Annotated in this window: 105 protein-coding genes, 2 tRNA genes and 1 pseudogene (2 of these 108 only partly in view); 53 read left to right on the top strand and 55 right to left on the bottom strand. The window is 65.2% G+C overall.

What is annotated here, in order from left to right; genetic code table 11:
• A protein-coding gene (locus OG203_RS31280; RefSeq protein WP_405160821.1) for a transposase crosses the window boundary here: on the top strand, positions 1-14 show its final stretch. It extends 499 nt beyond the left edge of the window; only the last 14 of its 513 coding nucleotides appear in the window; its start codon lies beyond the left edge, outside the window; the stop codon is at positions 12-14.
• A gap of 1,099 nt (positions 15-1,113) precedes the next feature.
• On the opposite strand, the gene OG203_RS31275 is transcribed toward OG203_RS31280, so the two are convergent.
• The 3 genes from OG203_RS31275 to istA (OG203_RS31265) all read right to left on the bottom strand — a co-directional run bounded on the left by OG203_RS31275 (position 1,114) and on the right by istA (OG203_RS31265) (position 4,819).
• The gene (locus OG203_RS31275) at positions 1,114-2,346 is read right to left on the bottom strand and encodes an IS110 family transposase (protein ID WP_405160820.1); all 1,233 of its coding nucleotides are present in this window, start codon (positions 2,344-2,346) and stop codon (positions 1,114-1,116) included.
• A gap of 230 nt (positions 2,347-2,576) precedes the next feature.
• The gene (gene istB / locus OG203_RS31270; RefSeq protein ID WP_405160819.1) at positions 2,577-3,350 is read right to left on the bottom strand and encodes an IS21-like element helper ATPase IstB; all 774 of its coding nucleotides are present in this window, start codon (positions 3,348-3,350) and stop codon (positions 2,577-2,579) included.
• Entirely contained in the window at positions 3,347-4,819 is a 1,473-nt protein-coding gene (gene istA, locus OG203_RS31265; protein ID WP_405167889.1) for an IS21 family transposase, read from the bottom strand. Before istA (OG203_RS31265) ends, istB (OG203_RS31270) begins: the two co-directional genes overlap by 4 nt.
• A gap of 528 nt (positions 4,820-5,347) precedes the next feature.
• Between istA (OG203_RS31265) and OG203_RS31260 the strand changes: the two genes are divergently transcribed.
• The 5 genes from OG203_RS31260 to OG203_RS31240 all read left to right on the top strand — a co-directional run bounded on the left by OG203_RS31260 (position 5,348) and on the right by OG203_RS31240 (position 9,555).
• Positions 5,348-5,557 (top strand): helix-turn-helix domain-containing protein, encoded by a 210-nt coding sequence (locus OG203_RS31260; RefSeq protein ID WP_405160818.1) that lies wholly within the window; start codon positions 5,348-5,350, stop codon positions 5,555-5,557.
• Positions 5,557-6,150, top strand: coding sequence for an Arm DNA-binding domain-containing protein (locus OG203_RS31255; protein WP_405160817.1), 594 nt, complete (start codon positions 5,557-5,559; stop codon positions 6,148-6,150). The genes OG203_RS31260 and OG203_RS31255 overlap by 1 nt, the downstream gene beginning before the upstream one ends.
• 174 nt (positions 6,151-6,324) lie before the next feature.
• Positions 6,325-7,866 (top strand): IS21 family transposase, encoded by a 1,542-nt coding sequence (gene istA / locus OG203_RS31250; RefSeq protein ID WP_405159507.1) that lies wholly within the window; start codon positions 6,325-6,327, stop codon positions 7,864-7,866.
• Positions 7,867-7,930: 64 nt separating this feature from the next.
• The gene (gene istB / locus OG203_RS31245; RefSeq protein ID WP_405159506.1) at positions 7,931-8,686 is read left to right on the top strand and encodes an IS21-like element helper ATPase IstB; all 756 of its coding nucleotides are present in this window, start codon (positions 7,931-7,933) and stop codon (positions 8,684-8,686) included.
• 56 nt (positions 8,687-8,742) lie between these two features.
• Complete coding sequence (locus OG203_RS31240) at positions 8,743-9,555, top strand: tyrosine-type recombinase/integrase (RefSeq protein ID WP_405160816.1); 813 nt, start codon at positions 8,743-8,745, stop codon at positions 9,553-9,555.
• 428 nt (positions 9,556-9,983) lie between these two features.
• Here the strand turns inward: OG203_RS31240 and OG203_RS31235 are convergent, their stop codons facing one another.
• The 11 genes from OG203_RS31235 to istA (OG203_RS31185) form a co-directional block, all read right to left on the bottom strand.
• Positions 9,984-11,207, bottom strand: a complete 1,224-nt coding sequence (locus OG203_RS31235) for a DNA adenine methylase (protein WP_405160815.1) — start codon at positions 11,205-11,207, stop codon at positions 9,984-9,986.
• Between the two features lie 46 nt (positions 11,208-11,253).
• Entirely contained in the window at positions 11,254-12,663 is a 1,410-nt protein-coding gene (locus OG203_RS31230) for a hypothetical protein (protein ID WP_405160814.1), read from the bottom strand.
• 4 nt (positions 12,664-12,667) lie between these two features.
• Complete coding sequence (locus tag OG203_RS31225; RefSeq protein ID WP_405160813.1) at positions 12,668-14,671, bottom strand: ATP-binding protein; 2,004 nt, start codon at positions 14,669-14,671, stop codon at positions 12,668-12,670.
• 137 nt (positions 14,672-14,808) lie between these two features.
• Positions 14,809-15,426 (bottom strand): hypothetical protein, encoded by a 618-nt coding sequence (locus tag OG203_RS31220; RefSeq protein ID WP_405160812.1) that lies wholly within the window; start codon positions 15,424-15,426, stop codon positions 14,809-14,811.
• 727 nt (positions 15,427-16,153) lie between these two features.
• Positions 16,154-16,579 carry a hypothetical protein gene (locus OG203_RS31215; protein WP_405160811.1) on the bottom strand — a complete coding sequence of 142 codons (426 nt, stop codon included), beginning with the start codon at positions 16,577-16,579 and terminating at the stop codon, positions 16,154-16,156.
• Positions 16,576-17,052 (bottom strand): hypothetical protein, encoded by a 477-nt coding sequence (locus OG203_RS31210; protein WP_405160810.1) that lies wholly within the window; start codon positions 17,050-17,052, stop codon positions 16,576-16,578. The genes OG203_RS31215 and OG203_RS31210 overlap by 4 nt, the downstream gene beginning before the upstream one ends.
• A gap of 16 nt (positions 17,053-17,068) precedes the next feature.
• Positions 17,069-18,181 carry a hypothetical protein gene (locus OG203_RS31205; protein WP_405160809.1) on the bottom strand — a complete coding sequence of 371 codons (1,113 nt, stop codon included), beginning with the start codon at positions 18,179-18,181 and terminating at the stop codon, positions 17,069-17,071.
• A gap of 191 nt (positions 18,182-18,372) precedes the next feature.
• Positions 18,373-18,672, bottom strand: a complete 300-nt coding sequence (locus tag OG203_RS31200) for a WXG100 family type VII secretion target (RefSeq protein WP_405160808.1) — start codon at positions 18,670-18,672, stop codon at positions 18,373-18,375.
• Between the two features lie 3 nt (positions 18,673-18,675).
• Positions 18,676-18,990 (bottom strand): WXG100 family type VII secretion target, encoded by a 315-nt coding sequence (locus OG203_RS31195; RefSeq protein WP_405160807.1) that lies wholly within the window; start codon positions 18,988-18,990, stop codon positions 18,676-18,678.
• 748 nt (positions 18,991-19,738) lie between these two features.
• Positions 19,739-20,539, bottom strand: coding sequence for an ATP-binding protein (locus OG203_RS31190; protein WP_405160806.1), 801 nt, complete (start codon positions 20,537-20,539; stop codon positions 19,739-19,741).
• Complete coding sequence (gene istA / locus OG203_RS31185) at positions 20,536-22,089, bottom strand: IS21 family transposase (RefSeq protein WP_405160805.1); 1,554 nt, start codon at positions 22,087-22,089, stop codon at positions 20,536-20,538. Before istA (OG203_RS31185) ends, OG203_RS31190 begins: the two co-directional genes overlap by 4 nt.
• A 293-nt stretch (positions 22,090-22,382) precedes the next feature.
• Between istA (OG203_RS31185) and OG203_RS31180 the strand changes: the two genes are divergently transcribed.
• Positions 22,383-23,321, top strand: coding sequence for a phosphotransferase family protein (locus OG203_RS31180; protein WP_405160804.1), 939 nt, complete (start codon positions 22,383-22,385; stop codon positions 23,319-23,321).
• 371 nt (positions 23,322-23,692) lie between these two features.
• Here OG203_RS31180 and OG203_RS31175 read toward each other — a convergent pair whose 3' ends face one another.
• From OG203_RS31175 to OG203_RS31165, 3 genes are read right to left on the bottom strand one after another with little or no spacing between them, the layout of a single operon-like run.
• Positions 23,693-24,160 (bottom strand): PPC domain-containing DNA-binding protein, encoded by a 468-nt coding sequence (locus OG203_RS31175; protein ID WP_405160803.1) that lies wholly within the window; start codon positions 24,158-24,160, stop codon positions 23,693-23,695.
• Positions 24,160-25,206 (bottom strand): asparaginase, encoded by a 1,047-nt coding sequence (locus OG203_RS31170; protein ID WP_405160802.1) that lies wholly within the window; start codon positions 25,204-25,206, stop codon positions 24,160-24,162. The genes OG203_RS31175 and OG203_RS31170 overlap by 1 nt, the downstream gene beginning before the upstream one ends.
• 9 nt (positions 25,207-25,215) lie before the next feature.
• Positions 25,216-26,787, bottom strand: coding sequence for a multiprotein-bridging factor 1 family protein (locus OG203_RS31165; RefSeq protein WP_405160801.1), 1,572 nt, complete (start codon positions 26,785-26,787; stop codon positions 25,216-25,218).
• 76 nt (positions 26,788-26,863) lie between these two features.
• On the opposite strand from OG203_RS31165, the gene OG203_RS31160 reads away from it, so the two are divergent.
• From OG203_RS31160 to OG203_RS31110, 11 genes are all read left to right on the top strand, one after another.
• A complete protein-coding gene (locus OG203_RS31160; protein ID WP_405160800.1) occupies positions 26,864-27,547 on the top strand; it encodes a hypothetical protein in 684 nt (227 codons plus the stop codon).
• Positions 27,548-27,633: 86 nt separating this feature from the next.
• Positions 27,634-29,082, top strand: a complete 1,449-nt coding sequence (locus tag OG203_RS31155; RefSeq protein ID WP_405160799.1) for a PEP-utilizing enzyme — start codon at positions 27,634-27,636, stop codon at positions 29,080-29,082.
• A gap of 62 nt (positions 29,083-29,144) precedes the next feature.
• Positions 29,145-29,336, top strand: a complete 192-nt coding sequence (locus OG203_RS31150; RefSeq protein WP_405160798.1) for a carboxymuconolactone decarboxylase family protein — start codon at positions 29,145-29,147, stop codon at positions 29,334-29,336.
• Entirely contained in the window at positions 29,320-30,339 is a 1,020-nt protein-coding gene (gene trpS / locus OG203_RS31145) for a tryptophan--tRNA ligase (protein WP_405160797.1), read from the top strand. The genes OG203_RS31150 and trpS overlap by 17 nt, the downstream gene beginning before the upstream one ends.
• Positions 30,336-31,283 carry a phytanoyl-CoA dioxygenase family protein gene (locus OG203_RS31140; protein ID WP_405160796.1) on the top strand — a complete coding sequence of 316 codons (948 nt, stop codon included), beginning with the start codon at positions 30,336-30,338 and terminating at the stop codon, positions 31,281-31,283. The genes trpS and OG203_RS31140 overlap by 4 nt, the downstream gene beginning before the upstream one ends.
• A gap of 107 nt (positions 31,284-31,390) precedes the next feature.
• Positions 31,391-31,711, top strand: a complete 321-nt coding sequence (locus OG203_RS31135; RefSeq protein WP_405160795.1) for a WXG100 family type VII secretion target — start codon at positions 31,391-31,393, stop codon at positions 31,709-31,711.
• Positions 31,708-32,004: a WXG100 family type VII secretion target gene (locus OG203_RS31130; protein WP_405160794.1), complete on the top strand. Its 297-nt coding sequence runs from the start codon at positions 31,708-31,710 to the stop codon at positions 32,002-32,004. The genes OG203_RS31135 and OG203_RS31130 overlap by 4 nt, the downstream gene beginning before the upstream one ends.
• Positions 32,005-32,709, top strand: a complete 705-nt coding sequence (locus tag OG203_RS31125) for a hypothetical protein (protein ID WP_405160793.1) — start codon at positions 32,005-32,007, stop codon at positions 32,707-32,709.
• Entirely contained in the window at positions 32,628-33,422 is a 795-nt protein-coding gene (locus tag OG203_RS31120) for a GH-E family nuclease (RefSeq protein WP_405160792.1), read from the top strand. The genes OG203_RS31125 and OG203_RS31120 overlap by 82 nt, the downstream gene beginning before the upstream one ends.
• A gap of 2 nt (positions 33,423-33,424) precedes the next feature.
• The gene (locus tag OG203_RS31115) at positions 33,425-33,844 is read left to right on the top strand and encodes an ankyrin repeat domain-containing protein (protein ID WP_405160791.1); all 420 of its coding nucleotides are present in this window, start codon (positions 33,425-33,427) and stop codon (positions 33,842-33,844) included.
• Positions 33,837-34,265 carry a YbaB/EbfC family nucleoid-associated protein gene (locus OG203_RS31110; RefSeq protein WP_405160790.1) on the top strand — a complete coding sequence of 143 codons (429 nt, stop codon included), beginning with the start codon at positions 33,837-33,839 and terminating at the stop codon, positions 34,263-34,265. The genes OG203_RS31115 and OG203_RS31110 overlap by 8 nt, the downstream gene beginning before the upstream one ends.
• Positions 34,266-34,358: 93 nt before the next feature.
• On the opposite strand, the gene OG203_RS31105 is transcribed toward OG203_RS31110, so the two are convergent.
• Together OG203_RS31105 and OG203_RS31100 are read right to left on the bottom strand one after the other, a co-directional pair.
• On the bottom strand, positions 34,359-34,709 hold the full coding sequence (locus OG203_RS31105; protein ID WP_405160789.1) for a DUF397 domain-containing protein: 351 nt from the start codon (positions 34,707-34,709) through the stop codon (positions 34,359-34,361).
• Entirely contained in the window at positions 34,706-35,578 is an 873-nt protein-coding gene (locus OG203_RS31100; RefSeq protein ID WP_405160788.1) for a helix-turn-helix domain-containing protein, read from the bottom strand. The genes OG203_RS31105 and OG203_RS31100 overlap by 4 nt, the downstream gene beginning before the upstream one ends.
• A gap of 541 nt (positions 35,579-36,119) precedes the next feature.
• Between OG203_RS31100 and OG203_RS31095 the strand changes: the two genes are divergently transcribed.
• The 6 genes from OG203_RS31095 (at position 36,120) to OG203_RS31070 (ending at position 40,442) form a co-directional block, all read left to right on the top strand.
• On the top strand, positions 36,120-37,058 hold the full coding sequence (locus OG203_RS31095) for a hypothetical protein (protein ID WP_405160787.1): 939 nt from the start codon (positions 36,120-36,122) through the stop codon (positions 37,056-37,058).
• Positions 37,055-37,603: a hypothetical protein gene (locus OG203_RS31090; protein WP_405160786.1), complete on the top strand. Its 549-nt coding sequence runs from the start codon at positions 37,055-37,057 to the stop codon at positions 37,601-37,603. The genes OG203_RS31095 and OG203_RS31090 overlap by 4 nt, the downstream gene beginning before the upstream one ends.
• 28 nt (positions 37,604-37,631) lie before the next feature.
• Complete coding sequence (locus OG203_RS31085) at positions 37,632-38,027, top strand: hypothetical protein (protein ID WP_405160785.1); 396 nt, start codon at positions 37,632-37,634, stop codon at positions 38,025-38,027.
• Positions 38,028-38,124: 97 nt separating this feature from the next.
• On the top strand, positions 38,125-39,054 hold the full coding sequence (locus tag OG203_RS31080) for a nucleoside hydrolase (RefSeq protein ID WP_405160784.1): 930 nt from the start codon (positions 38,125-38,127) through the stop codon (positions 39,052-39,054).
• Positions 39,055-39,086: 32 nt separating this feature from the next.
• Positions 39,087-39,527, top strand: coding sequence for a DUF4254 domain-containing protein (locus tag OG203_RS31075; protein ID WP_405160783.1), 441 nt, complete (start codon positions 39,087-39,089; stop codon positions 39,525-39,527).
• 84 nt (positions 39,528-39,611) lie between these two features.
• Positions 39,612-40,442 carry a hypothetical protein gene (locus OG203_RS31070; protein WP_405160782.1) on the top strand — a complete coding sequence of 277 codons (831 nt, stop codon included), beginning with the start codon at positions 39,612-39,614 and terminating at the stop codon, positions 40,440-40,442.
• Positions 40,443-40,663: 221 nt separating this feature from the next.
• Here OG203_RS31070 and OG203_RS31065 read toward each other — a convergent pair whose 3' ends face one another.
• Both OG203_RS31065 and OG203_RS31060 read right to left on the bottom strand, forming a co-directional pair.
• Positions 40,664-41,626 (bottom strand): TRM11 family SAM-dependent methyltransferase, encoded by a 963-nt coding sequence (locus OG203_RS31065; RefSeq protein WP_405160781.1) that lies wholly within the window; start codon positions 41,624-41,626, stop codon positions 40,664-40,666.
• 50 nt (positions 41,627-41,676) lie between these two features.
• Positions 41,677-42,402, bottom strand: a complete 726-nt coding sequence (locus OG203_RS31060) for a hypothetical protein (protein ID WP_405160780.1) — start codon at positions 42,400-42,402, stop codon at positions 41,677-41,679.
• Positions 42,403-42,849: 447 nt separating this feature from the next.
• On the opposite strand from OG203_RS31060, the gene OG203_RS31055 reads away from it, so the two are divergent.
• From OG203_RS31055 to OG203_RS30990, 14 genes are all read left to right on the top strand, one after another.
• On the top strand, positions 42,850-43,833 hold the full coding sequence (locus OG203_RS31055) for a hypothetical protein (RefSeq protein ID WP_405160779.1): 984 nt from the start codon (positions 42,850-42,852) through the stop codon (positions 43,831-43,833).
• Complete coding sequence (locus OG203_RS31050) at positions 43,824-44,198, top strand: pilin (RefSeq protein ID WP_405160778.1); 375 nt, start codon at positions 43,824-43,826, stop codon at positions 44,196-44,198. Before OG203_RS31055 ends, OG203_RS31050 begins: the two co-directional genes overlap by 10 nt.
• Before the next feature lie 380 nt (positions 44,199-44,578).
• Positions 44,579-46,057, top strand: a complete 1,479-nt coding sequence (locus tag OG203_RS31045; RefSeq protein WP_405160777.1) for a hypothetical protein — start codon at positions 44,579-44,581, stop codon at positions 46,055-46,057.
• Positions 46,054-49,083, top strand: a complete 3,030-nt coding sequence (locus tag OG203_RS31040; protein WP_405160776.1) for a PrgI family mobile element protein — start codon at positions 46,054-46,056, stop codon at positions 49,081-49,083. The genes OG203_RS31045 and OG203_RS31040 overlap by 4 nt, the downstream gene beginning before the upstream one ends.
• Entirely contained in the window at positions 49,080-51,584 is a 2,505-nt protein-coding gene (locus OG203_RS31035) for a type IV secretory system conjugative DNA transfer family protein (RefSeq protein WP_405160775.1), read from the top strand. The genes OG203_RS31040 and OG203_RS31035 overlap by 4 nt, the downstream gene beginning before the upstream one ends.
• Positions 51,585-51,658: 74 nt before the next feature.
• Positions 51,659-52,681, top strand: a complete 1,023-nt coding sequence (locus tag OG203_RS31030; RefSeq protein ID WP_405160774.1) for a replication-relaxation family protein — start codon at positions 51,659-51,661, stop codon at positions 52,679-52,681.
• The gene (locus OG203_RS31025) at positions 52,681-53,658 is read left to right on the top strand and encodes an NlpC/P60 family protein (RefSeq protein ID WP_405168062.1); all 978 of its coding nucleotides are present in this window, start codon (positions 52,681-52,683) and stop codon (positions 53,656-53,658) included. Before OG203_RS31030 ends, OG203_RS31025 begins: the two co-directional genes overlap by 1 nt.
• A 462-nt stretch (positions 53,659-54,120) precedes the next feature.
• Positions 54,121-54,789, top strand: a complete 669-nt coding sequence (locus OG203_RS31020) for a hypothetical protein (protein ID WP_405160773.1) — start codon at positions 54,121-54,123, stop codon at positions 54,787-54,789.
• A 149-nt stretch (positions 54,790-54,938) separates the two neighbouring features.
• The gene (locus OG203_RS31015) at positions 54,939-55,220 is read left to right on the top strand and encodes a hypothetical protein (RefSeq protein WP_405160772.1); all 282 of its coding nucleotides are present in this window, start codon (positions 54,939-54,941) and stop codon (positions 55,218-55,220) included.
• Between the two features lie 78 nt (positions 55,221-55,298).
• Positions 55,299-55,628, top strand: a complete 330-nt coding sequence (locus OG203_RS31010; RefSeq protein WP_405160771.1) for a hypothetical protein — start codon at positions 55,299-55,301, stop codon at positions 55,626-55,628.
• Positions 55,621-56,304 carry a hypothetical protein gene (locus tag OG203_RS31005; protein WP_405160770.1) on the top strand — a complete coding sequence of 228 codons (684 nt, stop codon included), beginning with the start codon at positions 55,621-55,623 and terminating at the stop codon, positions 56,302-56,304. The genes OG203_RS31010 and OG203_RS31005 overlap by 8 nt, the downstream gene beginning before the upstream one ends.
• Before the next feature lie 106 nt (positions 56,305-56,410).
• Positions 56,411-57,568 (top strand): hypothetical protein, encoded by a 1,158-nt coding sequence (locus OG203_RS31000; RefSeq protein WP_405160769.1) that lies wholly within the window; start codon positions 56,411-56,413, stop codon positions 57,566-57,568.
• Positions 57,565-57,978, top strand: coding sequence for a hypothetical protein (locus OG203_RS30995; RefSeq protein ID WP_405160768.1), 414 nt, complete (start codon positions 57,565-57,567; stop codon positions 57,976-57,978). The genes OG203_RS31000 and OG203_RS30995 overlap by 4 nt, the downstream gene beginning before the upstream one ends.
• Before the next feature lie 528 nt (positions 57,979-58,506).
• On the top strand, positions 58,507-59,946 hold the full coding sequence (locus tag OG203_RS30990; protein WP_405160767.1) for a cutinase family protein: 1,440 nt from the start codon (positions 58,507-58,509) through the stop codon (positions 59,944-59,946).
• Positions 59,947-60,265: 319 nt separating this feature from the next.
• Here the strand turns inward: OG203_RS30990 and OG203_RS30985 are convergent, their stop codons facing one another.
• The 8 genes from OG203_RS30985 to OG203_RS30950 all read right to left on the bottom strand — a co-directional run bounded on the left by OG203_RS30985 (position 60,266) and on the right by OG203_RS30950 (position 69,949).
• Positions 60,266-60,427, bottom strand: coding sequence for a hypothetical protein (locus OG203_RS30985; protein WP_405160766.1), 162 nt, complete (start codon positions 60,425-60,427; stop codon positions 60,266-60,268).
• A gap of 2 nt (positions 60,428-60,429) precedes the next feature.
• A complete protein-coding gene (locus OG203_RS30980; RefSeq protein WP_405160765.1) occupies positions 60,430-60,969 on the bottom strand; it encodes a hypothetical protein in 540 nt (179 codons plus the stop codon).
• A 159-nt stretch (positions 60,970-61,128) separates the two neighbouring features.
• Positions 61,129-61,776 carry a hypothetical protein gene (locus OG203_RS30975; protein ID WP_405160764.1) on the bottom strand — a complete coding sequence of 216 codons (648 nt, stop codon included), beginning with the start codon at positions 61,774-61,776 and terminating at the stop codon, positions 61,129-61,131.
• 299 nt (positions 61,777-62,075) lie between these two features.
• Entirely contained in the window at positions 62,076-63,770 is a 1,695-nt protein-coding gene (locus tag OG203_RS30970) for a vWA domain-containing protein (RefSeq protein ID WP_405160763.1), read from the bottom strand.
• 40 nt (positions 63,771-63,810) lie between these two features.
• The gene (locus OG203_RS30965; protein ID WP_405160762.1) at positions 63,811-64,980 is read right to left on the bottom strand and encodes an AAA family ATPase; all 1,170 of its coding nucleotides are present in this window, start codon (positions 64,978-64,980) and stop codon (positions 63,811-63,813) included.
• Positions 64,981-66,160: 1,180 nt separating this feature from the next.
• Positions 66,161-67,918 (bottom strand): winged helix-turn-helix domain-containing protein, encoded by a 1,758-nt coding sequence (locus tag OG203_RS30960; RefSeq protein ID WP_405160761.1) that lies wholly within the window; start codon positions 67,916-67,918, stop codon positions 66,161-66,163.
• A 105-nt stretch (positions 67,919-68,023) separates the two neighbouring features.
• Complete coding sequence (locus tag OG203_RS30955) at positions 68,024-68,359, bottom strand: hypothetical protein (protein WP_405160760.1); 336 nt, start codon at positions 68,357-68,359, stop codon at positions 68,024-68,026.
• A gap of 417 nt (positions 68,360-68,776) precedes the next feature.
• Positions 68,777-69,949 (bottom strand): hypothetical protein, encoded by a 1,173-nt coding sequence (locus OG203_RS30950; RefSeq protein ID WP_405160759.1) that lies wholly within the window; start codon positions 69,947-69,949, stop codon positions 68,777-68,779.
• Positions 69,950-70,621: 672 nt separating this feature from the next.
• Here OG203_RS30950 and OG203_RS30945 point away from each other — a divergent pair.
• From OG203_RS30945 to OG203_RS30925, 5 genes are all read left to right on the top strand, one after another.
• Positions 70,622-71,992: a cytochrome P450 gene (locus OG203_RS30945; RefSeq protein ID WP_405160758.1), complete on the top strand. Its 1,371-nt coding sequence runs from the start codon at positions 70,622-70,624 to the stop codon at positions 71,990-71,992.
• A 22-nt stretch (positions 71,993-72,014) separates the two neighbouring features.
• A complete protein-coding gene (locus tag OG203_RS30940; protein WP_405160757.1) occupies positions 72,015-73,025 on the top strand; it encodes a GAF domain-containing protein in 1,011 nt (336 codons plus the stop codon).
• Between the two features lie 464 nt (positions 73,026-73,489).
• Entirely contained in the window at positions 73,490-74,590 is a 1,101-nt protein-coding gene (locus OG203_RS30935) for a serine hydrolase domain-containing protein (protein ID WP_405160756.1), read from the top strand.
• A 361-nt stretch (positions 74,591-74,951) separates the two neighbouring features.
• Complete coding sequence (locus tag OG203_RS30930) at positions 74,952-76,163, top strand: IS110 family transposase (RefSeq protein WP_405160755.1); 1,212 nt, start codon at positions 74,952-74,954, stop codon at positions 76,161-76,163.
• Positions 76,164-76,187: 24 nt separating this feature from the next.
• Positions 76,188-76,721 carry a GNAT family N-acetyltransferase gene (locus OG203_RS30925; protein ID WP_405160754.1) on the top strand — a complete coding sequence of 178 codons (534 nt, stop codon included), beginning with the start codon at positions 76,188-76,190 and terminating at the stop codon, positions 76,719-76,721.
• Between the two features lie 789 nt (positions 76,722-77,510).
• Here the strand turns inward: OG203_RS30925 and OG203_RS30920 are convergent.
• Positions 77,511-77,942 (bottom strand): hypothetical protein, encoded by a 432-nt coding sequence (locus OG203_RS30920; protein WP_405160753.1) that lies wholly within the window; start codon positions 77,940-77,942, stop codon positions 77,511-77,513.
• Positions 77,943-77,969: 27 nt separating this feature from the next.
• On the opposite strand from OG203_RS30920, the pseudogene OG203_RS30915 reads away from it, so the two are divergent.
• Positions 77,970-78,452 (top strand): annotated as a pseudogene (locus tag OG203_RS30915) (recombinase family protein); the annotation flags it as partial.
• Positions 78,453-79,283: 831 nt separating this feature from the next.
• Here OG203_RS30915 and OG203_RS30910 read toward each other — a convergent pair.
• The 4 genes from OG203_RS30910 to OG203_RS30895 form a co-directional block, all read right to left on the bottom strand.
• Positions 79,284-79,357, bottom strand: a tRNA-Leu gene (locus OG203_RS30910).
• 138 nt (positions 79,358-79,495) lie between these two features.
• Entirely contained in the window at positions 79,496-80,413 is a 918-nt protein-coding gene (locus OG203_RS30905; protein WP_405160752.1) for a ribonuclease Z, read from the bottom strand.
• An 80-nt stretch (positions 80,414-80,493) separates the two neighbouring features.
• Positions 80,494-81,993: an amino acid permease gene (locus tag OG203_RS30900; RefSeq protein ID WP_405160751.1), complete on the bottom strand. Its 1,500-nt coding sequence runs from the start codon at positions 81,991-81,993 to the stop codon at positions 80,494-80,496.
• A 54-nt stretch (positions 81,994-82,047) separates the two neighbouring features.
• On the bottom strand, positions 82,048-83,514 hold the full coding sequence (locus tag OG203_RS30895; protein WP_405160750.1) for a peptide MFS transporter: 1,467 nt from the start codon (positions 83,512-83,514) through the stop codon (positions 82,048-82,050).
• A 161-nt stretch (positions 83,515-83,675) separates the two neighbouring features.
• Between OG203_RS30895 and OG203_RS30890 the strand changes: the two genes are divergently transcribed.
• Entirely contained in the window at positions 83,676-84,131 is a 456-nt protein-coding gene (locus OG203_RS30890; protein ID WP_405160749.1) for an SRPBCC family protein, read from the top strand.
• Positions 84,132-84,139: 8 nt separating this feature from the next.
• On the opposite strand, the gene OG203_RS30885 is transcribed toward OG203_RS30890, so the two are convergent.
• The 9 genes from OG203_RS30885 to OG203_RS30845 form a co-directional block, all read right to left on the bottom strand.
• On the bottom strand, positions 84,140-85,087 hold the full coding sequence (locus tag OG203_RS30885) for an exopolyphosphatase (protein WP_405160748.1): 948 nt from the start codon (positions 85,085-85,087) through the stop codon (positions 84,140-84,142).
• Entirely contained in the window at positions 85,084-85,635 is a 552-nt protein-coding gene (locus OG203_RS30880) for a DUF501 domain-containing protein (RefSeq protein WP_405160747.1), read from the bottom strand. Before OG203_RS30880 ends, OG203_RS30885 begins: the two co-directional genes overlap by 4 nt.
• Positions 85,632-86,300 (bottom strand): septum formation initiator family protein, encoded by a 669-nt coding sequence (locus OG203_RS30875; protein WP_405160746.1) that lies wholly within the window; start codon positions 86,298-86,300, stop codon positions 85,632-85,634. Before OG203_RS30875 ends, OG203_RS30880 begins: the two co-directional genes overlap by 4 nt.
• Positions 86,301-86,391: 91 nt before the next feature.
• Positions 86,392-87,678, bottom strand: coding sequence for a phosphopyruvate hydratase (eno, locus tag OG203_RS30870; protein ID WP_150402143.1), 1,287 nt, complete (start codon positions 87,676-87,678; stop codon positions 86,392-86,394).
• Positions 87,679-87,790: 112 nt separating this feature from the next.
• Positions 87,791-88,528: a lytic transglycosylase domain-containing protein gene (locus OG203_RS30865; protein ID WP_405160745.1), complete on the bottom strand. Its 738-nt coding sequence runs from the start codon at positions 88,526-88,528 to the stop codon at positions 87,791-87,793.
• Between the two features lie 173 nt (positions 88,529-88,701).
• Positions 88,702-90,540: an ABC transporter ATP-binding protein gene (locus OG203_RS30860; protein ID WP_405160744.1), complete on the bottom strand. Its 1,839-nt coding sequence runs from the start codon at positions 90,538-90,540 to the stop codon at positions 88,702-88,704.
• A gap of 130 nt (positions 90,541-90,670) precedes the next feature.
• Complete coding sequence (locus OG203_RS30855; RefSeq protein WP_405160743.1) at positions 90,671-91,519, bottom strand: ABC transporter permease subunit; 849 nt, start codon at positions 91,517-91,519, stop codon at positions 90,671-90,673.
• Entirely contained in the window at positions 91,516-92,547 is a 1,032-nt protein-coding gene (locus tag OG203_RS30850; RefSeq protein WP_405160742.1) for an ABC transporter permease, read from the bottom strand. Before OG203_RS30850 ends, OG203_RS30855 begins: the two co-directional genes overlap by 4 nt.
• Positions 92,547-94,061, bottom strand: coding sequence for an ABC transporter substrate-binding protein (locus OG203_RS30845; protein ID WP_405160741.1), 1,515 nt, complete (start codon positions 94,059-94,061; stop codon positions 92,547-92,549). Before OG203_RS30845 ends, OG203_RS30850 begins: the two co-directional genes overlap by 1 nt.
• Before the next feature lie 264 nt (positions 94,062-94,325).
• Here OG203_RS30845 and OG203_RS30840 point away from each other — a divergent pair, with 264 nt between their 5' ends.
• From OG203_RS30840 to OG203_RS30820, 5 genes are read left to right on the top strand one after another with little or no spacing between them, the layout of a single operon-like run.
• Positions 94,326-95,528: a TauD/TfdA family dioxygenase gene (locus OG203_RS30840; protein WP_405160740.1), complete on the top strand. Its 1,203-nt coding sequence runs from the start codon at positions 94,326-94,328 to the stop codon at positions 95,526-95,528.
• Positions 95,500-96,510 (top strand): ornithine cyclodeaminase family protein, encoded by a 1,011-nt coding sequence (locus OG203_RS30835; protein ID WP_405160739.1) that lies wholly within the window; start codon positions 95,500-95,502, stop codon positions 96,508-96,510. The genes OG203_RS30840 and OG203_RS30835 overlap by 29 nt, the downstream gene beginning before the upstream one ends.
• The gene (locus tag OG203_RS30830; RefSeq protein WP_405160738.1) at positions 96,501-97,859 is read left to right on the top strand and encodes an alanine racemase; all 1,359 of its coding nucleotides are present in this window, start codon (positions 96,501-96,503) and stop codon (positions 97,857-97,859) included. Before OG203_RS30835 ends, OG203_RS30830 begins: the two co-directional genes overlap by 10 nt.
• 30 nt (positions 97,860-97,889) lie before the next feature.
• Complete coding sequence (locus OG203_RS30825) at positions 97,890-98,927, top strand: PLP-dependent cysteine synthase family protein (RefSeq protein ID WP_405160737.1); 1,038 nt, start codon at positions 97,890-97,892, stop codon at positions 98,925-98,927.
• Between the two features lie 49 nt (positions 98,928-98,976).
• Positions 98,977-100,389 carry an MATE family efflux transporter gene (locus OG203_RS30820; RefSeq protein WP_405160736.1) on the top strand — a complete coding sequence of 471 codons (1,413 nt, stop codon included), beginning with the start codon at positions 98,977-98,979 and terminating at the stop codon, positions 100,387-100,389.
• A 102-nt stretch (positions 100,390-100,491) separates the two neighbouring features.
• On the opposite strand, the gene OG203_RS30815 is transcribed toward OG203_RS30820, so the two are convergent.
• The 3 genes from OG203_RS30815 to OG203_RS30805 form a co-directional block, all read right to left on the bottom strand.
• Positions 100,492-101,067 (bottom strand): TerD family protein, encoded by a 576-nt coding sequence (locus OG203_RS30815; RefSeq protein ID WP_405160735.1) that lies wholly within the window; start codon positions 101,065-101,067, stop codon positions 100,492-100,494.
• A gap of 77 nt (positions 101,068-101,144) precedes the next feature.
• Positions 101,145-101,636, bottom strand: a complete 492-nt coding sequence (locus OG203_RS30810) for a pyridoxamine 5'-phosphate oxidase family protein (protein WP_405160734.1) — start codon at positions 101,634-101,636, stop codon at positions 101,145-101,147.
• A 121-nt stretch (positions 101,637-101,757) separates the two neighbouring features.
• Entirely contained in the window at positions 101,758-102,210 is a 453-nt protein-coding gene (locus OG203_RS30805; protein WP_405168061.1) for a flavodoxin domain-containing protein, read from the bottom strand.
• A gap of 635 nt (positions 102,211-102,845) precedes the next feature.
• Between OG203_RS30805 and OG203_RS30800 the strand changes: the two genes are divergently transcribed.
• On the top strand, positions 102,846-104,309 hold the full coding sequence (locus tag OG203_RS30800; protein ID WP_405160733.1) for a stealth family protein: 1,464 nt from the start codon (positions 102,846-102,848) through the stop codon (positions 104,307-104,309).
• On the opposite strand, the gene OG203_RS30795 is transcribed toward OG203_RS30800, so the two are convergent.
• The 9 genes from OG203_RS30795 to OG203_RS30755 form a co-directional block, all read right to left on the bottom strand.
• Positions 104,257-105,210, bottom strand: a complete 954-nt coding sequence (locus OG203_RS30795; protein ID WP_405160732.1) for a phosphodiesterase — start codon at positions 105,208-105,210, stop codon at positions 104,257-104,259. The two genes, OG203_RS30800 and OG203_RS30795, sit on opposite strands and share 53 nt — an antisense overlap.
• Before the next feature lie 292 nt (positions 105,211-105,502).
• Entirely contained in the window at positions 105,503-106,597 is a 1,095-nt protein-coding gene (locus OG203_RS30790; RefSeq protein WP_405160731.1) for a glycerol dehydrogenase, read from the bottom strand.
• A gap of 30 nt (positions 106,598-106,627) precedes the next feature.
• Complete coding sequence (locus OG203_RS30785) at positions 106,628-106,855, bottom strand: hypothetical protein (protein ID WP_405160730.1); 228 nt, start codon at positions 106,853-106,855, stop codon at positions 106,628-106,630.
• 47 nt (positions 106,856-106,902) lie between these two features.
• Complete coding sequence (locus OG203_RS30780) at positions 106,903-107,232, bottom strand: hypothetical protein (RefSeq protein WP_405160729.1); 330 nt, start codon at positions 107,230-107,232, stop codon at positions 106,903-106,905.
• 52 nt (positions 107,233-107,284) lie between these two features.
• On the bottom strand, positions 107,285-107,686 hold the full coding sequence (locus OG203_RS30775; protein WP_405160728.1) for a hypothetical protein: 402 nt from the start codon (positions 107,684-107,686) through the stop codon (positions 107,285-107,287).
• Positions 107,687-107,765: 79 nt separating this feature from the next.
• Entirely contained in the window at positions 107,766-108,416 is a 651-nt protein-coding gene (locus tag OG203_RS30770; protein ID WP_405168060.1) for a MazG family protein, read from the bottom strand.
• Positions 108,417-108,535: 119 nt separating this feature from the next.
• Positions 108,536-112,150, bottom strand: a complete 3,615-nt coding sequence (gene mfd / locus OG203_RS30765) for a transcription-repair coupling factor (protein WP_405160727.1) — start codon at positions 112,148-112,150, stop codon at positions 108,536-108,538.
• Between the two features lie 82 nt (positions 112,151-112,232).
• The gene (locus OG203_RS30760; protein WP_396975032.1) at positions 112,233-112,880 is read right to left on the bottom strand and encodes a TetR family transcriptional regulator; all 648 of its coding nucleotides are present in this window, start codon (positions 112,878-112,880) and stop codon (positions 112,233-112,235) included.
• A gap of 182 nt (positions 112,881-113,062) precedes the next feature.
• Positions 113,063-113,677: a TetR/AcrR family transcriptional regulator gene (locus OG203_RS30755; protein WP_051187212.1), complete on the bottom strand. Its 615-nt coding sequence runs from the start codon at positions 113,675-113,677 to the stop codon at positions 113,063-113,065.
• A gap of 262 nt (positions 113,678-113,939) precedes the next feature.
• On the opposite strand from OG203_RS30755, the gene OG203_RS30750 reads away from it, so the two are divergent.
• Both OG203_RS30750 and glmU read left to right on the top strand, forming a co-directional pair.
• Positions 113,940-114,010 (top strand) — tRNA-Gln (locus tag OG203_RS30750).
• Between the two features lie 107 nt (positions 114,011-114,117).
• Positions 114,118-115,343 carry the 5' portion of a bifunctional UDP-N-acetylglucosamine diphosphorylase/glucosamine-1-phosphate N-acetyltransferase GlmU gene (gene glmU / locus OG203_RS30745; protein ID WP_405160726.1) on the top strand. It continues 265 nt past the right edge of the window, so the window shows 1,226 of its 1,491 coding nt (coding positions 1-1,226); the start codon lies at positions 114,118-114,120; its stop codon lies off the right edge, out of view.

Here is a 115,343-nt window from a genome sequence, read left to right as displayed (position 1 = left end):
CAGCCGCCGCGTGAACCCCCGAAGAACTTGCGGGCGGGACCACTAAGGTTCGCAACCCGAACTCGATCTCGGAGGTACGCGAGCTGCGGTAGTCCCCATCGCCCCCACGAGGGTTCGCAACCCGCAGATGTATCGCTCGTATTACTACCTGGCCTCCGAGTCTCATCGCCCCTACGAGGGTTCGCAGCGGGTCGGACCGGCTCGCTGGTGTCCCGTAGCGGAAGGTCCTCATCACCCCTGCGAGGGTTCGCAACATCACTGTGCAGGCCGGGCCGATCAGGATGAATTCCTTGTCCTCATAGCCCCTAGGAGGGTTCGCAACGGCGTGCGCGATATCGTTGTGTACCAGTCAATTTCGGGACCTCATCGCCCCTACCAGGGTTCGCAACCGGCCACCCACGTCGCCTCCAGCACCAGCCACGACGTCCTCATCGCCCTACAAGGGTTCGTAACCTTCGCTCGGGAGGGGTGCCAATTCCCTGATCAAGCAGGGCCTCATCGCCCCTACGAGGGTTCGCAACTGCATCGACCCGGAGGTGCCCACCAGGATCAGCGTCCGGTCCTCATTGCCCCTACGAGGGTTCGCAATAGCAGCGGCACCGCACGCAGCTTGGCATTGTGCGGAGTCCCTATCGCCCTCTACGAGGGTTCGCAACACGGTCCGAGGATGTGGCGCGCCCAACCGGCGACATCTGCCGTCTGACAGTCAAATTTAGGTCAATAGCCAGCTGCCCGCCAAGGAACCGCTGGTCGCACCCCTTTCATCTGAAGGGTGCCCACCACTGGCGCGAACCTGCTAGCCCGCCGGGGTGTCATCAACCGTGCACACCGATGGTGCGTTGCAGACCTACCAACGCCGCCGGATCGACAGCTCGCCGAGAAATCGCGTTTCGTCTTGTTGAAACCATGGCCGATATCCGGAGTCCAAGGGTGCAGCGTACCAACCGTGCCTGCCCGTGCCCACGATCCCGAACCTGACCCACCCAGAACAACGAAATGAAATTTCTTCTCCTGCAACACTATTGACTAACCGATCGGATGGAGCGTGGATGTCCATACGCGTGGGACGCGCGAACTGTTGGCTCCTAGAGAGACATCTCATGAAGTTAAAAGTCAAGCCGCGACCGCGAGAGGAGGTGGGAACGCGTGATGTTCGTTGAAGAGACTGCTGGTTTGCAGGCAGTGGTGGAGTTGGCCGAGGAATTTGTTGAACAGGTGTCGTTGGGCTTGCTGGTTCCAGTCCCCGGCGGCGCGGCGGGCATCGAAGTGGCGCCGCGCTCCGGGCGAGGCTTTCAGCGAGGACAGCGCCCAGATCGGTCCTACCGCGGCGAGACGCCGATTTTTGATATGCCGGTGCAGGACAACGGTTTTCTTGCCACTGGCGCGGGTGATGGGTGCCGATCCGGCGAAGGCTTTGAGCCCGCGTGCATCGGTGAAGCGGTCGCGGTCGTCTCCGATTTCGGCGAGCACCCGGGCGCCGGTCAACGATCCCAGTCCGGGGAAGCTGACGATGATTTTCGCGTCCGGGTGCCGCTCAAAATGGGCGGTGGCCGCCTCGGCGAGGTCTTCGGCGGCGGTGGCGGCGGCGGCGAACTGGCGCAGCAGCGCGGACAGTTGAATACCCATGGCATTCTCCACCATGGGTGGTTGATGCAGGTAAGTGGCGCGGAAGATCGCGTGCAGGCGTTCGGCGTCGGTGTCGATGCCGCGTTGGCGGCCTGCTTTGGCCAGCAGTGCGCGCAGCTGGGCGCGGGTCAGTTTCGCTGCCCGCGCTGGGGTCGGTGCTGCGGTGAGGATGGTGCGGGCGTCGCGGCGGGCCAGGCCGCCGCCGGACAGGCCGGCGAAGGCTGCCACGGCGGCGGGGTAGAAGTCTTTGAGCAGATCACGCACGCGGTTACCGATCTGCTGACGCGACCACACCGCGTCCTGCTGGGCGCGGGCCAGCACTCGAATCGCCTGCGCGAGTTCGGTATCGGCAGGCAATGGTCGGTGCGCGTCAGCGTCGGTGCGCAGGATATTGGCCAACAGCACGGCGTCGGCGGCATCGGATTTCGATCCCGCGGGTTGATGGCGGGCGCGGTAACGCGAGGCCGAGAGCGGGTTGATCGCATAGACCGGTCGGCTGGTCGCCCGCAGGGCAGCCACCAACAGGCCACGGTCGGTTTCGATGGCGATCGGGATCGGGTTCTCGGCGGTATCGCCGGCTTCGGCGAGCATGTTCAGAAGTTGGGCGAACCCTGCCGCGTCGTGGCCGATCTTGGCTTTGCTCGTCGCCCGGCCGTCGTGGTCGACGATCGCGACGTCATGATGGGCCTCGGCCCAGTCGATTCCACAAGTAGATCCCAAATCACTTCTCCTTCATCAGGTTTCATGCAGGGGACGAGCCTGGTTGGGGTCACGCGGCACCCTAATCACGGGACTCGATGGTCCGACATCTCATTAGCCGTCCGTGACTCCAGCACACCGCAGGACTGTCAACGGGCAGCGGGACCTCCGGGCGGGTGGACTTGACGGGTCCGGTTGGGTGGACAGCAGATCTTCGGGCCGGTGGACATCAGTTCTCCGGCTGAATCAGGTCAGGTCAGTGGCGTCACCCCCTTGCCGGCGAATGCTTCGGCCAGCCGGTGGGAATCACCTTTCGTCAGCACCAGGTGCGCATGATGCAGGAGCCGATCGACGGTCGCGGTGGCCAAAGTTTTGGGCATGATCGAATCGAATCCGCTGGGGTGGATATTGCTGGTCACCGCGATAGAACGCCGCTCGTAGGCGGCGTCGATGACACGGTAGAACGCTTCGGCGGCGTCAGCGCCAACCGGCAACATGCCAATGTCATCAACCACGATCAGATCGCAAGAGCAGATGCGGGCAACCGCGCGAGCGATCGAGCCGTCGACCTTGGCCTTGCCGATCATGGTGGCCAGGGATTCGAGGGTGAACCACGACACCCGCAGATCTTTCTCGATCGCCGAATGCGCGAGGGCTTCGACGAAGTGACTCTTGCCCGTGCCGGAGGGGCCAGCGACAGCTAAATTCTCATGTCGCCCAACCCATTCCAGAGTGGAAAGCGCATTCTGCGTTGCTTCGGAGATCGTTGACTCCTCCGGCAGCCACGACGAAAACGTCTTGCCAGTGGGGAAATTCGCGCGTTTGCGGCGTTGGCGGCGGGTGGCGGAGTTGCGTCCGGTGACCTCCTCGTTGAGTAGTACCCGAACTACCTCTGCGGGGTCCCAGCGTTGGGCGCGGGCGGTGGCCAGGACATCGGGTGCGGCCTTGCGCAGATACGGCAGCCGCATCCGGCGGCAGATCGCTTCCAGTTCGTCGGGCAGCGCCGGGGCTTTCGGGTGGCTCATGCTCCGAACCTCCCCCAGCCCGCGGTCCCGGGTTGGACCGAATGCGCCTCGTCGGCGCGCACGACGTCGGCGAGGCTGGAGAACTTGGCGAGGTGATCGAGGATGGCGGCGGTGTCGCCGTCGTCGAACCGTCCGGCGACCGCAGCGGCACCGAGAGCTTCGTCGACCGCATCGGCCCCGGTGATAGCGGCGAGCTCGAGAGCCCGGGTCATCTTCGCCCGGATCCGCGACACCCCGGTGGCCGAGGCTTCGGTGAGCCAGCGGCGGGCGCCTTCACCGAGGTCGAGAAACGCGATCTCCTCAACCGTCCGAGGCCGCAATTTCCGCACCCGCGGTAGATCCCCGCCCGCGTGATGGGGATAGTGCTCGTCGAGGATGCGCGGATTACCGGGCGTCGAAAGCTGGTGGCGGGCAATCTCGGCCAGCCCGTGCGGGGTTCGGGCGGTGATGACCAACTCCTCACCGGCGACGCGGCACCACACCTTGGCGCCCTGGTGCCCGTCCGGGGTCGAATACCGCACCGACCCCCATCGAACAGTCTGGTCGTCACCGACGAGGCGTTCCTCACCCAGAGCGATCGCATGCGGTTCGCCCGGCAGCACATGCAGATGCTGACGCTCGATCCCCAGGCGAGCGATCGGCGCGACACCGGTCTCGCGATGCGGGCGGGCGTTGATGCGTTCACACCACGCCCAGCACGCATCCGCCAGCTCGGTGAACGAGGAATACTCGGGCAGCAGATTCGCCGTGGTCGGCACCAGATCGGCTTTCGCGATCTTCACCGTGTGTTCCGCGCCGCCCTTGGACTCCGGATCGAAGGGCTCGCATGTTTCCACCTTGCAGCCGTAATGCCTTCCGGCCGCGACCATTTCCGGATGCCGCACCGGCAGCCCTGCGATCCGGTCCACCGTCACCGTTCTCGGGTTGTCGGTGAGCAAATACGTTGGGGCGCCACCGATCCGGCGCAACGTCACATCAATGCCCAGCACCAGCGAACCCAGGGTTTGATCCCACGACGGGATCACCACCCGATATCGTGACCACGCCAGCCAGGCGCAGAACAACTGGGTCCGCCGACCAGCCACCTTCGGGCCCTCACCCCAGTCGAATTGCAGCCACATGCCCGGCTCGGGCAGCCACGGCCGATATTTTCTGCGGTGGCCGGCCTTCCACGCCGTCTTCGCCTCGGCGACCGCGCGGCGCGTCGAGCGGTCGGTGCCGGTGAACCCCATCGCCTGCAGTCGTTGATGCACCACATCAGCGCGCACCTTGCCCTGGGACTTGTCGACCCACTCCTCGATCTTGCCCACGAACGGGTCGATCGACTTCGGCCGCGGCAGTTTCACCAGCGGATCGCGGCCCGCGTCGCGGATCGCGACATACCGGGCCACCGTCTTCTCATCCACCCCCGACAACGCTGCCGCCGAATGCGCGCAGCGTGTCAAATCGAACGCTTCCAGAATCTCCATGATCTCCCTGTCAGACTTGGTCAACGGGATCCCTTCGACGCAGTTGGCGAGCGATCACACACCACTCAGCCAACCCGCCCGAAGAGATCCCGTTTCGCATTTACTCAGGCGTGTCCCGGAGACCCAGACGTCCGCCCATCCGGAGAAATCATGTCCGCCAGCCCGGACCCATATGTCCATCCACCCGGATTATCCGGCGTCCGCTGGCAAGGACTCCATGCTCTCCAAGAGCTCCAAGGCTCGCGAACGAATCGAAGAAGTCACCCCTGCGGCGGGCTCGAGCAACGGAATCCCACCACCACACAGCTCGATCTGCCCTCAGGCGCGCCGTTCTCTCTTAAGGCATTCCAACGCCGGGACACTCTGGGCGTCACCCGAGGACAGACCAGATCCGAGGAACAAGAACCCGGCCGTTCCGGCCGGTACCCCAATCCCTACTAACTGATTAGGACAGACCAGATCCGAGGAACAAGAACCCGGCCGTTCCGGCCGGTACCCCAATCCCTACTAACTGATTAGGACGGTTTCATGGACAAAGTCGAGCTGGACACCGAATACCCCGAAGCATGGCAGGACCTGCCGCTGCTGCTGGCGGTTCCTCGTGCGGCGAAGCTGATGGGCATCAGCCGATCGGCTGGCTACCGTCTCGCACATGCGGGCGAACTGCCTATCAAGCCACTGGGCGGACGGATCTACGTAATCACCGCCCGGCTGCGCGAGATGATGGAGGCTGCCTGATGAAAGGCCACGTCTACCAACGAGGTTCGAGCTGGTACTACAAATTCCCATCGCCCGAGGTGAACGAGAAGGGTAAGCATCCCTCGATCACGAAGGGCGGATTCAAGACCGAGAAGGAAGCGTGGACAGCCTGCCGCGACGCGATCGCAGAGACCGAACGCGGCCGGTATGTGAAGCGATCGCGACGAACTGTCGCTGGGTTCATCAACGAATGGTTGCCCGCGATCAAGATGTCGGTCGACGCGACGACATGGGATAACTGGAGCACCCTATGCCGTGCGTATGTCAAGCCACGCATCGGATCCGGCGTGCTTCAGGACCTCTCAGCGCCGGGTCTGATGAAGTTCTACGGTGAGTTGCTCTCGGCTGGTCGGATCAAGCCGGATACGAACACCGTGATGTATCGGTACTGGTCGCAGCAGGTGAAACGCGGCCGCGACCCAGTACCACGGGACATGGTCTCCGCGTGTGGTGTTTCGATCCATGCCGCGCGCGCCGCGATCCGCAGGTACAAAGCTGGACGGATCCCGGTACCGCAGTCGAAAGGGCTGCAACCTGTCAGCCGTCAAGTAATTCCCCCAGGTGAGGGGTAGTTCCGTCACGGAATTCCCCCACTGTCCGTCACTCAATTCCTCCACCGGCCGTCACGTAATTCCCCCACCTGGCGGTGTGTCGCCGGTCGGCGTGTCTCGCACACATGTTCGCTTGTCCTCGACGGTTGTTCCGGCGAGGAGAGCGAGAAAGAGATGGCGAGGAGGAGTTTCTCGATGTTCGATCTTGTCGAGCTCTACACCCACTGGCAGGCCGGTCGCGGACAACGCGAACTGGCGGCATCGCTGGGGATCGACCGGAAAACGATCCGGAAGTACGTCGCGCCAGCGGTTGCCGCTGGCATAACACCGGGCGCGAGCCCACCCCTTTCTGCTGAGCAGTGGGCCGAGCGAGTCGCGGAATGGTTTCCCGCACTGCATGATCCGGGCGCGCGGGCAGTGACATGGTCGTTGATCGACCCGCACGCTGAGCGGATCAAGTCCTGGCTGGGTCACCGTGTCACGGTCGCCACGATCGCGCAACGCTTACGCGACGACCACGGGGTGGACGTATCGGAATCATCTGTACGCCGTTGGATAGCAACACATTTCGCTGACGAGGCCGCCCGGGCCAAAGTGACGGTGATGCGCCCGCCGGTGCCACCGGGCAGCGAAGCCCAGATCGATTACGGCCGGCTCGGGTCGTGGTTCGATCCGACCTCGGGGCGGCGGGTGACGGTGCAGGCGTTCGTGATGGTGCTCTCGTGCTCGCGGATGCCGTTCCTGCAACCGGTGCTGTCGATGGATCAAACATCGTGGTGCGCTTCCCATGTCGCGGCATTCGAGTTCTTCGGCGGAGTCCCCGCCCGGCTCGTGATCGACAACCTACGCACCGGCGTCGACAAACCCGATCTCTACGACCCGAAACTCAACCGCACCTACGCCGAACTCGCCGTCCACTACCAGACGTTGATCGACCCGGCTCGGGTCCGCAAACCGAAGGATAAACCACGCGTCGAACGTCAAATGCAGTACATTCGCGATTCCTTCTGGCGTGGAAGGGAATTCAGCACCCTGGCCCAGATGCAAGGTGAAGCCATCCGGTGGTGCTGCGACGTCGCGGGGTTGCGGAATTCGCGGGCGCTCGACGGTGGGCAACCGTTGCCGGTGTTCGAAGCGACAGAACGCGACGCGCTGATGCCATTGCCGGCGGCGCCGTTCGTGTTGTCGGTGTGGTCGACCGGGAAAGTCGGGCTCGACACCCACATCAAGATCGGGAAAGCGTTGTATTCGGTGCCGTGGCGGCTGATCGGGCAAACCCTGCACGCCCGCACCAGCGGTGACATCGTGCAGATCTTCCGCGACCAGCACGTCGTCGCGACCCATGTCCGCCGCCTGGCGGGGCGGGCGACGAATATGGAGCACTATCCGCCCGAGACCATCGCGTTCCACCTGCAAGGCCCGACCTGGTGCCGCAAGATCGCCATCGATGTCGGCCCGGCTTGCGAGCTGGTGATCGGTGATCTGTTGTCACCCAACGCGATCCACCATCTACGCGCCGCGCAAGGCATCCTTCGGCTACGCGAGAAATACGGTCTCGACCGCCTCGAAGCGGCCTGCTCACGCGCGATCGAGGTCGGCGACCCGTCCTACCGCACCGTCAAAGGCATCCTCGCGGTCGGCACCGAGACCGAAGACCCATTCGGCGGCACCGCTACCAGCGATATCGCCGAGGTCCCGGCGTTCCTGCGCGGTCCCGACCAGTTCGCCAATAACTGACCCGCCCGCCACCCGGCCAACAATTCTTTCCTAATTCTTCACTCCAGCAAGGAAATACACACTCATGTCCATCAGCGACCCCGCCCTGCGCGATGTTCTACGCGCGCTGAAACTCACCGGCATGCTCGACACTCTCGACGCCCGCCTGGCCCAAACCCGCGACGGGAAACTCGGGCACCTCGAGTTCCTGCAGGTCCTCTGCGAAGACGAGATCGCCCGCCGCGAAACCAATGCCCTGACAAGGAGGATCCGGCGAGCGAAGTTCGAAGAACAAGCCACTTTCGAGGACTTCGACTTCGCCGCGAACCCGAAACTCCCCTCGGCGATGATCCGCGACCTGGCCGCGCTGCGCTGGCTCGATTCCGGGGAATCGGTCATCCTCTACGGCCCGGTCGGAGTCGGGAAAACCCATGTCGCACAAGCACTGGGCCATGCCGTCGCCCGCCGCGGCGGTGACGTCCGCTTCGCGAAGACCAGTCGCGTTCTGGCTGATCTGGCCGGTGGTCACGCGGATCGGTCCTGGGGCAAAAGGATTCGTGAATACACTCGCCCGCACGTGTTGATCCTCGACGACTTCGCGATGCGCGAGCACACCGCCCTGCACGCCGATGACCTCTACGAGTTGATCAGCGAACGCGCGCTCAGCGCCAAGCCGCTGATCTTGACCAGCAACCGCGCTCCGAAGGACTGGTATGCCCTGTTCCCGAACCCGGTCGTCGCCGAAAGCCTGCTCGACAGACTGATCAACACCAGCCATCAGGTCTTGATGGACGGACCCTCGTTCCGGCCCCGCAAACGGCCAGGCCGACCCGCCAGCTGACCACCTCGAAGCGGCTCGCTACGCTCGCAGCGAGGCACGTCTACTGGAGGAATTCCGTGACGGCAGCCTGGGGGAATTGCCTGACGGTCGACAAACCCAAGACCGTTCGCAACATCCACGTCATGCTCCACCGGGCGCTCGCAGACGCGAAGAGCTGGAAGTACATCGTCGACAACCCCGCCTCAGCGGCCACACCGCCACGCGTCACCCGCAAGAAGCGACCGGTCTGGAATCCGCAACAGGCATCGCAGTTCATGGCCCACGCCCGCCATGACCGGTTCTACGCACTGTTCCGGCTGGAGCTGACGACAGGCCAGCGCCGCGGGGAGATATGCGGAGTCCGGTGGCCCTCGATCGATCTCGACCAAGGACGGCAGTCGATCCACGAGAGCCGTGTGGTCGTCGACGGCTATGCCCAGGACGGCCAAGTCAAGACCGACGACTCAGCACGACAGAACTCCCTCGACCCGGAGACCGTCCAAGCACTCAGCGACTGGAAGACCATCCAGGATGCCGAACGAGAATTCTTCGACATCGACTACACCGACACCGACCTCGTGTTCACGTGGGAGGACGGTCGACCTGTCCATCCGGACTCGATCCGGGAGCGGTTCAAACGCCTTGCCGCGGAGGCAGGGCTGCCCGAGATCCGGTTCTACGACCTCAGGCACACCTACGTGACAGGAGCGCTGGCTGCCGGGATCAGTCCGAAGGTAGTCAGCGAGCGGGTCGGTCACGCCGACGTAGCGTTCACGCTCAAGACGTACTCGCATGTGCTGCCAGGGATGGATCAGGATGCGGCGGTTCGCGGTGCGGACTATCTACTGGGCGGCACTGGTCCGCACCCGATAGCGGATCCGGAATCCTGAGCTTAGCTAAGGTTCCCAAATCTGCTCCCAAGGACAACGAAAAACGGCCCGGAACTGTGTGTTCCGGGCCGTTCTTCGTTGTAGCGGGGACAGGATTTGAACCTGCGACCTCTGGGTTATGAGCCAACCGAATTTCTATGCATGGGCCTCATGCGGGCTGGACGTGCTTGTCCGCGGGCTAGACCAGATCCCTGTCTTCCACCGCCGCATCGATCGTCGGGCGATATGACACCGGCAAAATCGGCTACAGCGCAATGCTCACCGCTGCAAGGCGATACCCGGATCGGGTGTGGGCGATCGAGGGATGCGACGGCATCGGCCGCTACCTCGCCCACCGCCTAGTCCATGACGGTGAAACCGTCGTCGACGTGCCAGCGAAGCTCACATCGACAGTCATAGACATCATCCCGGATCGGCGCAGGAAATCTCTATGTTGGAGAGCTCTCAAGTACTCGCAATTCGTCATCGATCGGAACGGTTGCCGGAGGGAGGGTTGTTATGAGCAGTTCTTCGGCGGATCGCTTTCCGACTCGCCCTGCCGCCGAGTATCGAGTGCTGACCAGACGCTTGCTGATCCGCCAGCAACGCACGCCAAGCACTTCACGGTCAGAGCGCGACGGTGTCATCCGGTCGTCGGCATAAAGCCACTCATTCTCGGTGAGCATCGGGAGGTCGTCGTAACTCAGCAACCACCGGAACTGCGCCTTCGTCCTCAAGTAGTTAGCAAGGCTGAGGTGCAGGGTGTAGTCGCTGGGCCGAGCTGCGCCAAGCCCGTCGCCTCCGTAGCCTCCGAGCGGATCGAAAGACGCCCGGTACAGGTGCGAGGCCTTTTCGACGTAGGGCGGATCAAGGTAGGCGACCACCCGAGAGGGAAGGAGTTGCGGATAATACTCGGGAACGTCGTCCAAAGTCTGACGCCAGTCCTTGCACCATACGTCGACAAGGCGGCCTGTGTTGTAGAGGTGGCCGATGTATCGGAGTCGGTCCGCGAGTGCATCTGGATTCCAGCGGCAACTGATCGGGTACGCGCTCGCTTGGGATCGGCCCCCTATGGGCCCAGCTTTTCCGTGCAAGATGCCCGAGAAGGTGGTCCGATTGAGAAACAAGCACTGAGTCGCAGTTGCCAGCCGACGGTTGCGTGGGGTCATCCCCGGCTGGGGAGACCAGGCACGCCAGTGGTCCCATCGTTCAACGGCCTTCTGGCCGCCGTTGCGGACGTAGCGCTTCCACTCGTCGTGCATTCGATCGACGAGGCGCTCCGTGTCATCGGCTGCGGTCTGCCAGAAGGCGGTGACCAGGGGGTCGGCATCAGCGAGGAGGATGCGCTCGACGGTGCCGTCACCGATCATGCGCAGCGATGCTGACGCCCCACCCGCGAAAGGCTCTACCAGGAGGTTGATTTCGGGCACTTCCCGCGATTGCTTCGCCGACGTAATCACTCGCCCGATGACTGGTGCGAGCGAGGACTTGGCCCCGGGGTAGCGCAAGGGTGATTGATAGCGGCCATGAGCGAGGTCGTGTGAGACTGGCTCCAACTCTGCAACCAGCGGACGCGCCTCAGCATCGATTGCTTCGCCGGTGCCGAAAAGATGTGCGCCCCGAGCGAGTTCGCGAGCGGCGAGGGTGGCGGGCGGCAAGATCAACGACGGCATGGTGCTATCTTGCCGGACAGTTGGACGTTCGGGCGCACGGTCCCGGCTATCGGTTGAAGTATGTCGGGGGCTTTACCGCCTGGTAGTCAAACTTCAGTCCTGGAATATTCTGTTGCGCCATCATGGTCAGTACCGATCGTCCAACACCCAGAGGCAGCGCGGCCGCCGAGTGCGCCAGGGCGACGGGTACGACAGCGTGCTGATACATCCGGGTTCTGAGCGAGTCCAGAACCTCGCAGATCAGGCTCAGCGTTGGAAATGCCTCCCAGCCCTCGACCTCGGTGCCTCCGTCGTAGGGCGCAAATCCTGCTGCTGGCAGGACCGTGATCACCAGGGGATCGCCGGCGCGAGTGCGATAGATGAAGCGGCGACCGTAGAACTCGTCCTCGCCGTACTGATTAGCCTCCGCTCTCCCCAAGACTCGGTTGATGTAACTGGTCGGGAGCCGCATGACATGACCAACTGGGATCAAATCCTTGATCAGCTCGGCATGTTCGACGAATGCGCCCTGTTTCTCGATGCCGACCATGAGCGGGGCCGCCAACCCCTGTTGCACGCACCATCCGCTGAGGTCGCCGAGATGCTCCTGGAACCGTCGCTTGAGTGGGGCCAAAGGACCATGGAGCGCCAGCGGGCCGTCGGTGATAAAGATGGTATGGCGCAGGACATCCGGCGCCAGGTCAGCAAAGAAGTTCAAATAGCACAACGACATGAGGCGCTCGGCTGCTGTCATAACGCGCCCGAGGGGCTCGAAGTTCGATCCCTCGACCTTGTACTCCTCGTGTGTGCGGAGCGCATCTGCGAGAAACAAGGGCTTCTTGCACGAGGGGCAGGACCCGCCGGTGCAGGTCACGATGAGGGACGACGCGTTCGCAGCCTTGAGCCCACAACTAGGGCAGACCCGCAGTCCGATCTGACGAGCCGGGGCATCGCGAGTGCCATGAAGAGCCAAAAGTCCATCTGCGAGCGTCATTTCGGTGCTCGAGTCAAATCGTGCGCTGCTGAGAAACTCATCGAGCTCGGCGCGCCAGGTTTCGACACCGCTCAGGCCCGGACGCGCAAGCTGGGAGCCGGGGAGGGCAACGTCGAACGCATACTCGCTGTGGGATTGTCGGACGTCCCGCGGGTCGATATATCGGGCACGTGCCAGTTCTCGGAATACGTCTAGTCGAACCATTGATCCAGCGACCCGGAGATAGCCGACTTTCACGGTGGGGTGCTCACGGGTGGCCTCAACCTCTGTGTCCGAACCATCGACCGTGATTGAGAAGTCAACATCGCCGGGGTGTCCGACCATCGGAAGATCCTCAAGCGGTACGCACAGCCCAGCGAGGTCGTCATCGCTGGTCGGACGGCCGCTGGTGATGACCCACCGCTCAAGGGCATCCTTGACGGCCTTGTTGCGGGCTGTGCCGACGTGCCCGAGACGGGAGGCTTTCTCGCCTGAATAAGGCATCAAACTACTCGCTCTCAGCCTGGGCATCCACGGCTGCCAGGCCCGCGGCCTTGCGTGCACTGTTGACCATGCTGTGGTCAAACTTGGCAATCTGCACCGGCACGATGTACTTACCGGAGTAGGTCTTCATCCGAACAAAGCCGACATCCTCGGCCCGAATAATGCTGGGTGTCCAAACCTTGAAGTCGTAGTAGTCCGCCAACTCCCGCGTCTCGTGGCCAGAGTTCAGATGGGCGATCAGCCAATTCGAAGTGTTCGACAGAATTCTCTTGTCGACAGAAGTGACCTCCTGGGTCGCGTAGATCAGACCCATCCGATATTTCGCCGCTTCCTTCGACAGCCGCACCCAAGGGTCGTCGGCCACTTCGCGCCCACCGCGTTCGAACAGGTTGTGGGCCTCTTCGACAATGATTTGCATGTTGACCGGTTCGTCGTCAGCCCGGAATCGCTCCCCCGCACGGTTCAAGAGGTGACTGACGATCCGCTCCGACATGACCTTCGCGACTTGGTCATTGCCACTGGAAAGATCAACGATCGCCAGGCGGCCAGCAAGCATGTCCTGCCACAGATGTTCGCTCACGTCTCCAGCGGATTGGGCACCGTGGAACCCGCGGATGGACCGGATCGCGGCGGTCACACCCGTGAACTTGTAGACCCCATACACAGCACTGAAGTGGCATTTCTCGGTCTCGTGCCACTTGGGGAAGTCGTCGGGATGTTCGCCAACCCATTCCGCCAGAGCACAGGCACCGGATGGCGACTTCACGCGATAATTTCCGGCCTTTCCGACCTGAAAGACAGCGTTAGGATTCGCGGTCATGAAGTCGTTCATCGGTGCAGCTGGCGCGGTTACTTTGAGATCCTGCGGAAACGAGTCCCCCGGAAAGCCACACTTGGAGAGCAGGCCGTAGAAGGCGACCAGCGCCCAACCCCACCGGGACTGCTGACTGTAGTCATCGGTATCGGGCTCGGCAAGAACCGCAGACCGAAAATTCTTGCCGTAGTTGGTATTTACCGAAGCAGTGGCCTCACTCACCAGGCTCCAGGCGGCTTCGAGCACCTCACGATCGTAGAAGTTGATCCGCAGTGACTTCTCGCGGTTGTCTGACCGGCTCGGCTCGACCTTGTATATCCGGACCCCGCTGTCGTCGTCCCCCAGCAGGCGAAGCCCCGTGCCGTCTTGCCTGTTGACGTTGGCGTACTCACCCTGCGGATCGAAGATCAGCTGACCAATGGCCCGGTCGTGCTCCGATCCATACCGATGGACTGCGGTGACCAAAGTCTTGATGGTGTTGGACTTTCCAGTCCGAGTCATGCCGAACACCGCGGTCTTGCGGCCGACAAAGTCCGAGACGTCGATGCGAACCTCGGCCTGATCGGTGCCAGCGATCAGCGCCTTCCGGCGGGTTGCAGCGAATCGAACTTTCCCGATAGGCAAGGAGTCGCGAGCCTCGGCCGGTTCCGGGTACGAACCCAACCAGGACAGCACCTCCGTCGAAGGCAGGAACACCTGATAGCGAGCGGAAACCACAACGTTGTCGATGTCAGCGCCATACTCGATCCGCGCATCACGGTCGTCCGTCTCGGTATAAAACGTCCCGAGCACCTCGCAATCGAAGGCGGACTGCTGCAACTCGTTCCGGGTGAGCACGTCGGTGACATCGTCGAACCCGACTCCTGACGCACCCGCATCGCGAACAACCGCCAACCGAGTTTGGATCAGCTCCGACTCGTTGGGCAGCGGTGCCGTCCCCCGCACCCGGAGCAGAATGATCTCCTGATCCTCGAGAATGAAACCCGAGTCGGTGTTCTCGCCCGCAACTGCGAGTAGGAACCCGCCCCGGGGTACGCCACCCGCCTCGCGCTTCTTGAAGTCGTCGGTGAGGACGACCGCTGAATCGTAATCGAGCCTGAAAACGCCGCCGACCGGTAGACACCCCCTACTGATCAGTGCTGTGAGCGGTTTCTTGAGCTCGACGTTGCGCCGAACTTCATCCCCAATGCCCATCCCGTGGCACTCCAATCGTCAGCCGCGCACCGAGCGCAGCACCTTCATCATGACTTAACTCCGAGCCCGGCCGAACGTTACACTCGGCCACCGACACAACTGAAACATCCAGTGGCACAACGGTATCCGAACAAACCTCATCCACCGAGCAGCGGCTCACGAAGGAAGCGCTCGAATTCGCTTCTGAGAGTGGGCAAATCAACCTGACGCCCCGACAAAGAGTCCAACAGCTCCTGCAGTCCCCAGCAGGCTAGGTGTCCGTAGCGGGCACTGAAGAACGCGACCTCACGGATGGCGAACTCGTCCTGGAAGTCCAGCAACGCATAGCCGACCATCTGGAACAGCATGGGAGCATCCAGCACGGCGTATCGGCTGCCGTCCTTACGTTTACTTCCGAGTACGGTCTTGATTTCGACGAGTGTTCCAGCCGCGATCAGGTCCGCGTCGGCGTTCATCAACAAGGAGCCCTCGAACGTCGGCCCGACTGCCCACTCGCCGACGCGCGACCTCAGCGCGGGCAAGAGGACTCCTTCGGCCTGTTCGCGCAACGCCACGAGTTGAGCAAGCGCGGCTGGCGAGGCCATACCAAGTAGATCAGCGCCGCTGACAGATCTGGGGTCGAACTCAGCCAGAGGAGAGCGTTCGGGAGGAATCCCACGTCCAAGTTCTGTCAGGTACGACAACGCCCAGCAGCCCCGTGCGAGCGACTCCGGATCCTGATGCGTCGAGAAATTCGGCCCTGCGAACTTCGTCACGGCAACGGGCTCATTTATTGCCTCGGCTGGCGGTGCCACAGCAGCGAGGGCTGCAGCGAGTTCGGCAAGAGCGGTTGGCATTCTTCCCCCGAACCGAAGCGCACCGATGGCAGGGAGATGGACATCAGGCTGCGGATCTACGAGAAACCGGACGAGATGGTCGAAGGCACCCCCCACCGCACCGGTGCCCCCGCCTGTGGGCGAGTCACTGCCAACCATCAGCGGGCCCACCGAGGCCTTGTACCCATCGAAGACCGGCCTGGTAAACGGAAACCGCTGTGCCAGAAATGATTTGAGCGGGGAGTCCTTGAGCCTCAACGACTCCGTCAAGGCAGGCCACCCACTCGCGAAGGTGACGGTATTCGTTCGATCGAAAAACTCTGCTGCACCTCGTGCTGGAGTCATCTTTGTAAGGTAGCCGTCGGGTCTGACATCCCGGGGCGCTTCTGTTACATGCGAATTCAAGCGAGGCGGTGGCTGGCGCCGTTGAAAGGGGCGGCTTTCGCTTCGTTGACATGGCCGCCGCGCGGGGAAGCTGAGTGAGTCGAGCCGCTGGTACACCGCCGTGGTGGCCGTGCGGCATTGGTCGAGGTGGTCGAGCGCGGCCCTGACTATGGCGGCGGTGTCGAGGGGCTGAGACGAGCTCATCGGTCCAGCCTCGCAAGTGCTACCCGCGACACCACTGCCGGAGTGGACTCGAAGCGTGCTCCCAACCACGGTGATTCAGTCAGTGGTCGGTTCTCCATCCCTGATTCATGCGCTGGAAGTATGCGTCATCGGCGGCCCGGATCTCGGCTTCGGTCCTCGGGTGTCGAGGTTCGGTTTCGGGTTTGCCCAACAGTTCTTGGAGCTGGCCGCGGAGGCGAGGGTCGGCTGTTCGGATGATCTGTTCGGTGCTTGCGGCGGCATCGGCTCGTGCACGGCGGTGGCAGTCGAGCAGTGCGCTGGTTAATTGTGCGCTGGACCACCGCATCACGGCTGGCGCGATCTGCAGGTTGGTGATGTCGCCGTTGGGGCTGACTTCGATGACGATGCCCCGGACTTCGCCGCGCCCGGTGACCGACGCTGCGGATTTCCTGAGTTGTTCTCCGCTGCGGTGGATCTCGGCGAGTTCCTGCTTGAGTTGCTGTTCCCACTTCTGCAGGTCGGTCATGAGCGTCCTAGCTTCTTCAGGATCTGCTTGAGGACCTCCGGCATCGGTCGTTGCTCGTCGCTGCGCACCTTTTCCTGGCCGGTGTAGATGCGGTAGTAGCGGGCAAGCTTGGGGCCCAGCAACTTGACCACGTCTGGTTCATCAAAGATGTTTTCGACGAACGAGACTGCGATCAGGTCGGATACCGGATTCTGTCCGTCCCCCCACGCCTCTTCGAGTCGCGCAAAGAACCGCCCCAAACGCGTTGCCGGGTCCTCATTTTCGTGCACGACCCGCACGACCCAGCGTGCGATGTCTCCCATGAGCAACGTCGGAAGCATCTCGTCGTAGTCACGGATGTGCTCGGCGATGAGCGGCCGGATCTCGGGCTCGATAGCGGCAAGGTCATCGATAAACTGCGCTAGCTCGGGCACCAAACTTCGAGTCCAGGTGTAAAGCATGTCCAGTATCTCTTTGTCGGTCTGCTCACTCATGCCTTCGCCTCACCATCTACCGTCCCGCCAATGCGTCCATGAGATTCTGCAGCTCTCGAATCGCCACGGTTCGATCGGCCGGGTCGGTGTTCGACTTGTCCATCAGCCATTTCGCTAGACCCCGCTGTGACTCCATCGCCTTTGTCAGATGCCATTTTCCTTCGGTAGGTACCAAGTTCTGGAGTTCGTTCCTTACCGCGTCTGCGGTGGTTCCGTCGCCAATCCTGTCAGGGTTGTTTGCGCCTTTGTAGAGGTCGTTGAGGATGTTTTGCAGCTTGGTGTCGGTGACGGTCGGTTTGACCGCCGGTGGCTTGGGAGTTAGGCCGGGTGGTGGGCTGCCGGGGTCGGATCGCCACCACTTGGTCTTTGCTTTGTCCAGCCATTCGCCGAGCTTGGCCAGTATCGGTTTGAGTTTGCCGGTGACGGCTGAGCCAATACGCCCGACGATGGCGGCGACTTTGGTGACGAGCCGGTCGATGATCGTGCCGATGCGGGCAGCGTAGACGCCGACCCGTTCAACGACCGCCCCGTTGCCGATCTCGGACAACCCCCCGGTAAACGGGACCAGCACGGCCATGCCTGCTTCGATCGCCGCGGTCTCGATCAGCATCTTCTTCAGCTCGGCGAGGATCTCGTGGTGCGCGTCGTCGAGGTGCTGGGCGTACTCACCGCACGCATCACCGATCTCTCGATACGCGCCCTGTAACTCGATGAAGTTGGTCGATGTGTCACTACAGGAGGCGACCGCAGCCGGTATCTCCGTGGACTGCTGATTTTCCAGAAGACCGACGGCCTGTGGGAACCGGCCGGTGGCGTTGTCCAACGCCTCCGCCGCGGCGGACCAAACGTCTTTCGCCGCCCGCAATTGGTCTTGGTGGCCATCGGGCCACACCAGCCCCGATACCGACTTGATCAGCGACCAGCCAAACGGTTCCGGGCCACCACCACCAGCCGAAGGAGACACGATCGCCAAACACGGGTCGAAGCCCGGTACTGGAGTGGGCGGCGGCGTGACACCGTTCGCGGTGGCTTCGGCGACGGCATGATTGTGTGCCCCTGCCGCGATCAAGTCACTGGTGCGTGCGCACGTCGAGACCAGCTTCGAGGAGGTCTGCAATGCCGCGTCCACGGCCTCGTCGTAGGACTTCGCCCACTGGGCGCCCGCGTCATCGCTGCCACCCATGCCGCCGTAGCCGGACAATGTCCGCAGCAGTGCGCTGTGCACTTCACCGGCGTCGTCTCGAATGCATGCCAGCCCTTCGCTGGCCGAGCGGTAGTCATCGCCTCGGCAGACGATGATCGGGAAGCTCGTCGGCGGGCTCACGGCCACATCTCGGCATTGGTTTGGACCGCGCCTGTGTAGTTCGTGTGCGCCCGGCGCGCTACCGCACGCAACTCCTCGAGGTTCTCCCGCATCTCCGCCGCACCCGCCATCCACCGATCATGGGCAGCGCGCTGCGCTTCGGCGGCTTGACTCGACCAGGACAGGTGCAGATCGGCGATCGTCTGGTCTACCTCTTGTAACCATCCTTCGACGTCGGAATCGAATTTGGCCATCGTTGTGATCGCCTCGTCGAGCTGCTGGAGGTTGACGCGGTAGCTGTAGTCGTCGTCGGCCACGGATTACACCTGTTCTCCCGCTCGCGTAATCGCGTCCCGGTTGGTGAAGTCCCGCATCTCATACCGGTGAGCCGCATCGATAAGGTTGGTTGCCGAAGTCTCGAGTGCGGCGACGACCTCGCCGGCGCCTTGTTTCCACTCGACCCAGGATTCGTCGTAGGCCGAAGCGGCTTTGCCTCGCCAGCCGTCAGCGAGAAGCTCTTTGCCGATCGTGTTGTCGAGCTGCACGACCCCATCCTTGATGGTCCGGGCCCTGTCAGTGATGAACCGAGCTGCCTCACGGAGCCGATCCACCTCAACCCGCAGCTCATCGGACATGCCATCTCCCCTCATGCTGCAGTCCACAGATCGCCTCTGAACTATAAGACGCAGCGAACACTCGCGCGGTTCCGTGCGCTGCGAACACGGCACCACGAAGGTGCGTCAACCGCACCGGGAACGCTCCAAACCCAACTCGAAACTCCTGCACTACCGGGCGGCTCCGAACCCTGTGTCCACCGAACCGGGAACGCTCCACTTCCAGGCGGCCGTTGCCACCGACATGGGCCGCGCAGTGGCACGTTCGGTCCATATGCTTCCAATTTGCTTGCCCGACCTGGGCCGCCAGAACCCGGCGCGCCTGTCCTCGTCCATGTGCACCCGTAGTCCAGATGACTGCATACGAGGCTGAGCGCCAATAGCGCTCACTAACCCGAGCGTTGCTCGATTCTGCTCGAAGAGCGTGCCCGCCCACTCGTGATCCGTACGTCTGTTTGGACAAGCAAACGAAGGGCTGGCAATCCCGTTGACTGCCGATCGGCTCTCCGCCGATCGAAGTTTGTCTGGCTGGTTGTTTCAGAGGCCGAGCAGGAGGTCAATGCGTCGTTCGTGGGCGTGGGCGTGGGCGTGGAAGGCTTGCTCGGCGAGGGTAGTTGGTGATCAGCAGGTCGGTTTCGGTGGTCATGACTTCGGAGACACCATTGTCGCCTGCCAGGGTGATGGGACCACCGGTTTGCCATGAGCATGGGACCGGGTTGGACCCGGTCGCGGGCCGTGTGCTGATGGTGACTGACGACCGAGTCGCTGGTCAATCGGTTGCGGGCTTGCCGTGGCGTGGCTTCTGGCGTTGCCGGTAGGACTCGCCCTCGACGACGAGTTCGTAGGCGGCTGATTGCAGTCGGTCCATCGCTGATTGGGCCAGCAGCGGGTCGGCCATCATGGTCAGGATTTCGGGTGGTTCCCGGTTGCTGGTGATGATGGTGGAAGCTTTGCGGTGACGTTCGACGATCAGTTCGTAGAAGTCGTTGGTCTCGGTGGCTTCGAGCCGGTGCAGGGCCAGGTCGTCGAGGATGAGCAGGTCGACGCGGTGGAGTTTGCGCATCTCGTCTTCGTAGCTGCCGTCCAGGCGTGCCCCGCGCAGGCGTTTGAACAGCTTATCGCTGCGTTCGGTGTGAACCGAATGGTGGCGGCGGACCGCGATGTGTCCTAATGCGTTGGCCAGGAACGTTTTTCCGACGCCCACCGGTCCCATGATGAGGATGTTGTAGGCGTCGGCGAGGAACCGTAGCGAGGTCAGCTCCGCCCAGAGTTCGGAGTCGAAATTGACTGCGGTGGTGTCGTCCCAGGCTTGCAGCTGCATCTGCGGGTCCAGATGCGCGGATTTCGCGCGGCGTTGGGCGGATTGGCGGTCGCGGCGGGTGACCTCGTCGGAGAACAGCATTTCCAGGAAGTCGTGGTGCGGCAGCCGATTCGATCGCGCCAAAGCCAGGCGTTCAGGCAGGGTGTCGAGCAGTTGCCCGAGCTTGAGCCGGCGCATCAACGTTTTGAGTTCCGGTGAGATATCGATCGGTTTGACCGCCGGTGTCGCGGCGGGTCGGCGGGTGGTCATGACGGCCTCCTGATCTCGAAATCGGTTGTCGCGCGGACGAACCGGGACGGAGTCGGCGGTGGTGGCAACAGACTGAGCTGCTGGCCGACCGCGCTGCGGGTCAGCATGCGATCGATGACGCCGACATCGACGACCTCAGCGTCCAGGGCGCGGCGGCAGGCGTCGTCGACGGCGGCGGCGCCGTGACGGCGAACCAGCCCGAGCAGCCGGTAAACCTGGCGCATCTTCGTCCAGGGCAGCGGATGTTCCAGCACCTCCGCGGCGTAGATCCCGACATGAGCGCCATGCTCGGATGCCTTGCGCTGCAAGGTATTCAAGTCCCGCATCGCATAGACGCTGACTTCACTGGGCAGGTCGGCGGGATCGGTGTGCCGGCGGCCCGGCGCCATGACCGGGTGGACCTTGATCAGCTCTCCGCGCCAATACAGTTTCACCGTGGTCGAATCAAGGCGGGCATCCAGGCGGACCCCGACGAGTTCACCGGGAACGCTGTAGAGAGCTTTGGCGATCTGAACATGCCTGTCGGGAGCCACCTTCGGTCGAACCCAGGTCGGGATGTCGAACGGCTCCTGCGAGAGTGGTTTCAACTGCGGGGCCTCCTCGGCGGCGAACACCTCCGCCGGGCGCAGCCGGGTCGTGCCATGGATCCGCATCCCCGCCGTTTCCGCGCACCACTTGGCGGCTCTGGACCGGCAGTCCGACAGGTCCCGGAATTGTTCTCCGGCAAAGAAATTAGACCGCGCATAGGGCACGCAGCGTTCGACGCGGGGTTTGTCGCGGGGGCTGCGGATGCGGGCCGGATCGATGGCGAACCCACGCGTCTGGGCATACTCACGAAACGCGTCGTTGAGTTTCGGATCAGTCGAATCTGCTTTGTCCACAATCGTTTTCATGTTGTCCGGGATCACCACCGCGAACACGCCACCGAAGAATACCCACGCCGACTCGAACCCGTCGATCACATCGTTGAGGGTCTGCCGGTAGCTCGGATAGATCAGCATGTGCCGCGAATAAACCGCAGTGAAGATCAACCCCTGCACCACCCGACGCCGACCATCATCGGCATCGGTGAGCATCCCCAGCCTGCCGAAGTCGACCTGCACCTCAGCACCGGGTTCGCAATCGGCAACCCGCACTGTAGTCCGGCGTTTCCCGAACCCCAATTCTGTTGTCGCATAACGGTTCAAAGTCCGATATGACACCACCACACCACGGCGTCCCAGCAGGATATGGATTTTCGTCAACGTCAGGCCCTCATCGAGCCACGCCTTGATCTGATCATGTTGCGCGGCAATGGTTTCCCACGCATCACTCTTCCCGTTCGGGCGTTTGCGCCGAACCCCGGCTATCACCGCCGCGACTAGCTCATCGGTCAACTGGGCTGCATCACCCTCACGATCGAGCCCACACGAACGCGCCACCTCCACATACCGGCGCACCGTCTTGCGGTCGGTCCCCGACAACCGGGCCACCTCCCGCAAACCCAGCCCCTGCAGCCACAGCCGCAGCATCTCCACGATCTCGATCACCGAAACCTCCCGGTAGCTCATTGGGCCAATACAGCGGCCGAACGACCGGGAACCCCGCAGCCACGCCGGGTGGTCCCATAACTGGCAAAACCCCTACCCAGGTGGTCCCATCAGTGGCAAACAAGCGGTCCCATACTCATGGCAAAACCGTCTCTGAAGTGGTCCCTTCTCCCTGGCAGCCGACAACACCATCGAGTGCGTGGTTGCGGCGTCGATCGCGGACGCGGTCCCATTGTGAGCAGATGGCCACGCCCACGGTCGAACTCCGGGAATAACCACTGGAGGTTCTGCGGCGTGGTCTTCACGATGATGCGATGGTCAACAGCGAGGGCACCGCGTATCGGCTCGACTGGAACGAGGTACCCGCATTGGTGCGGGACCAGGTCGAGCGTCGCCTGGGAGCGAAGGTTCGCACAGCCGACAGCCAGCGAGGCGGATTCAGTCATGGTGTGGCCGCCCGACTCGTACTGGAGGACGGCACACAGGTTTTCGCCAAAGCGATCAGCGGCGACGACGCCCTCGCACCGATGTACCGCGTGGAGGCTGACACCGCCGCACAGTTGCCTCAACGAGTCCCCGCCCCCGGCGTCCAGTGCACCATCGAAACCGCCGGGTGGTTCATCACCATCTTCGAAGACATCGAAGGCCACCATCCTCGCCTCGATCAACCCAGCGATGTAGCGGCGGTGCTCGCCATGATCGAGCAGTTGGCCGAGGTCCTAACTCCCAGCCCCCTAGCCGGTGGACCAACGATCGCCGACGATTACGGACCGAAGCTGATGTGTTGGCGGCAGTTCGCCGAGCACAGCCCACCTGCGGATCTCGATGACTGGTCGCTACGCAATCTGGACCGGTTGGCTGCGCGCGAGTCGACATGGCTCGAACCTGCGGCCGGTGAAACCTTGCTACACACCGACCTTCGCCCAGACAATATGCTGTTGCGACCAGACGGCACTGTCGTCGTGGTCGACTGGGCATGGCCGTGTCGTGGCGCGGCATGGATCGATCTCGTCTCGCTCGCCCCCTCGCTCGCCGCCAGTGGGATCGACCCTGACCCGATCCTGATGGCACATCCCGTCACCCGCACAACCGATCCCGCTGCCATCGATGCTTTCCTCTGCGCGCTGGTCGGCTACTGGGAACACCACAGCCGCCAGCCTGCGCCGCCAAGGTCGCCGAAACTCCGCAGCTATCAAGCGAACTCGGCGCAAGTATCACGTGAGTGGCTGAAACGACGAGTCAGGTGGAAGTAGTAGTTGGCAGTGGTGCTCACGCGCGAACTTCGCATTCACCGCGAGCTACCCAATGGCCCGCTCCGCCAGGTCGAGTAAGGCTCCACAAGATGGCGCAGTGTCGTCGAGTCCTGTCCGGCGTCGACTTCTTCAACCGGATTCACAGCGGCGATTTCGCAGGGGCCGGTTAGCGGAGCTGTTCAGCGCGACCGGCAGTGATCGGGTCAACCACATGAATCCGCGCACGGGATCGCCAGCATGGTGGCCGACTGCACTGGATGTGCGGGTGGCCCACGACTTGGGTGCCAAGTCCCCCGACCACAAAATGCAGGGACGTCACGGTCACCAACTCCGGCACGAATCCGGCGATATCGCAGCCTGGGCATGTCCCGCTAAGTTGCGGGGTCGAAGCGTAGGAGTGGTACGTCATAGAGAGCTTCCTCGGGTATACGGCGCATCCGTGGATGAATGACTTCGATGATGAGCATCTCGGTGAGGAATTGGACACGCGCGCTGAGCAGGTGGCTTGTGTGCCCGGTTGCGGAATACTCTTTCAGGCCGACCGCCACATGGATATGGGGCCGGATCTGGTCGTTGTCTGGGTCGTAGGCGAGGGTGCCGCCGCCGAAGGCTTCGATGTTGGTGAGGTGTACTCGCGACCAGACTGGTGCTTGGGGGTCGTCCAGTTTTTCGCAGGTGCCGACGAGCTCGGCTTCGCTGAATCCGGCGATGAACGAGGGGATGTAGCCCTGGCGGATGTTGTTGTCGCGGCAAAACTCGGTGAGGGCGGGGTAGAAGTCGTCGCCGTGGTCGAAGACGACACCGAAGCTGCGGCCGAGGGTGAGTTCGTGGCTTCGCATCAGTTGTCCTTGCTGGGTTCGATCGGCCAGGGCCAAGTGCTGGGTTCGGTGTAGCCGCCTGCCGCACCGAATGCGGCGGCGATGGTGCGGTGGTCGCACCCTGCGGCGAGCAGGGTCAGTAGGAGGATGCGGGCTTTGAAGGGGTCGAGGTAGCCGGCGGAGATGAGTCCGCGGGACAGCAGGTCGCGTTCGGAGCCGGAGAATCCGTAGGTTGTTGCGAGGACGGATCCGCCCCCAGTGCGGGAGGCGAGGATGACAGGTATTCGGGCACTGAGTGTTTCGAGCATCGGCACCGTATTGGCCGGGACGTGTCCGGCGCCGAATCCGGCGACGATGAGCCCGTCCGCATGGTCGGCGAGAGCCCGCACGGTGGTGCCGTCGTCGCCGAGGGTCATTGGCAGCACGGTAATGCGGATGTTGTCGGTGGGCTTGGCGGGGATGACGGTGCGGTAGGCGAGGTGGTTGAGCAGTCTCGGTTGTCCTTCAACGAGATAGCCGAGCGGGCCGCCATCAGGTGATCGGAAGGTCGAGGGGCTGGTGCTGTGTGTTTTGCGGACGCGGCGGGCGGCGTGGATCTCGTCGCTGAAAACCACGAGTGCACCTTGGTTTCTGGCATGCGGGCTGGCGGCGGTCTGGATGGCGGCCAGGATGTTGGCAGGGCCGTCGGCACCGGCGAGGGTGGGGTTGCGCATCGCGCCGGTCACGATGATCGGTTGCGGTCCGGTATGGAGCAGATCCAGCAGGTATACGGTTTCCTCGATGGTGTCGGTGCCTTGAGTGACGACGACGCCGTCGGCATCGGTGGCCTGGTCGCTGATCTGGGTCGCGAGTGCGGTGATATCTGAGATGGTCAGTGAAGCGCCCGGGACGCGTCGAAAGTCGTGAACTTCCACGGCGATGCCGGTCTCTGCCAGGCCAGGGACGGCCGCGAGCAGGTCGGCCGCGGAGAGAGCTGGTGCTACGCCGCCGCTATCGGTTCTCGACATGGCGATGGTGCCGCCGAGCGCATAAACGATGACGCGAGAGGTCTTTTCGACGATGGGCACTCCGGCAGCCTAGCGATCTCCGTGTCCGAGGTCGGCGACGAATCGGCATGCGCGGTCGAGACCGGCGACTGAGAGGAGGCGGCTGCGTGGCCGGGTGAATCCGGCGATGCCGTGGTCGGCGAGTTCGCTACATCGGCGTACCAGCCATGGCCAGTCCAGTTCCAGGTAGTCGGCCAGTTGGCGCAACCGCTCGTTCGGATGGTGGCCGGACAGGATGGTGTGGGTGCGTGCCCAGTCCGTGGCGTCAGCGAACTCTATGAGCGTTGGTCGGTGGTCGGTGATGTCGACGAGCCATAGACTGTCGGTGTTGATCCATGTGGCGATGATGGCTCGGTGGCCAGAGTCGAGCAGAAAGCCTTGTGTTGCGGTGTATTCCGACTCAACACAGACCGTGATGTGTATGTCGAACGACTCCATCAGTGCCGCGGTGAGCAGCATCAGCACTCGTTCGGGCCGCCAGGAAGTGGACACTGTTTCGGGTGGAATGCAGAACGATCGTGTCACTGAGGCGCTGGCGGAGTTGAACAGTGAAGCCGTGCGCTGCAGGTATTGATACTTGTGTGCGAACAGCAGCCACGTACTGGCTTCCTCGCCACGCTGTTCCCGAGTCCAGAACGCAGGGACGTCGGCGAGTTCGTCGGCGTGGCGCAGGATGTGGCGGGCGCAAAAGTCCGATCCAAGCCACATCTGAGACACCTCCGATAGCTCTCCCGCGAGTTCCAGACCGGCTGTCGAGCGTGGTTGGAGATCGAGGGAGGTAACCCGGTGTGAGGCTGCGGTCAGCTCCGCGTCGTCGTCGAGCAAAGCGTCGTCAAGATTGGTGACTGCCCACAGCAGCGCAAGGGTGAACTCGTCGAGAGCATACGCATGCGGAATCAGAAGGGGCGCATCAACGTTAGCCGCCGTCAACCGAGCGTGCGCGCGCCTGCGGTCTAGTCCGTAGAACCGTCTGCCGTCCTCGTCGAGCACAGTGGCCACCAGGAGTTGGCGGTGCGGTCGTCGCAGCGCAGTGGTGTCGACGATGCCCTTGGTCGGTGTGGCGACAATACGACCGCGGTCCAGGTGCGCAGTAACAGCGAGAACTGGGGTGGTCGAGCCGGAGAAGAACCGTCCCGTCGGCGTTTGGATCTCGACGTTCCTGTACTCGCCGGGATTGGATCCGGTGGTGATACCGGTCAACGCCTGATCGACGGCTGACGAGGGGATCTGGCCCGCATGCTGGGTGGCTTGTTCTGCTTTTGCCTTGCGCCACAAAGCACACAGTTGCCCGTCGGCTGTCAGCGCGGAGTCCAGCGCTCTCACCAGATCTTGCGATGGCAGGCCACGGCCACGTTCGGCGCGCGAGACATATTGCGGGGTGTAGCCGATCCGTCCTGCCAGCTGAGGTTGGCTCCAGCCTGCGGTCTTGCGATGTCGTTTGATCTCCAGCGCGAGCTCGGTCACGGTCGGTGCTGGATTATCCAGCGTGGCTTCAGAATTCGTCACAGACGGCCCCCTGCAAGTCACTCCCATCATTGTCGATGAGAGGGGGGTCAACAAGGTATGGACGGTATTTGACCCCTCCCGTTCGGTGAGATCCATTGGTGTGCTGAGTAGACCGATGCCGCACCTCGCGGCGGTCGGCGGGTTCAGATGATCCGGACGAAGAGGTGTTCCCATGAAGGAAATCGAGTTAGACATCAACTGTGGCGGCATGATCAACGGTGAGGTGGTAACCGCAACCGGCACCGGTCAGGGTTCGGTCGACCGTGGAACGCTTGCGATCAACCTAGCGTTTTCCCATATTCCACAAGGGTTTTCGATCTACTGCGCATCGCAGTGGACTGCGTGCTGTTCCACACCGACCTTCGCGATCGAGCAAGACGGCGGGGTCAACATGTTGACACTCACCAAAGGTCGCTACCGGTGTGAGCGCACGTTCGACTTCGGCGAGTACGGCACCTACCAGTACTACTACGAGATCCGTCTTGATCAATCAACCGGCAAGATGAAAGCCACCGGCGGCCTGCACGGCACGCTCGATCTGCCCGAACTCGTCGCTGTCGAACCCAACTTCACCGAAATCATGGTGTTGGCCGGTCCGGAGCTGGTGCGCTCGTTCTCCCGCTCGGCGTTCATCGCCGCCGACGGGACGCGGATCCCGGTCAGGGTCAGTGGGCAGTACAGCCCACTCGATCGCGATCCCGCCGCTGACTGGACCTGCTGCGCCACCGACCAAGTGCGCAAGTCGTTCATCAACGTTCTCAACGCCGAAGGCACGGAGCTGTCCCTGATCTACTCGACGGTGATCGCCGGAATCCACGCGCCGGAGGCACTGCCGCAATTCGGACTGGCCAACTAGAACCCCGCACTCCGCTGAGGGGCAGGGAACAGGCGAGTCGCCTTGCCCCTCAGCGGTATGCGCGGCCAGGGAAGGGAATTTCTCCTATGTGCGAACTCGAGTGGTCGCGCAGCAGTGTCGCGATGCCGATGAGCGAGCTCGAGTACGACCTGCTTGCGGTCGGCTATGCGACCGGCTTCAGTCGAGCACTCACCGGCTTCCTCAATCACAGTGTCGCTGTACGCATCAGGCGTCAGCGAGGACACCTCTACACCGCGTTGGAGTCCACGAATGGGCCTATCGCGCCGCTGCTTCCGCTGTCAAAAGCCGAAAATAGCTGGCCCGAACCAGTTTCGACCATGATGCTGCAACATTTCGCCGAGTTCCGTGAACTGCTCGGCGGCGATCCGCAAGATGCTCTCTTGCGAGCCCGAGAACTGTTCGCCGACTGTATCGCGCTGCATCACGCGTTGATGCTGCCCGCTCGTCAACAAATCAGCGACCTCATGGCCCTGGTCGCTGAGACCAATAGCGCCGACCCCCAGACAAACTTGGCGCTGACCGCCTTGGAAGCCTCGGTGCATGTGGGCGGCGCGATCTTCGATGCAGCCGCCGAACTCCTCGATGCGGATCCCGAAACATTGGGCGACGCCGACCTCATCAGCAAGGTCGCGGCCGGGGCCTGTGACGGCGATGGCTACGGACTGGCGCAGCCAGGCTGGCTCGACGACCCGCGATACGGCCAACGGATCATTCGCCTGCTCCAGTCCTTCAGCGTGACACCAGAGGTTCTGAGTCGACGGCGTGCCGCCGCTGAAGTGCGTCAGCGCGCCGCGGTCGCCGAGCTGGGCCACACACTGCCCGAGTACATCCGTAGCGACCTCGACGAACGCCTTCGTGCAGCCCGTGCAGCCTCGCATGTGGCTGAATCCCACGGTCCGCTGATGCACGTTCGATACACCCACGAGCTGCGCCGCCTTATAACCGCTCACGGTGCCGCGCTCACCCGAGGCAACCGCCTTGATCATCCGCACGAGATCTTCCATCTCGCACTGTCAGACCTGAGAGGAGACCGAGAATTGACCCACATCGTTCGAGCACGCCGAGCGACGTATCGCGAACAGAGCTGCCAAGGCCCACCTCCGCAGACCTTCCGTGCCGTCGGACGCACAATGTTGCCTAGCTCCATCGGTGCCCGACTGCGCCACCTCACGGCACCGCAAGGCCGACCAACCGGAACCACACAGTGGCGGGGTGTCGGAGCTGCACGAGGCAAAGTTGAAGGCCCCCTGCGTATTTTGCGCACTCAGGCCGACATCGAACGGATCGCTCCCGGCGACATCGCGCTCGTCCCCGATGCTGGTCCAGCTTGGGGATGGCTCACGCTGGCGGGGATACCGCTGATCATCGAACATGGTGGACTGCTCGGCCACGCCCCGGCAGCGGCCAGAGAAGCAGGCTCATGCTGCGTCGTAGGGGCCCAGGGTCTTGCGGCGCTGGTCACCGATGGTGAAGTTGTTAGGGTGTCAGGCGACACGGGCGAGGTGACCTGGTGAACGCCGGGCAGCCCTGGTACCGCGCTAAAACCCCAGTTCAAGTCGCTCGGGATGCGTTGGCCATGGCGTCACGGAAGCACCGGGAGGGGTGTGAGCCCTGCGTCGAGGCGTATCTGAGTTTGGCCCGTGACAACGGGGCGACCGAGGAGCAAATCGCGGCGGCGCTGCCCGGTGGGGAGTCTCAACCGAGAGGCAATTCGGCGTCGCAGTCAGCGGGCAGCGGAAAGGGACACAACAGTGACATCGCAGGCTAAGAAGCGAGTTCTCAGCGGGATCACCGCGACGGGAAGCTTGCACATCGGCAACTACATCGGCGCGATCAGCCAGTGGGTCGACAACCAGGCCGAGTACGAGAACTTCCTGTTCGTCGCCGACCTGCATGCGCTTACCATTCCCGAAGCCATCGTCGGCAAGAACCTGCGAGCACGGGTGGAGGAGATCTTCGCCCTCTACCTCGCGTGCGGCATCGATCCCGAACGGTCGACGCTGTTCGTCCAGAGCGACGTCGTCGAGCACGCCGAGCTGGGATGGCTGATGACGTGTGTGACTCCTGTGTCGTGGCTGGAACGCATGACCCAGTTCAAAACCAAAGGCAAGGTCGCCGACGTCGATTCAGGTGTCGGAGCGGGTCTGCTGTGCTACCCGTCCCTACAGGCCGCCGACATCCTGCTCTACGACCCTGACCTGGTTCCGGTCGGCGAGGACCAGAAACAGCACGTCGAGATCACCCGGGATATCGCCAAACGATTCAACGCGATGTTCGGCGAGACGTTCAAGGTCCCCGACGTGGTGATCCGTCAATCCGGTGGGCGGATCATGGGTTTGGACGATCCCACCGCCAAGATGAGCAAGAGCACCGCGGAACGCAGCCCCGGCCACGCCATCGGATTGCTCGATCCGCTCGACAAATCCCGCAAGGCGATCATGCGGGCGGTCACCGACTCCAACTCCGGAGTCGACTTCTCCAACGAGCTCGCCCCCGGCGTCACGAATCTGCTCACCATCTTCGAGTGCTTCACCGCGACCACCCGCGAGCAGAGCCGCGAACAGTTCGACGGCGCTGGGTACGGAACGTTGAAATCCGCGGTCGCCGATGTTGTAACCGACAAGCTCGCTGAGATCCAAAGCCGCTTCCACGACATCGCCGACGACCGCGACACCCTGAACAAGCAACTCGCCCGAGGCGCCGAACGTGCGCGCGCGATCGCCAGCACCAAACTCGCCCAGGCGTACCGAGCTACAGGACTGCGACAATGATCCCCATCGCCGCCCCTGACGTGCTGGCACCGCATGTCGAAACGTTCACCGCGCAAGGCTATGTGCACTTCAAAGGCGCATACGGCACCGAGCAGGTCGCGGTGTTCCGCGACCTGTATCGACGAGCCGTCGCGGACTGGCAATTTGCACACGGCACCGATGAAAACCCTGGTGCAGTAGCCGGACTGCTTGAGCGCTATCCCCGTGAGGTTTTGCCTGCGGTAACTCATCCGCTGTTCCTCGGCTTCGCCGAAGCAGTGATGGGACCGTTCGTTCAGCTCGACAGCGTCGTTCTCAACAGTGATCCACCAGTGGACGGCGACCAGTACGACGCACCGGTCATGTGGCACCGCGACCGGTACGGTGCGGTGCCACCGGATGTCTATACCCGCCCACTCAGTATCGTGTTCCTGACCTATCTGCAGACCATGACCAACGATGTCGGCCCACTGCGAGTAGTTCCGAGCTCGCACTGCACACCACGCTTGATCGCCCCAGACCAACTACACAACCGCCATGACGACGAGGTCCTCATACCTGCAGAGCTGGGCGACACGGTGGCAATCCACAACAACTTGCTGCACTCCGGTACCAGCAACACCAGCTGCCAAGATCGCCAGTTCCTCGGGTTCATCTACAACACCTCGACGATGCGGCAAGAGGACAACTTCGCTGGCCCGAATTGCCGCGCACTCGCCCAGTCAGCACACAGCTCCAACGACCGGCGCCTCCAACGGCTCCTCGGTGAAGATCCCCTGATCTCCCCAAGGCAGAACAGCGGATTCACGACAGAACCACACCGTGACTGGCACCGTTGGAACGAGGAAGACAACGCCTACGCCGCCGAAGCAGCCAAAACTGGCGCACGCGCACTCAACGCACGCGCCGATCTCGCCATCCCATTCGACGCTGTGCAGCCGAGAGTGCCCACGCCGAGCCCGTAGGTGGATAGGTGGGTCCGCGCGACGCTTGAAGCATGAACGAGCGACGGACGTCATGTGAATCGTCGTCTTATAGTCATAGGCGGTATGCGCTACGGAGGGGAGGCGGGTTGTCGGGCGAGCTTCGAGTCAAGGTCGATCGCTTGCGCGAGGCGGCACAGTTTGCCGCTGACCGAGCGTCCACTATCCGGGCTGAGTTGACGAAGCTCGATGACACGATCGGCAAGAACCTGCTCGTCGACGGCTGGCAAGGCCGTGCGGCCAGCGCATACGACGAGTCGTGGGTGGAGTGGAAACACGGTGCGGAAACGATCATCGCCGCACTGGAGGAATCGTCGGTCAACCTCGCCGAGGCGGCTAACCGCTACGAGTCGCGCGACTCCACCAACCGCGATGTCATCACCGGGTTGAGAGGGCTGGATCTGCCGTGACTAGCGATGACAGTTACCGGGTCGACCTCGACCAGCTCGATGCCGCGATCGAGACGATGGCTACGTTCGGCCGCACCGTCGAGGACTGGTTGGGCGAGGTCGACCGCCACATCGCCGATCTGCACCTCACCTGGTCAAGCACCGCGGCCACCGCCCAGCAGGTCGCCCACGAGAAGTGGACTTCAGGGGTAACCGAGATGCGTGAGAACCTCGATGAGCTTCGCGAGGTCGCGCGCAAGGCACACGGAAACTACAGTGCCGCAATCGAAACCAACACGAAGATGTGGCCATAAATGGCGCCAGTAGTGGTCGACCCACAGGGATTCGCCAAGGCCGCAACCGAATACGAGCGCGTGCACAACACGCTCACCTTCGACATCGGCACACTGACCAAGAACCTGGCCAAAGGTGGCGGTAGCGCGGGGTCGGACAACGCCGGGCACAAGTGGACCAACGACTACGACCCCGCAGCCTGGAATACCGTTGACGCGCTCGGGGATCTAGCGCTCGCGGTCGGTCAAATGCATGACTTGCTGCAGTTCACCTCCGTCAACCACACCAACGCGAACTCCCAATCCGCGCCCGAACCGAACCCGAACGACCTGGTCTTCCCGCCCGGCACGCTCAAGGTCTACCAACCCCCGGAACCGCCTGCCGCCTACGGGGGTAGCGATCCCGAGCCGACCGGCTGGGACTTGGTCAAAGGTGCGGTCGAGGGTGAACTGTGGCCCAACGGTCACCCCGACAAGCTGCGCCAGCTGGGCGCGTCGTGGCGCGACATGGCCAACGGCCTGCGCTTCATCGTCGGCATGCTGGCCGCGCCACGAAGTTTGATCGAGGCCCAGCAAAGCCCCGAAACACCCCAGGCGCTCGAACAGGCCGACATCGTCAAAGCCGAGTTCGAGTCCTCGCCGGCGTGTGCGACGAACTCGGCACAACCTGTGCCTCCTACGCCGACTCGATCGAACAGACCAAGAACGCCGTCAAACGAGCCCTGATCGAGCTACTCGCACTCGTCGCGGTCGACCAGGCATTCGGCTGGATCGCCGCACCATTCACCGGCGGCGGATCCGCGCTGGCCGCCCAAGGCGGTATGGCGGTCGCGATCTCCATCTACGGCGCACGCATCGCCACGACCATCCGCGCCCTCATCGGGTTCGCCGAGGTCGCGCGCGTGCCGGTCGCGGTGTCACAGGCGATCGCCCGCGGCAGCGAAGCGCTGATTCCGCTGCTGCGTGCCCGCCCGGCCCTGGCTGGCGCCGACGGGGCGGTCGCGCCTGGACCGTTTACGTCGTGGGCGAGGCTGCGCCGTCCGGGGTTGTGGGTGGAGACGAGACAAAAGATCATCGACAACACCGACAAGTGGCGAAGACCTGGTGACACCACCGAGGATTTCTATACCGTCAAGTCCGAGCCCGACATCAAGGTGCCGATCGAGAAGAACTACGACAACCACCCCGAGATCACCCAGCTTCCCAAAGACCCGAAAGGGCAGTACTACCTCGACGAAGCCAACCAGGTCCGCTACCCGGTCAAACCCAGCTGGGACTTCGGCCACAACAGCGGATACGAGAACCGCAAGCTCATCGGCGAAGCCCAAGACAACGGCTGGACACAGGAACAGTTGACCAAGCAGGTCAATGACCATCCCGAGTGGTTCCACGTCGAGGACATGACCGGAAACCGAAGCGGCCGAAGGGAACAGAAGTAGCGATGACCCAACGAGACGAATGGGGCCGCACCCCACTGCACTACGCCGCCCTCAAAGGTGACCTCGACGCCATCGAGCGCCTCCTCGCCACCGAAGATGTCAACGTCCGCGACAACGACGACTGGACCCCGCTGCACTTCGCCGCACAAGAAGCCCAACCCCAGGCGGTCGAACGCCTTCTCGACGCCGGAGCAGACATCGACGCACTGACCGAGAAAGGCATGCCCGCGATCTACTGGGCGGCCACAGCCAACGGTGGCGACCCCGTGGCCACCATCCGGGCCCTGCGTGCACGGGGCGCCGACCCTCGGCGGGAAACGATCAAAACCTACTTCGGCCTCAAGAGCCCGCTGCACTTCATCAAGGAAACCACCAACAAACCCCACATCCGAGCCGAGTTCGCGGACCTGATCGATGAGTGAGTACGTCGATGTCGACGCCGCCCTCGCCGAAATCAAAACCAAGACCCTGAAGGTCCAGAAAGCCTTGGCTAGCATCCGCGGAACCGGCACCGCAGGAAACGGCACCATCACCGCGATCGTCGACTCAGCAGGCCATCTCCGCGACCTGAAACTGTCCCCGGACGCCCTGCGATTCGGCAGCCGACTCCCAGGCATGATCGTCCAGGCAACAGCCGCAGCCGAAAAGGACGCCGCCGCAAAAGCCAACGCCGCGATGCGCCCACTTACCAGCGATCATCGTGTCGAGGCTGGAATGCAAACCATCCGAGAAACACTCGGACAAGCCCCACCTCCATCTCCTCGACCTATGACCGATGAGGAGATCCAAGCCGCCGACGACGCCTACTTCGAACAGCGGAACCAACACGGCTGGACTGGTTGAATCCACCAGGCACAGTGCGGCTTGGCCCACTGTGCTGCCGCGACTTGATCGACGAACATCCTCAATTGCCGCAGCGTGCCCGATCAGTCCGGTTTAAGCCGCGAACTCACCGGCGCGGGTGCCTTCCAAAAACGACTCCCACTCGCGAAGAGTGAAGCGAAGCCTCGTCCCTTTGGAGGCCACGGTCACGCCGAACACATCGAGTTCGATCGTAGGCAGGCCGGGCTGAGCCTTAGCCGCATCAAGCCCGTTTGCGACGCTGAGGAAGGCGCCCCAGCCTGTGGCATCAATGGCGATGATCGGCTGGTACGCCGGATCATTGGAGGGGTTGCGCAGATATTTGCTATCTCGCATGAGCACGCTGTCACCAGCGAATCGGATCTCAACGCAGTTGGCAGCTTCCTTCGAGAAGCTCGACTTGAACCAGGTGCCGGTGTTGCTCATGTCTTCGATGCTAGCTCTCTGACCGTCCGGTCGATGAAGGCAAGAGACTCTTCCCTGCTGGGCACCGCAGCGAGCACATTGTTGTAGACAAAGCTTAAATTGCGGACCTGAACCGGATCCTCGACCACTTGACCGAACAGGGCATTCTCATACCATGCGACCGTCGGCAGTCGCGAACTCTCGAAGTCAATCAGGTAAACGTTGCCGCTCAGTGCTATGCACTCCGGCTCGCTCAACGGAATGACGCGAACGTCGATCGTCTCGGAGAACTGCTCGATCAGCGATTGGATATGCCTGAGCTGAGCGAGTTGCACCTGTGGTCCCCACGGACTCTGAAGGAGAACAGCCTCGGTCAGCATCGCAGTTAGGTGCAGCGGTTGCGGCCCAGTCAGCCGCTCCTGTCGCATCAGCCGCGCTTCGATGTACTGATCAGCTTCAACCGTCGAACGCACACCATATGGCGATCTCATCAGCGCACGCATGTAATCAGGCGCCTGCAGCATGGCGGGGACCAGAACTGCTTCGTGGACTCGAAGGCTGTGCGCTCCGTGCTCCAGCCCATACAGGCGCATCAGCTCGTCACCGAACAAAGCCGAGTAGGGAGCCCACCTTCCCGGCTCCTTCGCAGCGGCACGAAGATCCCTCAGCTCCGATCGGTCGGCATCTGAGAATTCCAGGTGATCGAGCAGCTGTTCCAGCTTCTCCTCCGTGAACACGCTCCGTCCAGTCATGACATGAGACCAGTACGCAGGCGTGAAGCCCACAACTTTGCAGAGCGCCGGAACCTTGATCCCGAGCAGTTCCAGCTGTTGACGAAGTCGGATCGCCAGTTCCCAGCGTGCGACCGTCGGCGAGTTCGGAATCAACATCGATCCTCCTTACACGCGAGTACGGGGCGACCTTGAGGTTATCAGCGCTACCGCTAATGCAATCTAGTATTTAGTAGCAGTTGTGCAAACTGGTATACGATACTAACCTGACTGTGTCAGCCATCACACCGATGGAAGGTCTTCCAGCTGGCTCTTTCCAGCGGGATAGAGGAAGCAATGTCGGTACATGTAGTGGACCGCGCGTTGATCGTCTGCGATCGCAGCTCCCACCATGCAAAGTCGGTCGGCCAAGGGGGCTGGGTCGTGAGTTTCCTGCCCGGCCGCACGCTTACGACGGTGCAGGCGACGGCGGCGATCCAGGTCGCGGAGGCAGCCGCAGAAGTCGAGAACCTTGCAATGCTCATCGGCCTTACCGCGCGAGAGGCATTTGGGTTGGCGTGTGCGATGCGCTCTGACACCCGTCCGCCGGTGGTGGGTGAAACCAGTTCGTCGTCGCCGTGCGGCCGGACGCGCTTACCCCGAGACCGCTCCCTCACATCCGCCGTGGAGGTGGCTGGTGATCGGTGAAATATACGGGTATATGCAGCTGCCGCTGGTCGGATCCCAACGCGCCGAGGTAGAAGCCCAGATGGAAGCGCTCGCCGCAGAGTGTGGCGGCAGGCTCGCCGGTCGGGTGTTCTGCGAAGCTGGTTCACCGGCCGCCGTTTTGTGGTCGTTGCTGGTCGCTCTGGATGAGTGTTCGGGTGGCCGGATCATGGAGCCACTGCACGAACTCGCGGCCCGAAACGGGATCGATCTGGCCCGTTTGGTTGCTTCCCCGCCGCCGACACCGGCGTTTATGGCGATGTTGAATGCGTTGTCGCGGTGGGGTGGCGAGTATGTGATTGCACCAGGCCCGGCCCATTTCGATGGTCTCGGCGCACCGAGAAATGTTGTACTGGAACGTATCTCGCAAGCCAGTCGATCGGTGTCGGTGGAGTATGTGCATCCGGTCTCGATGCCGCGTGCGGTGCGGCTGGACCGGGGCGAGGATCGTCTCGCCGAGGACGACGAGGGATGGGATGACGACCGCCCGGTGGGGCTGGGTGTTGAACAGGTCGACGCCTACGGTTTGGCAGTCGAGGTCATCGGGCTCAGTTCTCACCGGCACCTGTCCCGAGCCGGGCTTTGTGATCTGGTCGACCAGGTAGAGGCGTTACTCCGCGAAGTTGTCAGCGCGGCAATCCGTTTCACCGCACGTGCGAATCAGGCACCGGGTGCGAACCAGCTGACCGTGCGCTGGCTGCGCTATCCGGATCGGTTTTTGGTGATGTTCGAGGAGACCCGCGAACACGCCCACGAACCGATCAGTGTCGCACTGCAAGCGCTGTGCGATCAGTATCGCGCCAGTGTCGGCCGCGACCGGCGCGAAGGTGGAGGCACGGTGACCTGGTTCGAGCTGCCTTTGCCGCTGTACCGCTCCTACGGCAAAGAAACCCGGTCGCCATTCACGGGCCGGGCTTCTGGGGGACGGTCATGACCGTGCACGCGTATGCGATTGTGCGCCTGGATTATTCGGGTTCACAGGCCGATGCTCATGTTGCCGGTCTCGAAGCGCTCGCCGCCAGTCGCGGGGTCGAGTTGGCTGCTGGCGGAGTTCTTCTGGCGCAGTCGGATTCGAGCTTCTGCCAGTTGCTCGCCGGTTTGGATTTCGAGGCCGTCGATGTCGTGATGGTGCCTTCGGCCGCCCAGATCAAGGGTTGGCTGGGTGTGTTGCGGTGCAGCGCTGAGGTGTGGACAGCCATCCCCCGGCAGTGCTGGCCGCGGTGCGGCGCAATCCCCAGTCAAGACTGTCGAATCCGTTCCCAGACCGATGTAGCCGGAACGGGTGTGGTCGCGATGTCGCAGTGTCATCTGACTGTCTGTTTCTACGGCGGACCGGTGCTGCATTTCTGCGGCGAGGAATGCGCCGCCCTCGCGTTCGCCCGCGCCGCTTACATCCAACATTCGGCCATGGTCACGATCGACCACAACCTCACCCCGGGGTTGAAACCCTTTCCCTGCCAACGGTTGTGGATGCCTTAGGTAACTACACCAGAAAGCGCGGTGCCCCATGCCTTTCGTGGAACTGACCGACCCGTCGAATCCGGCCCCCTCTACCCTGTGGGCGCAACTGGCTACTACCGCGACGCTGCCCATGCAACGCAACCCGGTCTCCGAAGCGGTGGAAGCAGCGTCCTGGTTCTGCAAACACTGGAACGTCCACCAAGACGCGCCATTGATCAAGAACACCATGCGGCTGATCGTCACCGAGGTCGTAAACCGCTGCTGGTTCGAGCACCAACCCTGGCTGCGCGCACAAGCGATCAACGTCCGGATCCGCTGGAGCGACATCAACACCCTGGTCATCGAGGCCTGGGACACACCACCCGATCAACCCCTCCACGACGCACCTTGCCTGCGATATCGGCTGTTCCAGACAACACGACTACGGGTCGGCCATGGCTAGCCAACGTCGAAACGGTCACCCGGCTCGTGCGCTCCGGCCAGCGCAAGACACCTCATCAACTCACCCGACAAGCGCACACCTTTGAGAGGAAACCCCGATGATGCTCGAAACCACACCGCTCGCCAGTCAACAACCCGCAGCACCGGATCGACCAGACCCCAGCAAGAGTCTGGTGATTCTGGACACCGACATCGGTTACGACCCAGACGATTTCGTCGCCTTGGCGATAGCGGCGCGCACAGTAGATGATCTCGCCGTCATCACCGCTGACGAGACACAGGGGCGTCGCGCACGACTGGCTCGGTGCGCACTCGATGCGCTGGACCGCCACGACGTCCCCGTCATCACCGGCATAGACCTGGGCGGCAATCACCGATTCGTGATGCACGACCACCCGTGCCCACCACCCCGCCGACCCGACGACGCCGTCAATATCGTCGACGAGCTCCTCGACGCGGTAGCCGGAGTGTGTGAGAGAACGAGCGGGCCGATCGTGTGGGTCGGGATGGGACCGATGACCAACCTCGCTCTGGTCTTGTGCAGCTTCCCTGATCTGGCCGATCGCCTGTCGGTGGTCCAGATGGGGGGTTGGCTAGATCACTACCGCGATAAAACCCGCGCCTCGCACAATCTGCATACCGATACCTCCTCGGCAGGACTGGCCCTGCGCGCGATCCGGAGTCCGCGACTGGTGCTGTCGGACTTCACCAACTCCCCCCACATCGACATCACCACCGACTCAGCGTTGGTACGCCACTTACGATCCACGACCGCCACCGCATGGCAGCGCCTGCTCGCGGCGAACTTCCAGGCATGGTTCACCCGCCGCAGCGGCAGCTGGATGCACGACCCCCTCACCCTCAGCGCTGCACTCGATCGGCGTTTCGTCGCCTTCCGCACTGAACGGATACGGATCGCACGCGACGCCCGCCTCTACCGCGACCCCCACGGCCGCCCACTCGACGTCGCTTGCGCGGTCGACTACCCGGAGTTCCTGGCATGGATGCACGAAACCCTGCTCCGATGAACCACCACCGCCCCGATCTCAGGAGGTCCGCTGTGGACCCCATTCCCGGCAAAGACCTGCTGCTGGCGGCATGTCGCGGGATGCCGATGCTCGACCCGACCCACCCGATGCTCGATGCCGCCGCCGAACTGGCGAAGGTCCACGAATGCCTCGAGATCACCGCGGACTGCGACGGCGGGAAGTTGGTGCTACGACGCATCGAGTTAATCCGCGAGATCGACGAATGGATCGCCAACACGGCACCACCACCGTCTCGCGACGCCACCCTGCACACCGAAACCGTTGGCCGAGTCGTCGATCGACTCGCCCGGCTCACCCGCCAGACCTACGTGGCCCTCGCTCACGCCCCCGACAACGTCTACCAGGACTCCTGGGCACGGCTGTGCGATCTCGCTTCCGCCTACCAAGCCCTCGTGGATGAACTCCACCACGGCACCCGCCGCCTACCAGGCTTCTTCCTGCACCTCTGGTAACCGTCCTCCACAGGGCTTGAACGGGCGGCATCACCCACAACCCCCGACCCGGAACCCACCGCAGTCACCGAAGGGACAGCAGTCATGCCAACCGTAATGCTCGACCACCCAGGCTGGTTCCACGCCCCCGACGGACGCACCCACCGTCTCGTCACCGACGACAGCCACAAGCTCTCGCTCGTGACTGCCGAACACCTCGCTCAGGGACTGTTCATCGACTGCTCACCCCTCGGCCCGGTCGGGGCACGCACCGAAGTCGGCTACTTCGATCCAGGCACACTGGCAGGCCCGCTCACCCTGACCGCACCGCTTCGCGCCCTCGGTCCGGTCTCCCGGCTGGCCAACCTCTGGCTCTGGGACGCCCTCGGCACCGCCATCCTCGGACAACTCGCGACACCCAAACAGGTTCGACACCTCTACACCCGACTGTGCCACGCCTACGGGCGGCTGGTCCGAACCCATGTCGGTGACGTGTGGCTGTTCCCCCGCCCAGAAGTACTAGTCGGGTTGGGATTGGAAGACCTCATCGACCTGCAACTACGCGCGAAACAACCGACTCTGCAACTCGCCGCCATCGCCTACCTCCGCCACGGCGAGGGATGGAGCCGATTACTGAGCTCCAATTCGAAACCCACCGACCTGACCGAGGCCATCGCGGCGGTCCTGCCCCAGCTCGACCGCACGACGATCCGTCGCGCGGTCGCCGACCACAGCAACGACTTCACGATCTATCCGGTCGACTCCCTGCTGCGGTCGAGCGTGTGCCGACTGTCCGCACGCCACTCCTGGCCCGTCGACGACGCCGAATTTCACACCGAATGGCAGGCCGTGACCGGTGATCAGCAATCGACGTGGACTGTGCTGACCCTGACCACGGGAACCGGCAGCTATACGACCGCGTCATCGCCCAGATGAGCCCAGCTACTCCGGTTCATGCTCTCCCAGTGCTCCGCCGGGTGGGCGCTGCTGTACCTGAACGGGGTCGTGCCCTACAACCGCTACCTCGGTGCAGGCACGACCCCGCTCAGTCCATCGCTGGCTGGCAGCACTAACGCGGTGCAGTTGGAGTATCACTGCCCAGCCCGATCATCGAACGGCTCTCCTTTCAGGTCGCTGACTCGTTGACGCTCACCTGCTCACGCGGCCAGGGTGGGAGGGGTATGTGGATAGCGTGGCAGCCCTGCCACGGGCGTGGCACGGCGATCGGTGGCGGTGTCGGCGGCGGTAGGTGATCTGAAGATCAGAACGTCCTCGTGGGCGATGAGGTGCACTGGCAGCCCGGCCGCGCGTTGTTTGACGACGAAGTCGCGTTGAAAAAATGAGCTACGGGCGACGATGTCATTCTCGGCGAGGCGGCCGAGCAGCGCGACGCAGCGTTCGACCGGGATGAGTCCGGCCACGGTGGCGCAGGTGATGATGTGGGCGGGCAGGTCGATGAGCTCGGCGTGCTGCCGCCAGGGCCTTGCGGTGACGACGACATATCCACCCGGTCGCAGCACAGGAGCGGTGGCGGTCAGGATTCGGGTGAATCCGCTCAACAACCGGCCCAGGCCGAGGTTGGCGAGGTTGCCGCGGTCCAGTACCGCACCGTAGCGATGGTTGCTTTTGCGGACACCTTCACCGGGGGCCATAGTGACGTGTCCGTGAGTGGAGTCTCCGTAAGGCGGTGAGGTGATCACAAGGTCGACCATGCCGTGATATTCAGCAGGGAGCACACTGCTCAGTCGTCGTGCGTCGCCGGTGAACACTGCGGCATCGTGCTCGATGCCTGCCTCGCGGGCCACACCCACGTTGGTGCGTGCGATCTCGGCCCATCGGGGTTCGTACTCGACGCCGACCGCTCGCCGGCCCGAGTGCAGTGCCTCCACGAGAGTGGTCCCTATTCCACACATCGGGTCCAGGACGAGGTCGCCGGGCTGGGTGTAGGCGGCGATGGCGTGGGCGGCGATGGCGGGCAGCATTTTCGCCGGGTGCGCGGTGCCTTCGGGGCTGTAGCGGCCGCTGCGTTGTTTGGCTGGTGAGGATTGCGCGGTCGCCCACACCGATACTGGCAGCGCGGGTGGGGGTGAGTCGAGGTGGGTGGCGGGTGTGGCGGTCACGGTGGTCCTTCTTCCTGTGCCGGGTTCGCGGTGTCGGGGGTCAGTAGTGGTCACGGCCGAGGTCGGCATGGTTTGGGTTCTGGTAGGGGGTGGTGGTCGTTGGGTTGCACGAACACCAGGACGTCGGTATGGACGCGGCGGTGGGCGCGCCGGAGTGTGAATTCGGCACTGGGGGTGGTGGGGCCGGTGGCGATCGCGTCGCCCCGGATCGCGACGGCGACGACGTGCTGGAGGTAGAGCAGGTCGGCGGCCTGGGCGTCGGCGACGATCGCCGCGGTGGGATCGTTGAGGACACCGTGGGTCCAGTCGCAGCAGGTGAGCACGACCAGCACCCCACCGGCCCGTAACCGGGTCGCGGCGAAGGCGAGCAGGTCCGCACCCGAGGACAAGTCGTGGTGGCCGGGGATCTGGATGGTGATGATCAGATCGGCGCTACCAGGCGCGAAGCTGATTCGGCCCTCCGCCCCGAGTTCGAGGATCTGGACCGTTCGCCCGGACCCCTGAACCTCGGCGAGGGCGGTCGTGATGTCGGGGTCATCACGGCCTGTGTCCTCATGCGGAAGCCGGGGCCACTGCCAAAGCAAGACTTGGTCACTCGAGGTGCTGAACTCGGTGATTACTCGGGTGATGATCGGGGTCGGCCACGCGCTGACGGGGTGGATCGGCTCGGTACCACAGGCCCAGATCGTGGACGGGATGGCTTTGTGCGGTCGCGGGTCGTCCCGGTCGGTGGTGCTGTGAGGTGATCGGCGGCGAGGGTGCTGCTGGGCTGGCATAAGAATCGCCTCTCGATGGGAGTGAATGGCTTATACCTGTCCACTCCGTGCACGATCTCTTCTTTCAACACCGGCATACGGATTTGTCAAATAACCCTCGAACTCAAATAAAATTCGCACGCCCACCGAGCGCCTGAAGAACAGTCACCGAGTTGATGACCCAAAAAAATATTCTCTGAGTTATCCGTAGGATTTCGGTCAGGGATCGGCGAGGTGCTCAGCCCGCCACCGCAACGCCACCAACCTGCCACCGCCCAGCTCAGCGGCCTGACTTCCCGTGGTCTTCCAGAGGATTCGCAGCGAAGTTCGGTCTGATCGAGGGTGACCCGCGCCGGTGCCCGGAAGTCGTTTGGAAGTCGTGCGGAAGTCATTTGGTGGCGTTTTGGTGGCGGTGGTTCTTTTTCCTTGACTCAACGCATTTATCGCGTCGAGCAAAGGAGTCCGACAATGATCGATTCGAATATTATGAAGCGCCGCCGTGACGGGTCCTCACCGTTGGATGTGGTGCGATCGAGTTACGGCCGATTGGCCCGCGAGGTGATCGCGCTCCCGCCGGAGATCGTCAGCGGGCTGGGAACCCACGAGCTCGCGGTAGGTCGGTTGCTCGACCTGCTGCTCGATCCCGGGGTACCGATCGCGACCGTCGATGCGGTGTGGGTGTGGCTGGTGCGACGTTCCCGCACACACGGCGGCGACGCGACGATGGTGTGCGCGGGGATGGCTCTGCCGGTACTGGCCGCGACGTCGGCGCGGCTCTCATACCGATGGGCCGGTGATCTCGCCGATATCGAAGCTGCGGTGTTGTGCGGGTTTCTTGCCGAACTCGCTCGCATCGATCTCACACGGCCGTGGGTGTTGCACCGGTTGCGGTGGGCGGCCTACCGCAGCGGCTACGCCTGCATGCGCGAACGCCAGAACGCCCCCGTCCCGAGTACCTGGGTCGATGCCCCCGAAAACGACGATCCCACACAACGAACGCATCGGCCGATGCGTTCACCGCACGGGCACCCCGACCTCGTCCTGGCCCACGCTGTCGAGGCCGGAGTTATCACCAGCGCGCAAGCGCAGCTGATCGCCTCGACCCGGTTGGAGCGGCACTCGCTGACGGTGCTCGCCGCCGAGCGGGGCGTGTCCTACAAGGCCCTGCACCAGGTTCGACGACGCGCCGAACACAAGCTGGCCGCCTACCTGCGCGAGCGCATGCGCGATCGGGATCCGGGCGCGACCAGCGAGATCGCTGCCCGCGCGGTGGGCTCACCGGCGCCGACGCAAGCACCGAAGGACCGGCCTCACCGTCCTGACCGCGGGGACTCAGGCGTTGCACCGATTGCGCGGCTGGTGTCGAAACCTGACCCGCGATCGGGAGTGCAGGTGTGCAGGGACACCCCAGCCCCCGCCCACCCGAGTCCGGAGGTACGTCGATGCGCATAAACCCTTTCTCCTTGTTGGCGTACCCGAGCGCACGGGCGCGTCGTGTCGCGCTGGTCGCGATCGGACTCACGGTCATCGGGGTTTCGGTCGCCGGTTCGGCAGCGGCACAACCGGTCTCGGTTCTGGCCGTCGCGGGCTCGTTCGAGGAGGTTCTCGACAACCTGCGCAACTGGATCGTCGGGATCCTCGCCACCCTGGCCACGGTGTGCCTCACCGTGGGTGGTGCCCGGTATCTGATCTGCTCCGGCGATCCCGGCGAGGTCGAAAAAGCCAAATCCGCACTACGCGCGGCGATGATCGGCTACTGCCTGGCACTGCTCGCGCCGGTCATCGTGAGCGTCCTGAAATCGATCGTCGGTGGTTGACGATGACACCGACACCACACTCAGCCGACCTACCAGCAATCCACCCACCACGGTCGGCGAGGCCCCGCCGAAGGCGTGGACTGCTGTGCGCGCTGGCGCTGCTCGCCGCACTGCTGGGATCCGGAACTCCTTCGACCGCTGTCGCTGACCCGGCCCTGCCACCAGCTCCACCCGCCTCGGCTCAACCGTCCCCGCCACTATCACCGACTCGGTGGCAGACACCACCCCCGGCCCCGACACCGGTCCTACCGTCACCGGCCCCACCGGCCACCAGTCCGGCACCGTCTGACCCGACTGGTACCGGGGCGGAGGATCCCGACTGCGGGATCCGCCATATCAGTGGCTGTGTCGCCAAAGCTATCGACGGCTTCTTCCAACGCGTGGTCGACTCCGCGTTGAACCCGTTGCTGGAGTTGTTATCCCACACCCTGCTGAGCACGCCGGATCCGGGATCACTGCCCCGCGTCGGCGAGCTGTGGAGTTCCTCGTGGCAGATGGTGCTGGCCTGCTACGGGCTGATCGTGGTCGCCGCCGGGGTCCTGGTCATGACCTACGAGATGCTGCAAACCCGGTGGACGGTGCGCGAACTCGTGCCCCGGTTGGTGACCGGGTTCGTGGCCGGTGCGATGAGCATGCTGATCGCGACCCAAGCCATCAGGTGGGCCAACGCCCTAGCCACCGCTATCGGTGGAGACGCACTGGATCCGAACTCCGCGGCAGCCGCACTCACAGAGCTGACGGCCACGAGCCCGGGTTCAGGCCTGTTCGCGATCCTGCTGCTCAATGTTCTGACCGTCACGATCACGGTGCTGTTGATCACCTATGTCGTGCGGGTCGCCATCACCATCGTGTTGATCGTGGCCGCTCCGCTGGCGTTGATGTGCCACGGGCTACCGCACACCGAGCCGATCGCCCGCTGGTGGTGGCGCGCGTTCGGGGCGTGCCTGGCGATCCAGGTCGTGCAATCACTGGTCCTGGTCACCGCGCTGCGGGTGTTCCTGTCCCCGGGCGGGTTCGTATTCTTCGCACCCACCCAGACCGGGATCGTGAACATCCTCGTCGCGCTGGCATTGATGACGATCTTGGTCAAGATCCCCTTCTGGCTGCTCTCGGCACTCAAGATCGGCCCCGGCCACTCGATGGCCGGATCCCTGATCAAAGGCTTCATCGCCTACAAAACCTTCGGGCTGATCAAAGGCCACAGCTCAGGGCCGACCCCGCGCCGTGCGCCACCGCGACCGCCATCGGGTATGCGCAGCAGCGGCACGGCTAGTGGCGAGACGGACCCATATACGCGGGTCCGGGCTACTCGTGACGGGCAGCTGATGCTGCCGCTGCCTGGTGTTCGCCGAGCCAAGTCGGCCCGGTCCCAGCAACCGCATACCGTGCCCGCCGCAGCATCGCCCAGTCAGCAACGGGGGCAACCGAATCAGCGGCGAGGCCGTCAGCTGAGTTTGCCGCTCTGGGCTCCCGAGCCGACACCACCGGTGGGTCGCGACGGTCAGTACCGGCTGCCGATCACCGTGGCCCGCGTCCCGGCCGTGCGCCGAGCCACACCGCCGAGTCCTGCGGCGCCGAGTCACCGCGGTCAGCTCGCGTTCGATTTCGACCCCGACCCGTTCAAAGGCAACCGTGCTCTGCGCAGCGGCCAGTACCCGCTGCCACTCGAGGTCCGCCGAGAGTCCGCCACCACACCGCCGACACGTAGTGCGCCACCACCGCGTGGTGCGTCCCTGCCCGCCTCAACGCCACCATCGCCGCCGCCCGCAGCGCGCCCGCCGGGACGGCAACTGCGGCTCCCCTTACCGAACCTGCCCGCCACGTCCCGTACCCGTCGTTCTGGAGGTCCGAAGAAATGACTACTCCGATCCGTATCCCCGCTGATGTCGAGCGCGCCGACCGCCTCGTCGGCCCGTTCACCGCCCGCCAGCTCCTGATCCTCGCCGCCACCGCCGTGCTGGGCTATCTCGGGTGGATTCTCACCCGCACGCTGATCGCACCCCCGGTGTTCCTTGCCGCCGTCCTCCCGCTCGGTGTCGCGGCCACGGTCATGGTCCTGACCACCCGTGACGGCCTGGCCGCCGACCAGCTGCTGGTCGCCGCGATCCGCCAACGCCTGCAACCACGCACCCGAGTCCTCGCCCCTGAAGGCATCGGTGCGCCTCCGCGCTGGCTGACCAAATACGCCATCGACTCCAGTGAAGTCGTTACCGCGCAGCCGCTTTCGGCTGCCGATCTTCATCTGCCCGAGGCAGTTACCCCTGCGGGCAGCGATCAGGTCGGTGTCATCGATCTCGGGCGTGACGGGCTCGCGGTGATCGCGGCGGCCGGAACCGTCAACCTCGGATTACGCACCCCCGCCGAGCAAGAAGGTCTCGTCGACGGACTCGGCCGATATCTGCACGCACTCTCCGGGCACGGGGTGCAGATCCTGATCCGCACCGCACGCTTGGACCTGCACTCCCGCATCACCGAGTTGCACGCCGCGACCGAGGCGATGTCACCGGATCTGGCGGCGGCTGCGGTGGATCACGCCGAACATCTGAGAGCACTCGAGACCGAGAGTGACGTGTTGTGCCGCCAGGTGCTGCTGGTGTTCCGTGAACCTTTGGACCTGTCCACGATTCCGGTGGCCGGGTTGGGCGGGCCATCAATCGGGGCAGTGTTCGGGTGGGTGTTGGGCGGGTCTCGGCGCGCTCGCCACCAGCAGCTGTCCGCGACCGTGCGCCGCGCGGCGGAATCACGGTTACTGCGACGCCTCGGTGAAGCGCGCGAGCTCCTCGCTGCCGCGGAGATCACCGTCACCGCCCTCGATGACACCCAAGCCACCGCGATCCTCACCGATGCGGCCAACCCGGGCAGCCTCGTGCCCACCTCGCCCGACGTCGCGTCACGGGCAGCGGTCATCACCACCGGCGACTCCGAGTTCACCGCTACCGAACTCGCCGGCCTGCCCGTCGAGGACGACCCGGCGAGCACGGCGGCGCGAGGCCGCCGCGGCCGGTCATGGCGGCGCGCCGGTCATCACAGTGCCGGTGAGCAGTTCGCGCCCGAGTCACTGACGATCGGTACCCGCCATCTCGAAGTCGGGAACGACCACCTCGCCACCCTCGCCGTCACCGGGTATCCACGGGAGGTCCATCCCGGCTGGCTGGCACCACTGCTGACCCACCCGGGCCGTATCGAACTCGCCTTGCACATCGAGCCCGTCGACCCGGTCACCGCCGCAGCACGGTTACGACGCCAACTCGGGCGTCTAGAGGCCGCGCGGATGCACAATGCCGAGCACGGCCGCCTGGCCGACCCGCAGGTCGAGGTCGCGGCCGAAGACGCCCACGACCTCTCGGCCCGCGTCGCGCGCGGTGAAGGGCGGTTGTTCCGCGTCGGTGTCTACCTGACCGTGCACGCGGATTCGGCTGCCGAACTCACCGAAGAGGTCGCCGCGGTGCGGGCACTGGCAGCAAGCCTGCTCATCAACACCAGTCCGGTGAGCTACCGCAGCGTCCAAGGCTGGGTCGCCACCCTCCCCTTGGGCTTGGACCTGGTGAAACTACGCCGCACCTTCGACACCGCCGCACTGGCCGCAGCGTTCCCGTTCAGCAGCCCGCAACTGCCCGCCACCGACCCGGTCACCGTCACCACCCCGATCGGTGTGCTCTACGGCCACGACGCGGGCTCAGGTTTGTTGTTCTGGGATCGCTTCGCTACCGGCGTCGACAACCACAACGCGGTTGTACTCGGCCGCTCCGGGTCGGGTAAAAGCTATTTCCTCAAGACCGAGATCCTGCGCTCGCTCTACCGCGGTATCGAGATCATCTGCATCGACCCTGAGGACGAGTACCGGCGCATGGCCGAGGCGGTCGGGGGCACCTATATCCGCCTCGGCGCGCAGGGGGTCCGCCTCAACCCCTTCGACCTGGAAGTCCACACCCGCCCCGACGGACGCCGCGCCGCCCCCGCCGATGGGTTGAACCGACGCAAACTGTTCCTGCACACCGTCCTTCGCGTCCTACTCGGGGAACCAACACCCGCGCAGCGAGCGGTCTTGGATGCCGCGATCACCGCCGCCTACACCAGCGTCGGGATCACCGACGACCCCACCACCTGGACCACACCGGCCCCGACCATGCGGATCCTGCGCAAGCAGCTCCTCGATTGTGGAGCCGGAGTCGGGGTCGACCTCGCCGCCGCCCTGCAGCCCTATGTCGGTGACGGAGCGTTCGCTGGGCTGCTCGACGGTCCGACCACCACGGTGGCGGACGGGGCGATGATCGTGTTCAGCTTGCGTGAGCTGCCCGAGGAGCTCAAGACCATCGGCACCATGCTCGCCCTGGACGCGACCTGGCGGCGAGTGTCCAACCCCGGCACGCGACGCCCCCGCCTGGTCAACGTGGACGAGGCCTGGATCCTGATGCGCCAGCCCGCCGGAGCGGAGTTCCTTCTTAAGGCCGCCAAGGCATTTCGCAAACTGTGGGCCGGACTGACGATCGCGACCCAGGACTGCGCCGACGTCCTGGGCAGTGATCTGGGTAAGGCGATCGTGGCGAACTCCGCCACCCAGATTCTGTTGCGCCAAGCCCCGCAAGCCATCGACGACATCACCACGGCGTTCGCGATCTCCGACGGCGAACGCCGCTTCTTGCTCGCCGCCGCACGCGGACACGGCCTGCTCTCCACCGGAGCACACCGGGCTGTGTTCGCCGCGACCGCCTCCGCGGCGGAGCACGACCTCATCACCACCGACCCCGGCGAGCTCACCGGCACTGACGAGGACGCGAATGTCTGCATCGGCGCCTGCGAGGAGTCTCTCGATGCGGTCACCGACACCGACGGCGGCGATATCGATGATGGCGATTCCTACATCGACCTGCAGGACGCGGCATGAACATCGTTGCCGCACCGGCGATCCCGCTACACCGGGCGTGGCTACCCGACCTGCTCCGCGACCCCGGGACACACAATCCGGTCTCGAGTTTCGGCGAGCACGTGCGCCACCTTCTGATTCCGGCGGGGATCACGGTGTCCGCGGTAGTGGGAGTGCTCGCGACGATCGGTGTGCTCGCGGTCCGGCGACGGCGACGCCGGCGGGCCGCGGCCGACGCCCGCGAGGTCACTGTCCTCGCCCCACCCTCCGTCGACCCGGGCGCAGCGGCAGGGTTGTGGGCGCACCTGATCGGGGTGACCCGTCCGGCGTGGAAGCGGACGGTGTTCGGGCAGCCGCATCTGGGGTTCGAGTACCGCATCACCCCGGCGGCCGGAGTCGCGATCACGATCTGGGTACCCGCCGCCATCGCTCCGGGCCTGATCGAACGCGCCGTGGAATCTGCCTGGCCCGGTGCCCGCACCCGCACCCTCGAGCACGCGAGTCCACCATTGCCGCAACCGGAGACCAGGCATCGGCGGCTGCTCGTCGGTGGTGAGCTGCGCCTGGGGCGGGCCGAGACGCTGCCGATTCTGCTGGACTATCGGGGCAACGATCCGATCCGCGATCTGATCGCCGCCGCATCCAACCTCGACGCCGATCAAGCGGCGTGTGTACAGATCCTGGCTCGCCCCGCCACCGGCCGCCGGGTCCGCCGCACCACTGGTGGGGCCGGAGGTCGGTGGTATCTCGCGGTAGTCGCCGATCTGCTGGACCTGATCACTCCCGGCCCGGTGCACACCACTCGCTCGTCGGCCTCTAGCCGAGTCACTTCTCCCGACCGGCAAACCGCGATGGAGTACACGACCCAATCGCGGGCGGCGGCCACCAAAGCCCGTGGGGCGCACTGGGCGACTGTGATCCGCTACGCGGTCAGCACAGACGTTTCCGTCGATGCCGAGCCCGAGGTGGTCCGGGCGGCGCGTGCCGTCACCCGGGGACGTGCGCACACCCTGGCGGCGGTGTTCGCCGCGTGCACCGATCACAACTACTACCGCCGTCACCGCCGCTGGTTTCTCGATACCGCGTTGCGGGATAGGCGTTTGGGGCGTGGGGATCTGCTCTCGGTGCCCGAGCTGGCCGGGATCGCCCACTTGCCGCTGGATTCCGATATCCCCGGCGTCGCACGTGCCGGAGCTCGCGCTGTGGCACCCGCACCCGACGTCGCTACTGGTGGGCCTCACACCAAAGCCCTCGGCGTCAGTGACGCCGGGAGTGGGCGGGCGGTGGCGGTGAAGGTCATCGACGCCCGCCATCACCTGCACGTCCTGGGCGCGACCGGTGTAGGGAAGTCGACGCTGTTGGGGCGGATGATCCTCGATGATGCCGACGCCGGACGCGGGGTGGTCGTCGTCGATCCCAAAGGCGACCTCGTCACCGATGTCCTCGACCGGCTCCCGCGGCGCCACGGGGACAAGGTCGTGATCTTCGATGCCGACTCCCGAGCTCGGCCGCCGTGCCTGAATCCGCTCGATGCCGACCGCGCCGATATCGACCGCACCGTCGACAACCTCGTCACCGTGTTTCGCCGTATCTACGCCCAGTACTGGGGTCCACGCACCGACGACGTCCTGCGTGCGAGCCTGCTCACCTTGTGCGGCCAGCCCGGCATCGCGACCCTGGCCGATCTGCCGCGCTTGCTGATCGAGCCCGCCTACCGGGCCAGAGTCACCGCCTCGGTGACCGATCCGGTGCTGCGCGGGTTCTGGGACACCTACGAAGAGCTCTCCGGCGGGGGCCGCAACCAAGTCATCGGGCCACTGTTGAACAAGTTGCGGGCCTTCTTGTTACGGCCGTTCGTGAAAGCCGCCATCGCCGCAGGCCCGTCCACCGTCGACCTCGCCGACGTTCTCGACCACGGCGGAATCTGCCTGGCGCGCCTGCCCAAAGGATCGTTGGGTGAGGAGACGACGCGGTTGGTCGGGTCGTTGATCGTGGCCCGCACCTGGCAGGCCACCACCGCCCGAGCCAGTACCCCCGCCACTGCCCGCCGGGACGCCGCTTTGGTGCTGGATGAAGCACACAACTTCCTCAACCTCTCCACCCCGGTCGAGGACATGCTCGCCGAAGCGCGCGGGCTCAAGTTGTCGCTCGTGCTGGCCCACCAGAACCTCGGCCAGCTGCCCCGGGAGCTACGCGAGGCGATCTCGGCGAATGCCCGCAACAAGATCACCTTCACCTGCGCGCCCGAAGACGCCCGCGAACTGGCACGCCACACCGCCCCGTTCCTGTCCGAGCACGACCTCACCCACCTCGACGCCTACCACGCCGCCGCCCGGCTGCTCGTCAACGGACAACAAACCCCACCATTCACCCTCACCACCACCGCCCTGCCCACACCAATTCCCGGCCGTGCCCGCGAGATCCGCGCCATCGCCCACACCCGCCACACCGCTGCGCCCACCCCCGGACCCGAGCGGTCCAGCGCTGCGGAGCCGTCGCTGCGCGACCCGCGCCTGTCCTGAACCTCACCGCGTCCTGGGGGTGTCGGACACACGTGGGTCACATGGTGCTGCAACAGAATTCGGAGGACTTCCTGATGATCGTAAAACCGACTCGATCCACCGATATGCGTGCGCTGCGCCCAGGCACTCGCCTCGGCACGGGGCAGTTGGCGGGGCTGGCGGTTCAGCTGACCGAGCGGGACCGGTGGCTATTGCGGATGCTGCACGAGCACCGGGTCCTCACGACGACCCAGGTCGCGAACCTCGGCTTCGACTCCGCACCGGTCGCGCGCCGCCGCATGCTCAAACTGCACCGCTACGGGGTCATCGACCGATTCCGGCCCCAACGCTCCGTCGGCAGCTTCCCCGACCACCACGTCCTGTCCCCCGCCGGAGTCGAAGTCCTCGCCGCTGAAATCGGGTGTGATCCGCGCGAGCTCGGCTACCGCCGCGACCGCACCGCCCGCATCGCCCTGAGCCTGGGCCTGGCCCACACCGTCGGAGTCAACGAATGGTTCACCAGCCTCACCGCCCCACCCCTGCGCCAACGCCCCGACGCCTCCCAGCTGCTGGCGTGGTGGTCCGAGACCCGATGCGCACAGCTATGGGGTGACCTCGTACGGCCCGACGGCTACGGCCGGTGGAGCCGGGACGGGACTCGGATCGATTTCCTGCTCGAGTTCGATCTCGCCACCATGGCGCTGAGCAAGGTCGCGGACAAACTCGCTGGCTATGGCGAGCTCGCTCGGCAAACCCGCATCCTCACCCCGGTGTTGCTGTGGGTGCCCACCTATCGGCGCGAAGTCCACGCCCGCCACGTCCTGGGGCAGATGTGGCGAAGCCTCGACGACCCTACTTCGGTACCGGTCGCGACCGCCGCCGCGGATCTGCTCGACCCCACCAGCGCTCATCCCAGCCCCGCCGACCGGGTCTGGCTGCCTCTGGACAACACCGCCAGCTCCGGCCGCCTCGAACTGCACCAGCTCGCCACCGCCTGGCCCAGAGTCACCGAATCATCGGCGATCACCGCCGAGCAGACGACACCACCAGCCCTGGGCGCCCGGGGCCTCCTCGAGGCTCCGCCGCCGACCCCACCGCACGGAGCCGGTGATCGGTGATGCTCACCAAAGCCCTTGGCGTGGGCGGTGTCTCGGTCCTGTTCACTGCGGTCGTGATCAGCGCGGTCACCGCCACCGTCATTGTCTTCGGTAACACCGCAACCACGCTCACGCCACAGCCCAGCAGCGGTAGCACCCCGAGTGCCGAGGCGGTTGCCGATATTCCCGCTGAGCGCCTTGTCCTCTATCAGCGCGCTGCCGCTGTGTGTCCCGGTCTTGACTGGGCGGTGCTGGCCGCGATCGGGAAAGTCGAAACCGACCACGCCCGCTCCACCCTGCCCGGTGTCTGGGCCGGGGAGAACTTCGCCGGTGCGGGTGGGTCGATGCAGTTTCTGGCACCCACCTTCGATGCCGTAGTGGCCCGCCACCCGATGCCGCCGGGTGGGGCGAGCCCGCCCTCGCGCTACAACGCCTCCGACGCCATCCACGCCGCGGCCTACTACCTGTGCGACTCCGGCGCACCCGCCGACATGCACGCCGCGATCTTCGCCTACAACCACTCCGAGTCCTATGTCACCCAAGTCCTCGACCAAGCCACCCGATACAAAGCCCAACCCCTGGTCCTCGATGGCGATTGCCGCGATATCCAGGCTCCCGACCCGGCTGCCTATACCGCGATTGCCTTCGCGTGCGCGCAATTGGGGCAACCGTATGTGTGGGGTGGTGATGGCCCCGCCGAGGGCGGCTGGGACTGCTCGGGGCTGACCAAGGCCGCCTACGCCGCCGCTGGAATCGGATTGCCCCGCACCGCAATCGAACAGTTCTACGCCGGAACACCGATCCCAGAAGACCAACTGCTGCCCGGTGATCTCGTCTATTACGGCACCGCCACCGACATTCACCACGTCGGCCTATTCCTGGGAGCCGGTCTCATGGTCAACGCCCCCACCTTCGATCAGCCCGTGCAAATCGAGCACTACCGGCACTCCGGAGACGACTACTTCGGCGCTACCCGCCCCACAAACCTTCCCGCATAAATACAGAACGTTCTCGCACTTTCTTCTCAGCGAAAGGTTAGAGATCGATGCGTAACAAGACGACAGTGAGCGCGTTACACGACTGCTCCTACACTCCGCCCGGCAGCAACAAGATGATCTTCCGATTGGACGAGGTCGAAATACCTCTCGCAATCACAGCGAAATGTAAACACACCGACACCCTCTGCCCGCATTGCGTCTCCGCCTGGCAGCGCGAACACCTATTCACCGAAACACTGCCCTGGAATCGGCCCCACGCCAAATAGGCACTGGAACCACAGGATTGCCCCCATACAGGGCCATTAGAAAACAAGATGGGTGTCTTGTTTGATGATCGCTTGACATTTCATCGGGTATCGAGCGTCCATATAGGTGGAACCCCACACAACCGGTAGCGCAACCGAGGGGCACCCGTCCCGGCCGGGATATGACAAACAGCCAACCAACACCCTTGGAGTAGTCATGTCCACCACCGAAACAACCCCGGTAAAAACCGATTCCGAAAAAGCCTTGTGGTCAGCACTGGAATCCAGCCCCGATCGCACCGCCGCCGAACTGGCCGACATCGCCGCAATCAGCGGTTCCACCGCGCGCAAAATCCTGGCCCGCTGGTCTGTCGACGGTCTCGTCAAACGCATCCACCGCAGCGATCCCCGCTCCGCCGACCGATGGAACATCTTCCTCGGCACCGATCCTGAACCCACCACAACAACAACCACGTCCGAACCCGATTACGACACGACCGCCGATGCGGACTCCGCGACCCCGGATACCGCCGCCGCTGACAGCGACGACTCCGCGACCACGACCTCGGAACCGGCCACGGTCGAGGAAACACCATCGCAGCCCACCGCAGAACCCACCACCGATACCGAAAGCGATGGGGCAGCGGTGGAATCGGAGAACGCCAGCACCGACAAACCGGAGAAGCTGGCACCAGGCGCGCTGCGCGGACAAGTCGAAGACCACCTGCGCGACCACCCGAACGACGAATTCAGCCCGCACCAAATCGGGAAAGAACTGGAACGTTCCAGCGGCGCGGTGCACAACGCCTTGGTCAAACTCACCGCGTCCGGTATCGCCACCCAAACCTCGGACACCCCGAAGAAATTCCGCCTCGCCCCAGCCTAGCTCGACGGCGCATGTGGCATCGGAGACAGCAGTCATCCGGTGCCACCATTCCGGCACACAACGCCACACATCCGAGACCCACGGAAGTGCGCGCCTGGCGAACCGATCGACCAAACAACCACGAAAGCAGGTGCATCGCAATGTTTCTGATGAAAGACACGAAATCACACGACCCTGACGGTGCGGTGAAAATCGGAGCCAAACTCAGCGGCAATGCCTACATTTCAGTGCAACAGCGTGACGATCGGCGCGAAATCGGGAAACTGTTGGTCAAACAACCGTCGGCCTGCAATCACGGCGTCACGATCTGCCGCGACTGCGCCTACAGCTGGGAATGGGACTACGTGGTGCACTACGACCGCACCAGTGCGGGCCGCGCTCTACGCACTGAAATCGGATCCACCACAACAGATTCCGAGAAAGTGACCTGACCGGAGTCGGAAGGGCGCGTTACCCAGCGTGCTATCGGAACACCGTCGCCCAACCCCATCAACAGAGAGATCTTTGTCATGCCTGAATTTGCGCATTCGATCTACGGACCCGACGCCGATAGCGTCGGCGCGGTGGCAGCGATACTCGCCGAGGCTGGATACATCGTAGGCGAACCCCTCCATATCGGCGCGACCTGCGAACGATTGGGCTGCCTAGGTGGCACCCGTCACCATCATTGGCTACTGCTCGCCTACGGGTCCCTCTTGAAAGCATTCGGCCCCGATGGCCACGACGACATCACCAGCGCGTGCGCTCTGCATAACGCCCAATACGGCGGAGGCATTTTCTTCGGCACACCTCCACCTATTTCCGGCGTCGAGTCCGACACGAAGGCCAGCGATGTATGAAATCCTCACCGCCCGCCTGGACGAGTCCTACACACATATGGAAACAGGTGTGCAAATACAGCAAGCCAGCCTTGTTCAATTCTGCGTGCTTCCGGCCGAGGAGTGCCTGCATCAAGGAGGCACCATCTGCGCGGACTGCGCGCCGGGCTGGCAGTACGACTACGACTTCGGTGACGAGTTCCCCTTCGACCGGATCGACTGCCGCCCAACCATTGTCGATCTGATCACGGCCGGGAAACTCGGGGTGGGCGACACACTGACCGGCGGTCCGGAGGCCAGCGCGTCGGCGATAGTCACCGCCGAGGGGTTGATGCTGGCCGACGGCCGGATTTATGCCAACCCCTCGGCCGCCGCGAACGCCGCCCAGACCGAGGCCGACGAATCGCCTCACGACGAGCACGCCGAAACCGAACCCGCCCGGTGGCCGCAGGTGTGGGATGTGCAGCAGCTCGCCTACCCCGCCAGCGCCGCCGCCGACACGGTGATCGTCATCGCGATCACCGCCCCGGATCGCCGCCACGCCATCGCACAAGCCATCACCTGGATCCAGGGACACACACGAGCGGGCGAGGACTGGAGCGCCCTCGCACTCGACCGTATCGGGCCCCGCCGCTGGACCGTAGCCCTGACCACGCCCGAGAACTCGGCCACCGGGCCTGCCCGCTGCACCCGTTAGCAATACACATCACAGGAGACTTCCGATGACCAACACCACCAGCCACTCCCCTAGCGATCAACTCCTCGCCGAGATGAGACAGATAGCCGAGCGTAGGAGCACAGCTGTGCTCGGACAGACGCTCGAATTCTTCGACCAGCACGAACCCGGCTTAGGAGCCAACGACCTCCTCGCTCGCGAGATCATCATCGACGTGCTGTGCCGACGCCACCACGAGATCGACGCGGCCTATCAGAGTTGGAAACGCGACGCCGATGCTGGAATCGTCGACAAGCTCGGTGACATCGTTGCCGCCGTAATCCGCAGCCTGGGCCCCCGCTACGTCTACCGATACAACAACGAGGCGGTATGCGGCACCCTCGCTGAATATGCCCTGGCCTGGCAGCAGACCGGCCCAACCCCGCAAGCATTGTCGCCGGAAGTGATCGCCGCCGGGAACGGCCAGTGCCTCACCGTGATGATCGACGAACTCGACGGCTACGACAACGGCGACACCAGTGGAATCGTGTACCGGTTCACCGCAGGCGAGGACGTGATCGAACACCGAATTCCCCACACCACCACCGCCGATGCTCTGGCGATCGCCGAGCCCGCCGACGACAGCGGCGAGGTATTGATCGCTCGCCTCGATGAGTCCTACACCGACTCCGGCACCGGCCAGCGGTTCCCGCACATCCGCGAAGTCCGATTCCGGGTCAACACCCCGAATCGATGCGATCACCGCGAAGGCTCGATCTGCGCCACCTGCGCACCGAGATGGCAACTCGACTACGACTTCGATATGACGCGGTTCCCATTCCCACTCACCCCCCGGGTAGGAATCGCCGAACTGATCAAGAACGGGACACTACGCCCGGGCCAGAAACTCGGAAATCCTGCCGCCGCCGCGACCATCACCCACGACGGGGGGTTGCTGCTGCCCGACGGCAGAATCTTCGACAACCCCACCGCCGCCCAAAACGCGCTCACCACGTCCCGACCGACACCCGAAACCACCTCCGGCGACGCTCTGCCCGACGTACCTCCGGACTGCTGGCACGTCGAACGGCTTCCCCACCACCCCGGCTGCGTCGATCGGGATCGAGTCGTTGCGGTGGCCATCGACGCCACCAGCGCCGCCGAAGCCGAACGACGGACCCTAGCCTGGGCCCGCCACCCTGACAGCGGGATCACCGAGCCCGTCGGCGACAACGCCGCCACTGCAGCCGACATCGGCCTGAACCGGTGGGCGGTTGTCCTGGACATCAGCGGAGGTCAGCAATGAGTCCTCGAACAGAGAGAGCTGCCGACGATATTCGGCAGTTCGGTCACAACTCCGAACAATCGGCGAAGGCCACACCGACTGCCCCGCAGCCGGTCTCACGTCCCGCCGCGCTGGCCGCAGCACTGCACACCGTGTTCTGCACCGCCGATGAGGCAGGGCCCGACAGCATCGGGCGATGGCTCGCCATCGCCGAGGAAGCGACACGGCTACTCACCACCCGCCCTCCCGGGAACATCTCGGCGATACCGATCTTCGCTATCTACGACAGCGAACGCACCGAGGCCATGCTCGACCCCCACACCACCGCTGTATACGTGATCTCAGGCCCCCTGACCGGCAGGCACTACCGAACACCGGTCGAGGCGGCGCACGTGGCTTTATACGCGAATCACGAGACCGTCTATCCATGAAAGCTGACACCACCCCGCAAGCCCCCCACCTTCGTATCCACGAATCTCGAGATCACTGCACGACTCGGCTACCAAGCCGGGAACGCGCTGGTCTGAGCCATATTTGGGTCGAGTGCGGCGGATGCCGTGCTCGGGTGGTGTCGAAATTCGCGGATACCGCAGGGCGTCCGGTCGGCCGCAAGTGGTCTCAGAATTCGCGGATAAGTGGTCCCAGAATTCGTACTTACAGCCACGCACGCGATCCTCGCCCACACCACCGGCACCGACTACACCGTGGACAGCCAGATGAGTTGGCGGCTGCACGGCGGGTTCGGCAACAACCCATCTCCCTTGACAGCTCTCGAGAGGTAAGCGCTCACCGATTCCCCCGGGCGTGCCCGGCTCGCCGAGCCGGGCATGTCCTCTGCCCGTTCCAGACAAATCCGCAGAAGAGCTTTCTGTGTGGTTGTTGAAAAACCGCCCGGAGAACGGGGTCGACGTGTGCAGGGACAACCAAACCCTGCATCGGACTCACTCCTGGAGGCATCGATGATCAACAGCCGCAACGGTTCACGCCGCGACGGCAGGCACCCTCGCCGCCGCAGTACCACAAAGCTGATCGCATGCGCGATAACATGTGCGGCGACAGCACTCTCTCTCAGCGCCGCCGCTGGCTACGCCCTAGCCGACCCCGGCGGGACAGCCGCGTGCCCGCGCTGGACGGCCGTGCTGGTGCCCGGCACCGGGGAAACCGGGCCTACCGCCGACCCGGGACGCCCGGCAGGACTGCTGTCCCCGATCGGTGACGGACTGGCTGCGCGCTTCGGCGCCGATATCGCCGTGCGCTACCTGCCCTACCCCGCAACACCGGTGCCGTACATGGCATCGAAAACCACTGGAGTGGAGGGGCTGCGAACTCTGCTCGGGGGGCTGTGCGAGTCGTCTCAGGTTGTACTCGCCGGCTACAGCCAAGGTGCCGACGCCGCCGGCGAGGTCGCCTCGCAGATCGGCCGCGGCGCCGGACCGATCCCCGCGGACCGTGTCCTTGCGGTGGGACTGCTCTCCGACCCCCACCGTGACCCAGCCACTGCGCAACTCGGCGGCGATACCGCCGGTGAGGGCATCGGCGGTCTCCGCGAGGACTTCGGTCAACTCAGCACACGGGTCAGAACCGTGTGCGCGCAAGGTGATCTGTATTGCTCGACCTCCGAGCAGACCTCACCGGTGCTCGCGGCGATGGGACGAGCGTTCACTGGCAACGGCACTCTGATCGCGCAAAGCTCTACCGCTGCTATGGGCTCTGTGGGGACTTCGGGGCTGGAACCGGCCTCGGTGGTACGCCAAGTCGCGATCGTGGCAGGCGGGTTGACCGGTGTCGCCGCCAACATCCCCGCCATCCTCGACGGGCTCACCCAGCTACCGAATGCCCTCGCCGCCGCGGACCTGCCCCGAGCACACCAGATCGTCGGCGAGCTCAACAACGCCTTCAACCCGCTCGTGCGCATGGCCTCCCAGGTCGATCTGCACATGGTGGCGCAAGCACTGTCGATGGCCGCCCCCTTGGACTCCTCGGGCACCACAGCAGCCGCCGCCCAAATCGTCGACATCCTCGCCCGAGTCGATATTACTCGCGTGGCCACCGACCTCGGAACAGGACAGGAAATCGCCTGGCGTGCAACGCAAAAGGCCACTGCCGGAGACTGGCTCGGCAGCGGGCTCGACCTCGTCGGCCTCGTCCCGATCGCCGCGGACCTCGCCGCAACAACGGCACAAGCCCTCACCGGGCAAGGAGCCGGTCAACTCACGAGCCTGGCCTCGAACATGACCACCCCCACCGACCCGGCCACCGCTGACCCATTGGCAGAACTAGCCCGCCAGGGCGGCGAGGCCGCCACGTTCTACGGCTCCGGTGTACACCAGAGCGGCTACACCGACGGCGTACGCGAAGTCCTGGGCTACCTCATCGACAGCATCGAGCGCGCTCGTTAGGAAACTACGCGCGGCCGTCGTCCGATGCTCCGGTCTGCTGATGCTCGGCAGGTAGCCAGTCAGGTCGTCCTGTCCGCTCGCGGTCTGCTTGGCCACGAATATCCCGGTACCGCAACGAATCCACTGCAAACGGGGCCTCAGGATAGGGGCCTGAGTGACGGTGACAGCGGTACCGGTCACTATTCGCGCGTGTTTGCGTCGGCTCAGGGCGATCAGACCAAGGCCCACGTCAAGGCCGCAGGCGAGAAGGTCAAGCACACTTTTCGCAAGGACTGATAGTCCGGTCGCTGTCGTCGAGCGGGTGACGCCCTACCGGGCGTCACCCGCTCGTCCGCGTGTGGGGTCGGCACTGATCACCGAAGATGGGCCCGCCGTCGTAGGCCAGCAGCAGCGCCGCCAGATCCTTACCGTTGCAGCAGGCCAGCAACGCTGCGATATTCGGGCTGCGGACATTCGGCAGGAGAATTCTGGATGAGGGCACACCTACTCGGCGGGCATGGTGTCGTGGTCGGGAGCCTCGGCTTCGGCGAGCAGTCCGACGCTGCTGATCAGGTCGTGGAATTCACCGAGATCGGCCAGTGCGTGCTCAAGGCAGTTGGCCAGCGAGTCGTTGGGCACGACGGAAGGTGGTCTTCCGCCCACGAGATCGTCGATCACCGTCGCGACTTGTCCGGCGAGCTCGCGAGCGTGAGACAGCGCCTCCTGCTGCTTACGTTCGAGCACCGTTCGGGCGGTGACCCGCTGGACGGAAACCAAGTCCGCCATCTGTTCGGCGAAGGCGAGCTCGTCACCACCGACCCGCCGCAGAAACCACGGTGGGATAGCCACAGCATGCGGGTTGCCCGGCTGCTCGACCAGGCACATGGCGACACCGTCTTCGGAATATAAGAACACCACGTGCCCACCGACAGACCCGTCCTGGAAGTGAGTCACCTTGTCACCGACCGCAATCGGACACGGGGCACCGAACCGATTCGGCAGAGGGTCGGCCTTCACCGACGCGGGGCGGGTGTGCTCGGTCATGGTATTACCTCCGTAGGGATAGGCCGGGGCCGCGCCCCGGAATGATGGGTCGTGCGGTATCAGGCAGTGCGAACATCTTTAGCTGCGGCACAGCCGCTTTCGTGCACAATGGTGGCGGTCAGTCACGCCCTTACCCCGACGTGCTGGTCGGCGGGGTGGCTACGTCGCGTGGCGTGTTTTCCTTTGCCTGCGAGCGGTATTCGACGTAGCTGCCCGGCTGGGCTGTGGCGGGGTGGTGAGGATTCGGTGGGCATCATCTTCGGTTAAAAGGGCGAACTCGATGACAAGGTCGCGGTATTCGGAGTACTCGTTGATTTTGTGTTGGAGCTCTTTGATCTTGCGGCTCCATTCCATGATGGCCACGCGCGGTTCGCCGTCGGCGACCGCGCGGGCAAAGGATGCGAACTCCTCGGTCATACGGCCGAAGAGCTTGTCAGCACTGCGGTGCCGCTTCCGCAGGGTGCAGGTCGCCCTCCGGCATTGCGTTGCGACCAGGGTGTTCATCTGGCCGGTGAATGTCTTGAATTCGGGCTTCGGGTCGACCGGGGTCACCCGCCATGGCGGCACCAGCACCCTGCGCTGGTCGTCCCCGGCGACCTCACACACTGCGATCCCGTCGATACTGATCACGCGCAGGATGTACCCGTGTCCTGAATGTTCGGCGTGATCGTAGGTGACCTCCTCGCCGCTGCGCACCGGGCACGGCGCACCGAACATCCGCGCGGTTTCGTCCTCGGGCGGGTCGATGTTTTCCGGCACGGCCGGGGGGCGTTGGCGTCGGTAGGTGCGGCGCTCGTCGGTGGTCATGAACGCGAACGGGTAGACCCGCCGCGCCGCCCGCCTGGTGTCCCAGAGTGCGATCGGGTACCGCGCTGGCACATCACACCACCACGAATCATCGGTGAACCCGATGTCGCGACAGTAGTTGCCGATATCCAGCACATGGCGTACGTGCTTGCCATGGTCGAGTCGCAATCCGGCTACGAGCGCACGCGCGGCCCACGGTGCCGCAGAACCGCTCGCGGTGGTGGGAGGTTCGTTCGTGTGGTTCATCACTGACTCCTAACTGTTCGGCCCAGCGCTAGGTGCGGGTGGTGGCGGTGTATTCAGGCGGTGCGTACGGCTTGGGTTGCGGCGCGGCCGATTTCGTGTGCGGTAGTGGCGGGGTCGGTCACGGTGTGCACGATCGCGCCGGTCAATGGCTTGGCCCGGTCGTGGGGTGCCAGCCATAGCACCGCGCACCCGCTCGCGCGCAACCGGTTGATCCGTTTCTGCGCCTTCGCGCGAGGGTCGTCACGGAATTCCCCGTCGGAGATGATCACCAGCAGCCGGGTGTTCTCCGGGCGCGACAGCCCGAGCGCGCCGTCGAGGGCGTCGATGGCCTTGTCGATGGCTTCCCAGCAATCACCGGAGCGGAACTCGCTCACGTGGGCGGGTGCTAGCCCGGGATAGGTGACCGGCCCTACTTTCTGCCCGAATGTGACTGTGGCGGTGGCTGTTCCGGCGGGTAGCGTCGCCAAGCGGGCACCGTTGGCGATGATCCATGCGGCCGAGGCGACCGGTGCGGCGTAGGAGCTCATCGACCCGGAAATATCGCAGGCGATACCGACCCGCAAGGGCGGTACGGGGACCGGTTTACGGACAACGCGCGTGAACGGCTCAGCGGTGGGGATCGCCCCCGCCGCGCGTTGGGCGTCGCGGGCCAGTGCGCCGCGCATCCGCAACCGTCCGGGTGGCAGTGCCGAGGTGGTCTTGATGGCGGTGCGTTCACGCCCGCTCGCCGTGGTCAGTGCGCGAGCTAAAATCCGTGCGGCGCGGCGTTCGTCGTCGCTGGGTGCGCGGGTGGTGTGCACGGCGCTCGTCACCCCTGTTCGGGTGCCGAACACCGTGGCGGCGACGGACGCGGTGGCAGCGGCACGCCGTGCCTCGGCGCGTGCTGTGGCTTCCGCTATTTCAGCGGGGTCGGGTTCGACGACGTGCGCGGCGACCGCGCGGGCCACATTGGCGACCGCAGCGGCAACCGCTGTCGACAACTCCGAACCCGGTTCGGGTTCGGCGTGCGGATCGGGGCCGACGATGTCGAGCCAACGGCGAGCCAGCTCGAGCATGGCGGTGGCGTCGTCATCGTCGGTGGTGTGGGCTTCACACCAGATCGCGCGCAGTTGAGCCAACTTGTCCGCCCCCAGGACCGACTCGATCGCGGCGGCGGCGGGTGCGCATTCTGCGGGTTCGAGGATGCCCGCGTCCACCCTGCCCAGCAGCAGCGCGGCATTGTGGGCGGCGGCGTAGTCGTTCATCGCCAACGCAGCGGCACCGGCGGGTCCACCGTTATCGCTGAGAACGAACTCGGTGGCGCTGGCGCGCAACCAGTGCCGGTCATCGGGGCGGCGGCGGATGTGCGCGCCCTCGATGCGGGACTCTTCCAGCAGCATCGCGACTTCGACCACGGCCGGATCGGCGACCATGGGCGGTTCCCACACCGAATGCTGGGCGTGGGCGCATTCGTGGGTCAGTGCACCCCAGGTGGGGGCGTAGCGAGTGCGATCGCTGTTGCGGTGGGGTTTGGCGGTGGCCGGGTCGATACCCAAATGGTTTCCGTCGAGTTCGATCGCGGCATGGCCGGGAAAGAACACCGCCGGGTGCCCATGTGCCGCGCCGGGGGCGATCGTCACGATCAGATCATCACGGTCAGCGATGGGCTCGACTTCAGCGGTCAGCGCGGCCGAGAGCATGTCCCAGCCATGTGCGGTCGGTGCCGGTGCGGGGGTGGTGGCGGGATCGGCGATCACATGGGGAGCCATGGCGGGTGTCCCTTTCCGGTCGGGCGGTGGGTTGGTGGGTTTAGGTGAAGCGGGTGCCGAGCGCCAACGGTTGGTAGTCGGTGCCGAACACCGATTTGACGACACCGGCGACGATGGCGCGGTCGTCCTCGGGGGCGGTGCCGACCAGGTTCGCCGCAGCGGTCGCGATGCCGAGAGTGTCGGCAATCTTTTTGAACGCCAGCAATTCCCGGAGCTGCGGTGCCCACCCGATCTCGCCCTTGGTGTGGCGGGTGGCCAGATTGCGCGCCACCCTGATCGCGTTCGCTGGAACACCGAGTTGGGTGGCGAGCTCGAAATCGCTGGACACGTGGATCTGGAACCCGAACCGCGACGACAACGCATCGGACAAGATCGCGCCGTGCACGCCCGGGTTGTGTCCGGCGACGACGAAAAACCCTGGCGCGGCGGTGATTACCTCGCCGCTGTTGGCTTTGATCACGATCTCTTTCCGTCCGTCCATGGCCGGGTACACCACGGCCAGCACACTGGGCGGGATCAGGGTCGCGTCGTCGACGAACAGGACTCGGCCTTCGCGCATCGCGCGAACGAGTGGGCCGTGGACGAACTCGTATCGGCCGTCGGGGGTTTGGATGTACTCACCTACGAAGTCGGCGACAGTGGTGTCGGCGTCGCCCTGCACGGTCAGCAAATCCGGGTACGCGGCCTCGATCAGCGCCGTCTTCCCTGTTCCGGGTGGCCCGTACAACAGCACCGGCATCTCGTTGGCGCGCATGCGTGCCAGCACATCGACATCGGCCATCCCGGCCAGGGCGCGCGGGTGGTACAGCTGCCCACTAGGGCGCGTTACCGGACCGGTCACGCCCCGCCCCGCCGGGGGCGCAGGGGGAGACGCGGCGGGTGCTGGGGTGGTTTTGCGAGCGCGACGCGGCGCAGCGGGGGCCGCCGGAGCCGCTGGGGTGGGTGCGACAGCGGCCACGGCAGCGGTGCCCGCGTTGGCCCGGTAGCGGCGCGGTGCGGCGCATGTCTGTTCAGCGCTGCCCCCGGTCACCAGTGCCGCCAGGGCGTTGCCGATCGCGCCGGATGAATGGCCGAGAAGTTTCGCGATTTCCCGGGGGCTGTAATCGGTTCCCGGGTTATCGGCCAATACCCGCGCGACCATGCGCCGCAACTCACCATTACCCAATCGTGCCCCCGCGACGGGTGCCGATGACGTGGTGGGTGATGTCATCGCGTTCTCCTTTGCCAATAGTGACGCCGCACCGTTCACACCGGATCGTTGCATACGGGTGGCGCTGCCGGAATTCGGGTTGTCGGTTTCCGGATTTCCCGGGTACCCATCAACGCTAACTCGACTCGACATCAGAATTCAAGCGAATTCGCGAACTATTTCCACGAATTCCCCCGAGAATCGAACGGATTCGCGACAAATCAGATATACATTGACACTTCCCGATCCCAAATTCACCGACACCAACGCGCCTCAAAAGAATGACGAAGGCATATCGGTGGACGAGAAATAAATGAGAATAACCGATTGCAGCCCAACGCAGGAGAACGGAGAATATGGTCGATTAGTCCTCGAAATACACCGGCCCGCCCTATGTATCCATGCCTTGTGGGGACTTGACCCGGGGAACATATCGAACCACGAAAAATGGCCACTAGCTGGACAGATCGCATAGCGCAAGTGGTGCACCCTAACCGCACCACGGCACACGCCGACGGTTGCACCAACGGTCGAACCAACGATCTGGCACATTACTTTCGGACACATTATCTAACCTGGCGATAAACTATGAAATATCCCGCATCGCGTTCAAATTCTCTGCCGAGGTATGAAACTTCCCATTCGGGAGAGGACGCTACAAATCGCGTTTAAATAATCGACCCGATGAACGCAAGCAATATACATCAAATGGTAGCGCCCAATTCTGAGCGTCGCAATTCCATTCCCGACAGGCGCGGACCAGGCGACCTCCGTGACCGTCGAAGTCGTAGTAGGCTCATGGTCTCGAGTCAGGAAAGCAAAGGGCCTTCGCCGCAGGACGTACAACGATTACTCAACTTACGCCTCATGTACCTAGAGTATTTTCGCGAAACAAATACGTCTCGGGTGATACTGACCGCGAGCTCCCCGCTGGCGCTGGTATGACGTGCCGAGTTTGTTATTCAGCTCCGTACTACCAAAGGGATCCGGACCCCAGGTCGCGAGCCCCGCAGAGGCGACGGGCTCGATATCAGCAACCGACCTCATGGGACCGGTGATCATGACAATGCTGGCGAGGATCGTGGCGTCGCCGTTCCTGCGCTGCCCACACATGGCTACAGCGGTAAGCCAGTCCGGGGTGGCTCCAGCGGGGACTTCTCGCTTTTGTAAGGGTCAGGTCTGTGTCCATCAGAAATGCGTCTTACGGGGCTTGCCGGCGAAGTCGTTGGGCCAGCTCGCGGGTCTGGTCAGTCGGTGTCTGCCCTAACTCGGCCAACCGGCGCCCCAGCAGCACCATGGTGCGTTCGATGGCGTCGTGTTCGCCGAGAGTGGCGTGCAGGCGCACGATGTCGCGGTAGATCAGCTCGTTGTAAGGGTCGGCCGCGATGGCGGTTTCGAGCAGGTCGAGGGTGCGGCGTGGATCGTCATCGACGAGGTTGCGTGCCAACGCTCCCAAGGCATTGAGGTGATCGCGGCGCACCGCCTCACGCAGCGGCTCGACCCAGTCGGCACAGAGATCTTGCGCGACAGGGCCGCCTGCGGACTCGATAATGCTGCGGCAGGCGTCCAGGCGATCGTGGTCGGTGACTGCCCAGCGGCGCGCGTCGACCGCTGCGGCGAACCTCCAGTAGTCCACCGCCACATTCGCCGGGTTGAGCTGATATCGGATCCGGTCGTCGGTACTGATGCTGGCTGGCGCTGCGCCGTTGGTTGCCGCTGCCAGCGCGGCACGTAGACGGGTCAGGGCTGTGTTGATGGCATTGGTCGGCCGGGCGGGGCAGCGCGCACCCCACAGCGCCTCGACGAGTCGATCCCGGGGTATGCCTCCGGGGTGCAAGGCCAGCAACGCCACCAATTCACGACTACGAGGCTGCAGCTTGCTCGTGATGTCGATAGCGCCTCCCGCACCGGGCGCATCATGCCAGGTGACACGCAGCGGCCCGAGAACGTTCACAGTCAACGAGGGAATCGGCGCACCATGTTCATCCGACACTGTCGACGTCCGCGCCCCCACCGTGCCCTTCACCGACGCGCGGTCAGTGGACGGGGCCGGACTCGATGTAGTGATCTCCAGTTCGACATCGTTCACCTCCGGCTCTACACCCTGCGCCAGGCAGAAAGGCGTGGGTGTCGGCTCGATGTGCGGGGCGAGGTCTCGATTCGTAAGCCGTCCTGAGTGGCGATACACCGAGGGCCCGATATCGCTGCCGGGTAGGAGATCTCGCCACCGTGGCCGCGATCGACCTCGACCACATCGCGCACCCACTGCAGGCAAGAGTGGCGATCCGTCTGCGACGAGCTGGGCTCGCAGGCCGGTCGCGATCTCGCGGGCCGCCACCGCGAGGGCACCGCGGTGACGGCTAGGGCGGTCACCGTGGAGCAAGACGCTCACGCCATGAGCATCCGTGGGCAACCTTCCCATCACCGGCACGCCGAGCTCGCGCAGAGGCTCGCCGATCGGATCCGAACCCACCAGAACGACAGCCCGAGCCCGGGTATTCCAGCCGGCGATCTCGCGGATCCGGCGGGCCGCGAGCCTGAGGTCGGTGGCCTCCGCGCGAACGAGCACGATCAGGGCATCGGCGCCTGCCATGATCGGCATCGCCGCCGAGGCCGGGTGCGCGATGCCGCAATCGGCGATTACCACCACACTGCCGTCATCGATCCGGTGCGTCTGGCTCGCCGACAGCGCCGGAGCAGCGAGCATCGCGCGAACCTGCTCGGCTGTGCCGGGGGCGGTGAGCACCGACACCCCGGTCGAGAGCAGCTGGGTGTGCTCAACCAGCTGCGCCAGCCCGCAGCGACCCGTGCCCACCGCCGCGGCCAGACGCACCAACCCGAGTCCGGTCCCGGCCAGTACATGCTCGGCCAGGCGGCCTCCGCGTGGATCGGCCTCGATCAGCACCGCATGTTCGGGTCCGGGCCACGCTGCCGACAACGCGACAGCAGCGGTCGTCACCCCGGTCCTGGGACCAATGCCCGTGATGGCGATCAACATCAGCGTTCCCCCTCTTCTCGTAGTAGTCCGTCCTCTGTCGTTTTTTGGTTTGTTCGGCTGGGTTGGTTAGGGGGTTGCTGCGATCGAGGTGATCACGACGTGCCCATTAACTTCGGCGGTCGAAATCCGCTGCCTCCATGTGGTTTCCTGTTCTCCCGGCCGCGCCTCGGTCAGTTCCACCAGGTATTGCCCGCCCACAAGAGCGCGGATCCGGACGCAATAGGTCGTGTCCGCTGGGACGGAATCGATGCCCGCCTGAATCTGCTCCGGTGGTGGCACCGCCGCGTCCGAGGCCACCGCGGCCCGGGCCTGGCTCGCATCGCGGGCGACGTAGTAGGCGTACTCGAATGCCACGATCGCCTGATGGCCACTCGCGACCCAGGGTCCGGCGGCATCGGCCATAACCTCCCTACCTACACCTGACTGACACCGTTGGGGCGCGGTTCCGCTGACGATCGCGGTGGCTGCGGTCGTCTCCGACCGGTCAGGCATAGATGTCGGGACATACACCTGCGTGCTATCGCTCGCCGTCTCCGGCACCCTTTCCCCGCCATTGACGACGAGGAAGGTTCCGATCATGAGCACCGACGCGGCAGTGATTAGCACGACGGCTCGCGGATACCGGCGGCTATCGCCTAGACCGCGGTGGCGGGTCCTCGGCGGAGCAAGCCATCCCGGATGGCCTGTGTCGTCGTGGCTGGCCGCGAGATCGGCCAGCCATCGCGCGAACCCATACACCTGGCCGTCGGTTTCGTCGATCGTGACCATCTCGCCCTCAGGCCCCGCAATGTCGTTGGTAGGCATCACATTCCCCCTCGATCAGACTTGGATGGGTGGTAGTTGGGACAGCCACCCATCCACCTGGGACTGGATCTGTGCGCCGACCAGCTCCCCGGTCGAGACTGCGCCGGGCGCCCTATCCAACGCCGGTGCCGGGTTCTGCCACTGCGGCAGCGTCGCTACGGCGATCTCGGTCAACTCCGCGAGCCCTTGCTCAGGCAGTTCGCCCTCGCCGGAGCCCACCACCGCACTCGCCTCGGCCACCGCGGCGCCAGCGGCCTCGCCGGCCACGGCCGCGAGGTCGGTGAGTCCGGCCTCTGCGAGACTCTGGGCGCCTTCTCCGACGACGGTGTGGGCTCGAGCGAGGCCGATTCCGGCCTGGCCGGCCAGGTAGCCGTTCCACGCGCGCTCTGAGCCCACCAGCTCCCGGGCCAACCATTCCGGGCGTGCGATCCGGGCGGTACCGACGTGGAGCGTGTCATCCACAACCTCTTCCACCGAGTAGCGGTCGGGTGCGTCGTACCTGTCCGGCTCCGACCACTCGCGGGGCGTAGCGCGCTGCGGAACCGGCGACTGTGATCGCGGGACGTTCACTGTCACATCTGGTCCAAGACGGTGCTGTGGTGGTTTCGCCGGTACCGCTGTAACGCCTGCCTGCCCGGGACCCGGGGCCGCGATTACCCCGGCCTGACCACCCGGGTCGGCGGCCCCGGCCATCGCACAGACGACGTATACGACCGGAGCCATGACCAAAGCCGAGATCCGCCGCAGCGATCGGGTACCGACGAACCGACCCCATCGCCGACGCCGCATCACAGGCCTGTCTGTATCGGTGAGCATGGGAACGATGCCACCGAAACCGTTCGCGCGCAGGCAGGTCCATAAGGCACCAGCCTTCAACGCCGACACGTGCACCGCCTCAGCAGTCAAACCCGCTGCTTCGGCTTGCTCGCAAATCACATCTACACGACCGATGACTGCTCCGGCAATCCGGGTCGGCGCGACCGCGACGATCACCACCGCGTTCGCCCCTGCCGGAAAGCACACGGGCACTGGCACATCCAGACGGTTGACCCACTCCCACGACAACACCCGACGCTCGTGCATCCACACCAGCCAGATACCCACCGTCGTGTGCACGGTCCCGGCCGCACGAACAACCGAGGCCAGCGCCGGTTCGACCAGATCCGCAGAACTTTTCGTCTCAGACATCGTTGTGCTCCAATCTTTGTCGGCTGTTGACAGAGGCGGGTTCGTCGTCACCACCGCTGTGCGTAAGCCGGGTTTGTATGGAAGGCGGCAGGTACCGCAATGTCAGGCGTGCCGCATGAGCCAGGGCGCAATGCGCGTCGAGCGAGTGCGCGTGGGGAGGCTCGTGACCGACAAGAACAGACAACGAGGCTTATTGCGGTACAGGACCTCTCGCAGACGGTCGGCGTTCTGGCGCGAGGTCGAAGCCGAGGGCGAGCCAGCCGGGGATCACGGCATCTATTGCAGCTGCCCGGATCCGCGCGCTCCTGCGGCAAGTGACGACTTACCGAAGGCAGGCGATGGACGTCCCCGCGTCGGGAATCGCAGACAGCGAAACGGGTGATCTGGGAGAGCGCCACCGAATGCGCGAATCCCCCATTGCCGACAGGGACGGGCGAGGTTCTTGACCGACGAATAGCTGCCATGGCGTCCTCCGTGAGGTGGTTGTCCACGCGCGCAGGCTTGCGCAGCCAGCGCATCTGTGGAGTTGGACCTCACGGCCGGGGATCAGCCACCCAGCACGTGTGAAGTGAATCACACTCGTCGGTTTGTTTCAAGTGGCAGGAAAAACCAGGAGGCCTGGTGGGCGCTCACCCCAGCTATCAACTGTGAGAGCCTAGAGGTATGACAGTGATGTCCAGCACTCTGCCGATCGACCGGCTTCCCCATGCTCCCGGCCGCCTCCCGCTGCTGGGCGACGTGTCGAGCGTGGACCGTGTCCGCCCTACGCAGCACGAGACCAGGCTGGCCGCCGAGCTCGGGCCGATCTTCCAGCGCAAGATTCTCGGCGCCCGACTGGTAGTGGTGGCCGGTGCCCGGCTCGCTGCGCAATGCTGCGACGAAAATAATTGGGGAAGAGCGCTTGTCGGACCGACCGCGAACCTCAGGATGCTCGCTCCCGACGGACTTTTCTCCGCGCGCAGCAGCGACCCTTTGTGGGGGCAGGCGCACCGCATCCTGACCCCGGGTTTCACCCAGCAGGCCATGCGCGCCTATCACGAAGCAATGAGTTCGGTCGCCGACGATCTCCTCGCCGAATGGTCGACCGTGGGTGGCTCGGTCGACGCGCACTCGGCCATGGCCCGAGCGACCGTGGAAGTCATCGGCCGGGCCGGATTCGGCCAAGACCTCGGCCTGTTCCACCCCACCCCTGGCAGCACCGACGCGCAGCGATTCGTCCGCGAACTCGACTTCGTCTTGCGCTGGGCGGGTGAGGCCACCAACGACCTGCCGATCGTCGGCAACCTGCGAGCCCTCTGGCGCACCCCGGGGGTCAAACGCAGGCACGCCGCGATGTGTGACTACGTCGACCGCATCGTCGCTGAACGCCGAGCTCACCCCAAGGAGACCGGGGACCTGCTCAACCTGATGCTCACTACGGTCGACCCTGACACAGGGCAGGCGTTGCCGCTCGACAACGTGCGCAACCAAGTCATCACGTTCCTGGTCGCCGGTCATCTCACCACGGCCGCGCTCTTGCAGATCGCTTTGCACTACCTCGCTTCCGATGCCGACCTGCAGCATGAACTCGCCGACGAGATCCGTGCTCGGGGCCACGACTACGACGGCGTCGCCGGTATGAGGTTGACCCGCCAGATGCTCAACGAAGTCCTGCGGATGTGGCCCATCGCCCCCGGCTTCTTCCGAGTCGCCCGCACAGACCAGAACGTCGGCGGGTACGAAATCCCTGCCGGTCGTGCGGTTTTCGTGCTCAGCCTCGCCGCCCAGCGCGACACCGACGTCTGGGGACCCACCGCCAGCAGTTTCGACCCCGACCGGTTCGATCCGGCAGCGCTGCGCCGCTACCCCGACCGGTTCTTCAAACCCTGGGGAGCTGGGCCGCGATCCTGTATCGGTCGCGTCTTCGCTATCCACGAGGCCACGGTGCTGCTGGCCCGCATCCTCGACGCATTCGTTCTGTCGACCTCCGATGAGCTGCGGATCCGCGAACGCGCCGCCCTCAGCCCCGAGCCGATCACCCTGCACCTGACGCCCCGTCCGTAAGCAGTCTGAAAAGAGGCCCCCGATGACGTGGTACCTCGTCGAATGCCTTGGCCCGTCCTCGATGAGCATCGTCGCCAAAGACGGAGCGCGAAAAGAGTGGGTCTCGATCTTCCGCATCGAACGCGACGAAGGCATCGACGCGGTAGGCGCGCTGAACTGGGCACGCGGCAGCGGCTCACACCTGGACCAGCGAATGTCGGGCCGCTTGGGCAACCGTCGAGTGGAAATCGTGCCAATCCTGGGGCCCGAAGATGACGTCTATGCGATGCACCTATGGATCGGAGACCCCAGCGTCGACGCTCCCCAGCCCAGACCCGCCGCCGGCCTCCGGTGGAACCTCGGCGACCTCCAAGTCCAGCAACGCCTCGAATCCTGGCTCATGAGCACCAACGACGCCTCGGCCTGGAAAGGCATCCGATCCCCTGGCGAGATATTCCGGAAAGTCTTGCGTTTCGACGACATACCCCAACTCATCGAAATAGCGAACAGCCCTACCCCTGACGCGCAGTTCGAGTCGAGCCTGTGCATCCTCCACGACGACGGCCACCTGATGAACTGGCAGATCATGGCGCGCGGACGCAACGACGAACGCCACGTGGGAGTCCGCGCCCTCACCCACGACGTCACCGACATCGACCCCCCGGTCATCGGCCCGTTCGAAACACTGCGCCTCACCAACGAAGACTCCACCGACGGACCCGCCGCGGCGCTGCTCGCCTTCGGCGCACGCTCGAGCCCACCGACCATCTCGTCCTGGATCGGCAAGGTGCCCAACTGGATCGACTGGCAGCGCGACGGCGACCCCGCCCTCATCCACCCCGATTCCTGGTCGGCACTCAGGCGGACCCAAGCCCTGCTCGAACCAGCCTGCCCCACAATCGAAATGACCACCCGAGCCCGCATCCGAGCCAACACCGACACCGGATGGCAAACAGTCGACATCACCTCCCGCCGATACCCCGGAGAGGTCGGCCGCATCCTGCACATCATCCGCATCGTCAAAGCCGACGACCACAACCCACAACAGCCGTAAACCATCAGGCGCGCATCTCAGGTCTGGCGACCTTCCCAGTCTCTATGCGCCCCCGCCAAGACCCTCGTGCTGACACCGCGCGGCAACCTCGCCAACGTCGGCCTGAGCCGCCTGCTGTCCGGATTGGCAAAGACAGTTCGCAGAGCCTGGCTGCGTTTGGAGTTAGAGTTAAGACGCGAGTCGCATCCTGTGCACTCATTACGTGGAGAACGACCCGACCGCGATCACGACGAGGTGACGAGGTGGTACGTCTGCTCAGATCGGCCCGGCATCCGACCGTCATTGCCGTGCTGACCGGGTGTCTGGCCTTTGTGACGTTCCCGATTTCCCACGCTGGGCCGCTCGACCCGGTATGTGTCTTACCCAGCTCGGGCAGCCAATTCCAGTCCGCGCCACCGCAAGAGCAATCCTTGGATCCGAGCGTGGTCCAACAAGCGATCGACTATGCGACCTCTCACATGCGTGTGTCGGTGCAGATTTTCCGCAACAACTGCCGGGTCGGGGCCGGATCGCTCGAGCAGGCGATCGACTCGATTCCATTACCGGTGTGGAGCTCGGCGAAGTCGGTCGTCTCCTTGCTGGTCGGCATCGCCGCCGAGCGTGGTCTGCTCGCCGTCGATGATCCGATCGGAAAGTACCGGCCTGCCGGACCTGCCTGGGGAGACGATGCCCATCGCGCCATCACTATCGGTGATCTGCTGACTCAGACGTCGGGACTGCGGCAGTCGATCATCAGTGAGGCCGCGTCGTTGCTGTCGGATCCCGACATCGCCCAGGAAGCGCTCGCTCAGCCACTCGACCACCCGCCCGGCACGCATTTCGTTTACGGCCAGCGCCCAGTGGACCTGCTCGCCTTCATCGTGGGGCAGGCCGTCGGTCAAGACCTGCAAACTTTCGCGCAGGAGAACCTATTCGGACCTATCGGAATCCCCGCAGACACCTACGTCTGGTTGCGGGACCGCGCTGGGAACACTTATGGATCCTCGAACCTGATGATGACCGCGCCCCAGTACGCCAAACTCGGCCTCATGGTCCAGAACGGCGGTGTCTGGAACGGACACCGGGTGCTGTCGGAGCAATATCTGCGCCAGGCAGCCGAACCCACCCTCACCAACGGCTGCTACGGCTACCTGTTCTGGACCAACCGCGGCCAATCGTGCACCAGCGCCGCCTTCCCCTCCGCAATAACGGTGGCGCACAACATGATCCCGAGCGCGCCCGCCGACCTATTCGCCATGGTGGGTTTCCTGCACCAGAACAACTTCATCATCCCCAGCCTGCACATGACCGTCACCTGGATCGGCGCCCTCGGCGACACCGCCCCCGACATCGGCACCCTGCTCAGCGCCGACCCCGGCACCTCCGACCTCTACTACAACTTCTTTCGCATCCTCATGCGCGCAGTCACCGACACCCACATCCCAGACCCCGGCCCCTATCAACCCCCACCGACGAATCTCAGCTTCGACCCGCTCAACTTCGCTGACCCCTCGGTCCTACTGGCAGACCTGTTTCCCAACAGCACCTGCAACATCCTCGCCTGCAACAGCCAGACATTCCGATAGCGTCCGTGCCCGCGCAAGGCCCGTCGTTCCCACCCGGCGGTCCAGGACCGCGTCGAGGGTTCAGACCGCCCCTTGAACCCTGACCTTCGAGAGAAGTACCACCTGGTAGGTTGGCCCCCCCGTTACCTTCTTCGTGGCCCCGGACACGGGGCCACGGTCGCCAGGCCCGGTATGACTTCTTCCCCCTGTCTTTCTCATGATCCGGGGGCCCCTGTCTTTCTCATGATCCGGGGGGTGGTGTCGCCGGGTTCTGGTGGCGTCGACGGACCGCTGATGGGGACAGGGCCGCTGGTAGGTCTCTTCGTAACGTGGGTGCCGGGCGTTGACGCTGGATCGGCGATCGTTCCAGGATTTCGACGCGATGAGGAAATGCAAAGTGGCACAGGCGTATGCCGTGATCTGCGGCATAGACGTGGGCAAAGGCGAGCACCACGCAGTTGGTCTCGATACGACCGACGGAAAACGGTTGCACGACAAGGCATTACCGAACGACGAAGCCCGGCTACGGGCTGTGTTCGACCAGCTCGCCGCCCGCGGCCCGCTGTTGATCGTGGTCGACCAGCCCAACACCATCGGCGCCCTACCGGTCACCGTCGCCCGCGCCTGCGGCCACGACGTCGCCTACCTGCCCGGGCTGTCGATGCGCCGCATCGCCGATCTCTATCCAGGACAAGCGAAAACCGATGCCCGCGACGCCTACATCATCGCCGACGCAGCCCGCACGATGCCGCACACGCTGCGCCGCGTCGACACCGGCGACGAAACCCTCACCGAACTCGGCGTCCTCGTCGGGTTCGACGACGACTTGGCAGGTGAAGCCACCCGCACCAGCAACCGGATCCGCGGACTGCTCACCAGCATCCACCCCGCACTCGAACGCGTTCTGGGACCACGTATCTCGCATCCGGCGGTCCTCGAGATTCTGTCGCGTTGCGGTGGGCCGCAAGGCATCCGAGCGGCGGGCAGACGCAAACTCACCACGATCGCGACCAGACACGCACCACGCATGGGCGCGCGGCTGGTCGAGGAGATCCTGACCGCGCTGCCCGCACAGACGGTGACCGTTCCCGGCGCGAACGCCGCCGAGATCGTGCTGCCGAAACTCGCCGACTCTCTGAAAACGGTTCTGCTGCAACGCAAGAGCGTCGCCGAGGATATCGAGAGGATGCTCGATGATCACCCTCTTGCCAAGGTCCTGACCTCGATGCCCGGCGTCGGAGTCAGGACCGGAGCCCGCATCCTGCTCGAAGTCGGCGACGGCTCAGCCTTCGCCACCGCCGGGCACCTCGCCTCCTACGCCGGCATCGCCCCGGTCACCCACCGCTCCGGCAGCTCCATCCGCGGCGAACACCCCGCCCGATCCGGCAACCACAAACTCAAACGCGCCCTGTTCTTGTCCGCGTTCGCCGCCCTGCACGACCCGGCCAGTCGCGCCTACTACACGCGAAAACGCGACGAAGGAAAGAAACACAACGCCGCCCTCATCTGCCTGGCCCGCCGCCGCTGCGACGTCCTCTACGCAATGCTGAAAACCAAAGAGCTCTATCGCGATCCGATTGTGAAAGCCGCCTGACCAGCTGCTCGATAGAGTCGGCACATGCCCGAGTTGATCGCGCCGACCACACACCTTCACGACGCCTGGCTCGACGCGCATGCCGAGTGGGGTCCTGGCGCCCATGAAGACGGGTTCGGATTGGCGCCCACCGACGAGGTCGACTCGCAGGCCGGTTTCACGGCGTGGGTGAAACGACTGACCAACGACCCAGACACCACATACCAGTGGATCGCCGAAGACGACCGCGTACTCGGCGGGATCGCACTCCGACACAGCTTCGACGACTACGTGAAGTGGGCCGGGCACATCGGCTTCGGCATCCGGCCGACAGCCCGACAACGGGGGCTTGCCACCTGGGCGTTGGGCGGGACGCTCAACCAAGCACAAGTACTCGGCATAGACCGCGTGCTGGTCGTCTGCGCCATGCACAACGTCGCATCGGCAAAAACGATCGAGCGCGTCGGCGGCATCCTCGAAGAGGTCCGCAACACCCAACACGGACCCGCGCGACGCTACTGGATAGAACTCGCCCAACCCACCGGGAGCCCGCGCATTGACCGCAATCCGACAGATTGACAAGAACATAGGGACACCCCCCCACACACATAACGACAGTCAACAGCCGTCCAGGGAAGAGATTTTGCAGAGCTGGTAGCACAGGCCGCCTTGTGGCCCTCATCTACAGCGCCGTAGCCCCTGGCGGCTTGGATGCCAACTGTCGCGGTTCTGGTGTCGAATCCAAGCCCAGATTCCAGTGTGAATAGGTATGCAGATGACCCATCTATAGAGCGGGTCATCGCGACCCTCGGAGGCACGTATGCGCCAGACCAACCACGACAATAATATCAGTCGCTACTCGGACCGAACTTTGCGAAACCAGAATTCGTCGCCGAGCATTGTTGCGAACTCCGGATGCGATGACATGTACTGGACCCATACTGATAATGCACCTCTACACTCTAAGACGAAAACAATGTCAAAGGCAAAAGGCGCTGCCCCTCCGAACCTTCCTGACCAGTTGCAGACTGTCGCACAGAAAGACCCCAACACAACGGGTCACCAAGTGGTCGATACTAGGGGAATTAATGCTTCGCAATGGTATTTCACAATGGATGTGAGATATGCCAAAGGGATCGAATCAGACTGGCTTCGCATGGAACTGGTCGGCGCTATCCGAGACCTACTCACATGGTTAATCAGCAATTCGGATACAACCACATATAACAGACCGCAAGATGAGAGGCATGCCGCATGAATGGACGCACCGAGGGCGGATCCCCTACTATCCCGTCCGGCAGAAATGGTGGGCTGAGCGATCTGGCCGTCTCGCCCTTCGGTCTACCACTCGCGCTGCAAGCCAAGGAGTTACGGGTCGCATGGGTAGGACGAACCTCCACCGAAGACCATCAAGACCCCCGGCAATCGCTGCTTCGCCAACTGGAACGCAGCAAGTTTGCTATGCCACCGGCATGGGTGATCGCATGCCATTTCTACGATGTCGAGTCCGGCCGGATGGAGTTGGAGCAGCGCGGACAAGGAACGGGCTACGAACGATTCGATATTCCGATCGCCCGCGCCGGGGGCATAGCCGACCTTCTCGCCGAAGCTAAGCTTCCCAACCGGCGTTTCGACGTGGTCATTTGTGAATCCATGTCCCGGATCGCCCGCAAGATGTACGAAACCCTCTCGGTGGAACGCGAACTCGAACGCGCCGAAGTCCCGATATTCGCATCCAACGAGCCGATCCTCCTTTCTGGCGGTCGCGCCCAGCAGATTCTGCAACGCCGTATCAATCAATCGGTCGCCGAGTATGAAGTGCTAAACATGCTTGAACTGTCGTGGGGCGGTACCTGCACCCACATACGCGAGGGTTACAACATCGGAAAACCACCCTATGGATACAAGGCCAATAAGCTGCGGCATCCGAATCCCGCCAAAGCTGAGAAGGGCGTGACCAAAACCCGCCTCGAACCTGACGGAGCTTGCGCCGAGACAGTCACTCTCATAGCCAAATGGCGCCACCACGAACGGCTTGGCTGCGACACCATCGCTGACCGCCTCAACCAGAACCTCGAACGGCACCCGCCACCCCAGCCACCTGGGCGACTGCGCGCCCGGGGCGCCTGGTCGAAATCCAGCGTCGCCGAACTACTGAAGAACCCGAAATACACCGGGTACCAGGTCTATAACCGACGCGCACGACGTAGCCGGGGCGCGCGTAACAAAGCCAACCCGCCCCAGATGTGGGTCTGGTCGACCGAACCCTCCCACGAGCCGCTCATCCCGAAGTGGATGTTCGACGAGATAAACGCCGCCTTCCACGAACACCAACGATCCCGAGACAGCACCGACCCGCAAACCGACGCACGGGCCAAACACAGCTATCAGTACCGCCGCCGGGTGGTCTGCGACTGCGGTCGCAAAATGATTGGCACGGTGCGACCTAGCGGCATCTATTACCGCTGTCATCCGGCGACCAACAACCGGGGTCGCCCAGACAAGCACGCTGGGCACCCCGCCACGATCTACATCCGCGAGGACCTCATCGCTACGGTAGTCGAGCGATTCTTCAGCGAGCGGGTCTTCGGACCGCACCGACGGAAGCTACTCCTCGCCGACATCGACACCGTAGGCGACACAGCGCGCCGCGAACAACAAGATAGGTCGCAGCGTCTCCGTCGCCAACTAGCCGAGCTTGAACGAAAGCAAGACAACGTAGTCAACCAAGCCGAAGATGCCGACGCAGCCGATCCGTTCACCCAACGCCTGCGAGACCGCTACAACCACCTCGAATCCCAGCGCCACACCCTGCTAGCCACGATCGAGGACTTGGACACCATCGACGCCAATGCCCCCCAACGCGCCACAACCGCGCACGCGGATCTACTAGATGCGCTCCCCCGCCTCGCGGTAGACCTGCAGAACGCGCACGCCGGGCTGGTTGGCCGCCTGTTCGACCTAACCCAACTCACGATCCGCGTCCACTACGAGACGAATGAGGTGACGCTACAGGCGGTCCTCCCAGCCGATTACGCCGACGAAATCGCCGAGGTCACGGCTTCTTTATCGATAGCCCCGGCGACCACTTCCGGGGGCGCCGACGAATCCCCCGGTCACGCACAGTGTGCTCCTAGACAGTGCCCCCAGTCGGACTCGAACCGACACTCGATGGATTTTAAGTCCACTGCCTCTGCCAATTGGGCTATGGGGGCGTTCGGGACAGCGTACCGAGTCGTACGGGTGTACCGGAATTCCGACCGCTCGAGCTGTGCAACGTGTCGGAGTGCTCCTGGAGAATGTCGGGCAATTGACCAATAAGGGCGGCGGAAGGGCGGATCAGGTGGCGTGTGTTATCGCCTGGGCGGCAGTGGGATTCGGGTCAGGTCGGTGGCGATGTGGATGGTGCCGGTGAAGTGTTCGCGGGCTTCGGCGAGGTGCGCGGACAGGTCGCGGTAGCGCTGGGAGAAGTGGGTGAGGACGAGGGTTCTGGTGCCCGCGGCGGCGGCGACGCGGGCGGCTTGACCCGCGGTGAGGTGGCCGTATTCGGCGGCGAGGGTGGCGTCGGCGTCGAGGAAGGTGGCCTCGATGACGAGCATGTCGGTGTCGGCGGCGAGTTCGTGGACGCCGTCGCAGAGACGGGTGTCCATCACGAAGGCGAAGCTCTGGCCGAGGCGGGGTGCACTGACTTCGTCGAGAGTGATTGTGCGACCCGCCATTTCAACGTGGCCCTGCTGTTGCAGCCGCGTGATGATCGGACCGCTCAGTCCGAACTCGCGCAGCCGCTCGGGCAGGATGCGACGGCCGGATGGCTCGGTGAGCCGATAGCCGAAGGTGTCGACGGGATGGGAGAGCGCGACCGCCGACACCGCGAACGGCGCGCCGGGGAAGTCCACCGGGCCCGGCCGATCGACTGGGCGAGGGCGCAATTCGGCTCGCCGATAGTAGGAGGTGGCATTGACGAGCCGGTCGTAATACTCGGCGCCCGAGGCGGGAAAGCAGACGTCGACCGCGTGCGGCACCTGGTCGAGACTGATCCGCTGGACCACACCGGCCAGCCCGAGGCTGTGATCGCCGTGGAAATGCGTGATCGCGATCCGCGTGATGTCGGTCGCCGAAACCCCGGCGTAGGTCATCTGCCGCTGCGTCCCCTCCCCCGGGTCGAACAGCACCCCCTCGTCCTCCCACCGCAGCAAATACCCGTTGTGATTGCGCTGCTTGGTCGGCACCTGACTGGCAGTCCCGAGGACAACGAGCTCCCGCTGCGACACCTTCGTCACGCTACCCGCGCGCCAACGCACGAAGCGTGCCTCGACACGGCGTCGAGAACACGCTTGCGTGGCACACGCACCTACTCCGCGGGAGTGTTGCGCAGGACGGAATGGCGGCGGCTGTAGGCGAAGTAGATGACGAAGCCGAGCACCATCCAGACGATAAAACGGAGCCAGGTCTCGACGGAAAGGTTCAGCATCAGCCAGAAGCACGCGAGCACACCGAGAATCGGCACCACCGGCACCAGCGGAACGCGGAACCCGCGCGGCAGGTCAGGGCGGGTGCGACGCAGAATCAGCACACCGATCGCGACCAGCACGAACGCGAACAACGTGCCGATATTGACCATTTCCTCCAGGGTGCCGAAGTCGACGAACCCGGCGAGCACCGCACAGACGACACCGACGATCGCGGTGATCCGAACCGGCGTGCCGAACTTGCTGGTGTGCGCCAGTTTCCGCGGCATCAGCCCGTCCCGCGACATCGCGAACAGCACGCGGGTCTGCCCGAGGAACATCACCATGACCACCGTGGTGAGCCCGGCGAGCGCGCCGACCGAGATGATGTTCTTCACCCAGGTGTCGCCGTGAATCGCGAAAGCCGTTGCGAGGGTGGCATTGTCACCGGACAACTCGGTGTAGGGCACCATGCCGGTGAGCACAAGCGACACCGCGACGTAGAGGATCGTGACGATCAGCAGCGAGCCGAGGATGCCGCGCGGCACCGCCTTCTGCGGGTTCTTGGTCTCCTCGGCGGTGGTCGCGACGACGTCGAAGCCGATGAACGCGAAGAACACCAGGCTGGCCGCGGCGAGCAGGCCGTACCAGCCGAAGCTGGTATGCCCGGCGCCGGTCAGGAAGGAGAACAGCGACTGGCGCAGCCCGTCGCTCGATTCGCTTGGCTGCGACGGCGGAATGTAGGGGGTCAGGTTCTCCGACTTGAAGTACCTGATGCCGACGATCAGCACCAGCGCGATCACGGCCAGCTTGATCGCGACCGCCACCGCCGACACCCGTGAGGACACCTTGGTTCCGGTGGCCAGCAGCACAGCGAGGACCGCGATCAACAGCACCGCGCCCCAGTCGAAGGACACCGAGCCGATGTGCACGATCGGCGACGAACCCATCACCTCGCCGAGGTACTGCGACCAGCCCTTGGCCACCACCGAGGTGGCCAGCGCGAATTCCAGGATCAGGTCCCAGCCGATGATCCACGCGACGAGTTCACCGAAGGTGGCGTAGGAGAACGTGTACGCGCTGCCGGCCACCGGGACCGTCGACGCGAACTCGGCGTAGCAGAGCGCGGTGAGCCCGCAGGCGATCGCGGCGAAGACGAACGCGAGCGAGACCGACGGCCCGGCCACATTGCCCGCGGTGCGCGCGGTGAGGGTGAAGATGCCGGCGCCGATCACCACCGCGACGCCGAAGACGGTGAGGTCCCACGCGGTCAGGTCCTTGCGCAGTTTCGAGTCCGGCTCGTCGGTGTCCTTGATCGACTGCTCGACGGATTTGGTGCGGAACAGCCCGCCCCATCGAGCCGGATCCTGTCCCGTCGCGTCGTCCGGCTTGCGGATCGCCACACCTTCTCCTCTACCTCTGGTCATGCTGTCGAGCTGTCTATGCCCGGGGGCAGATTAATGCACGCCCGCCATGTGCTCGCTGATCCGCGGCGCGATGGCGGCCACGACCAATCCGGCACAGACCGCGACGGCGCCGGTGATGCCGAAGTAGGCGAATTCGTGGTCTTGGTCATAGAACCGGGCCAAAGTACCCGACATCGACGTGCCGATGCCAACCGAGAAAAAGTACAGCGCCATCATCTGAGCCCGGAAAGCTTCCGGTGCGAGCTGGGTGGTGACCGCAAGACCGATCGGTGAGAGCAGCAACTCCGACACCGCGAACCCGGCCATGACGACGACGATGAGCAAGATCGGCACACGGTGCCCGGTGATGAAGGACAGCGGCACGAACAGGATGAACGCGAGTCCCATGCCGACAACGCCAAGCGCGAATTTGCGTGGCGTGCTCGGCGCTCGCGAGCCGATCTTGGTCCACAACAGGGCGAACAGCGGCGACAACGCGATGACCCAGACCGGCTCGACCGAACTGATCCAGTTCGACGGTGCGGTCCAGCCGAAGATGCTCCAGTTGATCCGCTTGTCGGAATAGCCGGTGAGCACCGTGAAGATCTGCTGGAACAGCGACCAGAACACCGCGTTGGCGATGAACAGCGGGATGAACGCGCGCACCCGGCTTCGCTCGACCTGCGTCACGCTGGCGCTGGTCAGCATGACGACGAAGTAGATGATCGCCGCGGCGGCGATGACGCCGGTGGTCGCGTCCGGCAGGTTGTCCAGCGTCACGAGGCCGGTCGAGAAGACAATGGCGACCAGGACCGCGGCACCGGCAAGCAGTGCGAGCGTCGGGCGGATCGCGCTGCGCGGCAACGGGTTCGGCACCTCGCGGCCGTGTGTGCCGAGATTGCGCCGGAACACGACGTACTGGATGAGGCCGAGTGCCATGCCGATCGCGGCGGCGCCGAACGCGTAGTGGAAGCCGAGGTGGTCGTGCAGCAGACCGGTGAGCAACGGACCGCTGAACGCGCCGAGGTTGATGCCGAGGTAGAACAGCGTGAACCCACCGTCGGCGCGGGCGTCGCCCTTCGGGTACAGCGTGCCGAGCAACGAGGACGCGTTCGCCTTGAGCGCGCCGCTGCCGAGCGCGACCAGCACCAGGCCGACGCCGACACCGGTCAGGCCGGGCAGCACGGCAAGCGCGATATGCCCGGCCACCACAACGACCCCGCCGTAGAACACGGTCCGCTCCATGCCGAGCAGCCGGTCGGCGATCCAGCCGCCGAGCACCGTGGACAGGTAGACCAGACCGCCGTAGGCGCCGACGATGCCGAAAGCGGTTTTCTCGTCGAGTCCGAGGCCGCCGTCGGTCGCCGAGTAGTACAGGTAATACCCGAGGATGCTGACCATTCCGTAATAGGAGAACCGTTCCCAGAGCTCTACTCCGAAGAGGTTCGTCAGGCCGATCGGGTGGCCGAAGATAGTCCGATCGGCTATCGGTGAATCAGCCGTTTTTACTTCCGACATCCTCAGACCTTCCCATGTTTGCGACGATTCTTCGGCATCAACGCCGGAATCTCGAAGATCATCGCAGCATCGCGCCCGGATGCGGATCGTGCCAGACTGCATATCGGAGCGTTTCTTCAGGCCCTCACTTGGCCGCGACAGACGACGAAAGTGACGCACGGATGGAACCGGTAGAAATCACGGTGCCCGCCTCGGCCGAGGACACGTTCGGGGTGCTTGCCGACGGCTGGTTGTACCCGCTCTGGGTGGTCGGCGCCTCGCACATCCGCGATGTCGACCCCGGCTGGCCCGCCGTCGGCACCCGCATCCATCACAGCCTCGGCCCCTGGCCGCTGAACCTGTCCGACACCACGAAGGTCCGCGCGGTTGACCCGCCGCGGATGCTCGAGCTGGAGGCGCGACTGTGGCCGGTGGGCTCGGCATGGATCCGGTTGGAGCTGACCGAGATCACGCCGGACCGCACCCGGATCAGCATGTACGAGCGCGCGATCAGCGGCCCGGCGGTATTGGTACCCGACCTGATTCAGACGCAGGTGCTCGCACCGCGCAACAAGGAATCACTGTCCAGACTGGCCGATCTGGTCGCCGGCAGAGCGCGCAATCGCAAGTCCGAGTAGGGGAACCGTCAGGCGATGGAGAGCGCGATGCCATCGAGGATGTCGTGTTCGGACACGACGATCTCGGAAATGCCCGCGCGACGGGATAATTCGTCGGCGAGGACCTCGGCGATAACGGCACCGCCGCCGATCACGTCGACGCGGCCTGGATGCATGGGACCGAGGGCGGCGCGCTCGTCGTGGGTCATGCCGATCAGCCGATCACACACTGCGCGAAGCTGTTCCAGCGTCAGGCGGGTGAGATGAACCTTCTCCGAGTCGTATTCGGGAAGATCGAGGGCGACGGCAGCCAGGGTGGTCATGGTGCCGGCGACGCCGACCCAGGTGTGCGCGCCTTCGACGGGCACCCTGGCAAAGGCCTCGGATAGTCGTTCGGCGGCGAATTCCCTTGCCGCGCCGACCTGTTCGCCGGTCGGCGGGTCGCCGGGCAGGCAGCGCTCGGTGATCCGGACACAACCGATATCGGCGGAGAACGCGGCCCGCACGCCCGCGCTGTCGCCGAAGACCAGCTCGGTCGAACCGCCACCGAGGTCGACCACGACGAAAGGCCCTGCCTGACTGGACAATTCGCCGATGGCACCGGCGAACGACAGCCGCGCCTCCTCGTCACCGGTGATCACCTCGGCCTCGGCGCCGGGCACCACGGTGCCGAGTTCGGCGCGGGCCATGGCGAAGAAGTCTTCCCGGTTCGATGCGTCCCTGGTGGCGGAGGTTGCCGTCATGCGCACCCGGCGTACGCCCGTCTCGCGCATCAGTGCCACATAGTCGGCCAGCGCGACCCTGGTGCGTTCGATCGCTTCCGGCGCAAGCGAACCGGTCGCGTCGACGCCCTGGCCGAGGCGCACGATCCGCATCTCGCGGTGCACGTCGGCGAGCGTGCCGTCCGCGCGCACATCGGCGATCAGTAGTCGGATGGAGTTGGTCCCGCAATCGACGGCAGCTACCCGGTCGGTCATGCCTGTGCTCCGCTTTCCTGGACGCCGGTCTCGTTGACCCCGGCCCGCTCGTATGTCGGCCAGTCGGCCGGAATCGCGGTGCCGCGCAAGCCATTGTCGGCGGCGAGTGCCACCGCCTCGTCACCGAACGGATTCACCCCCGGCCCCTTGGCCAGCGCGTGCGCGATCAGCACGTGCAGGCACTTGACCCGCTCGGGCATCCCGCCGCCGGTGAAATCGGTGCCGAGCGACTCGATCTCGTTGCGCTCGGCCAGGTAGCTCTCGTGCGCGGCCAGGTAGGCGGCGGCCAATTCCCGGTCGCTGCCGAGCCGTTCGGTCATCTCGCGCATCACACCCGCGGATTCCTGCCTGCTCGCCTCGGCGGTGAGCCTCGGGTCGGTCAGGTAGTACAGGGTGGGGAACGGCGTGCCGTCGGGCAGGCGCGGCGCGGTTTTCACGACGGCCGGGACCCCGTCCGGGGTGCGATAGGCGACGGCGAGCACGCCGCGCGGTTCGCGGCCGAGCTGCGTGGCGATGATCGCGAGATCCTGGTCGTTCGGTGCGCTCACCGTGGTCCTTCCGGTCCTGGCGGCGGCGCGACAGGCGGGGCGGGTGGTGGCGCCTTGTCGGCCGCTTGGGCGGGTTGTGGTTCGGAAATGCTGTGCCACAGCTCGGTGTACCAGGGGTCCGGCGCCCTGGACTTGATCACGGCGGTCGGCGCGGCGGCGGGCTCGTTGCCAGGCACCTGCACGATGTAGGGGGTCTCGCCGGGCAGCACCAGCCGGAGCCGGTCGCGTGCCTCGGAGCGGATGTAGGCCGGATCCTGTTGCTGCGCACGGCGATCGCGCAGCCGCGCGAGATCGGCCTCGAGATCTTTGCGCTCCTGGGCCAGCTGCGCGGCCTCGGCCCGCTGGGTGAAGTACGTGCGCATCGGCACGGCAAGGGTGAGCGCGAGCGCGCACACCACGATGGCGAGGATCACCGCCTTGCCGGTGGACAGGCCAAGAATCGTGCGGTCGTGCTTGTCCTGGCCGTGCTCGGCGGTGCGAAGGCCGACCTGCCGCGGCTCGGCCTTCTTGTCGTCGGATCGCCTACGCGCGGTGCGTTTTACCGCGGCGGGCCGTGCGGCCGTCTCCGTGTCGGATCCGGCCTTCGGCCGCGAGCTCGCCGAACGCGACGTGCGGCGGTCCCCACGCCCGGCCGGACTGGTTCCACGCGCACGTCGCTCCGTCATAGCGATCCTCTGCTCAATCTGCGGTGCTCCCGGGGCCCTTCGTGGCTACGCAGGCTACCGCCTCCTGGCCCGTCGCTCGCACCGCGGTTTACTAACCCTCGAATGCGAAGCGCGGGAACGCGACGTCGCCCGCGTACCGCGCGGAGTCACCGAGCGCGTCCTCGATGCGAAGCAGCTGGTTGTACTTGGCAACCCGCTCGCTGCGCGCCGGTGCGCCGGTCTTGATCTGGCCGCTGCCGACCGCGACCGCGAGATCGGCGATGGTGGTGTCCTCGGTCTCGCCGGACCGGTGGCTCATCATCGTCTTGTAGCCGTTGCGGTGCGCGAGCTCGACGGCGTCCAAAGTCTCGGTGAGCGTGCCGATCTGGTTGACCTTCACCAGCAGCGCGTTCGCCGCGCCCTTGGCGATGCCCTCTTCGAGGCGCTCCGGGTTGGTGACGAACAGGTCGTCGCCGACGATCTGGATCTTCTCGCCGATCTCGTCGGTGAGCGAGACCCAGCCGTCCCAGTCGTCCTCCGACAGCGGGTCCTCGATGGAGACCAGCGGGTAGGAGGCGAGCAGCTCGGCGTAGAACTGGGTCATCTCGGCGGCGCTGCGGACACTGCCCTCGAACTTGTAGCCGCTACCGGTGGTGTAGAACTCGGTGGCCGCGACATCGAGCGCGAGCGCGACATCGCTGCCGAGCTTCAGGCCGGTCTTGCCGATGGCGACGCTGATCAGGTCGAGCGCCTCACGGGTGCCTGCCACGTCGGGGGCGAAGCCGCCCTCGTCGCCGAGACCGGTGGACAGGCCCTTCGACTTCAGCTCCGCCTTCAGCGCGTGGTACACCTCGGCACCCCAGCGCAGCGCCTCCTTGAAGGTGGGCGCGCCGATCGGGGCGACCATGAATTCCTGCACATCCACGCTGGTGTCGGCGTGCGCGCCACCGTTGAGGATGTTCATCATCGGCACCGGAAGCACGTGCGCGTTCGGGCCACCGAGGTAGCGGAACAGCTCCAGGCCGGAGGACTCGGCGGCGGCGCGAGCCACCGCGAGCGAGACACCGAGCAGGGCGTTCGCACCGAGGCGGGACTTGTCCGGGGTGCCGTCCAGGTCGAGCAGCACCTGGTCGACGGTGCGCTGTTCGACCGCGTCCAGGCCGATGACGGCGGGCGCGATCTCGTCGAGCACACCCTCGACCGCCTTCTGTACGCCCTTGCCGCCGTAGCGTTCGCCGCCGTCACGCAGCTCGACGGCCTCGTGCTCGCCGGTGGATGCGCCGGAGGGCACAGCGGCCCGGGTCAGGGTGCCGTCGTCGAGGGCGATCTCGACCTCGACAGTGGGGTTTCCGCGAGAATCCAGGATCTCGCGAGCTCCGACCTGTTCGATGATGGCCACGAAAACGACACTCCTTAGTCTGCAGGCACGGTGGGTATTACGGGAATTGCCGTGCGCTGCGAGCCTAGCGTCCGCTGAGCTGGGCGGGTAACCGGCACTCCGGTGGACGAGGTCATACCCGGCGGCCGACGCTGTAGGCGGCGGCGCGGTCACGCACGGTCAGCAGGTAGCTGTTGGACTGGTTATAGGTGAGCAGCGCCTTTTGCCAGCCCGGCTCGGAGGTCAGGTCGCCGCCGCTTGCGCACAGGTAGCGAGCCGCGGTGAGGGCCGCGTCGTCGATGCTCTGCGGGTCGGCCACGCCGTCGCCATTCGCGTCGACGCCCCAGCGTTTCCAGGTTTCCGGGATGAACTGCAGCGGGCCGAGCGCGCGATCGAACTCCGGGTCACCGTCCAGCGCACCGCCGTCGGTGTCCTTGACGAGCGCGACGCCCGGCGCACCGTCGAGGGGGATGCCGATGATCGGCGGGCGCACCGTGCCGTCCTCGTCGATCCGCGAGCTGCCATGGGTGCCGTGCTTGCTCTCCACGCTGGCGATGCCGGCGATGGTCGTCCATGCGATGCCGCAGTCCGGCTTGGACCTGGCCATCACCGCCGCCGCGTAGCCGTACGCCTCCAACGCGACCACCGGAATGGCCATCCGGTCGGCCTGATCCTCGGCCCATGCGCGCAACTGCACCGCCGTGCGACCGGGACCGTCCAGGTCGAACAGCGGCAGCGGGGTGCCTGGGCCCGGCGGGATGCCCGCGGGAATCGGCGGGAGATTGCGATCGATCCCACACCCGGCCAGCGCGAGGGTCACCATGACGGCGGCCAAAGCGCCGGTCTTCTTGAGGAGCACTCCACCTATCATCCAGGTCCGGCGAAATACTGCGGCGAACTTGCTGGTAGGCCGGGTCGTCGGGCGAGTCCGGTCGCCGGGCCATCGGGCGCGGCCGGTCGCCGGATCCTCAGGCGAATCCGGTCGAACGGGACCTCAGTGCGGTGAACCGCGAGCGATGTCTCGCCGGGCGGCCGCTGGACGGTTCAGCCGAGGAGGGCGTGGGTGGCGGCGTGGGCCGGGGCCGCGAGGATGGCGCTGGTGTCGCCGGATTCGACGATGCGGCCGTGGTCGAGGACGACCAGGTGCGGGCAGTGCGCGGCGACGAGGCCCATGTCATGGCTGATCACCAGGAGACCCATGTCGCGCTCGGCGCGAATGCGGTCGAGCAGGGCCATGATCGAGGCGGCGGTCACGTTGTCGAGCGCGGAGGTGATCTCGTCGCAGATGAGGACCGCTGGTGCCGCGGCGAGTGCGCGGGCAAGGGCGACTCGCTGCCGTTGACCGCCGGACAACTCGTGCGGGTAACGGCCGGCCAGTTCGGGAGCCAGCTCCACGGACGCCAGCAGTTCGCTGACCCGTTGTGCCAGTTCGCGTCTCGGCACACCACCGATACGGCGCAGCGGACGACCGAGGGTCTGCGCGACGGTCCGCCGCGGGTTGAGCGCGGAGCGTGGATTCTGGGTCACGAGCTGAATACCATTGCCGCCATTGGCAGTTCGCCGACGACCGGCAACCGGTATCGACGCGCCGCGCAGCTCGAGCGACCCCGTCGCTGAGCGATGCAGACCCGCGATCACCCTGGCGAGGGTCGTCTTACCCGCACCGGACACACCGACCACGGCCAGTACACCGGCCGCTGCCAGCTCTAGGTCGATCCCGGCCAAGACTTCGCGGTCATCGATCGATGCACCGATTCCGTTGGCGCGCAGGAGCGAGCTAGGAACCCGCACCGCCGAGTCGAGCTTCGGACTGCGCGGCGTGCCGACTTTTGTGATCGTGCTCGACGCCGACGCGTCATCCCCGACTGATAAGCCCTCCGCGGAGGGATCGGCCCCCGTGTCGGCATGCGCCGACCGCGGCCCTCCGCTGATTGCGCCGCAGTCGGCAGCGCTGGCTGGTCTCGGAATGCTCACCGGTGGATCGCATTCCGTCGTGTGATCGATCGTCGGCGTGGCCTGCTCGATCGCCCCGGAAGTAGGCGGACGCTTGTCGCCACCGGCGCCGAAGTACGCCGTCGAGCGCCCAGCTCCGAGTTCGATCACGTTGTCGGCGATCGCATGCACGGTGGCGGTGTCGTGGCAGGACAGCAGGATGGCGGTGGCGCGTTCGGCGGCGATCTCGGTCAGCAGGCGGGCGATGTCGGTGCGCAGGGCGCCGTGCAGACCGGCGAGGGGTTCGTCGAGGATCAGCACGCCGGTCTGCCGGATCAGGGCGCGGGCCAGGGCGACTCGGCGCTGCTGGCCGCCGGAGAGTTCGCCGGATCGGCGGCGCAGGTGTTCGGCCGAGAGGCCGACCAGTTCGAGGGTCTCGACCACGGTGTCACGGGAGGCGTGCCCGGCGACCTCGTGCAGCAGTCCGTGTACTCGCATCAGCGGATTGAGGGCCGAGCCGGGATCTTGCCCGACGTAAGCGACATGTGTGCGGCGGAACCGCTGCAGAGCAACAGAATCCAGCGCGAACACATCGTGGTCCGCCACCGACACCGAGCCGGTGCGGGCAGCGCCGGGCGGCAGCTGTCCGAGCAGTGCGCGCATCAGGGTTGTCTTGCCCGATCCGGAGGGCCCGGTGAGCACGGTGATCTGGCCCGCGGCGATCTGGAAACTGTTGGGCCCGAACAACTCTTGCCCCGTCTGGCCGTGCACCGACAGTTCATCGACCACCACCCGCGCGCTTGCCGCATGGCCCGCGGCGCTATTACCGAACCCCGGCGCTCGGCTGTCCGCGCTGCTCGGCGGGGCATCACCAACGGACGACGGGCTCGCCGCCGCGCGCGGGGCATCGCCACCCGTCCATGCGCCGATATCCAAAGCAGGGTCGCTCACCACAACTCCCCTCGCCGACCAGCCATCGTCGGACGTGCACCGAGCCTGGACACCGTCTGCTCGCTCACGCCCCACCCCAGCAGTGCGCAGGTTCCGACCGCAGGGGCGGCAGCGCAGGGCGCTCGCCCGCTCATCCTCGCTCCCCTCGCCCAAATGCCGTGACGGCCAGGTTCACGCTGACCGCGACGACCGCGATCGCGAGGCTCGGCGCGAGCACGGCCCAGGGGTTGAGCAGCATGCCGGAGGCGTTCTCGCGCACCATGACCGCCCAGTTGCTCGCGCCGAGGGTGGTCGGCAACTGCAGGAACGACGCGGTGCTGACCAGATAGACGGCGGCGACAAAACGCAGGCCGAGCTGAGCGGTGATCACTTCGCGCAGGTTCGGGATCACTTCGCGGAACACCAAGTGCGGCAAGGTCTCACCGCTGGCCTGGGCGACTTCGACATAGCCGGAGGCGGCGACACCCGCGGCCGCGGCGGCGAAAACCCGGGCGCAGTATGGGGTGCCGAACAACAGGGCGACGACGAGCAGGCCGTAGGCGCCCGCGTCGGGCCATGAGGTCAGGACGAGCAGGATGCCGAGGACAGCGGGCAACAGCATGACGAAGTCGGTGGCGCGCTCGATCAGCATGCCGACCCGCGGCCGCAGGGCCGCGATCGTGCCGAGCACGCACGACAGTGCCGTCACAGCCACCGCGATCACGGCGGCCAGCAAGAGCAAACCCCAACCGCCGTACAGCAATTGACTCAGCACGTCACGGCCGAGCCGGTCGGTACCGAACCAGGCATCGGCACCGGCCTGACCGAACGGGATGCCGACCGGAGTCTCGGCCGCGTGCGGTGCCAGCGCGGGCCCGAGCGCGGCGAGCAGGGTCACCACCACGGCGGGCAGCACCGTCAGTAGCCGAAGGCGTTGCACGCGAAGGCGATTGATCCGCACCTCGGTCGCCTGGTCTTGATCGCGCAGTACTCGTCTCATCCACGCCCCCGCAATGACCAGGCCCGGATTCCGTCGGCGACGGCGAGCACGCACATGATGACCGCGCCGGACAGCGCGACCACCGAGGCGACCACCGACACGTCCCGATCGGCCACCGACCCGGCGAGCACGGCACCGAGGCCCGGGTAGTTGAAGATGGTCTCCACCACCAGCGATCCACCGAGCACCATCCCGACGGTGGTCGCGAAGCTGGCCACGATCGTCGGCAGCGCGAACGGCAAAACGTGCCGCAGCAACACGGTGCGCGTCGAAATACCATCCAGCACGGCGCTTTCCACGTGCGGCGCCTGTGCCGCGTCCACCATCGCCGCGCGCACTACCCTGGTATTCCAGCCGATCTGCGGGATGGCCAGCGCGAGCACGGGCAGCACCAACATGTCGGGGCTCGCCGGAAAACCCGAGCGAGCGGTAATGGTGACGGCGGGCAGCCACCCGGCGGCGAGCGCGAACACCAGGATCAGCAGGGTCGCGACGACGAACTCCGGTACCGCCGCGGCCATGGTCGTCGCGGGTTGTAGCAACCGCAGCGCACCATGCCGGATTACCGTGGCGCTCTGGCCGAGCACTGCCTTGGTCTGCCCCGGCGCGATGCGGCCCGACCGGGCCACATCGCCAAGGGCCGACGAACTCGGGGCAACGCTCTGTCGCGCGGCCCACCACATACCAAGCAACAGCGACACGACCACGGTCAACGCCAACGCCAGCCCGCCAAGCAGCAGTGTCGGCGGAAACTTGTCGGCAAGCAGCTCATTGATCGAACGCCCACGCGCGGTGCGACCGAAATCGCCGGTCAACACCCCGGAGATCCAATCCAAGAAGCGTTGCGGCAGTGGCCGATCCAGGCCGAGTTCGTGCTCCTTCGCCGCGACCCGCTCGGGCGTCGCGTCCCGCCCGAGCACCGCACGCGCCGTATTGCCCGGCAGCAGGTCGACAACGACGAAAACCGTTGCCAGCAAGGCGATCAGCAGAATGACACGCCGGACGAGCACGCGCGCGAACGACACCATTACGCCAACCAGGCCCGTTCCAACTGCACCCTGGCGAAACCGCCGAGTGTTGGCAGATCCCGCACGCGCGACGACGCGATGTCGATGCCGTCGGCCATGCCCCAGACCAGGTAGCCGCCGCGGTCATATTCGATGTGCTGCACGTCGCGGCAAGCTTGGACGTAGTCCGAGTCGCTCTGCGCCCCCAACGCTTTCGCGGTCGCGGCGTCGAATGCCGCGTCTTTGAAGCCGGTTTCGTTGCGGTTGGAATCGCTGGACATCAGGTTCTTCGCGTAGAACAGCGTGGAATCGTTGGTGCCCCAGGAGACGGTGTAGAGCGGCGCCTTCAACCAGGTTTGGTCGTAGAAGGCGTTCGACTCCTGGGTGACCACGTCGAGGCGGACGCCGATATCGGCCAGCTGGGTCGCGATGACCTTGGCCGATTCGACCTCACCGGGCGCCTCCGCCTTGGTCACCAGCGGATAGGTGCGCCCGGTATCGAAATTGGCCTCGCGCAGCAGTGCCTTCGCGCCGTCGATATCGCGGGCGCGCTGCGCGATCGTCTTGTCGTACACCGGATCCGCGGTACCGAGAATGTCGTTGGCGACCTTGCCGTACCCCGAATGCACCTGGTTCACCAGGGCGCTGCGATCGACGCCGAGCCGAACGGCGGTCCGCACCCTGACATCGGCGAACGGCCCGTCCGAGGCGCGCATCGCGACGCCGAGCATGGTGTCGTCGGCGCGCCGCACCACCTTCAGGTCGCCATGCCCCTCCGCCGTCCGTCCCGCGATCGCGCCGACATTGGAGGCGAGGTCGATCTGCCCGCCGAGCACGGCATTACCGAGCGCGGTCACGCTCTCGAAGAGGGTGACCTCGATCGCGTCCAGCAACGGCGGCGTGCCGTGCCAGTGCTCGTTGCGGACCAGCCTGGCATTGCCGTCCTGATAGGACTCGAGCCGAAACGGGCCGGTGCCAATGGCTTTGGTGAAGTCGGTGGTGTCCTTCTTGACGGTGAACGTCATCAGCCGCACCAGCAGCGGCAGCTGGGTGTTCGGCTCGGGCACGGTGAGCACCACCCGATTCGGCCCGTCCGCCGTGATGTCTTCCACAGCGACAGGCATTTTCGACGCACCGCCGACCGTGCGCAGCCTGCGCAGCGACCACACGACGTCGTCCGAGGTGACCGGGCTGCCGTCGTGGAAGGTCGCGCCGTCGGCGAGGGTGAAGGTCCAGCGGCGGCGTTCGGTGTCCGGCTCCCACCGAGTTGCCAAGCGCGGCGCGACATTCGGGTCACCGCCGGGCACGGTGAGCGCGTCGTACACCAGCGAGGTGATCAGGAAGTCGCTGTCATTACTGAGATTGGCGTGTGGATCGCGTTCGATCCGTGCCGCGGTGCCGAGCGCGCCGACCCGCAGCGTGCCGCCGCGCTGTGCGGGGCCGGCGGAGTCCGTGTCCTTCGAGCAGGCCGCGACAAAGAGCACCGCCCCGATACCGAGACCCGACTGCAAAAGCTGCCGCCGATTCAAACCCATTGCGCCGCCTTCTTCCTGGACAAACACCTTCGCGCGGTAGACGATCCGCTAACGCGAGCCGTCGAAGCGATCAGGACAGGCTAGCCTAAATGGTTACGCGCCACGCCGCCGCGAGTTGAGCGGCACTTCACCGCATTTATTCATTTCTGCTATTTTTAGCCGACTCGCTTAGGTAAGCCTTGCTTAACGCAGCGAGACGCGATAGCTTCGCAGATCGACGTCAACTTCTGCTTTTTCGAACGATGCGAAGAAGGGAATATCCCGGTGAAAGGCGTTCTCTCCGAACGTAAGACGCTTCACCCGCAGGATATCGAGCGCCGTGAGCTCCCCGCCGCCGCCGGGCGTGCGGTGCGTGAACTCGCGCGAGAGATATCTACCACACTGGACCATACGCTCCAGGACCCCGCCGCAACGGCAAGCACGCTGACCGATCCCGCCGTAATCGCGCAGATCGACGCCAGGGTAGGCGAATTACCCACTGACGTCCGCCGCACCATGCGCCCGCCCGCCACCGCGGCGGGCGCGACCATCGTGAGCAGACTCCCGCTCACCGACGACGAATTCGGCCCGACCCCGCCGAGCTGGCGCGAGGCCGCCGAATGGAGCGGCACCGCCGCCCTGCGCGCGCACTCGTTCGAGCTCGACCTGGTCATGCTGCTACTAGCGCGTTCCGCCGGTGAGCCTTTCGGCTGGCAGGGCCAGCAGGGCGGCCGCCTGGTCAACAACATCCTGCCCTCCCCCGGCCACGAGGACGAGCAGTCCGGCGCGAGCAGCAAGACACTGCTCAGCCCGCACTCCGAGGACGCCTTCCACCCCGAGCGCGCCAACCTGTTGATGCTCGGCTGCCTGCGCAACCCGGACCTGGTCGGCACGACGGTGTCCTCGGTCCGGCGGGTCCACCTCACCGCCGACCAGCGGCGGCTGCTCAGCGTGGCGACCCTGCCGATCCTGCCCGACGTCTCGTACGGCACTGGGCACGAACGGTATTCGGCCGCGCCGCTGCCGACGCTGTGGAGTTCGGCCGGACCGGACGAGGCGACGCTGCGCTACGACCCGGCCTACACCCCGCTCGACGACGCCGACGCCGAGTTCCGCGCCGCCTACGCCCGGCTCACCGCGGAACTGGAACGCGTCTGTGTCACCGCCGCACTCGCGCCCGGCGAGGTGTTACTGGTAGACAATGACGTCGCGGTGCACGGTCGAGTACCGTTCACCGCGCGCTACGACGGCACCGACCGGTGGCTCAAGCGGGTGAACATCCGCCTGCCTGATCGTCAACGGCGGGCCGAAGAGGCCGACGAGAATGGGTACGGGCAACGGATCGTCGCCCCGTTCCGAGCAGCAGTGCATACCGCGTTCGCGTCCGAAGGCTGCGATCCAGCCCGTACGGACGGACACCGGGGGAACCACCCGGTGGCGATAGAGCGGGAAGCAGCACATGATCGAGGATCCTTTGAACATCCGTGACCGGAGCACCCCCTTACGGGTGCTCAGCCGCAGCGACCTGGCGGGCGTACCTATTACGCCCGGCGATGTCGTGCGCGCGGTGGAAGACGCGTATCTCGCGTTCGCCGCTGGTGATTCGGACAACCCACGCAAACTCAGCGTGGCGAACCCAGACGGCTGGTCGGTCTCCTACGCGATGCTCGGCCGGGACGGTCGCCGCCGCGTTGTCGCGATGAAGACCTCCTACAAGTTCGACCCTGGCCACGATCGCAGCACCAAGCGTTACTACACGACCATCACGCTCTACGACGACAGCACCGGCGCGCCGATCGCGATGATGGACTGTTCCAGGGTCGGCGCGCTGCGCACCCCGGCGGTGTCGGCGCTGCTCGTCCGCGAGACCATCCGCCGCGGCGCGGAGAGCGTGCTGTTGATCGGCACCGGAACCCAGGGCCGAAACGCGTTGCCGCACTTGCTTGCCGCGAATCCGCAGCTGCGCAAGCTGATGCTGTACGGCACCCACCCCGAGGGGCTGGACGCGGTGCACCGGCAGCTCGCCGAGTACTACCCGCACGCGCTGCTCGAAACGGTCGAGGACCCGCATGCCGCCGCGGCCACCGCCGACGTGGTGCTCGCCACCGCAGGTCCCGGCACCGAGGTGGCACTCGAATCCGGTGATCTCGCACCGGGTTCGACGGTGGTTCTCGTCGGCTACGGCCTCGCACCGTCCACCCTGATCGACGCCGACCGGGTAATCGCCACCAGCGCTGAGCAAATGGCGTTGACCGGCACCGACATGGTCGGGCCCGACGGCACGCTGCGCGCGGTGGACGCCGAGTTGCCGCAGATCCTGAGCCGTCGCGCGGTCGCGCGTCGTTCGGACGACGAACGCATCTTCGTCTACAACAGCGGGCTGGTGCTGACCGATATCGCCGTGGCGCACGCACTCGCCGAGCGGGCCATCGCCGAGGGACGTGGCACGGAGGTGCCCCTGTGGGATTAGACGTCGGCGGGGTCGGGGTGACGCGCGGCTCCCGCAGCGCCGCCCCGATCCCGGCGCACCTGGACGACTGGGAGCGTCGCGCGCTCGACGACCCGAATCTACTGGGTGACATCGGCTTTGCGCTGGGCGGACCGTTCCACGTCATGTATCCGGCCCGGGTCGGCCGCAATATCGGTGGGTTCCGCGCGGCGTTCGAGCAGGCGAGAGTCGATGGCGTCGTCTACTACGGCAAGAAGGCGAACAAGTCCGCCGCCGCCGCGCGCGCCTGCGCGGAACACGGTGCGGGCGTGGATGTTTCCAGTGTCGGCGAGCTGACGGCCGCACTGACACAGGGCGTTCGCGGTGCCGAGCTGATGGTGACCGGGCCCGCGAAGTCCGACGATCTGCTCTGGCTGGCCACCAGGCACGGAGCGTTGCTCGCCGTCGACGACCTCGGCGAGCTCGAACGTCTTGCCACACTCGGCACCTCGGCCGCACCGGCCCGAGTAATGCTCCGGGTCCTGCCCGCCGCGTCGGCGAGCCGCTTCGGCATGACCGATGCCGAGATCAACAGCGCGTTGACCGCACTCGAAGGCTGCGGATCAATCCGCTTGGAGGGCTTCAGCTTTCACCTCTCCGGCTACGACGCCGTCGCGCGCGCCACACTGGCAGGTGCGTTGATCGCCCGCTGCCTGCACGCGCGGACGCTTGGCCATCCCGCAACGACGCTGTCGATCGGCGGCGGATTCGGCGTCGACTACGTGCCCGCCACCGCGTGGGCCGAGTTCACCGAACAGGTCGACCGGCAGTGGTTCCACTCGGGCAAGTCGTTCGAGTCCTATTACCCCTACCATTTCCCCGCGCCAGGCCCGGCCATGCTCGCCGCGATCCTCGAGCACGACGGGCTGGCACAACGCCTGCGCGACAACACCATCCGGCTGGCGATCGAGCCGGGCCGCGCGCTGCTCGCACACGCCGGATTCACCGTCTTCCGAGTACAGGGCAGCAAGATCCGGCATGCGGACGACGTACCGTACTGCCTGCTCACCGTCGACGGAACGAGTTTGAGCCTGTCCGAGCAGTGGTTCGACAGCGAATACCTGCCCGACCCACTGCTGTGGCCTGCGCGACCGGGCACCCCGACACCGACCTGTGTCGGCGCCGCCACCTGCCTCGATTCCGACATGCTCAGCTGGCGGCGGATCCCGCTGCCGCGTGCCGCGGCCGTCGGCGACCTGCTGATCTACCCGAATACCGCTGGCTACCAAATGGATTCGAACGAATCCGCCTTCCATGACCTGCCGATACCGCCGAAAGTGGTGCTGCACGACGCAGCGGGCGATCGGTTCCGCTGGACGCTCGACAGCTGACATCCACCCACATCAACGAGGAGAAAATCCATGCCGCTCGTCACGCGCGTGACGGACCTGATCGGCCGCACGCCGCTGTTCGAACTGGCGACGACCTCGACCGGCACCCGGCTGCTGCTCAAACTCGAGCAGTGCAACCCGACCGGCGCGGCCAAGATCAGGATGGCGCGCGAGATGGTCCTCGATGCCGAGCGGCGCGGTTTGCTGGCGCGTGGCGGACATATCATCGAATCGACGTCCGGGAATACCGGACTCGGTCTCGCGGTAGTAGCTGCCGAACGTGGGTATCGCTTTACCGCAGTGGTCGATCATCACGCGTGTAAGGACAAGCTGCGCGCTATGCGAGCAATGGGTGCGGAATTGGTGTTCGTCGCCGACGACGGCGACGACAACCTCGCGACCTCGGCACGGGAAGACCTGGCCGAGGCGATGGCCGCCGCGCGGCCGGACGCGTACTTCACCGAGCAACACAACAACGACGCCAACGCGGTCGGCTACTACGCGGTGGCCGATGAATTGCTGGCGGACGTCGAGCGGGTCGATATCCTGCTGTCCTCGGTCGGCACCGGCGGTTCGCTGTTCGGCACCGCGACCCGGCTGCGCCAACTCGGTTGCCCCGCACGGGTAATCGGCGTCGAGCCGGTCGGCTCGATCGCCTTCGGCGGCGAGGGCGGCCCGTACTGGCAGTCCGGCACCGGCACCCCGCCCGGTGCGACCATCGGCACCGCCGTCGACTACTCGCTGCTCGACGAGGGCGTGAAGGTGACCGATGTCGCGGCCTTCGCCACCGCCCGCGCGATCGCCGCCGAGCTCGGTCTGATGATCGGTGGTTCCGCGGGCGGCTCGGTGCATGCCGCGCTCAGCCGCCTCGACGAATTCCCGCCCGGCTCAACGATCGTCACCCTCGTCTGCGACGGCGGCGAGAAGTATCTGGACACGGTCTTCGACGACGCCTGGATGGCCGAACGCGACCTGCTCGACCCCGCCGCCGAAGCCGAGGTACGCACGATGCTGCATCACTACGCCCCCGCCGCCCGCCGCCCCGCCGAACTCGCGGAGGCGCGATGACGCACGAAAACGCGTGCGGCACCGCCGCCGCGCGTGCGGAGGCGGCTCGGTGAACCTCTCGGATTATCGGGCCGATAGTCGTCGGCTGACCACGCTGGCTACGCCGATCGCGATGACGCAGTTGGCGCAGATCGCGGTGTCAACCACCAACGTCGTGCTGATGGGCACGCTCGGCGTGCAGCAGGTGGCGGCGGGTGGGCTGGCGATCGCGCTGTTCAATCAGATTCGGACCATGTGCGTCGGGCTGATCACCGCGAGCGGCAATCAGATTGCCACCGCGGTGAGTTCGGCGGGTAAGCGTGGCGAATCCCCCGATGACGAGATCAAGGATGTGCTGCGGTCGAGCCTGCTGATCGCCACGCTCGCCGGAATCGCCGGTGGCGTACTGCTCATCGGGCTCGGCTGGGCGCTGCAATGGCTCGGCCAGGACGCCGGAGTGCTCGCCGACGCGCGGCCGCTGATGGTCGCGCTGGCGCCAGGACTGTTGCCGTGCCTGTGGTTTCAGGTGTTGCGGCAATACACCGTCGGCATGCAGCGCCCAAAGGCCTTGCTACTGGTCACGCTCGGTTCGGTGGTGCTGAATCTGGTGCTTGCCCTTGCCTTCATCCACGGCCGCGCCGGACTTCCCGAGCTCGGCCTCACCGGGATCGGCGTAGCGACCTCGCTGGTCTTCCTGATCACCTTCGGCGTGTTCTGGGCGATGGTGCGCCGCGATCCCATACTCGGCGCGACGCTGCCGGTGCGGCCGTGGCCGGTGCGGCGATCCACCGTCCTCGCCGAGCTTCGGCTCGGTGGGCCGATCGCGCTCACCTATGGCTCTGAGGCCGGCATGTTCTCGGTGCTCGCCCTGGTCATGGGCAGCATCGGTCCGGCGGCGCTGGCCGCGCACAATATCGTCTACCAGATCATCTACATCGTGTTCCAGGTCGCCATCGGCCTGTCGCACGGCGCGTCGATCCTGGTCAGCCATGCCGTCACGCGCGACGAGTACCAGCACGCCAGGGCGCTGGCCTGGCTCGCGCTGCGCCAGGTCGCCGTGGTTGCCGTGCTCACCGGCGCGGTCTACGTGATCGCGCCCGACCTGGTGCTGCGGCCCTTCTTGAATTCGAGCGATACCAGCACCATTCAGATCGCACACACACTGTTGCTGATCGGCATCGTGCTGCAATTCTTCGATGCCGCACAGAACATCGGCACCGGACTGTTGCGCGGATTGAAGGAGACCAACGCGGGCTTCCGGCTATCGGTCATCGGCTACTGGTGCGTCGGACTCCCGGTCGCCCTGCTGCTCGCCTACCCGATCGGCCTCGGCGCCGCAGGGGTCTGGTGGGGTCTCACCGCGGGCCTGGCCACCACGGCCTGCCTCATGCTGCGCCGCTACTTCGCCCTGCTCGACAGCAGGGAACGCGACCGCCCGCAGTTGATCACGGAGGCGCCGGAGAGCCTCAGCAGCCCGAGCTGATCGCGGGCGTCGCTATTCGGATTCGGCGAACGCCGGGCGGATCTTCCGGATGTCGAGCGGGTTCCGGAAGACCCGCGCCGCGTTCGACACGTGTGCGATCGGTCAGATATGGACGCCGTAGTCGCGGGCGATCCCCGCGAGTCCGGAGGCGTACCCCTGGCCGATGGCACGGAACTTCCACTCGTTGCTGTGCCGGTACAGCTCGCCGAACACCATCGCGGTCTCGGTGGAGGCATCCTCGGTCAGGTCGTAGCGGGCCAGCTCCACGCCGGTCGCCGCGTCGGTGACGCGGATGTAGGCGTTGCGGATCTGGCCGAACGACTGACTGCGCGCGTCCGCGTCGTGGATGGACACCGGGAAGAAGATGTTGGTGATGGTCGGCGGGGTCGCGGTCAGGTCGACGTTGATCACCTCGTCGTCGCCTTCACCCTCGCCGGTCAGGTTGTCGCCGGTGTGCTCGATCGAGCCCTCCGGCGAACGCAGATTGTTGTAGAACACGAAATGCTGATCCGACAGCACCTTCTGGTCCGGCCCGGTGGCCAGCGCGCTCGCGTCGAGGTCGTAATCGGCGCCCGTTGTGGTGCGCACGTCCCAGCCGAGGCCCACCGCGACCTTGCTGAGGTTGGCTGCCTGCTTAGACAGCGAAACATTTCCGCCTTTGGCCAATGTGACGCTCATGAATCCCTTCCGTGCGGCCCGTTCGCGCCGCCTTCATTCCCGATTATCATCGTGAGTCCCGAAACTGTTGTGCAGGTTCAGTTTTGGTTGTCGACCCAGGCACGCAGGGTGCGCACGCGCCCTTCCAGGGCGTGCAGTTCGGCGGGGTCGAGCACGGTCCGCTGGATGCCGTCGGCCACCGCGAAGGCCGACTGCCGATGGTCGTCGATCGCCTCGACATCGATCCGCACCGCCACGTAGTCGGCGGCGTCGGGCATCTCCTCGGCGATCACCCGCGCGGTGCCACGCGCACACAACGCGACGTTACCGCCGCCGAGGATCAGCAACGCCACCTGCGGGCGTTCCCGCAGCCTGGCCAGCGACCCGCGATCGAACTTGAGACTGAGCAGGATGCGCCGATCGCCGGCGCGCACCGGCCAGGACACCGGGATCGCGTGCGGTCCCGGGTCGGTGGTGACCAGCACGGCGATCGTTTCCTGGGGCCATTCCGGTAGCACGTCCAGCTCGGGATGATCGTCGTGATCTGTCGAGTGGTCTTGACGTTGCACGGGGCTCGCTCCGGCTGCCATCTTCGTCACCTCATGGATCGTCGAGCGCGACGGGCTGTGCCGCGCTTGATAGCAGTCTAAAGTGCTGGGCCGCTTGTCTGCTGGCGCTGCACCCGATGTCCGTGCTGCTCTCAGCGGACTATCAGGCCGAGGCGAACGCGGGGATCGGCAGGGTCGCCGCCCAGTCGCGGGCCATGTGCGTCGCGCGGATTTCGGTGGACGCGTCGTGGCGCGCGTGCTCGCCGATCTGGGTGGCGCCGCACTCGATGAGCCGCTCGGCCGCGATCTCGCCACCGCGGTTGAAGGTGTCGCCGTAGATGCTGTCGCCGAGGCCGAACACCGCGAACCGCAGGCCGGTCAGGTCGGGCGCGGCCGCGGTGAGTTCGTCGAAGAACGGCTCCGCGCCGGTCGGCAGATCGCCGTCGCCATAGGTCGAACACACGATGATGTGGAAGTCGTGCACATCGAGGTCCTCGACGGCGAAGTCGCCCAGGTCGTAGACCGACACGTCGTGCGCGGCGAGCGCGTCGGCGACGCTGCCCGCGACGGTCTCGGCCGTGCCCATCTCGGATCCGAACAGAATGACGACGCGCACGGCGCTCCTCTCCACAGCCCTGATTATGTTGGTGAGGCTAGCCTAATTAACTTGCCCGTTCGCCGCCACCCGGTGCCCGTACGGACATGATGCCGATCACGACGACGAGCCAGCCGAGCAGGCGCACGACCGCCCAGATCGGGCCGCTTAGTGGCCATTACCAGGCCACGCGGGGGTGTCGACGCACAAGGGCGGTGCCAAGGGCAGCAGAACGGCAGCGGGTGAGACGGAGTGTCCCGATTGACGAAATGTCACCGCGGATGCATCATTCGTACAGTCCCCATTGTTGTCTGGGACATCTTCTCTTTGCCGGCCGATGATTGTCCGGCCCAGCGTGCTGTCTCCCGTGCGCACGCTCGGTCGTCTCGCCCGCGCGCACGGATGCAGCACACCCCATTTGACGCTATGCGTTCTGCCGTGAGTGAGGTGAAAACGAATGGTTTACCTGTCGTCTACATACCGCGTGATCAATTCGTTCCTGCGCTACGGCATCGTGCCCCACTTCTGAATGCGACCGCGCCGGGCGCGGCGCTCCCCGGCCGACGTTACGACGTCGGCGGCGAGGCCGCTCGGCTCCGGCGCGGTGCCCAGGTAGTTGGCCCCAACGGTGCACGAACGAATGTGGAGAACAGCTGATGATGGACATGGGGGCAGTGAATCCCAGTGCAGTAGAGATGGTTACCCGACCGATGGCGGGCAACCTGGACGTATCTTCCTCGATGATCGCGGATTTGGGCTATCTGCGCTCCGAGCTCGCGGCGGCCGAGGTGCCGTTCCTGCTGGTGCGCGACCGAGGACATCGGCTCGTGCTCGCCGCCGACGCGGCGCATCACCTGATGGTGCGCCGGGTGACGGCCGGTGCGGTCGCGGCCGGTTTCGCGTGTGAAGAGGTGCAGCACAACGTGTTCCGGCTCGGCCGCGACAGCGACCCGGCGCATCGGGTCGATCTGGAGCTGTGGGAGTACCACGGCGACACGGTCGAATGCCCGCGGCCGAACGCGTTGACCCGCACCATGTTCGACCTCGCCGATGTCGAACAGACGCAGGTGCTGCTGTTCGATCGGGCGTGGCCGACCCTGGTCGACATGTTCGCGCCGCAACCGAGCGACGTGAGCTTCGACATCGACCTGGTGTTCTCCTGGGTGGACGGTTCGGATCCGGAGTTCCGTGCCCGCCGCGCCGGCATGCTCGCGCAGGTGGTCGTCGGCGAGGGTGACGACGCGGACGCCCGCATCCGGCAGATCGACGAGCTGAAATACGCACTGCGGTCGGTGGATAAGAACGCGCCGTGGATCCGGCGGATCTTCATCGCCACCGACTCCACCATGCCCGCCTGGCTCGCCGATCATCCCCGGGTGACGGTTGTCCGTGCGCTGGACCACTTTTCGGACACCAGCGGGCTGCCGACCTTCAATTCCCATGCGGTGGAATGCCAGTTGCAGCACATCGAGGGGCTCAGCGAGCACTTCCTGTACTCCAACGACGACATGTTCTTCGCGCGTCCGGTGCGCCCGTCGATGTTCTTCACCTCGGCCGGGATCAGCCGGTTCATCGAGGCGGACACCAGGATCGGGCCTGGCCGTAACAACGAGCGGCGCAGCGGTTTCGAGAACGCCGCGCGGGTGAACCGGGAACTGCTCGCCGAGCGGTTCGGGCACATCATCTCCCGGCATCTGGAGCACACGCCGGTTCCGTTGCGCCGCAGCGTATTACTGGAGATGGAGGATCAGTTCGCGGCCGACTTCGCGCGGACAAGGACCAGCCGGTTCCGTTCCGCCACCGACATTTCGGTGACCAACTCGCTGTATCACTACTACGCGATGCTGACCGGCCGTGCGGTGCCGCAGGATTCGGCGAAGGTGCGTTATGTCGACACGACGAGCCACAAGGGGCTCTCGTTGCTGGATGGGATCGCGCGGAAACGCAACGTCGACTTCTTCTGCCTGAACGACGGAAGCTTCCCCGAGATCTCCGAGGCCGATCGGGTGCTCGCGGTTTCGGCGTTCCTGTCGCGCTACTTCCCCGATCCGGCACCGTGGGAGCGGCTCAGCGCACCGTCTCGTCGTCCGATTCCGGAGTCGTCGCCCGGCGCCGCATGACATGCGGGATGCGCGCGGCGGGCGGGATGACGATCCCCTCCGCCGCGAGCGTCCTTGCGGCCTCCGCCGCGGTCGACGGCCTGCCGACCGTCGCGCCGCGGTCGATCGGGACCACCGAGTGCACCACGGTGTCCGGGTAGATGTGCACGTAGTTGAAGGCCTGCGCGCCGTCGCGGCCGCGCTGGCCGCCCTGCTCGACGCCGAGATCCTGGCTGTAGCAGGTCGCCGAGGCGACCGAGACCGGGATGCCCGCGAACGTCGCGTTGGTCGAGAAGTGCAGGTGCCCGGCCAGGATGGCGCGGACGTCGCTGCCGTCGAGCACGTCGGCCAGCTTGCGCTGATCGCGTAGCTCGACGGTGACGGCTAGGTCGAGCACGCAGGGCACCGGTGGGTGGTGCATGGCCAGGATGGTGCCGAACGGGGCCGGTTCGGCGAGCACCGAACGCAGCCAGTCCAGCTGTTCGTCGGAGATCTCGCCGTAATGATGGCCGGGGACCGAGGTGTCCAGCGCGATGATGCGCAGGCCGTCGATCAGATGTACCCGGTCGAGCGGCGCGGTCGAGGCACGCTCGCCGAGCAGTTTGCGGCGCAGCAGGCTGCGGTCGTCATGGTTTCCCGCGACCCACACAATGGGCGCTGGCAAACTTCTCGCGAATGGTTCGATCAGATTCTTGAGCTTGTCGTACGCCGCCGGCTCACCCTTGTCGGTGAGATCTCCGGTGAACACGATCGCGGTCGGCTGGATCCGACTGGCCGCGGCCTGTTCTAGCAACTGGCGTAATCGCTGGTCCGCGTCGACGTCACCGTATAGATCGCCGTCGCCGGCAATCACGTGGGTGTCGCTGAAGTGGAACAACACATGATCCGGTCGCGGGTGCTCCGCGACTCTGCTGATGTGCACCGGACCGAACGTCCTCCCCGGCGGTTTGCCCGCCATTGGCTTCGGGTTCCACCGCCAGAATAGCGAAGGACTACTGACAGGTTTCCCGACGGACGGTGACGACATGCTTGCGGGAAGGTGAGGTTTCTATGTCGAAATCCCGTAGAGGTGCTCTGACGTTAACCAGGCCCCCGGTTCGTTAGTGACGCGGTTCATACCCGCCCGCCGTCTCAGCCGCACGCCTTTTGCTTTCCCGCACGTGGAATCGCATGCGATTCTCGGTGCGGGAAATCAGGAAGCGTGCGGTGGTGAGCTAGCGAGCGCGGCCGAGGGCGTCGGCGGCGCGGATGGCGTCGAGGGTCATCGCGGCGTCGACAGCAAATGGCTCGTTGTGGATCGACTCGTTCGGTGCGGTGGCACGGGTCGCGATCGCGGACAGGGTCGTTTGGTGGGCGTCGGCTAAGCCGAGGGCTGCGAGGGTGGTTGGCAGGCCGATCTCGGTGCAGAAGTCGAGGACCGTATTGATCTCGGTCGAGGGCGCGCCTTCCAGGACCAACTGCGTAACGACGCCGAAGGCGACCTTTTCGCCGTGCAGGAACCGGTGGGTCTGCGGTGCGGCGGTCAGTCCGTTGTGGACGGCGTGCGCGGCGGCCAACCCGGAGGATTCGAAGCCGAGACCGGACAGCAAGGTGTTGGCCTCGACGATCCGCTCGAACGCCGGGGTGATGGCGTGCTCGCGCACCGCGGCAAGCGCCTGCGGCCCGTCGGCGAGCAGCGTGTGGTAGCAGAGTTCGGCGAGGGCGGTGGCACTGCGCGTCGACGCGCCCCCGCGCAGATTGCGCACCTGTGCCGCCGTGCAGGTGCGTGCCTCGAACCAGGTGGCGAGCGCGTCACCCATCCCCGAGGCGAGCAGCCGCGCCGGCGCCTGCGCGATGACGGAGGTGTCGACGAGAACGAGCGCCGGATTGCGGCGGAGCAGCTGCGAACCCTCGACTTCGCCAGCGTCGGTGTAGATCACGGACAACGCACTGCACGGCGCATCACTCGACGCGGTGGTAGGACAACTGATCATCGGCAGCCCCAGATCGTCGGCGACCACCCGCGCCGAATCGAGCACCTTCCCGCCACCCGCGCCCAAAACCGCTGTGCTGCCGTTGTCCCGCACACCAGCGGTGATCCTGGCGATCTCCGCCCGAGTGCACTCCCCATTCGAAAGATGCACGGAGTAAGCGATTTTCGCGTCCGTCAGGGACCGCTCCCACGCCTCGGTCAACAACCGCTGCGCACTACGCCCCGCCACGATGGTGACCGGCCCACCGATCCCGAGCCGCGTCATCTCCGCCCCGAGCTGTTCGGTCGCGTCTCGCCCCTGCACGTAATGCCCCGGCGAAGAAAACACACTCAACATCCGAAACCTCCCGATCGGCACGGTTTTCCGTCAACTAGCCGTATCAATGATCGGCAGGCCGCGCGGCATCTGCCTTTCCGCATCGAGAAGTTCGACTTCTACCAGCTCACCGCTCGGCGCGAAACGAAGTACGGCGACGACCTCGCCGTTCTCGTCTTCCACGGGGCGGCTCACCGCGACGCCAGCGGATTCGATCAGCGTGAATTTCAGTGACGCGGCGTTGACTTCTCGGTCGAACTCGATCCGGGGGTAGGTCATCGGCTGTCACCTCGGGCTCGCCATCGGATACCTGGCCGTGATCCTACCTACCGGTTGCGCCACACCGTGATGACATAGCCGTTGCTGTTGGCGATCACGGTGAGGCCACCGCGTCCGGTCGTGTACTTCCAGTTCTTCTTACCGGATTGCCATTGCGCGCTGTGGCACGTGGTCTGTACCACGTGTTCGACATAGTCCGAGGTGATGTTCTCGGCGTTCATTTCCTGCTCGGCGTGCCAGCTGTAGCCGCTGACGAAGCACGGGGCGCTGGCCGCCTGGATGATCGGATCCACGGCGGCGGGTGCGGGCGGAGCCGCCTGCGCGGCGAGGCCAGCGCTACCCCCGACGAACAAGGCCGCCGCAGCCGTTACCAGCACGCACCGATGCGTCACGGTGGTGACGACCGCACGCTTCCGAGACGTTCGCGGATCAGACATGGTAGGCGAAGAGGTAGACGTCGGCCAGGGAGCCGGGGTGCGTCCACGAGAAGTTCTTGGTCGACCCCTTGGGGCACGCGGCCGCACTGTATTCGGTGATGCTGCCTTCGAACACCGCCTTGACCTTGACGCACTGTCCGTCCGCTCGCGTATCCGTGACGAAACCACTGACCGTGACAGCGCCATTGTGGCAGTGCAACTCCCAGTGCGCCCGCCCCGCTCCGATGACCGGGTTGGCAATGGCGCCACAGGTGCCGCGCGGCTCAACCGGCGGATTATCCGAAGCAGGCGTCGCCGCGGGCTCCGTCGCGGCGTAGGCAATCCCGGTACTGACAGGACCAATGAAAATCGTTGCGGCAGAAGCGATAATCATCAATAGCTTTGTCGATTTCATGCATACGACGGTAACTCCGCCGTCGGTAGGCAGGTACTCCCCAGCCATGTGGGGAGACCGCGATTTCGAATCGCTGAAGCTATTCGGAGAAATGATCTAGGTCGGCCCAGTATTTGTGCCAGTCGTCGCTGGTTAGTGGGAGGCGTTGGCCGCGGGCGGATTCGGCGGCGTCTTCGGTGGCGCGGATGGTGGTGGCGAAGGTGAGGGTGGCTTTGCGGAGGCGTTCTTCGGCGCTGTCGGGGCCGCCGAGGTGGACCACGCGGAGTTCGGCGGGGATGAGATCGTCTGGGAGGCCCGCTTTGGTGCTGCGGTCGCGGATCTTTTCGGCGAGGGCCAGGGCGGGTTGGGCCATGGCTATGCCGTCCAGGCAGGAGCGGCGGGATTTTTCCGCGGATTTGCGTTCTTCCCAGGCGGATTCCTGGGCGGCGATCTTTTCTTCGAGAGTGGTGTCGGCGGCGAATTGGGCGTCGCGGAGGTATGGGCTGCGGTTGACAAGTTTGGCTACCAAGGCGGCGGCCACGTCGTTGACCGTGAATTCGCCTGCGTGTTCGGCGATTCGAGAATGGAAGAGGACCTGGAGTAGCAGGTCGCCTAGTTCTTCCTTGATGGTATCGGCGTCGTTGTGCTGGATGGCGTCGAGGAGTTCGTAGGTTTCCTCGAGGAGATAGGGGCGCAACGAGTCGTGGGTTTGGGTTACTTCCCAGCCGCCGAAATTCCAGAGGCGGTCCATGACTTCGACGGCGCCGGTCAAACCGGCCGCCACCACCGCGGTATCGGACGGGGTGTCGTTCGATTGGCTAGCGGCAGCGTGGCGGGCGGCGCGCAGAACGGCCTCATCACGATCGCCACTCATCGCGCGGCCGAGACCTCGGTCGCGGTGGTGAGATCCACCGCGCCCTGGGCTTTTCCGTCGAGGGCGAGCAAGAGGTCGGCGACGAATTGCAGGAGCACGACGTCGCGGACGCGGTCGGCGCCGACGCTGTCTTCGACGCGGGGCAGCGGCAGCGAGATCACGCCGCTGGCCGCGCGGTAATTGGCGCTGGGGTAGATCCGTTTGAGGCGCATCTGCTTCGAGTCGGGCAGGTGCAGCGGGGACACCTTGAGTGTTGTTCCGGTGACGGCGATTTCGGTGACCTCGTATTCGCGCGCCAGCAGCCGCAGTTTCGCGACGGAGACCAGGCGGCCGACCTCGACCGGCAGCGGGCCGTAGCGGTCGATGAGTTCCTCGACGACGGAGGCGAGGGCCGAATCGTCCTGGGCGGAGGCGAGTTTGCGGTACCCCTCGAGACGGAGGCGGTCGCTGCCGATGTAGTCGGGCGGGATGTGCGCGTCGACGGGGAGGTCGATGCGCATCTCCTTGGGCTCCTCGGTGGTGATGGGCCTGCCGTCGGCGGCGGCACGATAGGCCTCGACGGCCTCGCCGACCAGCCGGACGTAGAGATCGAACCCGACGCCGGCGACGTGACCGGACTGTTCGGCGCCGAGCACGTTTCCGGCACCACGGATTTCGAGGTCCTTCATCGCCACGGCCATGCCGGCGCCGAGATCGGAATTCTGCGCGATGGTGGCGAGGCGGTCGTAGGCGGTCTCGGTGAGCGGCTTCTCCGGCGGGTACAGGAAGTAGGCGTAGCCGCGCTCCCGGCTGCGGCCGACCCGGCCACGCAGCTGGTGCAGCTGCGAAAGACCAAGGGCGTCAGCGCGTTCAACGAGCAGGGTGTTCGCGTTGGAGATGTCGAGGCCGGTCTCGATGATCGTGGTGCAGACGAGCACGTCGAATTCGCGCTCCCAGAAACCCTCCACGGTGGATTCGAGGGCGTCCTCGTTCATCTGACCGTGCGCGACGGCGACCCTGGCCTCGGGCACCAGCTCGCGAATCCGCTTGGCCGCCTTGTCGATGGAGGACACCCGGTTGTGCACGTAGAAGACCTGGCCGTCGCGCAGCAGCTCGCGCCGGATGGCGGCGGTGACCTGCTTGTCGTTGTAGGCGCCGACGTAGGTGAGCACCGGATGCCGCTCCTCCGGCGGGGTGAGGATGGTCGACATCTCGCGGATACCGGCCAGGCTCATCTCCAGGGTGCGCGGAATCGGCGTCGCGGACATGGTCAGCACGTCGACGTGGGTGCGCAGCGCCTTGATGTGCTCCTTGTGCTCGACGCCGAACCGCTGCTCCTCGTCGACAACGACGAGCCCGAGGTCCTTCCAGCGCACGCCGGTCTGCAACAGCCGGTGCGTGCCGACCACGATGTCGACGCTGCCGTCGGCCATGCCTTCGAGCACGGCGCGGGCGTCTGCCGGGTCGGTGAATCGGGACAGGCCCTTCACGGTGACCGGGAAGCCGGCGACGCGCTCGGCGAAGGTCTGCAGATGTTGTTGCGCAAGCAGGGTTGTCGGTACAAGCACGACGACCTGCTTACCGTCCTGCACCGCCTTGAACGCGGCGCGCACGGCGATCTCGGTCTTGCCGTAGCCGACGTCGCCGCACACCACCCGGTCCATCGGGACCGCCTTCTCCATGTCCGACTTGACCTCGGCGATGGCGGTCATCTGATCGACGGTCTCGGTGAACGCGAACGCGTCCTCCATCTCCTGCTGCCACGGCGTATCGGGGCCGAACGCGTGCCCGGGCGCCGCCTGGCGCGCGGCGTAGAGCTGCACCAGCTCGCCCGCGATCTCGCGAACGGCCTTGCGCGCCTTGCGTTTCGTGTTCGCCCAATCGGACCCGCCGAGCTTGGACAGGCTCGGCAGCTCGCCGCCGACGTAGCGGGACAGCTGATCAAGCGACTCCATCGGCACGAACAGCCGGTCGCCGGGCTGACCGCGCTTGCCCGGCGCGTATTCGATGACGAGGTATTCGCGGCGCGCGCTGCCGACGGTGCGTTCGATCATCTCGACGAATCGCCCGATGCCGTGCTGGTCGTGCACCACCATGTCGCCCGCGTTCAACGCCAGCGGGTCGACCTGGTTGCGGCGCTTGGCAGGCAAGCGCTTGCCGTCGCCCGGCGCGGTCATCCGGTTGCCGGTGAGGTCGGATTCGGCGACGACGACGAGCCCGGCGTCGTCGAAGATCAGACCGTCGTGCAGCGAGCCGCACAGCACGCCGACGACCCCGTTGCTCGGTTCGGCACCGGGTTCCAGTGCCGCAGCTGGCACGTCGGCGTCGCCGAGGCGTTCCAGAATGCGTTGCGCCGTACCGTGTCCGGCGACGACGACCACGGCGCGGCCGCCGGTGGCAACGTGCGCGCGCAGCGAGGCGAAGATGGTCGCAACGAGCTCGTCGGAGCCGCGGGCGGTCGGCCCGGCGAGCACCGGGAGCACCACCTCGGCGGGGGTGCCCGCGGTGAGCGGGCTCAGCGTCCACCAGGGCAGGTCGCGCTCGTCCGCGCTCGCGTGCACGTCGGGCAGCGCCTGATAGCCGGACGCGGCCAGGTCGAGGCCGTGCGCGCCGAGCGGCGCGTCGGCACCGAAGGAGGCCGCGGTCCAGGACGCCTCGAGGAACTCCTCGCCGGTGCGAACCAGGTCGGCGGCGCGGGTGCGGATCTTCTCCGGATCGCACAGCAGCAGATGGGTGCCCTCGGGCAGTACCTCGGTCAGCAGCCGCAGTTCGCCGGGTTTGAGCACCGGAAGCAGCGCCTCCATGCCGTCCACCGGGACGCCGTTGGCCAGCTTCTCCAGCATTTCGACCAGGGCGGCGTCGGCGGCGTAATCGACAGCCACCTCGGCGGCGCGCGCACGAACGTCGGCGGTGAGCAGCAGTTCGCGGCAGGGCGGCGCGACGACAACATCGACCGACACCTCGGTGAGCGAGCGCTGATCGGCGACCGCGAACGGACGCAGCTCGGTGACCTCGTCGCCCCAGAACTCCACGCGCACCGGATGATCCGCGGTCGGCGGGAAGAGGTCGAGGATGCCGCCGCGCACCGCGAACTCGCCGCGCTTGCCGACCATGTCTACCCGGCTGTACGCGAATTCGACCAGGCGCGTGAGGAGTTCATCGAAGTCGAGTTCGGCGCCGACGCGCAGCACGATCGGCTCGATATCACCGAGGCTGCCCGCCATCGGCTGCATGAGCGACCGCACGGTGGTCACCACGGCACGCAGCGGTGCTGGAAAGGCAGGATCTTCGGGGTGGGCCAGCCTGCGCAGCACTTCGAGCCTGCGCCCGACGGTGTCGGCGCCGGGCGACAATCGCTCGTGCGGCAGGGTTTCCCAGGACGGGAACTGCGCGACCGCCGGGCCGAGCATCTCCTCGAGCTCGACCGTCAGGTCATCCGCCTCGCGCCCCGTCGCGGTCACCACGACGATCGGCTGTTTCGCCACGATCGCCGCGGCGACGAACGCGCGCACGCCGGACGGCCCGACCAGCTCGACCGAGGATTTACCGACCAGCTCGGTGACGGTCCGCAACGCGGCATCGGCACCGGCGACCGCCGCGAGTCCCGCAAGCGGTGGACGATGGGTCGGCATCACAACTCCTGAGCTCAAGCCGGGTAATTCGAGCAGCAGGCAAAAGTCTAGTCAAGGCCGCCGACAGATCGAGCTGAGGCTGCTACGGCACGTAGCGACGCAGGCGCCTGGCGGCGAACTCGCGGAAGTAGGCGAGCTTCTCACCGGGGACGATCGACGGAAGCAGGAAGTACCAGACGCGCTCCATGCGCGTCGCCATCTGATCGATCGACTCGGTGCCGACCGCGATGATGTGCACGCCAGCGGTCATCTCCTGCAGCAGCATGCCGATCACGTCGGCGTCGAGCTCGGGCTGCAAATCGCCTTGGGCGATAGCCCTTTCGGAGAGAACGCGGTAGGTGTCGCCCCAGGTCTTGGCGATGTTGTCGCCCTGGGCGCCGCGGTAGTCACCGATCTGATGGGTCAGCTTGAGCATGGCGCCGACCATCGGATCGTTCATCGATAGGTCGGCGACGACATAGGTGATGCCGATACACGCCTCGAGCGCGGGCACCCTGGGATCGAAGAAACCCTGACACGAGCTGACCAGCCGCTCGTTGCCCTGGTCGACCACCGCGCGCGCCAGCTCTTCCTTCGAGCCGAAGTGAAAGTACAAGGCGCCCTTGGTCACATTGGACTGCGCGATGATCTCGCTCAGACTCGCGTTCGCGTAACCCAAGCGCAGAAAGACATCGGCAGCGCCCGCAAGAACGGAGTCGCGGGTGATCTCCGCGCGCGCTTGCCTAGCCATCAGATCCGCCTGTCATCCTAAAAACCAGCCATCCTGAAGTAGACCGACATCACGAAGTAGACCGACTTACCGCCCGAACAGCACCCAAAGGATGGGTGAACCGTACCACCAGGCGGGCCCTCGGCAGTCAATTCGAGCATTCGACTGGACCCGCTTCGCAATTCGCTGGTTAACAACCCGAGTCACTCCTCGATACCGGCGCGCCACTCCGAGCTGAGATGCGGGTCGGCCTCCAGATGGCTCAGCCCGTTCCAGCACAGATTCACCAAGTGCACGGCGACAACCTCTTTCGAGGGCTTGCGTTCGTCAAGCCACCAGGTCGCGGCGGTGGCGACCTGACCGACCAGCGCCTGCGCGTAGAGGGTAGCCAGGCTGGTGTCGAAACCACGGCGCTCGAAGTCACCGGCGAGGATGTGCGCCACCTGGTTCACGGCCTCGTTGAGCAGGCTCGAGTAGCGCCCCTCGGCGTTGCCGGCCGGTTGATCGCGCACCAGGATGCGGAAGCCGTCGGTGCGTTCCTCGATGTAGGTCAACAGCGCGAGCGCGACCTGTTCGAGCCGGACCCGGGACCGATTCTGGGTGAGCGACGACACGATCATGTCGAGCAACATCGACATCTCCCGGTCGACGACGACCGCGTACAACCCCTCTTTGCCGCCGAAGTGTTCGTACACCACGGGTTTGGAGACTTGGGCCCGCTGCGCGATCTCCTCGATCGAGGTCGCGTCATATCCACGTTCGGCGAATAGCGCGCGACCGATCTCGATGAGCTGCTGTCGCCGCTGGGTTCCGGTCATCCGTGGACGAGGCACCCTGGGCGGTTCACTGGTCGACATCGCTTCCGCCTCCCTTCGCCTAACGACCATCCGGTGCCTTAACTGTTCCAGACAGCCGTTCAGATTGCCCCGTCAACCCCGGGCGCGCCTTCGATCAGCTCGGGCCACGACCGTCTCAACGCTCCAACTACCGGCAAGAATCGCGGAGAGGCGTGGGTGTATGCGAGGATCTTTCCCGTGCCGTGGCACGGAGGCGGGTGTTCCCGATCCGCCGATGTGGCAATCCGCCGTGGTGTAATGGCAGCACCTCTGATTTTGGTTCAGATAGTTCAGGTTCGAGTCCTGGCGGCGGAGCTCGGCAGCACGATGACTATCGTTGGCCCGCACATCTGCGCCCAGCACAGCAGACCGAGCACGATGAGCATGAGCCAAGCACGATGACAGGCAGCCGAGGGAGATCCATGCCACAGCAGACCGCCGTCGTCGTTCTCGCAGCCGGTGCCGGGACGCGAATGCGGTCGAAGACCCCCAAAGTGCTGCATTCGCTGGCCGGTCGAAGCATGCTCGCGCACGCGCTGCATGCGGCGAACGAGATCGACCCCGCATATCTGATCACCGTGGTCGGCCACGACCGCGAGCAGGTCGGCGCCGCCGTCAACGCGGTGGCCACCGACCTCGGCCGCGAGATCACCCCGGCCATCCAGGAAGAACAGCTCGGCACCGGTCACGCGGTGCAGTGCGCACTCGCCGCGCTGCCCGTCGGTTTCACCGGTGATCTGCTCGTCACCTCCGCCGACGTGCCGCTGCTCGACGGGCACACGCTGTCCGCGCTGCTCGACGAGCACCGCAGCTACGCCGAACGGTCCGCGGTGACGGTGCTGACCTTCGTGCCCGACGACCCGAACGGCTACGGCCGCATCGTGCGCGATGCCGACGGCCAGGTGGTCGAGATCGTCGAGCACGCCGACGCCACCCCGGCACAGTCCGCGATCACCGAGGTCAACTCGGGTGTGTACGCGTTCGACGTGAATGTGCTTCGCACCATGATCAGCCGGTTGTCCACCGCGAACGCCCAGCACGAGCTGTATCTGACCGACGTGCTCCGCCTGGCCCGCGAGGCCGGGCATCCGGTGCACGGCGCCCGCCTGGTCGACGCGGCCAAGGTCACCGGCGTGAACGACCGGGTCCAGCTGGCCAACGCGACGAGCAGGCTCAACCGCTACATCCTCGAACGGCACATGCGGGCCGGCGTCACGATCATCGACCCCTCCTCCACCTGGGTGGACGCGAGCGTGCGGATCGGCAGGGACGCGGTGCTTCGCCCCGGTGTGCAACTGCTCGGCGACACCGTGATCGGCGAGGACGCCGAGATCGGGCCGGACAGCACGTTGACCGATGTCGTCGTCGGCGACGGTGCGCGGGTCGTCCGAACGCACGGCGAGGGCGCGATGATCGGCCCCGGCGCGAGCATCGGCCCGTTCAGCTACCTACGTCCCGGCACCGTGGTCGGCAATTCCGGCAAGCTCGGCGCCTTCGTGGAGACCAAGAACGCCTCGATCGGCGCGCACTCCAAGGTGCCGCATCTGACCTATGTCGGCGACGCCACCATCGGTGAACACAGCAACATCGGCGCTTCCAGTGTTTTCGTCAACTACGACGGAGTGACCAAGCATCACACCACTGTTGG

This window comes from Nocardia sp. NBC_01499 (assembly GCF_045040275.1).
GTDB lineage: Bacteria > Actinomycetota > Actinomycetes > Mycobacteriales > Mycobacteriaceae > Nocardia.
The sequence above is the reverse complement of the archived record's forward strand: the minus strand, read 5'-3'. Positions and strand labels throughout refer to the sequence as shown.

What these genes read in the sequence shown, in the direction of transcription:
- OG203_RS31235 (WP_405160815.1), bottom strand. Translation starts at nt 11,207, where the DNA reads ATGCCGTCGTTGATCTTGCCGCCCGCCACCCTCGCCGCTCGCGAACTC.
- OG203_RS31090 (WP_405160786.1), top strand. Translation starts at nt 37,055, where the DNA reads ATGACCGTGCACGCGTATGCGATTGTGCGCCTGGATTATTCGGGTTCA.
- mfd (WP_405160727.1), bottom strand. Translation starts at nt 112,150, where the DNA reads ATGCCGACCCATCGTCCACCGCTTGCGGGACTCGCGGCGGTCGCCGGT.
- OG203_RS31215 (WP_405160811.1), bottom strand. Translation starts at nt 16,579, where the DNA reads ATGACCGACCTGCAGAAGTGGGAACAGCAACTCAAGCAGGAACTCGCC.
- OG203_RS31160 (WP_405160800.1), top strand. Translation starts at nt 26,864, where the DNA reads ATGAAGGAAATCGAGTTAGACATCAACTGTGGCGGCATGATCAACGGT.
- OG203_RS30995 (WP_405160768.1), top strand. Translation starts at nt 57,565, where the DNA reads ATGAGTCCTCGAACAGAGAGAGCTGCCGACGATATTCGGCAGTTCGGT.
- OG203_RS30955 (WP_405160760.1), bottom strand. Translation starts at nt 68,359, where the DNA reads ATGGCCGATGCCGCCGGACCCTGGGTCGCGAGTGGCCATCAGGCGATC.
- OG203_RS30845 (WP_405160741.1), bottom strand. Translation starts at nt 94,061, where the DNA reads ATGGGTTTGAATCGGCGGCAGCTTTTGCAGTCGGGTCTCGGTATCGGG.
- OG203_RS30930 (WP_405160755.1), top strand. Translation starts at nt 74,952, where the DNA reads ATGAGGAAATGCAAAGTGGCACAGGCGTATGCCGTGATCTGCGGCATA.
- OG203_RS30865 (WP_405160745.1), bottom strand. Translation starts at nt 88,528, where the DNA reads ATGATAGGTGGAGTGCTCCTCAAGAAGACCGGCGCTTTGGCCGCCGTC.
- OG203_RS30975 (WP_405160764.1), bottom strand. Translation starts at nt 61,776, where the DNA reads ATGACCACCGACGAGCGCCGCACCTACCGACGCCAACGCCCCCCGGCC.
- OG203_RS30815 (WP_405160735.1), bottom strand. Translation starts at nt 101,067, where the DNA reads ATGAGCGTCACATTGGCCAAAGGCGGAAATGTTTCGCTGTCTAAGCAG.
- istB (WP_405160819.1), bottom strand. Translation starts at nt 3,350, where the DNA reads ATGAGCCACCCGAAAGCCCCGGCGCTGCCCGACGAACTGGAAGCGATC.
- OG203_RS30770 (WP_405168060.1), bottom strand. Translation starts at nt 108,416, where the DNA reads ATGGACCGCCTCTGGAATTTCGGCGGCTGGGAAGTAACCCAAACCCAC.
- OG203_RS31195 (WP_405160807.1), bottom strand. Translation starts at nt 18,990, where the DNA reads ATGTCCGATGAGCTGCGGGTTGAGGTGGATCGGCTCCGTGAGGCAGCT.
- OG203_RS31010 (WP_405160771.1), top strand. Translation starts at nt 55,299, where the DNA reads ATGCCTGAATTTGCGCATTCGATCTACGGACCCGACGCCGATAGCGTC.
- OG203_RS30980 (WP_405160765.1), bottom strand. Translation starts at nt 60,969, where the DNA reads ATGACCGAGCACACCCGCCCCGCGTCGGTGAAGGCCGACCCTCTGCCG.
- OG203_RS31035 (WP_405160775.1), top strand. Translation starts at nt 49,080, where the DNA reads ATGAACATCGTTGCCGCACCGGCGATCCCGCTACACCGGGCGTGGCTA.
- istA (WP_405167889.1), bottom strand. Translation starts at nt 4,819, where the DNA reads ATGGAGATTCTGGAAGCGTTCGATTTGACACGCTGCGCGCATTCGGCG.
- OG203_RS30970 (WP_405160763.1), bottom strand. Translation starts at nt 63,770, where the DNA reads ATGGCTCCCCATGTGATCGCCGATCCCGCCACCACCCCCGCACCGGCA.
- OG203_RS30755 (WP_051187212.1), bottom strand. Translation starts at nt 113,677, where the DNA reads ATGACCGGAACCCAGCGGCGACAGCAGCTCATCGAGATCGGTCGCGCG.
- OG203_RS31005 (WP_405160770.1), top strand. Translation starts at nt 55,621, where the DNA reads ATGTATGAAATCCTCACCGCCCGCCTGGACGAGTCCTACACACATATG.
- OG203_RS30950 (WP_405160759.1), bottom strand. Translation starts at nt 69,949, where the DNA reads ATGTCTGAGACGAAAAGTTCTGCGGATCTGGTCGAACCGGCGCTGGCC.
- OG203_RS31050 (WP_405160778.1), top strand. Translation starts at nt 43,824, where the DNA reads ATGCGCATAAACCCTTTCTCCTTGTTGGCGTACCCGAGCGCACGGGCG.
- OG203_RS30990 (WP_405160767.1), top strand. Translation starts at nt 58,507, where the DNA reads ATGATCAACAGCCGCAACGGTTCACGCCGCGACGGCAGGCACCCTCGC.
- OG203_RS31190 (WP_405160806.1), bottom strand. Translation starts at nt 20,539, where the DNA reads ATGACCACCCGCCGACCCGCCGCGACACCGGCGGTCAAACCGATCGAT.
- OG203_RS30945 (WP_405160758.1), top strand. Translation starts at nt 70,622, where the DNA reads ATGTCCAGCACTCTGCCGATCGACCGGCTTCCCCATGCTCCCGGCCGC.
- OG203_RS30895 (WP_405160750.1), bottom strand. Translation starts at nt 83,514, where the DNA reads ATGTCGGAAGTAAAAACGGCTGATTCACCGATAGCCGATCGGACTATC.
- OG203_RS30835 (WP_405160739.1), top strand. Translation starts at nt 95,500, where the DNA reads ATGATCGAGGATCCTTTGAACATCCGTGACCGGAGCACCCCCTTACGG.
- OG203_RS30810 (WP_405160734.1), bottom strand. Translation starts at nt 101,636, where the DNA reads ATGGCAGCCGGAGCGAGCCCCGTGCAACGTCAAGACCACTCGACAGAT.
- OG203_RS31020 (WP_405160773.1), top strand. Translation starts at nt 54,121, where the DNA reads ATGTCCACCACCGAAACAACCCCGGTAAAAACCGATTCCGAAAAAGCC.
- OG203_RS30775 (WP_405160728.1), bottom strand. Translation starts at nt 107,686, where the DNA reads ATGAAATCGACAAAGCTATTGATGATTATCGCTTCTGCCGCAACGATT.
- OG203_RS30940 (WP_405160757.1), top strand. Translation starts at nt 72,015, where the DNA reads ATGACGTGGTACCTCGTCGAATGCCTTGGCCCGTCCTCGATGAGCATC.
- OG203_RS30925 (WP_405160754.1), top strand. Translation starts at nt 76,188, where the DNA reads ATGCCCGAGTTGATCGCGCCGACCACACACCTTCACGACGCCTGGCTC.
- OG203_RS31125 (WP_405160793.1), top strand. Translation starts at nt 32,005, where the DNA reads ATGGCGCCAGTAGTGGTCGACCCACAGGGATTCGCCAAGGCCGCAACC.
- OG203_RS30890 (WP_405160749.1), top strand. Translation starts at nt 83,676, where the DNA reads ATGGAACCGGTAGAAATCACGGTGCCCGCCTCGGCCGAGGACACGTTC.
- OG203_RS31080 (WP_405160784.1), top strand. Translation starts at nt 38,125, where the DNA reads ATGATGCTCGAAACCACACCGCTCGCCAGTCAACAACCCGCAGCACCG.
- istB (WP_405159506.1), top strand. Translation starts at nt 7,931, where the DNA reads ATGTCCATCAGCGACCCCGCCCTGCGCGATGTTCTACGCGCGCTGAAA.
- OG203_RS31230 (WP_405160814.1), bottom strand. Translation starts at nt 12,663, where the DNA reads ATGCCTTATTCAGGCGAGAAAGCCTCCCGTCTCGGGCACGTCGGCACA.
- OG203_RS30760 (WP_396975032.1), bottom strand. Translation starts at nt 112,880, where the DNA reads ATGGCTAGGCAAGCGCGCGCGGAGATCACCCGCGACTCCGTTCTTGCG.
- OG203_RS30855 (WP_405160743.1), bottom strand. Translation starts at nt 91,519, where the DNA reads ATGAGACGAGTACTGCGCGATCAAGACCAGGCGACCGAGGTGCGGATC.
- OG203_RS30875 (WP_405160746.1), bottom strand. Translation starts at nt 86,300, where the DNA reads ATGACGGAGCGACGTGCGCGTGGAACCAGTCCGGCCGGGCGTGGGGAC.
- OG203_RS31165 (WP_405160801.1), bottom strand. Translation starts at nt 26,787, where the DNA reads ATGGATCTCACCGAACGGGAGGGGTCAAATACCGTCCATACCTTGTTG.
- OG203_RS30785 (WP_405160730.1), bottom strand. Translation starts at nt 106,855, where the DNA reads ATGACCTACCCCCGGATCGAGTTCGACCGAGAAGTCAACGCCGCGTCA.
- OG203_RS30965 (WP_405160762.1), bottom strand. Translation starts at nt 64,980, where the DNA reads ATGACATCACCCACCACGTCATCGGCACCCGTCGCGGGGGCACGATTG.
- OG203_RS31060 (WP_405160780.1), bottom strand. Translation starts at nt 42,402, where the DNA reads ATGCCAGCCCAGCAGCACCCTCGCCGCCGATCACCTCACAGCACCACC.
- OG203_RS31210 (WP_405160810.1), bottom strand. Translation starts at nt 17,052, where the DNA reads ATGAGTGAGCAGACCGACAAAGAGATACTGGACATGCTTTACACCTGG.
- OG203_RS31015 (WP_405160772.1), top strand. Translation starts at nt 54,939, where the DNA reads ATGAAAGACACGAAATCACACGACCCTGACGGTGCGGTGAAAATCGGA.
- OG203_RS31030 (WP_405160774.1), top strand. Translation starts at nt 51,659, where the DNA reads ATGATCGTAAAACCGACTCGATCCACCGATATGCGTGCGCTGCGCCCA.
- OG203_RS30825 (WP_405160737.1), top strand. Translation starts at nt 97,890, where the DNA reads ATGCCGCTCGTCACGCGCGTGACGGACCTGATCGGCCGCACGCCGCTG.
- OG203_RS31140 (WP_405160796.1), top strand. Translation starts at nt 30,336, where the DNA reads ATGATCCCCATCGCCGCCCCTGACGTGCTGGCACCGCATGTCGAAACG.
- OG203_RS31180 (WP_405160804.1), top strand. Translation starts at nt 22,383, where the DNA reads ATGGTCAACAGCGAGGGCACCGCGTATCGGCTCGACTGGAACGAGGTA.
- OG203_RS31255 (WP_405160817.1), top strand. Translation starts at nt 5,557, where the DNA reads ATGAAAGGCCACGTCTACCAACGAGGTTCGAGCTGGTACTACAAATTC.
- OG203_RS31110 (WP_405160790.1), top strand. Translation starts at nt 33,837, where the DNA reads ATGAGTGAGTACGTCGATGTCGACGCCGCCCTCGCCGAAATCAAAACC.
- OG203_RS31070 (WP_405160782.1), top strand. Translation starts at nt 39,612, where the DNA reads ATGCCAACCGTAATGCTCGACCACCCAGGCTGGTTCCACGCCCCCGAC.
- OG203_RS31100 (WP_405160788.1), bottom strand. Translation starts at nt 35,578, where the DNA reads ATGTTGATTCCGAACTCGCCGACGGTCGCACGCTGGGAACTGGCGATC.
- OG203_RS31150 (WP_405160798.1), top strand. Translation starts at nt 29,145, where the DNA reads ATGGCGTCACGGAAGCACCGGGAGGGGTGTGAGCCCTGCGTCGAGGCG.
- OG203_RS31115 (WP_405160791.1), top strand. Translation starts at nt 33,425, where the DNA reads ATGACCCAACGAGACGAATGGGGCCGCACCCCACTGCACTACGCCGCC.
- OG203_RS31055 (WP_405160779.1), top strand. Translation starts at nt 42,850, where the DNA reads ATGATCGATTCGAATATTATGAAGCGCCGCCGTGACGGGTCCTCACCG.
- OG203_RS31040 (WP_405160776.1), top strand. Translation starts at nt 46,054, where the DNA reads ATGACTACTCCGATCCGTATCCCCGCTGATGTCGAGCGCGCCGACCGC.
- OG203_RS30790 (WP_405160731.1), bottom strand. Translation starts at nt 106,597, where the DNA reads ATGTTGAGTGTGTTTTCTTCGCCGGGGCATTACGTGCAGGGGCGAGAC.
- OG203_RS31175 (WP_405160803.1), bottom strand. Translation starts at nt 24,160, where the DNA reads ATGCGAAGCCACGAACTCACCCTCGGCCGCAGCTTCGGTGTCGTCTTC.
- OG203_RS31260 (WP_405160818.1), top strand. Translation starts at nt 5,348, where the DNA reads ATGGACAAAGTCGAGCTGGACACCGAATACCCCGAAGCATGGCAGGAC.
- OG203_RS31105 (WP_405160789.1), bottom strand. Translation starts at nt 34,709, where the DNA reads ATGAGCAACACCGGCACCTGGTTCAAGTCGAGCTTCTCGAAGGAAGCT.
- OG203_RS30850 (WP_405160742.1), bottom strand. Translation starts at nt 92,547, where the DNA reads ATGGTGTCGTTCGCGCGCGTGCTCGTCCGGCGTGTCATTCTGCTGATC.
- OG203_RS31225 (WP_405160813.1), bottom strand. Translation starts at nt 14,671, where the DNA reads ATGGGCATTGGGGATGAAGTTCGGCGCAACGTCGAGCTCAAGAAACCG.
- OG203_RS31025 (WP_405168062.1), top strand. Translation starts at nt 52,681, where the DNA reads ATGCTCACCAAAGCCCTTGGCGTGGGCGGTGTCTCGGTCCTGTTCACT.
- istA (WP_405160805.1), bottom strand. Translation starts at nt 22,089, where the DNA reads ATGAGCTACCGGGAGGTTTCGGTGATCGAGATCGTGGAGATGCTGCGG.
- OG203_RS31095 (WP_405160787.1), top strand. Translation starts at nt 36,120, where the DNA reads ATGCAGCTGCCGCTGGTCGGATCCCAACGCGCCGAGGTAGAAGCCCAG.
- OG203_RS31155 (WP_405160799.1), top strand. Translation starts at nt 27,634, where the DNA reads ATGTGCGAACTCGAGTGGTCGCGCAGCAGTGTCGCGATGCCGATGAGC.
- OG203_RS31085 (WP_405160785.1), top strand. Translation starts at nt 37,632, where the DNA reads ATGCCTTTCGTGGAACTGACCGACCCGTCGAATCCGGCCCCCTCTACC.
- OG203_RS30800 (WP_405160733.1), top strand. Translation starts at nt 102,846, where the DNA reads ATGATGGACATGGGGGCAGTGAATCCCAGTGCAGTAGAGATGGTTACC.
- OG203_RS30885 (WP_405160748.1), bottom strand. Translation starts at nt 85,087, where the DNA reads ATGACCGACCGGGTAGCTGCCGTCGATTGCGGGACCAACTCCATCCGA.
- istA (WP_405159507.1), top strand. Translation starts at nt 6,325, where the DNA reads ATGTTCGATCTTGTCGAGCTCTACACCCACTGGCAGGCCGGTCGCGGA.